The sequence below is a fragment of the Natrarchaeobius oligotrophus genome, from assembly GCF_003841465.1.
GTDB lineage: Archaea > Halobacteriota > Halobacteria > Halobacteriales > Natrialbaceae > Natrarchaeobius > Natrarchaeobius oligotrophus.
Genome location: NZ_REFZ01000011.1, coordinates 1 through 113,603 on the forward strand (window position 1 = coordinate 1; position 113,603 = coordinate 113,603).

Genomic DNA, 113,603 nt, shown 5'->3' on the forward strand with positions numbered 1-113,603 from the left:
ACGAAGTCGAGGATATCGATCTCCATTCCAAGCTCGATTTCCTCGGCTTCGTCCTTCTAACCCGTGATGTCGGATGATTAGATCGCTATTCAACAGAGCAGTCTATCCAAGGCTCATCTTGCAGGGTCGCTGAACTCATTCCACCTCAGCGTTCACCCTGCTCTTTGGTATGCTAACTGTTCTATGACACCCTCAGAGGTAAAGCGCGTACAGCGAGATAGCCGATATGGGTCACAACAAGCAGAAACGCTCTTGATGCGATGAAAGCCTGCTAAGGCCTCAGCGCATCAAGAGCGTATATCGTAGTGATTTGAAGAACGGGCTTGCAGAGCCCGACGTCCCGGACACAAATTGCATGTGAGTGTCGTTGCGAAACCTGCAAGAATTACTGCTGTGTATGATTCGGGATGGAAAATATTAAGCGTCGGTATAGCCTAGCTCGACGCACGATGACTGAGTACGTTTCGACCACCCCGGGGCTCTTTCCGCTCCCGGACTGGGCGAAAGACGACCTCTCGGACCTCAAAGGCCACCAGAAACACGACCTCATCAGCGGCGACGAGGACGAAGAGATCGCCGCCGTCTACGAGGACGCCCGCGAGGAAGTGATCGAACTCCAGCGGGAGGCCGGCCTCGAGCGCGTCGCCGAAGGACAGCTTCGCTGGGACGACATGCTCGCACACCCGCTGGCCGTCCACGACGCCGTCGAGACGCGCGGTATCGTTCGCTACTACGACAACAACAACTTCTACCGCGAGCCCGTCGTCCGCGACGCTCTCGCGTTCTCCGGTGACGTGGCCTCGGAACTCGAGTCCGCCGCCGAACTCGTCGACGACGGCGCGCTCCAGGCCGTCCTTCCCGGCCCGTACTCGCTCGCCGACCTCGCGACCGACGAACACTACGGCGACGACGCGGAGTTCCTCGCCGCCGTCGCCGAGTTCCTCGAGGGTGAACTCGAGGCGTTTCCGGAGATCGAAACGCTGTTTCTGCTCGAGCCGTCTCTCGTCGAGAACCCGCCGGGTGACGGCGAAGACGAGCGCGCGAGCCGCGCGATCGACCGCGTCGCGAGCGCGACCGACGCCGACGTCGTCGTCCAGCCTTACTGGGGCGCGCTTTCCGAGAAGGTCTATGCCCACCTGCTCGACGCCGACGTCGACGCGGTCGGCTTCGACTTCGTCGCGAACCAGGAGGACAACCTATACAACGTTCAGGAGTACGGCGCGACCGACGACGTCTCGCTCGGTCTCGCCGACGGACAGAGCACGCTCGTCGAGGACCCGGAAGCGATCCGCGACCGGGTCGACTGGGTGAGCGAACAGGTGCCGGTCTCGGAGTTCGAGACGGTTTACCTGACGACGAACACGGAGACGTTCTACCTGCCGTACGCGAAGTTCGAGGAGAAACTCGCCGTCATCGCGGAAGCCGCGGAACTCGCGGAGGTGAAAGCAGCATGACCACGAACGAGAACAAAGATCAGTTCCGACCGGACGATCACGAGAACGATCACTTCCTGCTGACGACCGTCGTCGGCAGCTACCCCAAGCCGAAGTGGCTTAACCGCGCGAAGGAACTCTACCAGGATCCCGACCACGAGTTCGACGAAGACGACTGGCAGGAAGCCAAAGACGACGCCTCCCGCCTGATCACGAACGAACACGAGCGCGCGGGACTGGACGTCGTCGTCGACGGCGAGATGCGCCGCAACGAGATGGTCGAGTTCTTCGCCCACCGCATCGAGGGCTACGAGTTCAACGGCCCTGTCAAGGTCTGGGGTCACAACTACTTCGATAAACCTTCGGTGGTCTCGGAGGTCGAGTACACCGCCTCCTGGCTCGTCGACGAGTACGAGTTCACCGCGAGCGCGACCGACCGGCCTGTCAAGGTTCCGATCACCGGCCCGTACACGCTTGCGAGCTGGTCGTTCAACGAGGCCTACGAGGACGACGAGCAACTCGCCTACGACCTCGCCGACCTCGTGAACGAAGAGATCGAAAAGCTCGTCGACGCCGGCGCGCGCTACATTCAGATCGACGAACCCGCGCTCGCGACGACGCCGGACGACCACGCCATCGTCGGGGAAGCCCTGGAACACATCGTCGCCGACATTCCCGAGGAGGTCCGCATCGGTCTCCACGTCTGTTACGGTGACTACTCGAGGATCTACCCCGAAATTCTCGAGTTCCCCGTCGACGAGTTCGACCTCGAACTCGCCAACGGCGACTACGATCAACTCGACGTCTTCAAAGACCCCGAGTTCACGAAAGACCTCGCGCTCGGCGTCACCGACGTCCACGTCGGCGAGGCCGAATCCGTCGAGCAGATCGAACGGAACATTCTGAAGGGACTCGAGGTCGTCCCGCCGGAGCAACTCGTGCTCTCGCCGGACTGCGGCGTGAAGTTGCTTCCCCGCGAAGTCGCCTACGGCAAGATGGCCAACATGGTCGAGGCCGCCCGCAACGTCGAGGCGAAACTCGACGCAGGCGAGATCGACGTCGACCGGGAGACGAGAGCGCCCGCCGACGACTAGACGCGCTCGTGACGCCACGTTTTTCAGTCGCCGACGACGGAGAGTCGTAAACGCGCTCGAGTCCGTCGTCGACGGCTGTTCGGCCTCGAGCGATTCTCGAGACGGCCTCCGCCGGGACCACAATGCATTATCGATTCGGAGGTGAACGGCCGGTATGGGGTTCGACGTCCTCGTGGCTGGCGAGACGCTGATCGACTTCATTCCACAGCGCCGCGGCCCGACGGCGACCGTCGACGGGTTCGAGCGACGTCCGGGCGGTGCGCCGGCTAACGTCGCCGTTGGGCTTTCCCGCCTCGAGCACGTCCCGCTGTTCTGGACCCGCGTCGGCGACGATCCGTTCGGGCGGTACCTCCGGGACACCCTTGAGGAGAACGACGTGTCCGACAAGTTCGTCGAGACCGATCCGAACGCGAAGACGTCGCTCGCGTTCGTCGAACACGACGAGCGAGGCGACCGAACGTTCACGTTCTACCGCGACGACACCGCGGACACTCGTCTCGAGCCTGGGCGGATCGACGACGCGACGCTCGCCGACCTCGAGTGGGTTCACGCCGGCGGCGTCACGCTCGCGAGCGGCCCCTCGCGCGAGGCGACGCTCGATCTGCTCGAGCGCGCGAGCGAGGCCGGCGCGACGACGTCGTTCGATCCGAACTTCAGACCCGAGCTGTGGCCCGACCGGGAGACGTTTCGATCCGTGACCCGCGAGGCGCTCGCGTTCGTCGACGTGCTGAAGACGACCGGCGAGGAGCTCGCGGCGCTCGGCTGTACGGAAGGCAGCCTCGAGTCGTCTGCACGCGCCGCCCTGCGGGCGGGGCCGGAGACCGCGTTCGTCACCCGCGGGGCCGAGGGCGCGCTGGCCGTGACGAGCCCCGACGGCCGGTGGTCGACGACGGAGGCGACCCACCCGGGCTACGAGGTCGACGTCGTCGACGCGACGGGCGCGGGCGACGGCTTCGTCGCCGGCGCGATCGCGGCCGCCCTCGACGGTCGGAGCCTTTCGGACAGCCTCGCGTTCGCGAACGCCGTCGGAGCCGCCGCCACGACCGAACCAGGTGCGATGACCGCACTCCCCGACAGCGGGGACGTCGAGTCGATGCTCGAGTGACTCCGGTCCGCGTTCACGCCCGCCTGACCGTCGGCCGAACCGACGGAAGGAACCCCTTAGTCGATGGCTCGTGTAACCCGGTCCATGGAGATCGGTGTCCACACGCCACCGCTTGCGGACGAATCGCTCGAAGGCGCGCTCGCGTACCTCTCGGAACTCGGCGTCGACGCGGTCGAACCGGGTGTCGGCGGCCATCCCGGCGACGACCACCTCGTCCGCCGGGAGTACCTGGACGACGAAGCGGCTCAGGCCGAACTCCGCGAGTTGCTCGAGACCTACGACGTTCGGGTCAGCGCGCTCGCGACCCACAACAACCCGCTTCACCCCGACGACGATCGGGCCGAGCGCGCGGATACCGAACTCCGCGAAGCGATCGAACTCGCCGCCCAGCTCGAGGTCGGAATCGTCACCTGCTTTTCGGGGCTTCCGGCCGGCGGCCCGAACGACGAGGTGCCCAACTGGATCACGGCACCCTGGCCGCCCGAACACGCCGAGGCGCTCGAGTACCAGTGGCAGATCGCCCTCGAGTACTGGAACGACCTCGCGGCGTTCGCCGCTGACCACGACGTCGACGTCGCGATCGAGATGCACCCCAACATGCTGGTCTACGAGCCGAGCGGAATGGCACGGCTGCGCGAGGAGACCAACGAGCGGGTCGGCGCGAACTTCGATCCGTCACACCTCTACTGGCAGGGTATCTCCGTCACTGACGCGATCCGGTTTCTCGGCGAACGAAACGCGATCCACCACGTTCACGCCAAGGACACCCGGATGTACGACGAACAGGCCCGGCTGAAGGGCGTCCTCGACACGACCGCCTACGACGACGAGCCGAACCGGTCGTGGCTGTTCCGATCGGTCGGCTACGGCCACGACGAGTCTCACTGGAAGGAGATCGTCTCGACGCTCCGGATGGTCGGCTACGACGACGTCCTGAGCATCGAACACGAGGACTCGCTGACGAGTTCGCGGGAGGGCCTCGAGAAGGCAATCGAACTGCTCGAGCGGGCGGTGTTCCGGACCGAACCGGGCGAGGCGTACTGGGCGGAGTGACCGCCGTCGGCGGTCGCGTTCGCGCCTGCTCCCCGTGGTACTATGTCGGTCGCTGTTGGGAGTGTCTACGTATGACGCTGTCAGTCGGCGTTCTCGGCTACCGGTTCATGGGAAAGGCGCATGCGAACGCGATGGCGCGGCTGCCGATGTTCTTTCCGGACGCGCCGGACGTAGAGCGGAGCGTGCTCGTCGGTCGCGACGAGGGCGCGCTGTCGGATGCGGCCGACCGCCTCGGGTTCGATTCGATCTCGACAGACTGGGAGGCGGTCGTCGACGACGTCGACGTCTTCTACAACCTCGGGCCGAACCACGTCCACGCCGAGCCGTCGATCGCCGCCCTCGAGGCGGGGACGCCGGTGTTCTGCGAGAAGCCGCTCGCGCCGACGCTCGAGGAGGCGGAACGGATGGTCGAGGCGTCTCGCGAGGCCGGCGACGACGTTCCCGCGGGCTGTGCGTTCAACTACCGTTTCGTCCCCGCGATCCGGTACGCGAAGGGACTGCTCGAGGCGGGCGAACTCGGCGAGGTTCACCACGTCCGCGGACGGTACCTGCAGGACTGGCTGGTCGATCCCGACGCGCCGTGGTCCTGGCGCAACGACGAGCAACTCGCCGGCTCCGGCGCGCTCGGCGACCTGGGTTCTCACACGGTGGATCTCGTCCGGTTTCTGGTCGGAAGCGACGATCTGGCCGGCGGGATCGACCGCGTCAGCGGCCAGCTCCGGACGTTCGTCGAGGAGCGGCCGGTGGAGGGGAGCGAGGGTTCAGCGGAGCCTCGAGAGGACGAAGACGACGGATCCGTCGAGCGCGACGAGAGGCGTCCCGTCACCGTCGACGACGCGTACTCCGCACAGATCGCGTTCGAGAGCGGCGCGATGGGGACGCTCGAGGCCTCCCGGTTCGCGGCGGGACACAAAAACGATCACGCGATCGAGATACACGGCTCCGAGGGGAGCCTGCGGTTCTCGCTCGAGCGGTTGAACGAACTCGAGGTGCTCCGGGGCGACGACCGGGGCTACGAGACGATCCTGGTCACCGACGAGGACGATCCTTACGTCGATCGCTGGTGGCCGCCCGGTCACGTGCTCGGCTGGGAGCACACGTTCGTCCACGAGAACTACGAGTTCCTGCGCGCCGTCGCCGGCGACCGCGAGGACGGCCGATTTCGGCCGAACTTCGAGGACGGACTCGCCGCCCAGCGCGTCCTCGCGGCGATCGAGGAGAGCGACGAACGTGGCGAGTGGGTCGAAACGGAGTGAGGCGGATCGCCGTCCCGACGTTCCGTGCACCCGTAGAGGAGTCCAGTTGCACGGATCCGGTTACACGGGCGATGACGGACGGGGGCCGTGTGAGCGACTCGCCGGTCAGGACGACTCGAGCCTGACGACGGTGTGAATCTCGTCGTAGCGAACGCTTCCCTCGGAGAGCGGCTGTCCGTCGAGTTCGAGGTACCCGGGCTCGATACCGGTGACTTCGCCGGTGATCTCCGGGTCGCCGCTGCCGGTGCGCTCGGCTTCGCGAATCTCGACTCTGTCACCGACGTCGACGTGCTCCTGGACGAGTTCCGCCGCGCGCGTGCCGTCGGCGTCCTGGGGGATCGTGAGTTCGGTCATGTCGGACGACACGGACGCGAACGGGGTAAGCGCCCTCGCGTCAGGTGACGGGCGCTTTTATACCGGTGTGGCGCGGAACTGGCGTTCTCGCCGGAACGAAACGACCGGCCGCACTTGCGAGGAAATTACATCTCGGTCGACGTGAATGTCGACGCATGACCTGCGACGCGAGGTACTGGGGAAAACCGAAGACCCTCACGAGACGCGGTTCGTTGTTGCACTACTGGGTGTGCGGCCCGAACGACGCCCCGCTGGTCGTACTGACCCACGGCGCGTCGATGGACCACCGGCTGTTCGACGCACAACTCGGTGCGCTGCTCGAAGCGGGGTACCGCGTGCTGGGCTGGGACGTTCGCGGTCACGGTTATTCGAAACCGATCGGATCGGCGTGTCGCGTCCCCGTCGTCGTCGAGGATCTGATCGCGATTCTCGACCGACTCGAAGCGTCCGAGGTCGTCGTCGTCGGCCAGTCGTTCGGCGGATACGTCTCCCAGGAGCTCCTGTTTCGGTATCCCGATCGGGTGACGGCCATCTGCGTGGTCGGCGCGACCGATCTCACCCAACTGCCCTCGAGACTCGAATACGTCGCGCTTCGGCTCTCCCCGTCTCTGTTTCGGATCTGGCCGGACCGACATCTTCGACGGCTCGTCGCCGACCGGACCGCCGAGACGGAGTCCGCAAAACGCTACGCCCACGCAGCGACCTGTCAGCTATCGAAACGCGAGTTCGTCGCGGTCTGGAAGGCGGTCGCGACCGCCCTTCACGCGGAGCCCGGATACGTCATCGATCGTCCGCTGTTGCTGGTACACGGCGAGCACGACGCGACCGGGACCATCGCGAGGGACGCCCCGTCGTGGGCCGACCGGGTGCCGAACTGTCGGTACGAGGTGATTCCGAACGCCGGGCACAACGCGAATCAGGACAATCCGGAGGCGTTCAACCGCGTTCTCCTCGAGTTCCTCGACCTGCACGCACCGACGCGGTAGCTCACGCTTCCCACTGCGTCGAGATGTACAGCAGCGCGATCAGACAGAGGACGACGATCACGAACAGTGCGATCGTCATGAGCCGTATCGGAACCATGCCGGACGTTCGAACGCGGTCAGGAAGTCGGTACCGGTTTTCGAGTGATCCGATGCGGCGTTTCGCCGCGTGAACGTCCACTACCGTTTTTGTACGAACCGGCCGAACCGTCGACGATGAAAGTCATCAAGGACAGCGTGCACGACCACATTCAGATCGACGGCGTCGCGCGCGACCTCCTCGATACGCCCGAACTCCAGCGCCTCCGGCGGATCAACCAGCTCGGCACCGTCTCGCTCGTGTATCCGTCGGCCAACCACACCCGCTTCGAGCACAGTCTCGGCGTCTATCACCTGGCCTGCGAGGCCCTCGAGGGGCTCGGTGTCGAGGGAAAACGCGCGGACCGCGTCGAAGCGGCCGCGTTGCTCCACGACGTCGGACACGGGCCGTTCAGTCACAACCTCGAGGCACTGACCCACCGCCGGACGGGACGGTATCACGACGACGTTCACGACCTCCTGGCGGACGGCGAGGTCGGAGCCGTGCTTCGCGATCACGACCTCGAGCCGGAGACGATCGCGGATCTCGTCGCCGGAGAGGGCCGGTTCGGCCAGATCGTCTCCGGGGAACTCGACGTCGACCGCATGGATTACCTCGTTCGGGACGCACACCACACCGGCGTGCCGTACGGAACGATCGATCACGGGCGTCTCGTCCGGGAGCTAACGTTCGTCGACGGGGAACTCGCCCTCGCGGAGGGGAACGTCCAGTCGGCCGAGAGTCTGCTCGTCGCGCGGGCGCTGATGAATCCGACGGTCTACAGCCACAGCGTCGCCCGCATCAGCAAAGCGATGCTCCGACGGGCGACAGAGCGGCTCCTCGAGTCGACCGACGTCGACGCACACACGCTCCAGCGCATGGACGATGCGGACCTGATCGCGCGACTGCGGTCGACCGAAGAGACGACCGAGTTTTCCCGCCGGCTCGATCACCGGGATCTGTTCAAGCGCGCCGTCTGGGCGGAAATCGACGACGTTCCGGGCGGAATCATCGAATCCGACCACGAGACGATCCGGGAGTTCGAACGCGAGATCGCGACGGACGCCGGCGTCGATCCGGAGTGCGTGATCCTCGACGTGCCGAGGCGACCGTCGATGACGGAGTCCACCTCCCGCGTCGTGGTCAACGGCGACGTGCGACGACTCGAACAGCAGTCGCCGCTCGTCGGGGCGCTTCGTGCGGCACAGTACTCGCAGTGGCGACTCGGCGTCTACTCACCGCCGGGGATGCTCGAGGCGGTCGGGCGGTCTGCGGTCTCGGTGCTCGGTCTGGACATCGACGGCGCGTTGGTCAGCGAGGTTCGCGACGGCCTCGATGCGACGCTCGATCAGTTTCTCGAGTAGCCTCCGTGGTTCAATCAGTGGATGCTGTCGAGAGAGTATCGATTCTTCACCTCCACACCTCTTGACACGGCCGGCCGCAGATGCGGACCGGAGGTGAGAGCGGGCGATCGGAAACTGACCGGCGCTCGCTTCGAGCAAATAACGCCACACTTTCGTCCGAAGGTTTTCGAGGTGATTAGCTGCGGAAACAACAATTAAGCGAAGTTTGATGCAATAGATGATGATCTGATTTCCGGATTACTTGCCACTAGTCAATCGAAACCGAATGAAAGTGACTATATAGCAATATTGAAATATATTCTGGAGTATGTACTCGTAACAATTGTATATTAGTAAATTTTCTCCTCTATACTCGCACCAGGGCAAATTTTTTCAATATTAGGTGGAATAGTTGCACTCGATACAAACATACATATGGAATGAGCACAGTTACACATAAGCATGGGTGCACGCAAATCCACTGATCGATCTGGACAGACGACCCCGAACGCCCACGGTAGCGGGAAGAATTCACGACGACGATTCCTCAAAGCAGCTGGCGGACTGGGTAGTGCTGCGGGTCTCTCCGCGCTAGCGGGCTGCATTGGTTCGCTCGGATCGGACGATGAGACGATCAGGATCGGCACGCTCTACGATAACAGTGGCGAACTGGGCTTTACCGGCGAAGGCAAAGACGCCGTGACCGAGATGTTTCTCGAGGAACAGGACTACGAACTGCTCGGTCGCGAAGTCGAACTGATCTCGTACGATCCTGCCGGTGACAACACCCAGTACCAAAATCTCACCCGGAGGATCATTCAGGAAGACGAGGTGGACATGCTCTTCGGAGCACTTCTCAGTTCGAATCGCGAGGCGATGCGTCCGATAGTAAACGAGAACAAACAGCTGTACAGTTACAACGACTGGTACGAGGGCGGCGTCTGCGATCAGTTTACGTTCATCAATACGACGCTTTCGTCTCAACAACGGCCGATGATCGAGTTCATGATCGATAATTTTGGGCCTGATTACTACGCGATCGTTGCCGATTACAACTACGGGACGATCAGCAACCAGTACGCACGGTTCTACGCGGAAGAGTACGGCGGTCAACCGGTCGGCGAAGAGTTCGTTCCATTGGGTGTCGACGAGTTCGGATCAACGATTAACGACATACAGCAGGCTGATCCGGACTGGATTCTGAGCCTGACGATCGGCGCACCGCAGGCCAGCTTCTTCGAGCAGGCCGAGGCTGCAGGGCTCGACGTTCCGTACGGTTCGATGTCCAACATCGCCGGGACGTACGAACACAAGACGTTCGAACCGCCCGTGATGACGGACACGTACTCCTGTTTCTCGTACTTCGAGGAGATACCCACGGAACGAAACCAGGAGTTCGTCGAGAAGTTCAAATCGGAGTATCCCGATTTCGACTACGTTTTCCTGTCGATCGTCGACGCCTACACGGCGTTGCAACTCTACTGGGAAGCCGTCGAACTCGCAGGAACGGTCGATCAGGAGGAAGTCGCGGCCGCCTACGAAAGTGGAGACATCTCCGTCGAAGCTCCGTCGGGGACGGTTGCTATGGACCCGGAAACCCACCACGCAACGCAGGACATGTGGCTCGCTCACGTCGACGAGAGTCACGAGGTGCAGTTCTTGGACGTGGACGGAAATCCGACCGACGAACCGATCTCGGAACAGGTCGGAACGAGCGACTGGTTCGCAAGCGAGTGTCAACTTGCCAGTGAAAGCACCTGGGACGATCCGATCACTGAGCAATACATTCCCGAGGAAGGGGACCTAACCGAGTGAGAAGCTAGCAATGTCCCTCATCGAGAGCCTATTCGGATTTCTGATATTAGCGCTGTCTCACTTCGGGAAACTGGCGCTGATAGCGCTGGGTCTGGCCGTGATATTCGGAATCATGGGTATTATCAACTTCGCCCACGGGGAGTTCATTCTCGTCGGGGCGTACACGACGGCTATGGGATATCACGCCGGGTTTCCATTGCTCCTTGCGATCTTCGTCGGCGGTCTTGCAGCTGGAATTTTCGGGCTCATCGTCGAGCGACTGATAATCCAGCACCTGTACGATCGGTTGATCGAGACGCTCGTCGCAACCTGGGGAGTGAGCCTGATCGTCATCCAACTGGTCCGAATCCAGTTTGGCGGAACGTTCGCCGGTATCCACACTCCGTTAGGGTCGATACAGTACGGTGCATTCAGCGCCTCGACGTACCGTATCGCGCTTGCCGGTGCAGCGATCGTCCTCTTTGCGAGCACGTACGCAATCTTCATGTACACGCGTTACGGCTTGCACTCGCGCGCCGCAATGCAAAACAAAGAGATGGCACAGTGTCTCGGTATCCCGACGAAACGGGTGTACATGAAGACGTTTTTCTTCGGATCCGTGTTGTCCGGAATCGCCGGAGGGCTCATCGCTCCAACGGTTTCGCTCACTCCCGATATGGGAACCAACGTACTCGTCGAAGCGTTCGTGACCGTAATCGTCGGAGGAGCAAACGTCATCGTCGGAACCTCCCTCGCCGCGCTATCGTTGGGAATAATCCAGGCACCCGCATCGATGCTGTTCGGCACGCTCGGCGGATATCTGGCGCTGCTGATAACGACGGTACTGCTCATCAGAGTGCTACCGGAAGGACTCACTGGCGTCGTAGAGTGAACACCACATGCTACATACGAACAATGGACGAATCTGAGCACGCTACTGAGGAATCGTCGAACCCACACCACTGGTTCAGTCACCTTCTGGACCGATTTGACGAGTTTCACGCTCGTTTTGAAGGGCCAAACACTATCGGAAACAATCGAACGTTCTGGGCGGTTTTCTGGGGTATTTTTGCGATATTGTTGGTGTATCCGATGATAGTTAATACGTTCGTATTGAAGACGAATACGAGCTTCTTCATCTGGGTTATTCTCGCACTGAGTCTCTCCATCGTCTGGGGGTATTCGGGTATCTTTAATTTCGGTCAGATGGCGACGTTCGGACTGGGTGGCTACGCCTACGGCGTCGTTGCGATTAACTTGACGGAGATGATCGGAGGCACCGTTCTCGCGCTTCTGATCGGTGTCGTACTCCCGGCAGTGGTGATGGCAGCACTCGGATACTTTATGTTCTACGGACAGGTCAGCGGGCTGTACGTCGCTATCATCACCCTCGTCGTCACGCTAATGTTCAATCTATTACTGACCAGAACGTCTGGAACGACGATCGGCGATGCCCAGCTTGGCGGACTCAACGGAATGTCGGGCATACCGACGCTCGAGCTGGACGTAGTCGCGTTCTCATTCGATCTCACACCCGTCTCCGAATACTATCTGGTACTGGCTCTGATGATCGCTGTATATCTTGGCTTGCGATACACGGTCAACTCGTACTACGGGTACGTGATGATCGCGATACGCGAGGACGAACGGCGAACTCAAATGTTCGGATACGATATCCGAAAGTTGAAAACTGCACTCTTCAGCGCCGGAGCGGCGTTAGGTGGCTTGGCCGGAGTCCTCTACGTCTCCTGGAGCGGGTTTATCGATCCGACGATGTTCGGCCTCGTTTCGGCATCCTTACCGATCATCTGGGTAACCGTCGGTGGCCGCGGCACGCTACTTGGCTCCGGTATCGCCGCCTACCTGCTCCAGTACACGTCGAACGAACTGGGTGCGATGGGGACCGGTTACTCATTTATCTTCCTCGGCATCCTGTTCATCCTCGTGATCCTCTTTTTCCCCAGTGGAATCGTTCCTGCGCTACGCGACCGGTGGGTCGCGTGGTCGACCACTCGAAAACAATCGGGTAGCGTCCAAGAGGGTAATTCATGAGATCAAAACAGGGTACGAACGACGGACCGAAGACGAACGAAGCACTTCTGAGCGCCAGTGGACTAACCAAACGATTCGGCGGACTGACCGCCGTCAACGACGTGGACTTTCGACTTCCAAAGGGACAGATACGCTGTCTCATCGGACCCAACGGTGCGGGAAAAAGCACGTTCCTGAAACTGCTTACAGGATTTCATACGCCTACCGACGGGACGATCTACTACAAAGGAGAGGATATAACCTCGTCTCACCCACACATACGCGCCAAAAGCGGGATAAGCTTTAAATTCCAAAAGTTAAGCACGTATCAAGACCTGACGGTCGAACAGAATCTCCGAATTCCGACCCAGCTCTACACCGACGGAGATCAGTTAGACGAGCACATCGACGAACTGCTCGAGTTAGTCGAGTTAACCGACAAGCGGTCGATGCCCGTGACGAATCTCTCTCACGGCGAACAACAGTGGCTCGAGATCGCGATGACGATGGGGGTCGAACCCGAGTTGTTACTGCTAGACGAGCCAACCGCCGGGATGACGATCGACGAAACGGAGAAAACCGCTGGGTTGGTCCGGGATCTCATCGACGAAGACGTGACGGTACTGATCGTCGAACACGACATCAACTTCGTCAGAGGAATCTCAGACATGGTCACTGTCATGCACAACGGACAAATTTTTGCAGAAGGAAGCGTCGAAGAGATCGTTACCCACGAGGGGGTCAAAAAAATATATCTCGGTAAAAGCGTGGAGGGAGACTAATGGTACTTTCGACGATGAATCTCGATTCTGGGTACGGACAGACGCCGGTATTACACGACGTATCGATCGAAATCGGGGATCAGGAGATCGTCTCGCTGATCGGACGCAACGGCGTCGGAAAATCGACGCTTATCAAAACACTTATCGGTCTCGTCGAACCGTCGAGCGGCGAGATCGAATTCGAGGGCGAATGTATCACGGAATTGCCGCCTGATCGGCGCGCGAAAGCCGGTATCGGGTACGTTCCACAGGGCAGGGAGATCTTTCCGCGCCTGACGGTCGAGGAAAACCTCCGTACCGGGACGATGATCAATGAAAATCACGCCGACCCCCTCTACGACGAAGTCTACGAGTACTTTCCCCGGTTGAAAGAGCGAACGACCCAGAAGGCCGGAACGATGAGCGGTGGCGAACAGCAGATGCTCGCGATTGGGCGTGCGCTCGTCGGTAATCCGAAACTCCTCCTCCTCGATGAGCTATCCGAGGGTGTCCAGCCGAACATCGTCGAGCAGATCGGTACCATTCTCAAGGAGATCAACGACGATCTCGGGATGACGATCTTTTTCACTGAACAAAATATCGACTTCACGATCAATACGACCGAGCGGTGTTACGTAATGGAAAAAGGGAGTATCGTCGACGAGTTGGGCCCCGATGAACTCGACGATTCGGACGTCATCCAGCAGCATCTGACCATTTAACTTTTGCAGGCTACGCCTTCGTCCTCGAGGAGCGAACCGCGTCAGCGGTGAGCGAGTAGGGTGGGTAGTTCACTCGTCGTATCCATCGACTTCTCAGAATCGAATCGCGGTGGACCAGTTCGGCAATGCGGACGTCCCTAATCGATGCTCACCCGAAAACCGCGATCATCAGTCGAGTATTTCTTCGACCATCTCCTCGGACATGTCTGCGAGAATGCTGTTTCCCGTTTTGATCTCTTTGATGACGAACCGCGACGACGTTTCGTTGACGCCATCGATCTCGACGATGTTGTCGATGAGCGACTGCATCTGATCGTGATTCTGAACGCGGGAAATGACGATGAAATCGACGTCTCCCATCATGTAGTACACTTCGTTGACGCCATCGATGGCCGATAACGTTTCACCGATGTCCTTTGCGTATCCACTCTCGTGTGAGACCGTAACGTCGGTGAACAGAAGCATGTTCAGATCGAGCACACGAGGATCGATATCCGCGGAAATTTTCGTGATTATCTCGCTCTCTTTTAACTTTTTCACCCGGTAGTGGATCGCCGATTTCGAAAGGTCGAGTTCTTTTGACAGATCCTCCAAGTTTTTCTCCGACGATTCCTCGAGCTGCCTGAGAATTTCGATATCCGTCTCGTCGAGATCTACATCCATATTGTTCTCTCTAGCTACTAAGAAGACAGTTAAGTATTTCTGCCTTTTCCCGACCGGGAAGACGCTCACGACGTGCTGTCAGTAGCGAGGTTTGCTTACTGGTCCATCGCTTCGTCCGAAACCTCGAGTGCGTCGTCGAGGACGGAGATTGCTTCGTCGATATCCGATTCGGTGATCGGAAGCGGCGGTGCGATGATCAGTGTGTTGATCATGCTCGCAACGTAGACGCCACCGTCGGCAGCTGCGGCCGTGACGTCGTCGACGATGGTATTCCCCCTGGAGATCTTGTCCAACCGGGATCCAAACGGAACCCGCTCGCCTTCGCGTTTCGTCAACTCGATTCCGCGGAAGAGACCGACGCCGCGAGTGTCGCCGACGCTCGGATGATCCGCGGCAAGCTCGTCGAGGCGATCTCCGAGATACGAACCGACCTCGCGTGCGTGTTCGATGAGGTTTTCCTCCTGATAGGTTTCGATCGCGGCGAGCCCTGCAGCGCACGAGACGGGATGACCCGCGTACGTGTGGCCGTGACAGAACATTTCGTCCTCGAAGTGATTTGCGATCTCGGGTGTGACGATCGTTGCACCCAACGGCGCGTACGCGCTCGAGAGGCCTTTCGCCATCGTCATGATGTCAGGCTTGACGTCGAAGACGTCACATCCGAACCACTCGCCCGCTCGGCCGAAGCCGGCCATCACCTCGTCGCAGATGAGCAACGCATCGTGGTCGTGAGCGATCTCTTTGAGTCGGGGAAGGTACTCTCTGGGCGGGACGAGGATGCCGTTGGAGCCGACGATCGGCTCGACGAGTACCGCCGCGACGGTATCCCCCTCGAGCATGAGCATCTCGTCGATGTACTCGAGGCTCTCCATCGGATCCAGCGTGGAACCGTACGCGTATGGATCGGGGGCTTTGATGGTCCCCGGGATGCCCGGTTCGGCTTTCAGCCGTCGCGGGTCTCCGGTTACGCTGATCGAACCGTAGGTCGCACCGTGATACGAGCGGTATCTGGAGACGATCTTTTGTTTTCCGGTGTACATTCGAGCGATTTTGATCGCGGCTTCGACGGCTTCGGTTCCGCTCGTCGAAAAGAACGTCCTCGAGAGGTCACCAGGCGTTACTTCGGCGAGTTTTTCCCCTAGCTTAGCGCGCGCCTCCGTTGCGTAGCCGGGGGCGAAGTACGCACCGTCCCGCGCTTGCTCGGCGATTGCGTCCGCGACGGCATCGGCAGAATGACCGAGGTTCGAACACATCAACTGTGCTGAAAAATCGATCCACTCGTTACCGCGTGCATCTCGAAAGCGGACGCCGCCGGCTCCCGTGACTTCGGTCGGCTCAACTTCGCTTTGATACGACCAGGTTCCGAATACGTACTCCTTGTCGAGCCGTTCGACGTCGGTTCGTCCGTCGCCAGTTTCCTCCTGTGACAGTTCGTCTGGCATCCTTCCCTGATCTTCGAATTCACCATTCATTAATCTTTCCCGAAATAGGTTTTTTCACGTTATAGATCCTGGATGGAACAGGCTTAATAGAATATTATTTGGCCTACTCGGTTAACTGTTGTAAAATATACTCTCAGTTCGAAGCCTTTATTTCCACCGTGGTAATACTCCTCGTATGGTCGAGCTAGCGTCACTTGGTCGAACAGGTACGGTTCGAAACTACGTCGGTGGAGAGTGGACCACCCCGGACGGCGGCGAAGAACTATCGACGATCAACCCCGCGACTGGTGAGGAGTTGGCGACGGTTCCGTTCAGTTCCGGCGAGGACGTCGACGACGCCGTTCGTACTGCGAACGAGGCGTTCCGTGAGTGGTCGGAGTTACCCGTCGAAGAACGAATCCAACCGCTGTTTCGACTGAAATCGTTGCTCGAGGAGCACCACGACGAACTCGCGGAGCTCCTCGTTCGGGATCACGGTAAAACGAAAGCCGAAGCGCTCGGTGAGCTCCGACGCGGAATCGAGAACGTCGAGGTCGCCTGTGGAATTCCGTCGATGATGCAAAGCGGGACGCTGTTGAACGCAGCCCCGGACATCGACGAGAGCGCCGTCCGAAAACCGTTGGGTGCGTTCGCGGCTATCACGCCGTTTAATTTCCCGGGCATGATTCCGCTGTGGTTTCTCCCGTACGCGGTTGCGACTGGCAACAGTTTCATCCTCAAACCGAGCGAGCAGGATCCACTGGTCCCACAGCGACTGTTCGAACTGATCGACGAAGCGGGCTTTCCCGACGGCGTCGTTCAGCTGGTCAACGGCGGAAAGGATACCGTCAACGCGCTGTTGGATCACGAGGGTGTCGAAGGAATCTCGTTCGTTGGTTCGACGCCGATCGCGAAGCTCGTGTACGAACGCGCCGCTGCAAATGGGAAACGCGTACAGGCTCAGGGCGGTGCGAAAAACCACATCATCGTGACCGAGACCGCCGACCTCGAGTTCGCCGCCGAACAGACTGTCTCCTCTGCGTGTGCTTGCGCCGGAGAGCGCTGTCTCGCGAACGACGTGGTCCTGATCGAAGAATCGGTGTACGACGAATTCAGCGAACTCGTCGTTGCGAAGGCCGACGAACAGATCGTCGGTTACGGGTTGGACGAGGAAACCGACATCGGCTCGCTCATCAGCGAAGATCACGAGGCCACGGTTCGAAACTACGTTCAAACCGGCGTCGAGGAAGGCGCGACGGTGCTTCGAGACGGTCGCGACGTGACCGTCGAGGGATACGAAGACGGTAACTTCCTCGGTCCGACCGTCTTCGGCGACGTCGCCGAGGACATGGTGATCTCACGGGAGGAGATCTTCGGGCCCGTGCTCGCGCTCGACTCGGTTCCCTCGCTCGAGGACGCGATCGAACGCATGAACGGGAGTCGCTTCGGCAACGCGGCCAGCCTCTTCACCGGACGGGGAGCCGACGCCCGGCGCTTTCGCCACGACGCCGAGATCGGAAACATCGGAGTCAACGTGGGGACGTCGGCACCGATGGCGTTTTTCCACTTCGGCGGCTGGAAGGATTCGTTCTTCGGCGACCTGCACGCCCAGGGCGAGGATATGATCCAGTTCTACACGGACAAAGCGATCTACATCGAACGCTGGCCTGACGCCTAGGCAGGACATCGACCGGCAGAACCGATCGTAGCCGATGAGTTGACCGGTCCTTCGACGCCGACGAACGGTTCCAGAACATCGCCACCACCACGGTTCCGATCGACGATTCTCGAAGACGACGCGTAAACGTGGTCGCGACGGAAAACGAGACGAACGTCGACGACCGTACCGTGAGAAGGGGCAGCGAGTGCTGTCGGCGATCACACTCGAAACGATTTACGGCGTGGAGATCCGCTCGATCGCGGATCCGATTCGGGCTGCGATCGGATCGTCGTTCCACCCGGCGACGACCTGCAAACCGATCGGACGTCCGCCCACCCGGCCGGCCGGAATCGAAATGGCGGGATGGCCGGTGAGATTGAACGGTCCGGTGTTTGCTTCCGTCTCGAGGAGGTCGTCGATGGTGTCGACATCGCCGAGTTCGGGTGCCGGCGTCGGCGTCGTCGGGGTGATCAACGCGTCGTAGGTTTCGAACAGCGATCGGATCGTTCGGACGAAATCGCGACGAGCGTTCTGTGCGGCGACGTACTGTTTTCCCTCGGTCGCGTTCAACAGCTGTGCGTTGATGACGAGACTCTTCGCGAGATGTTCGCCGTAATCACCGCTTGAAACGAACTCCGAGACGACTCGTCGCCACCCTTCGCTGTACCCCGTTCCGGCACCGTAGACGTGACCGTTGTTCAAAAGCAGCGTCGCGAACTCGCAGCTTTCGATGGTGGTCAGCGCGTAGATGATCTCCGAATAGCCCGGAACGGAGACGGAATCGACCGTGCATCCGTGTTCGCTCAGTTTCTCCGCTGCGTTGCGCACCGTTTCGGCGACGGGTGCCGTCGACAGATCGAACGCTTCCGCGACGAGACCGACGTTCAGTTCGGATACGGATTTTCCGACGCCGTCAGCGACGGACGGGCCCGACGACCGCGCGTACGTCGAGGGATCGTTGACGTCGACGCCGGTCATGCTGTCGACGACGCGAGCGGCCGTTTCGACGGAATCGGCGAGCGTTCCGATGTGATCGAACGACGGAGCGAGGTCGACGAATCCGAACCGGGACACCGAACGATACGTCGGCTTGAATCCGACGGTACCACAGAACGATGCGGGGATTCGAACGCTCCCGCCGGTGTCGGTTCCGAGCGCCGCGTCGACGAGTCCAGCCGCAACCGCAGCTCCACTGCCGGAAGAGGAACCGCCAGCGACGCACCCTTCGGCTTCGGGGTTGACTGCGGCTCCGAAATCGCACGTCTCCCCGGTCGTGAAATACGCCAATTTATCCATGTTGGTCGTGCCGACGATGGTCGCTCCGTCGTCGAGCAACTTCGCCGTCGCCGTCGCGTTGTACGGCGGAGTGAACTCGATCGATCGGGACCCACAGTGCATCGGCACGCCCGCGACGGCGATGTTGTCTTTCACGGCGACCTCGAGATCGTGGAGGGGGCCGTCTCCCGATTCGTACTCGAACTGATAGCGGAACGCGTCGTACTCGTCAGCTCCGGTGGTGATCCCTTTTGCCAACTCGTTATCCGGGTCCGCAGGCTCGAACACGTCGAGGGTCTCCCGAAACGCTTCGGCTTCTGCTTCCAGTTCGTTCGCCCGGTCGTCCGCCAGCTCGATTCCGAACTGAGTGGCTATTTCGTCTATGCTCATTTCGACGCACACTAGCAGAGTAACGGGTTTTGAATAGTATAATAGTGAGGTTTCCGCATTCGATCTCGTATTCCTCGAAAAAGACCCAAGTGACTAAATCAAATAATACTTTGGTAATAGACTAATTCCGAAACGTGATCGTCCCGACGAATGACGACGGCCGACTTTGTGTACCGCCGGCACTAACACTCACAACCGCCCTGCTCGAGGAGGTCCCGGATCGTGTACTGCTGTCTGCAGTCCTTGCACGTCACCGTGACGTTGACCAGAACGTCGAACTCGCCGACGTCCAGGACGTCGTTTCGGTCGAGCTGGGCGACCGTGTCCTCCGTAACGGCGGCGGTTCTGTTGCGCAGCGCGCCGAGTTTGTCCCTGCTGCGTTCGAGACGTTCCTCGTCGCTGGGGGAGTCGAGCGACGCCTCGAGGCAGTTCGTCAGGTGGTTGTAAACGGTCTGGTGGGAGACGAAATCACCCTCGATCTCGTCGACCGGCACCGAGTCGCGCTCGAGTTCCTTTCGCGTCTGAACGCGCGTCCCGCTGCTGACGTCCTCGCCGGTCAACAAGCGGTAGGTGTTTTCGATCTCGCCGTCTTTGTACTGCAAACCGGCGTCGTCGAGTGCAGCCTGGAGGACGCGCTGGTTGACGTGCTCCGCGAGGTCGCGCGTGCTGTATCGTTCGTCGGTTCTATCCGTCCAGTAACGGACGAGTTCGTCGTCGAGGCCGTCGAGGTCGTACCGACTGCCGATGCGTCCGACCTTGCATCCGCAGCTCACGCCGGCCTCTTCCGTACTAGATTCGCTCACTGGCTCAGCATAGCCGGTTCGGCGTAAAAAACGTTCCGGAGTGGCGAACCTTTACAAAAATACGCCCGTAATTATCCGTCGTCGGCCGATTCGAGAGGGTATCGCCGGAGCGATGCGTCGCGACGCTCGAATCGGCGGATCGCGTTCTCCGGAACTGACGTCCAGCGGCCGGGATCGCCAGCCAGTGAAGAATAGTCAAACATCATATGATTATGTGAACACAAAGGTACTGAACACATATATTAAAAACATCACTTTTGTCAATTCAACGGCGTTCGAGGCTGCCGGGAGATACCGTCGGCCTCCTCGTTTGCGGCGGTTTCAACCTCGTCGGACGTGTCGACCGCGACGCCGCCTCCGATCGTCCGTTTCGCCGGGGCGGTCACAGCCCCGTAGCGAAGCGAGTCGCGGAAAGAGGAGACGAGGTCGTCCCAGACGAACGCGCCTCCTGTGTCGATCGGACCGACCGTCTCGGTTTCGATCGCTGGCCGTTCGATCCGCTCTTCGTCGCGTGGGGCAATCGTGCCTCCGATTTCACGGCGGGCGGAAAGAGCGCCCGGTACGTCTCGCGGGTGATTTCCAGCGTCCGGCGCTTCGGTGGATCGTTGAGATCGAAGCCGGCCGTCGTTCCGGCGTCGACGAGTCGCTCGAGGACCGTTCCGCGTCGTCGCCGCCAGGGTCCCGAAGGGTGCGAGCGTAGTCCCGCTCGCGAAACACGCAGCGGCGTCGGACGGAGGGGCGGACTCGAGGAAGGAGAGTCCCCGGCGGTGTCCGTCGGCCCTGGCGGCGCGTTCGTCGTCCGATGAACCCGCACGTTTATCGTACGAAGACGAGATAATACGTGTAGAGAGAATCAGTGACTCGCGTCCGCGATCCACGAACCCCCGTCGTCGTGTTGCACGTCGACGACGACGAGAGCCTCGCTGAGCTAACCGCGACGTTTCTCGAGCGAGAAGCGGAGCGAATCGACGTTATCACGGCCACCAGCGCCGAGGAGGGCCTCGAGTTGCTCGGCGAGCGACCGATCGACTGCGTCGTCAGCGATTACGACATGCCCGAGACGAACGGCCTCGAGTTCCTCGAGGTCGTCCGGCGGGATCACGAGAGTCTCCCGTTCATCCTGTTTACGGGGAAAGGGAGCGAAGAGATCGCGTCGGAAGCGATCTCACACGGCGTCACCGACTACCTCCAGAAGGAAGGGGGGACCGAACAGTACACGATTCTGGCCAACCGCGTGCTGAACGCGGTCGAGACGACGACGGCGCAGCGCCAGCAGCGACGACAGCTCGACGCGATTCAGACGGCCAGGGAGGGGATCAGCATTCTCGACGAGGACGGACGGTTCGTCTTCGTCAACGATGCGTACGCGTCGATGTACGGCTACGAACCGGACGAGATGATCGGCCGCTCCTGGGAGATCACGTACCCCGAGGACGGAGTCGAGTTCGCGCGGGAGACGATCCTTCCCGAAGTGGGCGAAACCGGGTACTGGCACGGCGAAACACAGGGACTGCGCTCGGACGGAACGACGTTCGTCGAAGATCACGTCGTCTCCTCGGCGGAGGACGGCGAACTCGTCTGCACCGTCCGCGACGTTACCGACGAGAAAGAGCGGAAAGTCGAACTCAGGGAGCTCGATCAGTTTCGACAGGCCATCATCGAGAGTGCGAACGTGTGGATAAACGTTCTCGACGACTCGGGGAACGTCGTCGTCTGGAACGAAGCTGCCGCGGAGATCAGCGGCTATTCCGCCGAGGAGGTGGTCGGACACGACGAGATCTGGGAGCGGCTCTATCCCGACGAGGAGTACCGAAACGACATCCTCGAGCACGTCGGCAGTATCCTGCGCGACGAGAAGGCGGTCGAGGAGTTCGAAACCACGATCCGAACCAAAAGCGGCGAGAATCGACTCATCTCGTGGCACTCGCAGGCGTTAATGGACGAATCCGGTCGAGTGGAGGGATCGGTCGCGATCGGCCGGGATATCACGGATCAGTACAGGGCGAAACGACGCTACCGGACGCTCATCGAGAATCTTCCGGGAATCGTCTACCGCGCGGAGATCGATTCTTCCTGGCCCTTCGAGTTCGTCCACGGACAGGCGGAGTCGATAACCGGGTACACGACCGACGAACTGCGAGAAGGCGTCTCGTGGGGCGACGACGTCGTCCACCCCGACGATCGAGACCGGATCTACGAGGAGGTCCGATCGGCCGTCGAGCGGGAGCGTCCGTTCGAACTCACCTACCGAATCCGGACGAAAGACGGCGAACCGTGCTGGGTGTGGGAGCAGGGGCAACGGGTCGACGACGACCTCGTCGAGGGTCTCATCACGGACGTCACCGATCGGAAAGAGCGCGAACAGCAACTGAACGAACAGAACAGGCGACTCGAGGAGTTCGCGTCCGTCGTCTCACACGATCTCCGGAACCCGTTGAACGTGGCGACCGGGCGGCTGGAACTGGCACGAGAGCGCCACGAGAGCGAGCATCTCGATGCGATCGCCAGTTCGCTCTCGCGAATGGAACGCATCATCGACAGTATGCTCTGGTTGACCCGCGAGGAGCGGGAGATCGGCGCCCGATCGCGGGTCGTACTCGACGCGGTCGTCTCGCGGGCGTGGGATCACGTCGCGACCGGCGACGCGACGCTCGAAACGGAGATGACCGACGAATCGATCGTCGCCGACGAAACCCGCCTCCTGCAGCTGTTCGAGAACCTGTTTCGAAACGCCGTCGAACACGGCGGCGAGACCGTGACGGTTCGCGTCGGGACGCTGTCCGATCGCCCAGGGTTCTACGTCGAGGACGACGGACCGGGGATTCCGCCGGAGAGACGCGATCGCGTCTTCGAGGCGGGGTACTCGACAGCGCGACGGGGGACCGGGTTTGGACTGCGAATCGTCAAGGGGATCGTCGACGGTCACGGCTGGGAGATTTCCGTTACCGCCGGTATCGACGGCGGAACGCGCTTCGAGATCGTCGACGTTGAGGACACGTCCCACCAGTAGCTCGTTGCACTACTGGCGTTCGGTGAGCGCCGCGAACCCACGATCGTGACGGTCCAACACGTCACCTACGCGGCTACCAGTCTCGCGAATCGGTTTCGGACGACGTCCGACCACGTTCGCGACGATTGGCGAGTCCTCGACCCTATCTGAATCCGAATTCAGATCGACAACACTATATGAATTTGGCTTCAAGTGGGTGTCGATGGCAGAGACGCGAACCCGTCTTCGACGCTTACTGGCGGAGAAACTGGACGATTGTCGCGAATCGGACGTGGAACAGCGACTCGAGGAGTTGGCGTCGGTGACCGACGCGACGTTCGACGACGATCCAGTTCGCCCCGTCTTTGCCGCGCTCGGAAACCGGACCCGGTATCGGCTCGCACGAACGCTCGCCGTCACGGACGACGAACTCTGCGTCTGCGAACTCGAACCGGTCGTCGACGTAAGCGAAAGTGCGGTCAGTCACGCGCTGTCGGATCTCGTCGACGCGGGACTCGCGACCCGCCGAAAAGCGGGGAACTGGCGGTACTACGACGCGACCCCGCTCGCGAAGTCGCTGTTCGAAACGGCCGAGCGCGAGGTGAGCGAGCGTGAGTGACCTCGAGCACGAACACGGTCCCGACTGCGGGTGTCCCGACTGCGGTGATCCCCGCTCGATGGACTTCCTCGATAAGTACCTCACCGTCTGGATCTTCCTCGCGATGGGCGTCGGCGTCGGGCTCGGATACGTCTCGCCCGGTATCGTCGAGCCGATCCAGCGGTACTACCTCGTCGAGATCGGGCTGATCGCGATGATGTACCCCCCGCTGGCGAAGGTCAACTACGGACAGTTGCCACGGGTGTTCAGCGCGTGGCGCGTGCTCAGCCTGAGCCTGGTCCAGAACTGGGTGATCGGCCCCACGCTGATGTTCGCCCTCGCGGTGGTCTTTTTCAGCGGCCTCGTTTCACCGTTTCCCGCCCGACCGGAGTACTTCCTCGGGTTGATCTTCATCGGGATGGCTCGCTGTATCGCGATGGTGCTCGTCTGGAACGATCTCGCCGACGGCTCGAGCGAGTACGCCGCGGGACTGGTCGCGTTCAACAGCGTCTTCCAGATCGTCACCTACGGAGTGTACGTCTGGTTCTTCGCGCTGTTTCTGCCGCCGCTGCTCGGCATGGACGCCCTGGTCGCGGGCATCGGGGCGTTCGAGATCACCGTCGGGCAGGTGTTCTGGGCGATCGCCATCTTCCTCGGGATTCCGTTCGCCGGCGGGATTCTCACCCGCCTCGGTGGAGTGCATGCCAAGGGCGAAGAGTGGTACGAAGAGCGGTTCGTCCCGACGATCAGTCCCGTCACGCTGATCGCCCTCCTCTTTACGGTGATCGTGATGTTCGCAACGCAGGGTGAGAACATCCTCGCCCGGCCGACGGACGTCCTCTGGATCGCGGTGCCGCTTACGATCTACTTCGTCGTGATGTTCCTCGTGAGCTTCGCGATGGGGCGGGGGATCGGCGCTGACTACTCGACGACCACCGCGATCGGCTTTACCGCCGCCTCGAACAACTTCGAACTCGCGATCGCCGTCGCCGTCGCCGTCTTCGGCGTCGGCTCCGGCGTCGCCTTCGCCACCGTCGTCGGCCCGCTGATCGAGGTGCCAGTTCTGCTGGCGCTCGTCAACGTGGCCGTCTACTTCCAGCGGCGGTTCGACTGGGCCGGCTACGACACCGATCGACTCGAGTCGACGCCGCCGTCCGAGGAGCCGACCGCCTCCGAACCGAACGACGACTGACCACTCCCCAGACGATGACACTCGACACACTGTTGATTCCGACCGATGGAAGCGACCCGGCCGAAAACGCCGCACGACGCGGGTTCGACCTCGCCAGCTCGCTTGACGCGAACGTACACGTGCTCTCGGTAGCGGACAGTTCCGTCGCGACTGGCGCGGGCTATTCGGGCGATTCACCGTCGATTCGCAATCGACTCCGCGAACGGGCGGAGGTTCGAGCCGCGTCCCTCCGGGACGACGCTATCGAGCGCGGCCTCGACGCGACGGCCGCGGTCCGGGACGGAATCCCGGCCGACGAAATCGTCGACTACGCCGACGAACGCACGATCGACGCGATCGTCGTCGGAACGTCCGGACGTGGTGGCGTCGCACGCGCGATCGTCGGCAGCGTCGCCGACAAGGTCGTTCGAACCGCATCCGTCCCGGTCGTGACGATCACGTCGTCAGCGGCCGACAGGGCCGAACGCGCGACGGGAATCGATTCGATCCTCCTTCCAACCGACGGGAGCGAGGCGGCCACGGAAGCGCTCGAGCGAGGTCGCTCGCTCGCGGCGCAGCTCGAAGCCACCGTTCACCTCCTCTCGGTGGTCGACGACGACCTCGCAAACGCCCTCGGCGACGCCTCGGGAGACGACGTCGGTTCCGAAACCGACCGACGTGCGTCGGCGCAGTCGCACCTCGAGGGAATCGCGGCGGACGTCCGATCCCGCGGTCTCGAGGCCGTCACGGCGACGACGAAGGGACGCCCGTCCGAGGAGATCGTCGAGTACGCCGACGAGAACGGCGTCGACGTGATCGCGATGGGAACGCACGGGCGTGGCGGATTCGAACGACTGCTCGTCGGAAGCGTGACCGATCGAGTAATTCGTACGGCGTCCGTTCCCGTCTTCACAGTTCGACCGAACGCAGCGAACGCCGAGGATTCTGGGACGAGGGCCGAAACCGAACCGACGCAACTCGCGTTCGTCTGCGTCCAGAACGCGGGTCGGTCGCAGATGGCGTACGCCTTCGCTCGTCGGGAACTCGAGGCCCGGAATCTCGCGGACGACGTCGACCTCGTAACCGGCGGGACGGACCCTGCCGACCGGATCCATCCCGTCGTCGTCGAATCGATGCGAGCCGTCGGAATCGACGTTTCGGACCGGTCGCCCCGAGAGGTGACGGTCGACGAGAGACGGAGGAGCGACTACGTCGTCACGATGGGCTGTTCGGACGCGGACGCGTGTCCAGCCGGGTGGCCAGGAGAGAGCCGCGACTGGGAAATTGCCGATCCGGACGGCCGTTCACCAGAGGAGGTCGCCGAGATCCGCGACGAGATCGAACGACGAGTGAACGATCTGCTCGACGAACTGTCTCGCGACGCGTGAGCGAGCGGGCCGCTGATACGGCCTGTTGACGTCGGTACCGATGCAACCGCGACCGCTGGGTGGCGGCGGTAACCGATTACGGCAGCCGCCCGACGATTCGTCGGACAGACGAGCCGGCGGGTTGGGTACGGACGATCGACGAGCCGACGGGTTGTACGACCGACCATCTGCCAGGTACTGTACGGATCGCACGAATCGATCCGTGGCGGTTTCGTTCCCGAGCGTCCGTCGATTCGAACGACCGTCGTCGGGTTCCGTCGCTATCTTTACGGACTCGGTCGGTGTACCGACGCCATGGAACTCTCAGACGAACAAGAACTCGTTCGGGAGACGGTCCGGTCGTTCGTCGACGACGAGGTGAAACCGGTCGTCGACGAGGCGGACGCGAACCAGGAGTTTCCGGAGGACGTCTGGGACGGCCTGGCCGAACTCGGGTTGACCGGACTGACGGTCCCCGAGTCGTTCGGCGGCTTCGACGCCGACCGAGTGACCGAAAGTCTCGTCAACGAGGAACTCGCGTACGGTCACCTCTCCGTTGCGACGGCGCTTTCCGTTCACTGCCTCGCGACTGCTTGCATCCGCGAGTTCGGCTCGGACGAACACAGAGCGGAGTGGTTGCCGAAGATGGCCGAGGGTCGGCCGATCGGCGCGTTCGCGCTGTCGGAGGCCGACGCGGGATCGAACCCGGCCGAGATGAGCACGCGGGCGCGTCTCGAGGGAGACGAGTACGTGATCGACGGCCAGAAACAATGGATCACCAACGGCGAGCGCTGTGGCGTGGTCGTGCTGTTCGCCAAGACCGACCGCGACGACCGCGAGACGATCACGCAGTTTCTGGTTCCCAAAGGCGCCGACGGACTCGAGGTCGGCAAGAAAGAGGACAAACTGGGTCTGCGGGCGAGCGATACGACGACGCTGCGTTTCGAGGGGGTTCGAATTCCGGAGTCGAACCGATTGACACCGGTCGGTGAGGGGCTGAAGGCGGCGTTTTCGACGCTGACGGGCGGACGGATCGCGATCGCGAGCCAGGCGGTCGGACTCGCACGGGCTGCGCTCGACGACGCGATCGAGTACGCGAACGAGCGCGAGCAGTTCGGCCGCCCGATCGCCGACCACCAGGCGATCGGACACAAACTCGCGGACGCGGCGACGAACGTTCGGGCAGCGCGGCTGCTCACGCGCGACGCCGCCAGGAAAAACGACGACGGCGTCGATCCGGTGGCCGCGAGCATGGCGAAGTACTTCGCGAGCGAGACGGCCGTCGCGGTGGCCAACGAGGCGGTCCAGATCCACGGCGGCTACGGCTACACGACCGACTTCGACGTCGAACGCTACTACCGCGACGCGAAGATCACCACCATCTACGAGGGAACCTCCGAGATTCAGAAGAACATCATCGCCCGGGAACTGACGGAGTGACGGAGCCTTCGCTCGGAATCGCGTTCGTTTCCCGTGAACTGACAACAAGACTTTAGAGCGGTCGCGGCGATATTTGCGATATGTTCGACGAGGACGACCTCGAGGGGATTCGAGACGGTCGGCGGCGCTGGGAGACGGACACCCTCGAGCCGACGCTCGAACGCCACGGCGAGCGCAAAGACCGGTTCGCCACGGTGTCGAACCACGAGGTCGACCGACTCTACACGCCCGAGGACGTCGCGGACCTCCAGTACGAGGAAGATCTCGGCTTTCCCGGCGAGCCGCCGTACACCCGCGGGCCGTACCCGACGATGTACCGCGGTCGCCCCTGGACGATGCGCCAGTTCGCGGGGTTCGGAACCGCGGAGGAAACCAACGAACGGTTTCACTACCTCATCGAGGAGGGCCAGACCGGGCTATCGACCGCCTTCGACATGCCGTCGCTGATGGGGATCGACTCGGATCACCGGATGAGCGAAGGCGAGGTCGGAAAGGAGGGCGTCGCCGTCGACACGTTGCGGGACATGGAGATCCTGTTCGACGGCATCGACGTCGGGGAGGTGTCGACCTCGTTTACGATCAATCCGTCCGCGCCGGTCATCTACGCGATGTACGTCGCCCTGGCCGACCAGCAGGGCGTCCCTCGGGACGAGATCAGGGGCACCCTCCAGAACGACATGCTCAAGGAGTTCATCGCCCAGAAGGAGTGGGTGATTCCGCCCGAACCCTCGCTCAAGGTCGTCACGGACACCATCGAGTTCGCCGCCGACGAGACGCCGAAGTTCCACCCGGTCTCGATCTCCGGCTATCACATCCGGGAAGCCGGTTCGACGGCCGCTCAGGAGGCGGCGTTCACGCTCGCCGACGGCTTCGCCTACGTCGAGGACTGTCTCGACCGCGGGCTCGCGGTCGACAAGTTCGCTCCCTTGCTGTCGTTTTTCTTCAACTCGCACAACTCCATCTTCGAGGAGATCGCGAAGTTTCGAGCGGCGAGACGGGTGTACGCCCGGATCATGGAGGATCGCTACGACGCGTCGGCTCCGGAGTCGAAGCGGATGAAGTTCCACACCCAGACCGCCGGCCAGTCGCTGACCGCCCAGCAGCCGCTGAACAACGTCGTTCGGGTCACCATCCAGGCGCTAGCCGCGGTTCTGGGCGGAACCCAATCGTTACACACCAACAGCTTCGACGAGGCGCTCGCGCTCCCGACCGAGGAGGCGGTCCGAGTCGCACTGCGAACCCAGCAGATCATCGCGGAAGAGTCCGGCGCGGCGGATATCGTCGATCCGATGGGCGGGAGCTTCGCGATCGAGGCGCTGACGAACGAGATGGAAGCGCTGATCCTGGAGTACCTCGCGGAGATCGAAGAGATGGGCGACGGCTCGATTCGCGACGGCGTGCTCGAGGGAATCGACCGGGGCTACTTCCACCGCGAGATTCAGGACGCGAGCTACGAGTACCAGCGCCGGGTCGAACGCGGCGAGGAGGTCGTCGTCGGCGTCAACGAGTATACGATCGAGGAGGACACCGCACCGGAGACCCTCGAAATCGACGAGACGACCCGCGATCGACAGCTCGAGCGCCTCGAGACGGTCAAAGTCGACCGCGACGACGAGGCCGTCGACGCGACGCTTGCGGCGCTCTCGAGTGCCATCTCTTCCGGCGAGAACGTCATGCCGTACGTGATCGACGCCGTGAAAGCCTACGCGACGATGGGAGAGATCATGCAGGTGTTCGAGGACCACCACGGCGCGTATCAGGAAGAGCTCAGTCCAGTCTAGTACCGGCTTACACCTTCCGGGCAAGCCCCGAAGTACGACGGCGCCCAACGGGCCGGTAGTGACGGCCGTCGAATCGCCTCGGCGGTCGATCCGTCACCAGGTGTGTCCATGACTGACATCGGCTACCACGCGTCTCACGAGCAGTTCGCGCCGTCGGAACTCCTCGAGTACGTCGAACTCGCGGACGAGCGGGGGTTCGACGACGTCCTGGCGTCGGACCACTTCCACCCCTGGAGCGAGCGCCAGGGCGAGTCCGGGTTCGTCTGGTCCTGGCTCGGCTCGGCGCTGGAAGCGACGTCTTTGCGGTTCGGCACGGTCAACGCGCCGGGCTATCGGTACCATCCCGCGATCGTCGCGCAAGCTGCGGCGACGCTCCGGGAGACGTATCCGAAACGGTTCTGGCTCTCGATCGGAAGCGGTCAGCTACTCAACGAGGGGATCACGGGCACCGACTGGCCCGTCAAGGCGGAGCGAAACGCTCGCCTCGCGGAGTCAGCCGACGTGATCCGGCGTCTCTGGGACGGCGAGGACGTCACCCACCACGGACGGATCACCGTCGAGCGGGCGACGCTCTACACCCGCCCCGAGACGTCGCCGCCGTTGATCGGGGCGGCGCTCTCGGCCGAGACCGCGGACTGGCTCGGCCGCAGTGAGTGGGCCGACGGCATGATCACGATCGCGACGCCGGACCGCGAACGGCTCGCGAACCGCGTCCGGTCGTTCCGAGCGCACGCGCCCGACGCGCCGGTCTACCTCAAAGTGCAGCTCTCCTACGCCGACGACGAGGAGTCGGCGCTCGAGGGCGCGTACGACCAGTGGCGCACGAACTGCGTACCCGGCCCGGTCACCCAGGAACTTCGCACGGCCGAGCAGTACGACGAACTCGGCGAGGGGGTCGGCCGGGAGCAGGTCCGAGAGAACGTCCGCGTCTCGGCCGATCTCGACCGACACCTCGAGTGGCTTCGCGACGACCTCTCGCTCGACGTCGACAAACTCATCTTGCACAACGTCAACCGCGACCAGACGACGTTTCTCGAGGCGTTCGGCGAAACGGTGCTGCCGGCGCTCGAGTGAGCTGCGAGTGAAAGAACGCGGCGACCTCGAGCGAGACGCCGGCGGTGTGTGGGGAGCCGAACGGCCGCTCAGATCGACACTGATCCCGGCTCAGATCCGTCGAGGGGCGGTGCCGATCTCGAAGATTTCCTCGTGGAGGCTCTCCGCGAGGTGGTCCAGATCGTCCTCGGCTTCACCGGCGTCCATCGAGTCGCCGACGCCGTTCCACTCGACGGACAGCCGCGCGACCGGAATCAGCGCGACGCCGCCGACGGTGACGTCTTCCCCCTCGGTAGTGTGGATCGTCCACGCGGTTCGCATCCCGTCCGACGAGCGCGTCACGTCCTCGACGGCGACGCCGGCGTCGACCCACCGTTCGACGATGCCGTCGGTGATCCGTCGCAGCTTCCGTTCGCCGAGGACGTGAACGGCGACGCCGCCTGCGGCCAGGAGCACGAACGCGACGACGGCGAACGAAATCCCGCCGTACGGTACGTTCAGCGACGCCGCCAGCGCTGCCGTTACGCCGACGAGACCGAGAATTCTGAGATCGAACGCGCTCGGTACCGTCCCGTTCCACCGCGACTGCCGTGCCGCCCGCTCGAGTTGCATGTCTCGACACTGCAACGGCGGGCGGGTAGTCGTTGGCCTGTCCAGTTGTGGGCTTTATACGCGAGTGATCGACGTCACCGTCGAGCGATCCGAGAGAGCCGATCAGTCGTAATCGAGCAGCTCCTCGTCGCCGTGTGCGGATCGGAGTTCGGCCAGATACTCGCGCTGAGCCTCGAGCCGGGGGGTCGGCCGGTCGTACGTGTGCTCGAACATCTCCCGCGGCTCGGGGTCGACCGCCTCCGCTTGCTCGACCAGCGCCTCGAGGGTCGCTTCGATCTCCGATTCGATCGATTCGATGCGTTCGTCGTCGAGGATCCATCGCTCTCGGAGGTAGGCCTCGAAGCGCTCGATGGGGTCGCGCTCGCGCCACCGTTCGACCTCGTCGTCGTCCCGGTAGACGGTCGGATCGTCGGCCGTCGTGTGCGCGCCGTAGCGGTACTGGACTGCCTCGATCAGCGTCGGGCGCGAGCGAGCCGGACCGGGGTCGAGCGCTTTCGCTCGGGCGGCCTCCGTGACGACGTACGTCGCGAGCGGGTCCATGCCGTCGACTTGCACGCCGTCGAAGCCGTACGCCGCCGCCTTCTGGGCGTACGTCTCGCTTGCGGTCTGGCGATCCGACGGAACCGAGATCGCCCACTGGTTGTTGTTACAGAAAAACAGCGTCGGCGTATCGAAGACGCCGGCGAAGTTCATCGCCTCGTGAAAGTCTCCCTCGGAGGTCGAGCCGTCGCCGAAGTGGACGGTCGTCACCGATCGGTCTCCCTTCAGTTTGCTCGCCCACGACCAGCCGACGGCGTGGGGGATGTGTGCGCCGATCGAGATATTGAGCGGAAACACGTTCAGATCCGCGATGGCGGCGTTCCCGTCCTCGTGGCCCATCCAGTAGAGGAGGTACTCCCAGGGGAGGTCGCGGGCGACGACTGCACCGTGTTCGCGGTACTGATACGAGATCGTATCCCGATCGGCGAGCGCGTACGTCGAGCCGATCTGTGATCCCTCCTGGCCGGCGAGCGACGCGTACGTCCCCATACGTCCCTGGCGCTGGAGGCTGATCATCCGCTCGTCGAACCGCCGAGAAAACCGCATGTCCCGGTACATCGAGCGCAGCGTCTCCGGCTCGAGGTCTGGTTCGAGTTCCGGCGCGACGACGGTTCCGTCGGCGTCGAGTACCTGCACGCGATCGTCGGGCGCACGCTCGAGGAGGTCGCCCGCGAGCACGTCTCCTGTCATGGCTGGACCGTCGGGCCGACGGAACATAACAGTAGCTGTACCAGTGGCACCTAAAACGGGAATCGATGAAGCCGGGGACGTATGGCTCGAGCGGTCGCCGTTCGACACGGGATGGATCGAGCGTACGCCGGCGACGAACGGTGGGGGTGGTGCTGTCCGCGCTGTGACAGGGACGTGATCGTCAGCGACGATCCGGCGTCGGAGACCTTCCGGTGGGAGTGTCCGACGGAGGGCTGTCGAGCGGTCGGCTTCGGGTTTCGGTCCCGCCGACGGGCGAGGATCGCGCTACGGGAGTACCGCGAGCGATATCGGAACGTCTACCGTTGATGCGGGGCGTCTCCCGTCGTGTGGGTGGGGCGTCCGGGTCGGCGGCGTCAGCCGCTCGTCGGTCGGGCCCCGTCGTCCGGGACCGAACCGGATCCCTCGCCCCCTTCGATGACGTAGCGCTGGCCGAGCATCGGATCCAGCAGGTCGTCGACGCCCCCGCGGTCGTCTCGCAGAACCGGCGCGTCGTCCGCGTCCGGTTCCTGCATGTAGTTGTCGACGGCGTGCTCGAGGTCGACGTCGATCCGATCGGCATCGTTCCGGTGGGCGAGCTCGGCCGGACTGAAGTCGGTCTCTTCGTTCGTCGCGACGACCTGGACGTTCTGTACCGCACTGGAGTCGGAGGTACGGAAGCTGTAGACGTCGGGGAAGACGGCGTCCATCGTCTCGTACTGGGCGCGGTAGAACTCGGAGCCGGGTCCGCTCGGCGAGGAGATGACGTTCGCGTGGAGGACGCCGTCGTCGCTCAGCCGCTCGGAGACGAGTTCCATGAACTCGACGGTCGTCAGGTGAAACGGCACCTGGTCCCGTTTGTACGCGTCGAGGACGATCACGTCGTACGTCTCGTCAGTGTCGCGGAGAAACTGCCTCCCGTCGGTCGTGTGGACGGTCACCTCGTCCCGGTCGAGGTCGAAGTACTCCTCGGCGGCCGCGGTCACTTCGGGGTCGATCTCGACGACGTCGACGGTGGCGTCGTACCGCTGTGTGAAGTCCTGCGGACCGGTGTATCCGCCGCCGCCGACGAACAGCACCCGATCGACGTCGTCGACGTCGTCAGCCATCAACATCGGCAGGTGAAAGTACTCCGTGTAGGCGAAAACGTGTCTGTTCGGATCGTCCAGGTCGATCGCGCTGTGGCGTGCACCGTCCAGGTACATCGTCCGAACGTCGCCGTCGTCGACGATCTCGAGGTGCTGGTGAGGGGTTCCCGACTCGTAGACGACCTCGCCGCGGTAGTCGAGTACGGCTGGCCCGCCGCCGGCGGCGACGACGAGCACGACGGCGACGGCGACGCTCGCGACCGCGGAGCGACGCGGAACGCGGGGTGCCGTGAGACCGATTCCCGTAGCGACCAGCAGGAAGCCGAACAGGAGTCCGATCTCCTCGACCGTCAGCGCGGGGATGAGCACGAACGTCGTCGCCCCGGAGCCGACGATGCTGCCGATGGTTCCGAGCGCGTAGACGTGTCCGGACGCTTCGCCGGTTCCCTCCTTGGTCGAGAGCTCCGCCGCGTACGGGCTGATGAATCCGAGGAGGTACGTCGGCGGGCCGAACAGGACGACGACCGCGGGAACCGATGCGTACCGCGGGGGAATCGCGAGCGTCGACGTGTACGCGAGCAACAGGTCGCCGGCGTAGATCACGACTGCGACGTAGACGGCCGTCGCGAGCATGATCCAGCTCATCTGACGGCTGGTCGCCTCCGCGGCGCGCTTTCCTCCCTGCCAGTAACCCAGGCTCAAGGCGACGAGAAAGACAGTGAGAATGCTTCCGACCGTGTAGATGTGGCTCCCGAACTGGGGTGCGACGACCCTGACGGCCAGGATCTCGAGACCCATACTCGTTACGCCGGAGACGAACACGGCGAGTTCCGGTTTGGTGGGCCGATACGACGCGAACGACCACCCGTCCATACCCTGACCAGTCGATTCCGCGTTGAGTACTTGTCGTTCGAGTCGGGGGTGGACGACGAACTGCGCGACCTCGAAAATCACGAGCGCGACGGTGGCAACGTTTACCGGACGCAGTTTCCGACACCGACGAACGAACACGCCCACACGATCGGTCACCCAAACGGCGTCGAGAGGTTCACGTCGAACGCGAGTGCGACCAGCGGATCCCCCTCCGAGGACGCGAGTCCCTCCCGGAATCTCGTCGATCGGTCGTCGTCCGTTCGACACGTCGTCGTTTCCGTTTGTTGGGACGAGCAATAAGAATGATGGATAATCGAAAGGATAGAGAACACAACGGCATGATTATGTATTTGGAAGTCAGTACCTTTTGAAGAGACGGACTCCGTCTTCAGCTTCGATACAGTACCGGTGGCTATTCTGGCAAATACGATCAAATAACTGGAGATAAAGAAATTATTTGGCGAAAATATTCAACTCATCCACTTTAATTCGTCTTCCTCGGGCCAGGTGTTCGACACGATGTACGTCGTGTCGAACAGAAAAGAAAACCATCAAATAGATGATTTGACTTGTTATGATTGGAGTATTGTGCGATTTCGTATGATATGGGGCTAGTTTCGCGATTTCACCGAGCGTTCGGTCGACGACGGGTCGACCGAGCAGGGCCGAGCCATCCCTAACGACCGCGTTTGTTACCTGCAGCAATCACGTTACAAACGTACTGTTGTATAAATTGAATATCTATTTTGTGACTATACGAACGTCTAGCACGGCCACGTATCCCGATTCGGACGTATCGACGTACTAATTGACACCACTACACATTCCGAGACCGATGGCCGAGTGCAACCGTCGGCCAGACGGGTACTGTACGGATTTGTTAGAGGACATGTTCAGTTCCCGGTTCTGGGAAATTGATTGATTCTCGCGTTTATTGCCCGTCTGCTGTAAACGGGCGCATATCACCCGCCAACACCGTAAACGGATCGTGCAAGCCACATTGACGACGTCAGAAACAGACGGATAGGTTCGTGTCGTTGTCTTCACGGATACGTGAATCCGGTCGATCGTTCGAACTCGGACAGCTGGGTGCGATGCAGATCGCCGATCCCTCTGCAAGGGAAACGACCAAGACGCTATTGAATCGAAACTATGGATCCCCATTGTGGGAACTGAGAAATAGTTCGTTTCCCATTTCTCACTCGAACCAATTGAAGATCAGTACACTTTACCCCCACTGAGATTTCTATCTTTAATTATATTCCAGGAATATAATAACTCCAAAGAGAAATGTTACTCCGATTTTGGTCCGGTCGAAGCGCACTCGGATAGATTTTCCAGCCTGGGAAAGAACGTCGAAGACGACAGCGGCACTCGACACATCACGCGTAGTGCAGAATCACGGGTGAGAACGTCGGTACGGGCTGCGATTCGAAAAGCGTCGTGAAAACCGAGTTATTCGCGGATAGTCTGCATCTGCTCTTCGTCGTACAGAATGCACCGTGCTTGCTGGTCGTCTCCCGTCTCGTACATGGGCGGTTCCTCGACGGTACACTCGTCAGTCGCCTCCGGACACCGAGGTGCGAATCGACAGCCGGGAGGCAGGTTCACCGGATCGGGGATGTCGCCTTTCAACTCGACCGCCTCGCGTTCGTCGTCGGGATCGATCGTCGGCGTCGAGCCGACCAGCGCCTTCGTGTACGGATGTTGTGGGTCGTTGATGACCTGCGTCGCCGGCCCGACCTCGACGAGTTTCCCGAGATACATGATTCCGATGCGATCGCACATGTGTTTCAACAGCGAGAGGTCGTGGCTGATGTAGAGGATCGAAATGTTGAGTTCGTCTTGCAGCCGATCGAGCAGGTCGAGAATGCTGGCGCGAACGCTCACGTCAAGCATGCTCGCCGGTTCGTCCGCGAGGATGAACGACGGCTCGAGAATGATCGCACGCGCGATGCTCACGCGCTGGCGCTCCCCGCCGCTGAGTTCGGAGGGGTACTCGTGCATGTAGGCTTCCGCGGGATTCAGCCCGACGCTCTCGATGGTCTCGATGACCCTGGTCTCGCGTTCTTCCTCCGATCCGATGTCGTGAACGTCGAGCGGTTCTTTCACCCAGTCGAAGACGCGATAGCGCGGGTTGATCGATTCGTACGGATTTTGCTGGATGATCTGCGCCTCGGTACGAAAGTTCATCTCGTCGCGCACCGCCGGATCGGTGATCTCTCGTCCGTCGAACGAGACGGTACCAGACGTCGGCTCGTGGAGGTGGAGTAACGACTTCCCACAGGTCGTCTTTCCACACCCGCTCTCGCCGGCCAGACCGAACGATTCGCCCTCTTCGATCTCGAACGAAACGCCGTCGACGGCTTTCACGTACTCGATTTCACCCCACCCGAAGAGGCGGGTGAACATGTCCTCGTTCGACTTGAAGTGTTTCTTCAGATCGTCGACTTCGATTTTCGGACTAGTCATCGGCTTCCTCCGCCACCTGTTGGGGTTCGGTTTCGAGGTCCATCCAGGTTTCTTTGCGTTTGGCTTCCTCGGTCAGTAGTTCCTGTTCGTCCGCTCTGTGACACTCGACGACGTGTCCGTCGCCGTACTCCTCCGGTTCGGGCGTGACGTCCCAGCACTCGTCGGTGGCGAAGGGACATCGTGGCGCGAACCCACACCCTTCCGGCGGCTCGACGAGATCCGGCGGCGTTCCGGGAATCGAGATCAGGTCCTGATCGTCCTCTTCGATGTCGGGGAACGCGTTGCGGAGGCCGAGCGTGTACGGATGGCGCGGCTCTTTGATGATCGTCTCGACGTCGGCGTGTTCGACGACGCGACCCCCGTACATGACGGCGATCTCGTCGCAGATGTCGGAGACGACCGAAATATCGTGCGTGATGAGGATCACGCTACTTTCGATCTCTTGCTGGAGGTCTCGAAGCGTCTGTAAGATCCGGTCCTGGATCACGACGTCGAGCGCAGTCGTGGGCTCGTCGGCGATGATGAGCGACGGATCGAGCGCGAGCGCGAGCGCGATCATCGCCCGCTGGGCCATTCCGCCCGAGAACTGGTGGGGATAGTCGTCGATCCGGCCGGGATCGATACCGAGCTGTTCGAACAGCGCTCGAGCCCGCTCTCGAGCCTCGCCCTTCGAGACGTCCTCGTGCGTTCGGATCGCCTGAACGATCTGGTTCCCGACGGTGTAGACGGGATCGAACCCGTTCATCGCGTTCTGGGGAACCATCGAGATCTCGTCCCAGCGGATCTCCGTTCGGAACTCCCTGTCGCTCAGCTCCGTCAGGTCGGTTTCCTTGTACTCGATGGCACCCTCCGGAACGTGGCCGTTTTTCGCCAGCAGCCGGATGATCGCCTTCGCGAGCGTCGACTTTCCGGAGCCGCTTTCGCCGATGAGACCCAGTATCTTGTTCTCCTCGAGGGAGATACTGACGCCGTTGACGGCGTGGACGGACCCGTCGCCTTCCATCTCGTATTCTACGTGAACGTCGGTTAGCTCTAACATTGGTATCAGTGTCGAATTTCGGGGTTCGTTATCTCCTCGAGCGTTCGACCGATGAAGAACACCGACGAGACGAGCAGCATGATGCACACTCCTGCCGGCAGGACCCACCACCAGGCATCACGAATCGCGCCGTGCGTGTACGCCTGGTACATCATCCGACCCCAGGAGTAGACGTTGGGGTCGCCGAATCCGAGGAACGCGATGCTCGCCTCGTACATGATCGCGTACGCGACCGCAAACGCCATGTAGAGGACGGTCAGCGGGAGCACGTTCGGGAATACGTGCCGATAGAGGATTCGGAAGTCGCTCGCACCGATCGCCCTCGCGGACTCCACGTACGGTCGTTGTTTCTGTGATAGCACTTCGGAGCGAACGACACGCGCCGAGTCGCGCCACAGGATCGCGGCGATGACCAGCATGATGTTGACGATGTTCGCACCGAAGATGAACACGAGCACGATCACGAACGGGAGGAACGGAAGCCCGTACGCGATGTCGACGATGCGCATCAGGATGTCGTCCACCCAGCCGCCGTAGTAGGCGCTGATGAGGCCGACGTTCGTTCCGATGAAGACGGCGATGAACGCCGCGAGGAATCCGACGAACACGGAGACGCGAGCGCTCACGAGCAGTTGCGAGAGAACGTCCTGTCCGTGGTGTGTCGTCCCGAGGAGGTGATCCGTAGACGGCGCGTCCAGCCGGGCCAGCGAGCCGTCGTCTCGTCGGTGACGAGCCCCCGGACTGTACGGCGCGATGATCGGGGCGAAGATCGCGATGAAGACGAACGCCGCGAGCACGACGATGCCGAACTGTCCGAGCCGGTCCGACCGGTACAGTTCGTAGGCGGTCGAGACGCCGTCTTTGATCTGACTGAACACGCGACTCGAGGTCAGCTTCGATTCGACGTTGGCTGGAAGGTGTTTTTTCACACTCATATTAATCGTACCTCACTCGTGGATCGAGATAGACGTACGCGAGGTCCGCCACGAAGTTCATCCAGATCACGAGACTTCCCATGAGGAAGAAGATGGCCTGGGCGAGCGGATAGTCGTTGTAGGTGACCGATTCGACCATCTCCCGGCCCATTCCCGGCCAGCTGAAGACGGTTTCGATGACGAGCGATCCGCCGATCGACATGCCCACGACCAGCGCGACGACGGTCGTCATCGGGAGGATCGAGTTCCGGGCAGCGTGTTTGTAGAGGATGATGTACTCGGGAATGCCCTCCGCTTTCTTTATCTGGATGAAATCGGAGTTGAGCACGTTGATCATACTACTGCGCATGAGCAGCGTCGGCGTCGCCATGTAGTAGATGACGCCGGTCAACACCGGAAGCACGAGGTGGTAGGCGACGCCCCAGTTTAGATACCTGCCGAGGAACGTCTCGTACTCGGTTCCGGGCGGGCGTATTCCGCCGGACGGGAACCATCCCAGATAGAACGTAAACACCATGAGCAGGAGGATGCCGATCCAGAACTCAGGGGAGGACCGAGCGATCAGCGTCACGACGATACCGGTTTTCTCCTTGCGGGTGCCGCGCACCCAGCCGATGAAGGCCCCCACGGTCACGCCGATCAGGTACGCGATGGCGAACGCGAGTCCCATCAGGATGATCGTGTTGAAAAATCGAACGACGAGAACGTCCCAGACGGGCACGCCGTGGCGAAACGATTGGCCGAGGTCGCCGGTGAGGTACTGCGTCATGTACTCGACGTACTGGATGTGTAACGGTTGATCCAGACCGTGACGAGCAAGTATCGCTTCGCGTTCCTCCGCACTGAGTCCTTCCTGGAGGTACATCGACGTCGGATCGCCGGGCGCGAGCCGAAAGACGACGAACAGGAGAGTCAGAAACGCCCAGTAGGTGACGATCAGTTGGCCGATACGGCGGACGACGTATTTTTTGAGGCTCATTTTTGCGTGCTGGTCAGCTGTGCGGACGAATCGGGATGTTCGTATTCATCGTGTACCACTCCGACGTAACAGGGGTGTCAATAGACTGCATTCTATTCCCACACCATAGCGTTTTCTAAACCAAACCACTTATACTATGCGTCTCGAGGCGATTCTTCGGAACCGAACACGGCGCCAGCGGGGAGAAAGCGACGCGTCAGGGAGACGGTGTGAACGGCCGATCGGCCAGCACGTCGCCGCTCGAGTGATCGGGTCGACGTTACGCGATCTCCGCGACGGTTCGCTCGAGAGCGTCGTCCCACTCCGACGTGTTTCGCGGCTCGTAGTAGTCGAAGTCGACGTTCTCGTCGACGATCTCGCGTCCCTCCTCGTACGATTCGATCTCGCCGCTCGCGTTACACTGCGACAGCAGATTCCCGATCGCCGTCGCCTCGGTCGGGCCGGCTTTGACCTCGAGACCCGTCGCCGACGCGACCAGCTGACAGAACAGCTCGTTTTCCACGCCGCCACCGACGAGGTGGAGCCGATCCGTGTACGTCTCGGCGGCGGCCATCAGCCGCTCGAGGACGAGCGCGGTTCGGATCGCGAGGCTCTCGAGCAGACACCGGGTGATCTCGCCTTCGGTCTCCGGAACCGGCTGGTCCGTGTCGGCGCAGTAGGTTTCGATCGCTTCGACGACGCCGCCTTCGGCCTGTGCCTCGAAGAATAGACCGTCGAGCGGATCGACGATCGACCGGAACGGCTCTGCGTCGCGCGCCCCGGCGATCAACTCGTCGTACCCGTAGCGGCCACCGGTCTGGCACCAGGTGTCGCGGCAGTGCTCGAGGAGGCTGAACCCTGGCATGTTACGGATGTACCGGATCCGTCCACCGACGCTCAGTTCGTTCGACGAGGGTACGTCGAACGCGGCGTCGTCGATCACCGGCTCGGCCAGTTCGAGGCCGGGGATGAACCACGAGCCGGTACAGAGGAAGCCGGGACTTCCGGGTTCGAACGGGATCGCCGCCATCGCGGCCGACGTGTCGTGACTCGGTGCGAGATAAATGTCCGTTTCCCCGGAAAACGATTCGGACAGCGACGGATCCACCGATCCGATTTGGGTGCCGGCGTCTGCCAATTCGGGAAGGACGTCGGTCGGGAGGTCGAGTTCCGAAAGCAGGTCAGTCGCCCACTCTCCCGTCCGAATATCCATCGCCCGAAGCGTCACGCCGAAGCTCGTCTCGCCGACGGGCTCCGCTCCGAGCTTCCAGGAGAGCAACTGGGGAAGCATCACCAGCTCGTCCGCCCGTTCGAACGACTCCGGATCCTCGTGGAACTGGTAGTAGTACGAGTTCGGAACGCCGTGGTGGCCGGTTCTGCGAAAGATTTCCCGCCGCGGGACGCGCTCGAGCAGTTCGTCCTCTTTCGAGTACAGCGACTGATCCAGGTAACAGTACGGATCCGACTGTAATTCGCCGTCCTCGAGGAGGCCGAAGTCGCCGGCCGTCGTGTCGATCGCGATCGACGACACCGATCCAGCTTCCTCGATCACTGACTCGAGTCCGGCCACGATCTCTGCCGTGAGATACTCGACGTCCCAGATCAACCGTCCGTCGACCTCCGTCGGGCTCGTCTCGAACCGATAGGCCTCGGTCACGTCCAGTTCGCCGCCGAGGCGTCCGTGATAGATTTTTCCGGTACTCGATCCGATGTCGATCGCGACACGGCTGGACATGGCTCGAAGCAGGGAGGGAAGGTCTATAACTATTCCCATTACCGCCGAAACGAGGGCGAGCGAACGGTTACTCGAGGATCGTCACCCGGACCGTCCGCGTCGACGGGCCGTCGAGGTCGAAAAAGAGCACGTCCTCCCACCGTCCCAGCTGCATCGTTCCGTCCTCGAGCACCGCGAGAACCGGCGTGTGGACCATCGACGTGATGATGTGGGCGTGGGCGTTGGGTTGCGTTTCGGTCGCGACGTGGTGTCGGTCGTGGAGGTAGCCGTCTTCCGGCGGTACGTACGCCGCGAAGAAGTCGATGATGTCCTGGGTCAGACGCTTTTCGTACTCGTTCGTGAACAGCGCCACCGTGGTGTGGGGCGTCGAGACGAACACCAGCCCGTCGCTGGCGTCCGACTCGTCGATCACTCCTTCGACTCGATCCGTGATCCTGCGGAGTTCGGCCCTGTCGTCGGTCGATACCTCGAACGAGTAGGTGTCGAGTTCCATAGTGTGTGGATTTCCGACGAAACCTAATAAGTGACGATGGTGCTCGCGTTTCGAACCGCCGCGCTCGCGACGCCCTCGGGTGGTCGCCCGCGGTACTATTATGTACTAGGTTGCCTAACGTTCTCGAGTATGACCGAATCTGAGCCGTATCCACGAAGTCTCGGCCACATCGGAATCACCGTCGACGACATCGACGCCGGCGTCGAATGGTACGAGGACGTCCTCGGATTTACCCACGTGATGGGACCGGAGAAAGTGTACGCGAACGAGGGTCACTTCGGAAAGCTCGTCGCGGACGGAATGAGCGGCTTCGAGTGGATGAAGATCGCGCACATGGCCACCGGAAACCACGTCGGCGTCGAACTCTTCGAGTACGATACGACGGACGGGGAGTCCGATCCCGACGTGATGCAGCCCGGACTCAATCACATCTGCGTACAGGATCCGAACATCGAAGAACTCGCCACCAGAATCGACGAGACCGGCGGCAACCAAATAAAGGACATCTGGAAGGTCTATCCCGACGAGGAGTACGAGATGACCTACTGCGAGGATCCGTTCGGAAACTACATCGAGATCCACACGCACGGGTACGAGCACGGCCACGCGAACATGACGTACTGAACGGAGCTACCGCCCGCTACGATCGGACTGACCGCCGTTTTCTCGACGGCGGATTCCCGCCAGGCGACCCCGGACGGATCTCGGCGGGCCGATTTCCTCGTTTCGATACCCGAAGGGAGATTCCGGACCGCCGGTCGCGTGAAACCCGTCACCGATGGCACTCGCAAACAGTATATGAACCGAAGTAAGTAATGGAATTTTTACAATAGATTTAAATAATTGTGTGCTTTTGATCAGATAGACATGCGGAAGAGTAACAGCGATGGGAAGAGTGTTGTTGGTGCGAGTCGTCGATCGGTGCTCAAGGCTGCGGGTGCATCGGGCGTTGCAGTCAGTCTCGCCGGCTGTACCGGGTTTTTGGGGGGCGAAGACGGCGACGCTCCGGTCACGGAGTACGGCGTCGAACTGACCGACGATCCGGCCGGCGAGCCGTGGGAGGAAATCGACTACCTGACGACGCCGGAAGACGTCAGTCCGATCCGGTACACGTACGCGAACCTCCACGCGGAGTACCTCGAGGAACTCGGCTTCGACGTCTCCGTTCGCGCGCCGAGCATCCCCCAGTACGTCGACGACGGCTTCGTCCACCGCGACTTCGATATCTACGTCGTTCGACAGCTGGACGGCTGGGATCCCGACCGGTACCTCCACGACGCGTTCCACTCGTCCGCCCTCGCGGAGGGTGAGGTGAACATTTCGGGCTACGACAACCCCGAGTACGACGAGATGGTCGAACAACAGCGACGGGAAACCGACTTCGAGGCCCGCCGCGACCTCGTCTTCGAGATGCAAGAGCAGCTGATGGAAGAGCAGATCATCTCGCCGATCCTCGTCCAGAACCGCGTCATGGCGTACAACTCGGATCGGTACCAGAACGCCTACTCGGGTCCCGAGGAGGGTCTCGGACGGTTCTGGAACTTCCTCAACATCGAGCCGACCGACGAGGGCGACGAGACGCTCGTCTTCTCGCAGATCAGCGACGTGAACACGCTGAACCCGCTCAGCCCGGAGCGCGTTCGCGTCGAGCGCGGGATCATCAAGCTCATGTACGACCGGCTGATGCGGATCCCGGAGGACGAAGTCGTCCCGCAGCCGTGGATGGCCGAATCCGTCGACCAGGAGGACGAGACGACGGTCGTCGTCACGCTGCGAGACGATCTGCAGTGGCACGACGGAGAGGACGTCACGGCCGAGGACGTCCGGTTCACGTTCGAGTACGGTCAGGAGCACTCCTCGACGATCGAAAGCCAGCTCGAGCCGTTGGACAGCATCGACGTCGAAGACGACCTCACCGTCGTTTTCAACTTCGACGAGCCGATGGCGACGTTCGAGACGTTCCTCGCCGGACGAAACGGATCGATCCTGCCCGAGCACGTCTGGTCGGATTACCCCGACGCCCTCGACGTGGAGACGGTCGGCGAGTTCACGAACACGGACGATCCAGTCGGCAGCGGTCCGTTCCAGCTGACGAGCTTCGAGGGCGGCGAAGAGCTCTCGCTCGAGCGCTTCGACGGCTACTTCGAGCAGCCGAACGTCGACGAAGTGATCAGGATCGAGTCCGCCGACACCCGAGGCATGGTGAACGCCCTCGAGGACGGAACGTCCGACATGGTTCCCTGGGAGCTCGCGCCCGAGGACATCGAGCGCTTCGACGACGGCGACGAGTTCGAGACCGTCGACGCGTTCATGACCTCGATCCACTACGCGTGTTACAACATGCGCCGCCACCCCTACGACAGCACGGAGGTTCGGCGCGGACTGGCATACGCCATCCCCAAGCAGGAAGCCGTCGAAATCGCGACGGCCGGAACCGCGGAAGTGATCCAGGCGCCGATCTCCCCCGCGCTCGAGGAGTGGTACAACGACGACGTCGAACACTTCAACCTGGATCTGGAAGCCGCCGCCCAGGAACTCGAAGCCGCCGGCTGTGAGTGGGACCAGGACGGTCGCATCCACATGCCGCCGCAGTAAGTACCGCGCTGGCAGCTACCGCCCCCGTTTCTACCGCGTCCCGCTTCGAACGCGCCGTCTCGACCGTCGGACGCCGCGTTCGACTCTCTTCGCTCTCGAGCGGCCGCTTTCGCGAGGTCGTCGGCTCGCCGGCTCGGTGCTCGATCGCCGTCGAATCCGTGATCGGAGCAGGCGACGGTTTCGTTCGCCGATACACGCGGGAACTGAACGGATACGCTGACGTCGCTCGAGCGAGAGCTACCGATAGACGATGTCAGAACCCGCCGCATCGGAACTGATCGAGTTGCGTCGACGGCTCCACGCGTATCCGGAACCGTCGTGGTGTGAGTTCTACACGACGAGCAGGCTGGCGGATCGCGTCGAAGAGATCGGCGTCGACGAGGTGATCGTCGGCCGAGGGGCGATCGATCCGGACGAACGTCTGGGCGTTCCCGACGACTCGAAACTGGAGCGGTGGTACGACCGCGCCGTCGAGAACGGTGCACGTGCCGACCACCTCGAGTCGATGGACGGCGGAACGACCGGATTGGTCGCGATCCTCGACCGGGGTCCGGGCCCCGTCGTCGGCCTTCGCGTCGATATCGACGCCCTGCCGTTCGAGGAGTCGACCGAACCGGATCACGAGCCGGCGGCCGAGGGATTTCGATCGGAGAACCCGGGCGTGATGCACGCCTGCGGTCACGACGCGCACACGGCGATCGGAATCGGCGTCCTCGAATCGCTCGCCGACGCGGCGTTTTCGGGGACGCTCAAGGTCTTCTTCCAGCCCGCCGAGGAAGTTCTCGGCGGCGGACGCGCGATGGCCGCGACGGACCACGTCGACGACCTCGACGCGTTTTTCGCCGTCCACGTCGGGTTGGGCCATCCGACCGGAACGGTCGTCGCGGGAAGCACCAAACCGCTCGCACTCCGGCAGTCGCGGGCGACGTTCGCCGGCGAGTCCGCACACGCCGGTCTGGCTCCGAACGAGGGACGAAACGCGATGCAGGCGATGGCGACGGCGATCCAGAACGTCCACGCGATACCCCGGCACGCGGACGGACTGACGCGGGTGAACGTCGGCAGCGCGCGGGCGGGGACCGCCTCGAACGTCGTCGCCGACGAGGCGACGCTCGAACTCGAAGTCCGGGCCGGCACGAACGACGTTCTCGAGTACATGTCGACGCACGTCGACCGGATCCTCCGGGCGGCCGGGGAGATGCACGACTGCGAACTCGAGACCGAGGTGACCGGTCGGGCACCGCGCGTCGACAGCGACCCCGAACTCGCCGGTCTGGTCGAGACGGTCGCACAACGGACGCCGGGCGTGGACTCGATCGAATCGCACGCACCATTCGGCGCGAGCGAGGACGCGACGTACTTCATGCGACGTGTCTCCGATCGCGGTGGCCACGCGACCTACGTCGTCGTGGGGACCGACCATCCGAGCGGTCATCACACGCCGGGGTTCGACGTCGACGAACGGAGCATCGAAATCGCGACGACGCTGTTGAGTGACGCGATCGGGGACGTTCTCTCGGAGGTCGCGTATACCAGCCACTGAAAATCAATGCACATCAGATCGCAAGAAGGCTGTGCGATCAGTGTGTAAATCGTTTCAGTTGTCACTAAAGTACGGCCGCGCTTTCGACGAGATCCATCGTTCACAGCAATTGAGAAGAGTTGAATTCTATCTCGAATTTGAGTGAATCGGTCGATCGTCGTTCGGAGTCGATCGGAATCGTCGACAGAACTTTCAGCTGCTGAACGCTCCGAAACAGGGATACTTTCGGTCGATCAGTAGTTGGTGTTTCGGACGAGGACGAATCAGACTGGTGCTGGAGAGAGGGAGACGACGGTTCGAACGGAATGAGAACACGTCCTCAGCTCGTTTAGCGTCGCGGTTCGTCGAACGAACTCGACGTCTTGGAATCGAATACATACTAGCCGCCGGATAACACCGACCTTCACCTACCGAACGCCCGACAAATGTTTTTTAGGACAGGAACGCCTCGGTCGAGACGTGAATCACACGTATCCGTACTTCGGCGTCAACTTCAAGGTGTACCCAAAGACGATCGGAGAGCAGGGACTCGAGCTGGCGAAAACCGTCGAACGAGTGCAGGACGAAACCGGCGCGAACTTCGTGGTCACGCCGCAGATCCCCGACGTCAGGATGGTCGCGGCGGAAACCGACGTGACGGTTTCGTCGCCGCACGTCGACGCCGCCTCGCCCGGCCGCGGTATCGGGAAGGTCCTCCCGGAGACGCTCGCCGACGCCGGCGTCGCGGGAGCGACGATCAACCACGCCGAGAACCGGGACACGCTCACCGACATCGCGAAGAAGATCGACCGTTGCGCGGAGGCCGGCGTCGACAGCGCGATCTGCGTCGACAGCATCGAGATGGGACGTGCCGTCGCCACGCTCGACCCCGACGCGCTCATCTACGAGAAGCCGGAAGACATCTCGACGGATCGCGCGATCACCACGACCCACCCCGAACGCGTCGAGCGATTCGTCGAGATGGTCGACGAGACCAACCCGCGGACGAAGGTGCTCGTCGGCGGCGGGATCCGAACCGCCGAGCACGTTCGAGCGGCGTTCGAACTCGGCGCAGACGCGACCGGCGCTGCCTCCGCGATCTCGACGGCCGACGATCCGTACGAGCGGCTGACGGAGATCGCCGCGGCGATGCCCGAGTAACCGAGGTTTCACGATCTCGGCGCTCGCGTACAGAACGCTCGAGCGTCGGAGCGAACCGAGAACAACGGTGAGGACGGATTCGAGACGCCTAAGACGTCAGTCCGAATCGACCCGCTCGCCACCGCCGGAGTCGGCCCGTTCGACGCCGTCCGCTCGCAGATCCTCCCGCAATTTGCGCTGTCTTTCGATGACGTCCGAAACGTCCGCCTCCTTGTCCGCCATCACGCCCTCGTCGAACAGGAGACACGAGACGAGGTGTCCGTCGTCGAGCGCTTTCGACTCCGGCGGCGTTCGTTCGCACTCCGGCATCGCGTGAGGACACCGGCTGTGGAACCGGCAGCCGGACGGCGGGTCGGCGGGATCGGGAAAGTCACCCTCCGGTTCGATTCGCGTGCTCTCTTTTCCGGGGACCGGCCTCGGAATTGACGAGAGCAACACCTCCGTGTACGGGTGGTACGGCGGATTGAACAGTTGATCGACCGTTCCGATCTCGACGATCTCGCCGAGATACATCACGGCGATCCGATCCGAGATGTGCTGGACGACGTTCAGGTCGTGTGCGATAAACAGGTACGACAGGTCGTACTCCTCTTGAATGTCCATCAGGAGGTTGAGAATCTTCGCCTGGATGCTGACGTCGAGGGCGCTGACTGGTTCGTCCGCGATGATGAAATCGGGCTCGACGGCGAGGGCCCTCGCGATCCCGATGCGCTGTTTCTGGCCGCCGCTGAACTCGTGTGGGTACCGGTCGAGATGACTCTCGTTGAGTCCCACCTCGTCCAGGAGTTCCCGGACCCGGGCCTTCTTTTCGGCCTCGTCGTCGACGAGGCCGTGAATCTCGAGCGGGCGGCCGACGATCTGCTCGATCGTCTTCCGGGGGTTGAGACTCGAGAACGGATCCTGAAAGATCACCTGAATGTTCGAGCGCTCGGTTTTGAGCTGGCGCTTGTTCATCTCGGTCAGGTCGTTGCCGGCGTAGAGAATTCGTCCGTCGTCGGGTTCGTGGAGGTGCGCGAGCGTCTTTCCGAGCGTCGACTTTCCACACCCGCTCTCGCCGACGAGACCGAGCGTCTCCCCGCGTCCGATCGACAGGTCGACGTCGTCGACGGCGCGGATGTACTCGCCGCGTCCCAGCAACTCGTCGATCCAGCCCGAGGAGGTCGAAAAGTACTTTTTGACGCCCTCGGCCTCGAGCAGCGGATCGGCGGATTCGCCGGTCCGATCGACGGACGCCGACTCGCTTTCGGTCGTCTCCGAGAACTCCGGTCGCAACTCGAGTTCGTCGGCCCGGATACACGCCGTCGCGTGCTCCTCGCCGACGCCGCCGAGCGGCGGTTCCTCCGTTCGACACTGCGGTTCGTCGTAGGGACAGCGCGGGTGGAACGAACAGCCGGTCGGCGTCTCGATCAGGTCGGGCATCTGTCCCCGGATCGTCGGGAGCCGGTCGCGCGGATCGTCGATCTTGGGAATCGCCTCGAGCAGCCCCTTCGTGTAGGGGTGGTTCGTGTTCCGGAAGATGTCCTCGACCGGACCCGTTTCGACGAGTTTGCCGGCGTACATCACGCCGAGGCGATCGCACATCTGAGCGACGACTCCCATGTTGTGGGTGATGAGCTGAACGGCGATGTCGCGTTCGCGCTGGAGTTCGCGCAGCAAGCTCAGGATCTCCGCCTGAATGGTGACGTCGAGTGCGGTCGTGGGCTCGTCGGCGATGATCAGGTCCGGCTCACAGGAGATGGCCATGGCGATCATGACGCGCTGGCGCATCCCGCCGCTGAGCTGGTGGGGGAAGTGGTGGACGCGCTCTTCGGCGTTCGGAATCCCGACTCGATCCAGGAGATCGATCGTTCGCTCGAGCGCCTCCTCGTCGGTCGCGTCGGTGTGGTTCTGGATGACGTCGCCGATCTGCGTCCCGACGGTGAACGACGGGTTGAGCGCGCTGAGCGCGTCCTGGAAGATGACCGCGATGTCGTTTCCGCGAACCGACCGGAGCTCGTCGTCCGACAGCGAAAGCATGTCCCGGCCGTCGAAGTAAATTTCGCCGTCGGTGATCCGGCCGGGGGACTGGACGAGATCGAGGATCGACAGTCCGGTGACCGACTTCCCGGCACCGCTTTCACCGACCACGCCGAACACCTCTCCCGGGTAAACGTCGTAGCTGACGCCGTCGACCGCGTGAACGACGCCGTCCTCGGTCCGAAACTCGGTGTGTAGATCCCGGACGCGAAGCAATGGCTCCGAACTCATAGTCCACCCGTCGTGTCGGTATCCACGTCAGTCTTCGGATCGAGCGCGTCGCGCAGTCCGACGCCAAGGAACGTGAGACCGAGCACCGTGCTCATGATCGCCAGTCCCGGGAAGATGCTGATCCACGGCGCAGTCTGGAGGTTCCGTTGGCCTTCGCTGATCATCACGCCCCACGTCGGCGTCGGCGGCTGGGCACTCAATCCGAGGTACGACAGCCCCGCCTCCGCGAGGATGGAGAACGCGAAGATGATCGTGGCCTGGACCATGACCGCAGAGACCATGTTCGGCAGCATCTCCCGGAACATGATGTTGAACGAGTGTTCGCCGTAGGACTTCGCCGCGAGAACGTACTCCTCCTCTCTCACCGAAATCGCGCTCCCCCTCGTGATACGGGTCATGATGGGTGCGAACGCGATACCCAGCGCGAGAATGATCTGGTTCAGGCCGGGACCGAGGATCGCGACGACGATCAACCCGAGCAGGATGTTCGGAAACGCGAAAAAGACGTCTACGGTTCGGCTGATCGCTTCGTCGACCCACGACCGGTAATAGCCGGCGACCAGTCCGGTGACGACGCCAGTGACCGTCGCGATCGTCACGACCGCCGCGGCAACCTGGAGGCTGATTCGGGTTCCGTACAGCACGCGCGAGAAGACGTCGCGTCCGTACCGATCCGTCCCGAACGGATGTTCCAGGGTCGGCGCCATCAGGCGGCGCGCTCCGTCGGTCGAACCGGGGTCGTGTGGCATGAGTAACGGGGCGAGGATGGCGACGACGAGGTAGATGAGAGAGAAGTACAACCCGACCATGGCCAGCTTGTTCCGCTTGAATCGGGCGTAAATCCGACGATATCGGGCGTTTTTGTCCAGGTAGCCCTGTATGTACCCGCCGACGAACGGTATCATAGACGAAGTATGAAAATAGAGGGAGATATGTCTTTTGGAGGAGCCGACATCCCTAGACTTATCGTCTCCTGGTGTGATGCTACCACGTCAGATGAGTTGGACACAGTATGCGATAAAACGGACCCTCTCCAGCGTTTTCGTCCTGTTTGGGGCATCTGTCGTCATCTTCTCGATCGTGCGGTTGATCCCCGGCGATCCGGCGCAAGTGTTGCTCGGGGACACCGCTCGAGAGCAGCAACTCGAGGTCGTCCGTCGCGAACTCGGCCTTCACCGTCCCGTCTGGGAACAGTATTTCATCTGGCTATCGGACGTGCTGACGCTCGATCTGGGGCGGAGTTACATGAACAACCAGTTGATCACCGAGTTGCTCGCGATCCGGTACCCGCGCTCGCTGCAACTCGCGGTACTCACGATGATCCTCGCGACCGCGATCGGCGTTCCGCTGGCCATCTGGGGGGCGAGCAACCGCAACACGTCGAAGGACTACGTCGCGCTGTTTTTCTCCCAGTTCGGCGTCTCCATTCCGAGTTTCTTCCTCGGCGTCGTCCTCATCCTGCTGTTTGCGAATCTCATCCCCATCTTCCCGCCGTCGGGCTATCACTCCTTTTTCGATCATCCGCTGGCGAACTTCGTTCACCTCGTTCTTCCCGTCGTAACGCTCACCGTGATCAACGCGGCGATCATCACGCGCTACCTCCGCTCTGAGATGCTCGAGAATCTCAACTCCGAGTACGTCCAGACGGCGCGAGCGTACGGCCACTCCGAGCGGCGCATCGTGTTGAAGTACGTCGCGAAGAACGCGCTGATCCCGACGATCACGGTGATCGGCATCCAGTTCGGCGGCATCATCGGCGGCGTCGTCATCATCGAGGAGGTGTTCTCGTACCCCGGTATCGGGCTGTTGTTGCTCGATTCGATCCTGCGTCGGGACTACCCCGTGATTCAAATGTCGCTGCTCGCCATCGCCGCCACGTTCATCGTCGTCAACCTGATCGTCGACCTCGTGTACGGCTATCTCGATCCGCGGATCAGACACTGACCGGCGCTCGGTATCGGCCGGTTCGTTCGGACGATTTTTTCGACGGCTCCTTTCACGCAATCTCGATCGACGGGGAAGGCTAATTTTCGCCTCTCGAGGGGCGAATCGGACAGGTACACTTATTGTGAACGTCTCGCATTTTCACCTAATGGCGACTAACCGTCGTTCCGACCGCGAGGTCACAGAACTGAACAGGAGACAGGCACTCACACTGCTCGGTGGAGCGGGGAGTGCGGCGATGCTGGCAGGTTGTCAGGATATCGGCGACGACGACGGCGACGGATCGACGCTTCACGTGCAACTCGGCGGATCGCTCGACTCGCTCGATCCCCAGCTGGCAGGCCTGCGAAACACGCAGGTCGTCGTGAACAGGGTGGTCGAAAAGCTGTTCGAGCCCGACCTCGAGATGGAGATGCAGCCGGTACTCGCAGAAGAGTACGAGCTGACGGACGACGGCGGTTCCGTGATCATCCAGCTTCGCGAAGGCGTCCAGTTCCACCCGCCGTACGAGCGCGAGATGGTCGCCGAGGACGTGGTCTACAACTTCGATCGCGTGTCGGACCCGGATACGGGGTCGCCCCGCCAGGACAACTTCGACAACCTCGAGGACTGGTACGCGGAAGGCGACCACGAGCTTCGAATCGACTTCGAAGAGCCGGAACCCGCACTGGAAGCGACGCTCGCGAACACCGGCATGCACATCCTCTCGCCGGACGCCCTCGAGGAAGAAGGTGACGCCTCGAGCCATCCGGTCGGGACCGGCCCGTTCGCGTTCGAGGAGTGGGTCACCCGAGACTACATCCATCTCGTCGCACACGACGAATACTGGGTCGACGGCGTTCCCGGCGTCGAAGAAGTGTACTTCAGGCCGATCGAAGAGCCGGCGACGGCGATCACCGAGATTCAGGAGGGCGAAATCGAGATGCTCCACGACGTGCCGCTGGACAACGTCGGACAGCTCGAGGACGACGACGACGTCGAGGTACAGTTCGTCGAAGCGCCGGACCTGCGGTTCCGGATGATGGTCAACGCCTCCGACAACGAAATCGACGGCCGCGCACCCGGCGCACCTACCCAGAGCCAGAACATCCGTCAGGCGATCGCGGAGGCGATCGACCAGGAGGACTTCGTCGAGATCGCAGCGGGCGGCCACGCCGAGGTCGGTCAGACCGTCTATCCGGAGGACAACGTCTGGGGCGTCGACTACCAGCCGTTCAGCGTCAACGCCGACCCCGACCGCGCGCGGGAGCTGATCGAGGAATCCGAGTTCGACGAACCCGTCGAGCTCACCATGATCTCCGCGTCGGACGAAGACGACCTGCGAACGCTCGGTCAGCTGGCACAGGACCAGCTGAACGACGCCGGATTCGAGGTCGACCTCGAGGAGATGGAGATCGCCTCGTGGGTCGAGCGGTTGAACGCCTTCGAGTGGGACATCACGCCGAACCACGGCTCGCACAGCCCGGACCCCGCGCTCAAACGGTTCGAGCGGATGTTCTGGACCGACGAGGAGAACGTCCCGTACTACGACAGCCCCGACTCGAACGCAGATCGCGTCTTCGAGATCTTCGAGGAGGACAGCACCGACCTCTCACAGGAGGAACGCTACGAGCTGTACGCGGAGTTCCAGCGGCTCCTCTGTGACGACGCGGTGTACCTCATCTGCTGTCACCCGCAGAACGCTCACGCGCTTCGGACGTACGTCGAGGACTTCGAAATCCACCCGATGGACATGTACTTCCCCGTGCACAACGCTCGACTCGAACACTAACCGCCGTAAGTGACGGAGCGTCGATCGACGACGAACCGTCACGAAAGCTGACCGGCACCGAGCCGCGATCGAAAACTGCTCGGCACCGAGTCGCGATCGGTTCACCGACCTTCTACTCGTTCCAGGGTGCGAACTCGAAGTCGATGATCCGACGTTCCCGGTCGATGGCGTCGATCCGCTCGACGTCCTCGGGATCGAGTTCCAGGTTCGTCGCCTCGAAGTTCTCGCGAAGGTGCGCCTCGCTCGAGGCTTTCGGGACCGGCACGATCTTCTCGCGCTGGATCAGCCAGGCGAGGCTTACCTGCTCCGGAGTCGCGTCGTGTTTCTCCGCGACCGAACGAAGCTCCGGTACGTCGCCGGCCGACCCGCGGACGAGCGGCGAGTAGCCGACGAGATAGTGGTCGTGCTCGCGGGCGTACTCCTGGAGTTCGCGCTGCTGGAACAACGGGTGTAACTCGACCTGGTGGGCGAATATCGGCGGATCGAGCAACGCTCGCGCCTCGTCGAGCAGTTCCGGGGTGAAGTTGCTCACGCCGACGTTCGCGACGACGCCGTCCTCGTGCAGTTCGTTGAACGCCCGCAGCGTCTCCTCGGGGTCGTACGTGCCGGCCGGCCAGTGGACGTAGAGGAGGTCGAGTCGATCGACGCCGAGGTCGTCGAGGCTCGTCTCGACCGAGTCGAGGACCTCCTCGTACGACGCTCGCTGGTAGTGGACTTTCGTCGCGACGAACAGCTCCGATCGAGGGACGTCGGATCGCTCGATCGCCTCGCCGACGGCGGCCTCGGTGCCGTAGATCTGTGCCGTGTCGACGTGGCGATAGCCGATCTCGAGTGCGGTCATGGCGGTTTCGACGGCCGTGTCGTGGTCGACCTCGAAGTCCTCCTCGAGCGCGGTGTTCTGGTCCGTTCCGAGTCCGATCGGCGGAAGTGTGCTGGTCATTGTCGGATGCTCGAGTACGCAGAGAACGCCCCGATACCAGAAGATTGTGGTTTCTCGCGGTCGTCGCGATCGGGGTCCCGGTCGTCGTCGGAGGTTACCGGAGCCGTTCTTCGGCTTCTTCGACCGACGCGTCCTCGTGAACGATCGCGCCGATCGCGTCGATCATGCCGGCCGGGTCGTCGTGTTTCCAGATCGTTCGACCGAACATGACGCCGTTGACCCCGGCGTCCATCCCCCCTCGCACCATCTCGAGGACGGCCGCGTCGTCTCGAGCCGGACCGCCCGCGATGTACATCGGCAGCGGGGCGTTCTCCGCGATCGGCGCGAACGACTCGAGATCGCCCGTGTACGGACTCTTCAGGATGTCCGCTCCGACCTCGAAGCCGATCCGGTTTGCGTGTGCCAGGTACTCCGCGTCGAGTTCGTCCTCGGCGCGCTGGCCCCACAGCGTGGGCTCGACGACCGACGTGATCCCGTACTCGCGGGCCGTCTCCGAGACGCGGCTGACGAGTTTCAGGTTCTCCGCGAGGACGTCGGGGTCCTCCCGCCCGAACACGAGCGCGGTTTTGATCGCGTCGACGCCGACGCGAGCGGCCTCCTCGACGCTGAACGCCTGGTGGTGGATCTCGGCGTTCTCCCGTTCACCCGGCAACGTCGAGTCCATGGGCTGATCGACGGTGCCGATCGTAACGAGGTCGGATCGCGCAGAGAGCGTCGGCTCGAACCGCCGGAGGAACGGCACGCCCGCCAGAATGCCGTCCGGATTCCCCTCGAGAATCGTCTGCAGCGTCGCTTCCGGATCCTCGAACCCCTCGAGCCGGCCGTGGCTCAGTCCGTGGTCGATCGCGACGATAACGGCGTTTCCGGAGCTGGTTGGCAACATGGGTTTCGGTTCGTTCTGTTCGCCGTGACGACGAAAAAGGTTCCGGTGCGACTCCCGCGACCGATCTCAGACCGGCTCGTCGCCCACGTTGATCGTCTTCGTCTGCGTGTACGCCTGCAGCGTCTCGAGGGCCCGCTCGCGGCCGATTCCGGACTGCTTGTAGCCGCCGAAGGGCATCCCCTGCGGGAAGTCGTTGTACTGGTTGATCCAGACGGTTCCGGCCTGGAGGTCCTTCGCGGCCTTTTGTGCGTCGGTGACGTCCGACGCGATGACGCCGGCCGCGAGCCCGTGGTCGACGTCGTTGGCGAGTTCGATCATCTCGTCGTACTCCGACCAGGAGAACGCCCTGAGCACGGGGCCGAAGATCTCGTCCTGGACGGCCGGGTGGTCGTGATCGATCTCGTTGATGACCGTCGGCAAGACGAAGTGACCGTCGCCGAGCGCGTCGTCGTCGGGTTTCGTCCCGCCCGTGACGACGTTCGCGTCGTCGTCGGTCGCCTTCCCGATGTACTCGAGCGAGCGCTCACACTGGGCGGCGCTCACCTTCGGGCCGATGACCGTCGACTCCTTCAGCGGATCGCCGGGGGCGTACTCCTCGGCGACCTCGGAGAGCGCCTCGAGCACCTCGGATTCGATCTCCTCGTGGACGAACAGTCGGCTTCCGGCACAGCAGTTTTCGCCCGCGCTGGTAAAGATCGCTCCGGCGGTAATCTCCGCCGCGCGCTCCGGATCGGCGTCGGGGAAGACGATCACCGGACTGTTGCCGCCCAGCTCGAGCGAGATGTCGGTGACGTTCTCCGCGGCGCTTTTCATGACCGATTTGCCGACCTCGGTGGAGCCGGTGAACGCGACCTTGTCGACGCCGGGGTGGCCCGTGATCGCCGAGCCGGCCGGCTCGCCGAAGCCGGTGACGACGTTGACGACGCCGTCGGGGAGGAGGTCCTCGATCTCCTCCAGGAACGCGAGAATCGACAGCGGGGTCTGTTCGGCCGGCTTGATGACGACGGTGTTGCCGGCGGCGAGCGCGGGCGCGAGCTTCCAGGAGGCCTGGGCGATCGGGTAGTTCCAGGGGATGATCGCGCCGACGACGCCGTGTGGCTCGCGGACGGTCATGACGGTCTTGTCGCCCTCGCTCGGAATCGTCGTCCCGTGGTTGGCCTGGGCCACGCCGGCGAAGTACCGATACTGTTCGACGGTCCGGTCCATGTCCCAGTGGGCGTCGCCGATCGGCATACCGTTGTTGAGCGTCTCGATCGTCGCGAGCCGATCCGCGGCCGCCTCGATGCGGTCGGCGATCTCGTTGAGGATGTCGCGGCGCTCGATCGCGGTCGAGTCCGACCAGGTCTCCTCGTAGGCGCGCCGGACCGCCGCCACCGCCTCGTCGACGTCGGCCTCGCCGCCTTCGGGGACCGCCGCGATCGGCTCCCCCGTGGTCGGGTTGTGCGTTTCGAACTCCGCGCCCGACTCGGCCGTCACCCACTCGCCGTCGATGAACATCCGCGGCGTCCAGTCGAGATACTCGCTTTCCGCTTTCTCGTGGCGTGCGAGAACGTCGGCTTTCGTCTCGCCGGTTGTGTTGTCCGAAGACATAGGCCAGGATAGACAGCAAACTCACAAATAACTTGCCCCGGGCGGGCCGTCGATCCACGGTTCGCGGTGAAACCAGCCGCCGGTTCGGCGGGCACCCGCCGACGGGCGAGCGCTACTCGTAGATCGGGTTGTCCGCACAGAGCTCGTCGATCTCCGCCGAGACGGTCGACGCGAGTTCCTCGTCGTCCGGCCGGTCGAGTAGATCGACGATGCGGTCGGCGACGGTTTCGATCTCGTCCGGTCCGAAGCCGCGCGTCGTCGCCGCCGCCGTCCCGACGCGAATCCCGCTGGTGACGAACGGCGAACGCGTCTCGCCCGGCACGGTGTTTTTGTTGACGGTGATCCCCACCGACTCGAGGATCGATTCGGCGTCGTCGCCGGTCAGGTCGGGGTGGGAGTCGCGGAGATCGACGAGCACGAGGTGTTTGTCGGTCCCGCCGCTGACGACGCCGAGCCCGCGGTCGATGAACGTCTCGGCCATCAGCGTCGCGTTCTCGACGACCCGTTCGGCGTACGCCTCGAACTCGGGCTCGAGGGCCTCCCCGAAACCGACGGCTTTCCCCGCGACGTTGTGCATCAGCGGGCCGCCCTGTCCGCCGGGAAAGATCGCGCTGTCGACGTCGTCGGCGTGCTCCTCGTCGGTCATGATGATCCCGCCGCGGCCGGCGCGGATCGTCTTGTGGGTCGAGCCGGTGACGAAGTCGGCGCTACCGACGGGGTTCGCGTGGACCCCCGCCGCGATCAATCCCGTGACGTGGGCGACGTCGGCCAGGTGGAAGGCGTCGACGTCGGCGGCGATCTCGCCGATGCGGTCGTACTCGAACTCGCGGGGATACGCGGAGGCACCACTGACGATCATCGCGGGCTCGCACTCCGCGGCCAGCTCCGCCAGTTCGTCGTAGTCGACGTACCCCGTCTCGGGGTCGACGCCGTACTGCGTCACGTCGTACAGCTGCCCCGAGAAGTTGACGTGGTGGCCGTGGCTGAGGTGACCGCCGTGGGTGAGATCGAGCGAGAGGATGGTGTCGCCGGGCTCGAGCGTCGCGAAGTAGACGCCCATGTTCGCCTGCGTGCCGCTGTGGGGCTGGACGTTGACGTGATCGGCACCGAACAGCGCCTTCGCCCGCTCGATGGCGAGTTCCTCGACCCGGTCGACGTGCTCGCAGCCACCGTAGTACCGCGCGCCGGGGTATCCTTCCGCGTACTTGTTCGTGAGGACGCTCCCCTGTGCCTCGAGGACGGCCCGCGAGACGTGGTTTTCGGAGGCGATCAGGTCGAGATCGCTCTCCTGGCGGCGTCGCTCGGCCTCGATCGCTTCGTGTACGTCCGGGTCGACGGTCGCAAGCGCATCGCTATTCGGCATACTGCTATCCGATGTGGTGAGAGAACATATGCCTTGCGCCGATCCCCGAGACGCGAGATGCCATGTGGAGAGCGCAACCCGCGGGAACAGAACGCATATACGTCAGTCGATCGTACCGTTCCGGCGATGACGCGAATCATCTCCACGGACGAAGCGCCGGCGGCGGTCGGCGCGTACAGCCAGGGAACGACCGACGGCGACCTCGTGTTCACTGCGGGCCAGATTCCGGCGACGACGGACGGCGAGATCCTCGCCGACGCGCCGATCGGCGAGCAGACCGAACGGGCACTCGAGAACGTGACGGCGGTGCTCGAGTCGGAGGGGGTCGGACTCGGAGACGTGCTGAAAGTGACCGTCTTCCTCGACGACATCGACGACTTCGAGGCGATGAACGAGGTGTACGCCGACTACTTCGACGACGAGCCGCCGGCCAGGAGCGCCCTCGAGGTCGCGAACCTCCCCAAGGGCGTCGGGATCGAGATCGAAGCAATCGCCTCGACGCGGTAGCGTCGGCCCTGTTTTCCGTTCGGAGAGGCCGTCGTGAATCACGGGCCAGCGCACCCACATCCGAGTCGCGGTTGCGCCGGCATATCGGTACGACACGCCCCCTCTCAGTAGGTGTGGATCGCGTCCCCGGTCGCGTCCAGGGCGGCCTCTTCGACCGCCTCGGCGAGGGTCGGGTGCGCCTGGATCGTTCCGACGATGTCGTCGACGGTGAGGTCGTTTGCCACCGCCACACTGACCGTCGCGATCAGCTCCGAAGCCTCCCGGCCGACGACCTGTCCGCCGAGCACCCGTCCCGACGGCTCGTCCGCGACGAGCGAGACGAACCCCTCGCTCGCGTTCGCCGTCAGCGCGCGTCCGTTGGCTCGTAGCGGGAATCTTCCGACGACGGGGTCGTACCCCTCCGCTTCGGCCGCGTCGGCCGTGAGACCGACCGTCGCGATCTCCGGATCAGTGAAGACGACAGCGGGGACGCCAGCGCGACCGGTCGACGATTCCGCGGCGACCGACTCCGCGACGCGCTTTCCCTCCTCGCTCGCCGCGTGCGCGAGCAGCGGCTCGCCGGCCGCGTCGCCGACCGCGAAGATCCGCTCGTTGGACGTCTCGAGCCGATCGTTCGTCTCGACGAACCCGTTCGAATCGACGTCGACGCCGGCGTTCTCGAGTTCCAGCGAGTCGGTCACCGGCTCGCGACCGACCGCGACCAGCACCGCGTCCGCGGTGACCGACTCGAGTCGGTCGTCGCCCGCGTCCGGTCGGTCGCCCGTCGGCTCGAGTTCCACGGTCGCGACACCGTCGGCGGTTTCGGTCCAGTCGGCTGCGACGTGATCGAACGCGAAGTCGATGCCGAGGTCGGCGGCCGTTCGGTAAACGGGCTCGACGAGGTCGTCGTCGTAGCCCGGGAGGATGCCGTCTAACGCTTCGACGACCGTCACGCGGGCGCCGAGTTTGGCGAACGCGGTCGACAGCTCCATCCCGATGTAGCCCGCGCCGACGACGAGCAATCGCTCCGGCAGTTCCTCCAGCTCGAGCGCCCGCCGCGCATCGAGTATCGGACCGTCTCCGTACGCGAACCCGGGCAGCTCGATCGGCCGACTCCCGGTCGCGACGACCGCTCGTTCGAACCCGATCCGTCGCTCGTCGGAGCCGTCCCGGACGGCGACCGTCCCCTCGTCCTCGAACGTCGCCTCTCCTTCGACGAGCGCGACGCCGTTTCGTTCACACAGCAGTTCGATCCCCCTCGTGAGCCGGCGAACGACGCGGTCTTTCCACCGTCGTATCTCGCCGAACTCGACGCTGACGTCCGCGTGGACGCCGATCTCGTGGGCAGTTCGCGCCTCGTGGGCGACCTCGGCCGCGTGAATGAGCGCCTTCGACGGGATGCAGCCGTGGTTGAGGCACGTTCCGCCGAACCCGCTTCGTTCGACGAGCGTCACGTCGACGCCGAGCTGTGCCGCCCGGATCGCGGCGACGTAGCCGGCCGGCCCCGCGCCGACGACGAGCAGTTCCGTTTCGCCTGTCGTACTCGAGTGATCTTCGGTCATGAATCTGTAGTCTTCGTTCCGTCCTGTGTCCGTACTCGGCATTGGTCGTGAGGCGATACTGGTGCGGTCTCGCGAGCGCGACGGTGGGACGCTACCGCCTCACGACTCGTCCAGCTGCTGCCAGGAGAGTCGCGGATTTCGCGCCGCGCTCGTCTGATCGATTCGACTCGCCGAGGTCTCGCTCGGGGCCGCCTCGAGGTCGGACGCGGCGTCCGCCGTGACGGCGTTGAACGCCGCCGCGAGCTGATCGAGCGATGACTTGCTTTCGGCCTCCGTCGGTTCGGTCATGAGTGCCTCGGAGACGTTCTCGGGCCACTTCGTCGTCGGCGGGTGGACGCCGTAATCGAGCATCCGCTTTGCGAAGTCGGCGGCGTCTCGCTCGCCCGCGCTGGCGACGAACTCGTGGTGGAACGGTTCGAACGGAACCTCGAGGTCGATCTGTGAGGCGAGATAGTTCGCGTTGAGCACCGCTTTGGCGCTCGCGTCGCGAAGGCCGTCGCCGCCCAGACGTTCGATGTACGCGTAGGCTTTGAGCAAGACGAGCCAGTTGCCCATCGCGCCGTGGACCTTCCCGATCGAGCGCTCTGGTTCGAACAGTTCGAACTCGCCGTTGGTCTCCCGAACCTGTGGCGACGGGAGGAATTCGGCGAGCTCCTCGGTGACGCCGACGGGGCCGGCTCCGGGTCCGCCGCCGCCGTGGGGCGTCGCGAACGTCTTGTGGACGTTGTAGTGCATGATGTCGAAGCCCATGTCGCCGGGACGCGCCCGTCCGAGTAGCGCGTTCAGGTTCGCGCCGTCGTAGTAGAGCAGCCCGCCCGCGTCGTGGATGATCGTGGCGATCTCCTCGATGTTGCGCTCGAACAGCCCCAGCGTGTTGGGGTTGGTGAGCATCAGCGCGGCGGTCGTGTCGCCGACGGCGGCCTCGAGCCCCTCGACGTCGACACGGCCGTCGTCGGTCTCGGGCAGTTCGACGACGTCGTACCCCCCGAGCGCCGCGGTCGCGAAGTTGGTCCCGTGGGCGCTCGTCGGGACGATCACTTCGGTGCGCTGGTCGCCCTCGCCGTTGGCCTCGTGGTAGGCCTTCGCGATGAGAATTCCGGTAAACTCGCCGGCGGCACCCGCGGGCGGCTGGAGCGTGACGGCGTCCATTCCGCCGATCCGTCCGAGGTAGTCCTGAAGCCCGTGGTAGATTTCGAGCGTTCCCTGGACGCTCTCGGCGTCCCGGTCCGGGTGAACCGACGCCGACGGGAGCGCGGCGACGTCCTCGGTGAACTTCGGGTTGTACTTCATCGTACACGACCCGAGGGGATAGGGACCGCTGTCGATTCCGTAGTTCATCTGCGAGAGCCGGGTGTAGTGGCGGGCCAGTTCCGGCTCGGAGAGTTCCGGCAACTCGAGTTCGTCCCGCGTGAGGTCGTCCGGGAGCCCGGCGTCGGGAACCTCGACGGTTTCGAGGCTCCGTTCCGACAGCAGCGGTTCGTAGCCGTCCGATTCGCCGTCGTTCCAGACCGTCTGCGTGTATCGTTGCATCAGTTCATCACCCCCTCGACGGCGTCGACGAGATCGTCGATTCGGTGTTCGTTGACGTCGGTGACACAGAGTTGCACCGTCTCCTCGTCGACGGCGTGGATCGCGAAGCCGTCGTCGTTCAGCGCGGCGACGACCGCTTCGGCGTCGGCGTCGACGCGAGCCCGGAACTCCCTGAAGTGATACCGGTTACGAACCGGCGCGGAGACGCCGTCGATCTCGTCCAGACGCGCTGCCGTCCGCTCGGGCAGTTCGCGACACGTCGTGGCGAGCGAGACGAGTCCCGACGGACCGAGCGAGGCGGCGTGAATCGCCGTTCGCAACGCGACCCACGCCTGGTTCGTACAGATGTTGCTCGTCGCCCGCTCGCGGCGGATGTGTTGCTCGCGGGTCTGCAACGTCAGGGTGAACGCGCGGTTCCCGTCCGCGTCCTCGCTCGCACCGACCAGTCGTCCCGGTACCTGCCGGAGGTACTCCTCCCGGCACGCGAACAGTCCGAGCCCCATCCCGTAGCTCGCGGGGAGGCCGAGCACGCTCGCGTCGCCGATCACGACGTCGACGCCGACCGACGCCGGCGAGCGCAACAGCGACAGCGCGACCGGATCCGATCCGAGACAGAACATCGCGTCGTGATCGTCGACGAGCGCGCCGATCTCCTCGAGGTGTTCTTCGAGGAGTCCCTCGGTCGTCGGACTCTCGAGGTAGGCCATCACGACGTCGTCGTCGATCGCACGCTCGACGGCGTCGGGCGTCGTCACGCCGTCGTCCGCGGGAACCGTCTCGACGCTGAGGTCGGCTCCGTCGACGTAGTTCTCGAGGACGTCTCGACGCTCCGGCCGAAGGTACTCGGGCACCAGAACGCGGGATCCGCTGGTTCCCCGGACCCGCGCGGCGAGCGTCGCCGCCTCGCCGAGTGCAGTCGCCGCGTCGTACATCGAGCAGTTCGCGATCTCGAGACCGGTCAACTCGACGAGCATCGACTGGTACTCGAACAGCGCCTGCAGGAACCCCTGCGTGACCTCCGGCTGGTACTGCGTGTAGGACGTGATGAACTCGGATCGCAGCGAGATGTGATCGACGATCGACGGAACGTGGTGGGAGTAGTGACCGCGGCCGAGGAACTCGGTCGCGTCGTCGTTTCGCGCGAGGGTCTCGCGCAGCCGTCGCTCGACAACCTGTTCCGAGCCACCGTCGATGTCGAACGAGCCGTCGAACCGGATCGACTCGCCGATGTCGAACAGCTCGTCGACGTCGTCCGCGTCGATCGCCTCGAGCATCGTCTCGACCTCGTCGGCGGTGTGGGGCGCGTACGGCGTCCCCCGAGGGTCGGCGTTCTGTTCGTCGCGGTCGGTTATCGAGAGTTCGGGATTTCCGCTCATCGTCGGTTAGATTCGTTCGGCGTATTCGTCCGCGTCGAGCAGGTGGTCGGGCTCGTCGGACGACTCGAGTTCGATCAACCAGCCGTCGTCGAACGGGCTTTCGTTGACCAGCTCGGGCCGGTCGCGAAGCGCCTCGTTCACCTCGACGACGGTCCCCGAGATCGGGGCGTAAACGTCCGAGACGGCCTTGATGCTCTCGACGAGCCCGAACGCGTCGTCGCGCTCGAGCGTCTCTCCTTCCGCCGGGAGTTCGACGAAGACGATGTCGCCGAGTTCGTCCTGTGCGAAGTCCGTGATACCGACGCGGACGACGCCGTCTCGCCTGTCGATCCACTCGTGCGATTCCGCGTACGACAATCCGTCCGGGATAGCAAATTCCATAGTTACTCCGTCACCGTCTCTTGTTCGAGCGATTCGAGGAACCGCTGATTGATAACCGTTGCGTCCACGGTCCGGTTTCGGACCTCGACGTCGATCGTCGTTCCCTCCTCGGCGTACGCCGAGTCGACGTATCCGAGCGCGATCGCCACCCCGAACGTGGGGCTCATCGTGCCGCTCGTGACGTGACCGATCCGCTCGCCGTCCGCGAGGATCGGGTAACCGTGACGGGCGATGCCGCGGCCGTCGATCCGGATTCCGACCAGCTCCTCGTCGAATCCCTCGTCCTCGAGATCGCCGAGCGCCTCCTGGCCGACGAACGCCGGCTTCGAGAGGTCCACGACGAACCCGAGGCCGGCCTCGAACGGCGTCCGTGGCTCCTCGTCGGGATCGAAGTCCTGACCCGAAAGCAGCAAGCCGGCCTCGAGTCGGAGCGTGTCCCGCGCGCCGAGTCCGCAGGGCTGGACGCCGTCGAAGGCGGCCCAGACCGCGTCCGAATCTTCGGCGGGGAAGAAGATCTCGACGCCGTCTTCGCCGGTGTATCCGGTTCTGGCGACGAGGCAGTCGACGTCGGCGATCTCGGTTCGCGTGGACGAGAACCGGCCGAGATCGGCGATCGGCTCCGAGGCGACCGACTCGACCCGCTCGATCGCGTCGGGCCCTTGGACCGCGACCAGTCCGGTCTCGTCCGTCTCGTTCGTCACGGTCGCCGAGAGATCGTGATCGGCCGCGTACGTCGACCACCGGTCGGTCATCTCCTCGCCGTGGCCGGCGTTCGGGACGAACAGGTAGCCGTCCCGCTCCGGATACCGGTAGACGACCGTGTCGTCGAGGATGATCCCGTCGTCGTCGAGGATGCACGAGTACTGTGCGTCGCCGCGCTCGAGCGTTCCGACGTCGTTCGTCGTCAGACGGTTCATCAGCGCTGTCGCGTCCGGTCCGTCGACGGACACCTCGCTCATGTGGCTGACGTCGAAGATGCCGACCGAATCGCGGACCGCGGCGTGTTCGGTTCGGATGGAGTCGAACGTGACGGGCATCTCCCATCCACCGAAATCGGTGAAATCTGCGCCCGCCTCCCGGTGTTCCTCGAAGAGTGGCGGCTTTTGTAGTGACACGTCAGACTCATTCCGGTAGCCGACTAAATAGATTTCCCTGTGGACGGGGCGTGCGGAAAGCGGTCCGATCGGATATCCGCGCTCGGCTCGTCGCTCGAGGCCGGTCGCCGGTTCGTACGGATTGTCGTACCGAAGTATCGGCATAAGCGCGACCGTTCCGGTTGCACCGGTACCGACTGCTAACAGACCGTATCAGGGGACGTCACTCGAGGTGGGCGACCTCGTAGCCGGCGTCCCGGATCGACTCGACGATTCGGTCGGTCTGATCGGCGCCGCTCGTTTCGATCCGGAACTGCAGGTACGCGTGTCCGACGTCGAGATCCTTCGCGGAGCGCTCGTGGCTCACGTCCGAAATGTTCGCGCCGCAGTCGGCGATGAGCTCGGAGATGCGGTTCATCTCGCCCGGCTGGTCGACGATCCGAACCCGCAGCCGGACGAGCTGGTCACGGTGTGTGAGCCCGTGGGTGAGGACCGTCTGGAGGTCGGTCATGCTCAGGTTGCCGCCACAGAGCAGCGCCACGACGAGTTCGTCCTCCACGTCGACCTGCCCGCTTCGGAGCGCGGCGACCGAGATCGCGCCCGCGCCCTCGACCATCTGCTTGGTTCGCTCGAGCAAGAACAGGACGCTTTCCGCGATCGCCGTGTCGGAGACGGTGACGACCTCGTCGACGTACTCGTCGATCAGCGCGAACGTCCGCTCTGAGATGCCGCCGGTCGCGATCCCGTCCGCGATCGTCCGGACCGACTCGCGGGTGTGTGGTTCCCCTTTCCGCAGGCTCTGGGGAACCGTCGCCGCGCCGTCGGCCTGGACGCCCACGATCCGCGTCTCCGGAGACAGTTCCCCGATCGCCGTCGCGATGCCGCCGATGAGGCCCCCGCCCCCGATCGGGACGAGCACGGTGTCGACGTCGGGAACCTGCGAGAGGATCTCGAGTCCGAGCGTTCCCTGGCCGGCGATGATCTCCGGATCGTCGTACGCGTGGACGAACGCGCGATCGTCGTCCACGATCGACTTCGCGTGCGACATCGCCTCTCGGAACGTCTTGCCGTGGAGTTCGACCGCCGCGCCGTAGCCCCTCGTGGCGTCGATCTTCGCCTGGGGTGCGTTCTTCGGCATCACGATCGTCGACTCGAGTCCGGTCTTCGTCGCCGCGAGGGCGACCCCCTGTGCGTGGTTCCCGGCGCTTGCCGCGACGACGCCGGCGTACTCGTCGTCGGCGTCGGTCAGCGTCTTGAGCTTGTTGTATGCCCCCCGGGTCTTGAACGAGCCGGTTCGCTGTAAGTGTTCCATCTTGAGTCGAACCGTCGCGCCGACCTCGGTGTCTAGCGTCCGGCTCGTTTCGAGCGGCGTTTCTCGGACGACGTCCTCGTCGTCGAACCGATCGCGGGCGAGTCGAATGTCGGATAGCGTAACGTCCATAGCTGTCTCCGTGGGTGGCGAACGCCGGGCAGTCGCGTGATGCGTCCCGTCGTCGATTGACCGGCGCCCGTCTTATAGCTACGGGTCGCCACCCGCGGCGACCCCGACGAACGACTCCGATTCGTTCGCCGGGAGACCGAGCCGTACGCGCCGGTTCCCACGATGGGGAACGTTCCCGTTGGCAGGTCGCGAGATCGGCGAGAATCGTCGTTTTTTCTCGCCACATCCGACACGATACGAACGGTATCTTTTCAGATGACGGTAGATCCCGTTTTTATCGTGAGTCCGTCCACTCACGAAACGTGTTGTTAATAATTCACACGGCTTTGGTTCCCCACATGTGGGAACGGTCGGAATACCCGTTCTGGGTCCCAACGACTGGAACTGACCGATTCGAGTGGTCGACGACCGGTGGAGACGGCCGTAGGCGAACGGGATGGGAGGAAGAACGCGAGTTCCGTCAGGTAGTTTTATAGGTGTGATCGCTCTCAGTAGGGCCATGAGCGGAACCGACGGTGGGGACACGCGAAAGACGACCAAGACCTCGCTGGCCGTGGTCGAAGCCGTCAACGAACTGGACGGTGCGACCCTGTCGGAACTCGCCGAACACACCGGCCTCGCGACGAGCACCCTCCATACGCACCTGCGAACGCTCGAGGAAACCGAGTACGTGACCAGGATCGGACAGACGTACGAGCTGGGACTGAAGCTTTTCTACCTTGGGGAAAACGCCCGGCGACGCGACAGCAGGTACGCCCTGGCGAAAGAGCGCGCGTTCCGGCTGGCGAACCAGGTGAGCGAGGAGGTGAACTTCGCCGTCGAGGAGTACGGTCGATCGATCATCCTGTTCGACGAGACGCCCTCGCCCTCCGACAGAGGCTTTCAGGTCGGCCGGTACTTCCACATGCACAGCTCGGCGAGCGGGAAGGCGATGCTCGCCGAGTTCTCGCGCGAGCGGATCGACGAGATCATCGACAAGTGGGGGATGCCACGGTACACGGAGAACACGATCACCGACCTGGAGGAACTCCTCGCGGAACTCGAGACGATCAGAGAACAGGGGTACGCGGTGAACCGCCAGGAGGAACTCGAGGGGTTGCACTCGGTCGCGATGGTGATCAACGAGCCCGACGGCTCGGTCTTCGGCTCGCTTGACATCTCGGGACCGCCCTACCGCCTCCCCGAAAACAGCGAGATCGCGGCCCAGCTCCGACCGGTCGTGGAGAACCTCGAGGCCGAACTCGAGGCCTACTCGTAGATTACAACCATACATCTGTAATTCTCGAGCGTTTCGTCGATCGGATGAATCCGGGAACACGCCGTGCGATACGTATCACCACCGAAAATATATCAATATTGCACATATGATGTGGATCGGATTATTATTTCTGAGTTGTTTTCTGTCCAGATTCACAGTATCGATATATCTGCGCAAAGAGTGCTCATTTGATACCTTCTCCGGAATTTATCTTCCGAAATACACAATATATGGAATAGTTATCGATGCTTGTGATTATAGTTCGAACCTATCCACAACTCACGTAATCAGTGGCGTGTCGATCGAATCCGGAAACCGGATGGGCAATATCGGCGGCAATGCCGTCGAACGAGACGGTGGCGATGGAACACACCGGATCACGGGAACCGTTCGAATTCCATGTAGGAAAACGGCTAAGTATACAAGTTCAGATAAGATCCAGTTAGTATCTGATCCCAAACCTATTTCTCGGTCGATCACGTTTCGCTTTCGACCGCCGTGTCGAGCGCGACGGCTCGAGAGTCGACCGTCGTCGATCCGGCGGAACGCGTCGAGTATCGCGTTCGGGTCGAGTCGACAGCATCGTCGTGGGCTGCGACCGGTGCGGCCGCTGTTCGGGGTGGACCGACGCGGCCGCTGTCCGCGCTGAGGTCTTCGCGCGGCGACGCCCGTGCGGCGATCGGGATCGACCGCGGCGGTTCAGTTGGTCGTGATGACCTCGATCACGTCGCGGGGTTCGACCTCGTAGTCCTTGCCCAGCTGGCGGTTCGTCCGGCAGTCGATCGCGTGCAGGAACCCGTCGCCGATGTCGGAGTGGAGGCTGTAGGCGAACTCCTCGGCGGTCGCGTTCGGCGGGATCAGGTAACAGTCGGGCAACACCTCGCCGCGCTCGTTTCCGAGACCGTTCGCTCCGCCGGGAAAGACCGGCGTGACGCCGAGTACGTCGAACAGTGCGGTCTCGAGCGCCGCCTGGACGCCCGTTGCGCCGTACGCAGAGAGGAATTCCCGGATCTGCTCGAGCCCTTGTTTTTGCTCGTCGGAGACGTCCCCCGTCAGTTCGAAGTCGGCGTCGCCGGGTCGGTAGTCGAGTACGCCGGCCTTGTCGGCCGACTTGAGCGCCTTTTCGGCGTGGGCGCTGCAGGGGACGATCGTCAGGTGGTCGTAGTCGGGATCCGCCGCGATCTCCTCGTAGTTCGCCTGCGCTTCGGGCGTGTCCATCTTGTTGGCCGCGATCAGCATCGGCTTCGTCGCCATCCGGATCTCGCGGGCGAGCGCGAGTTTGTTCGTCTCGTCCCACTCGTCGGGGTCGAAGCCGACGTCGGTCCGTCGAATGAGGCGCTTGATCTCGTCTTCGTTCGTCTTGAACGCGCTCATCTGGGTCGCGAGTTCCTCCTCGATGGCGTCGTCCTCGGTGGTGTAGCCCGACTCGTAGCGTTCGATCCCCTTCTCCAGGACGCCGAGGTACCACTGGTCGAGTTCTTCCTCCAGGAACGCGATGTCTTCGCGTGGGTCGTGGTCTTCGGTCGGTTCGCCCTCGAGGTCGGTCGTTCCCGAGAAGTCGACGACGTGGACGAGCACGTCGGTTTCGTTGAGGTCGGTGAGAAACTGATTGCCCAGCCCCTTTCCCTCGTGTGCGCCGGGAATGAGTCCGGCGACGTCGACGAGTTTCGTCGGAACGAAGCGGGTGCCGTCGTCGCAGTAGCCGACGTTGGGAGTGCACTCCTCGTCGAACTCGGGAGCCGCGCAGTCGACCCGGACGTAGGCCTCGCCGACGCTCGGATCGATCGTCGTGAACGGGTAGGCCCCCTCGGGGACGTCGTTCATCGTCGCCGCGTTGAAAAAGGAGGACTTGCCGACGGAGGGTTTGCCGACCAGTCCGATTCGGTATTCCGTGCTCATTACCCGCTTCTGGCGGGGCCGGCCTAAACGGGTTACTGTCCGCGGGCGCATTGGTGTGCGTTCACCTGCCCCGGTCGCCGAACCGCCGCGATAGCCGGCGGACGACGAACCGGTCGACTACCGAGACGGTCATCAACTGCTGACAATCAGGATCGCTTATTTGTACGCTTCCGTGGAGGATGGCGGTATGAGCTCTGACACCGATCCAGCGCCGACCGCCGAACCGGTCCAGCGGCCCGACGAATCGGGTCGCGACGATCGGGTGGCGCTCGAGCACGACGCGACCGTCACCGAAGCCGGCGGATCGAATCGACGAGACGCCGGTCCATCGGCGCTCGAGCGCGACGCTCTCGGAGTCGATCGCTGTGCGACCTGCAAAACCGCGATCGGTCCTCGGGCGTACCGAATCAGCAGAGTCGTCAGAACCGGGACCGAGACGGCCGAAACCCACTACTGCAGCGAGCCCTGTCTCCCCGACGAGCCCGCACTGGAGCGAGAGCGGTCGTCCGACCGGCCGCGCGACTGGTCGTACTGTCGCTGACGGCGTCGGTCAGCTCGCGATCGCCTTCCAGCTCCAGCCGGCGATGGCGACGACGATCACCGCGAGGACGGCGAACGCGCCCCACTGCTGCGTTTCGGTCGTCGCGACCGGCGCGAAGACGTCGACGAGTCCCGTCGCCTGCATCATCGCGATCACGAGCAACAGCATCGCGAGTATCGAGACGACCGCGATTCCGACCCAGTTGCGAGCCATCCGCTGTCCCTCCTGTTCGGCCTCCTGCTTGTCGGTGGTGGGCGTCTCGGTCGGCTCCCGATCGGGTTCGGACATGGCAGGTCGTTGGGTCGGCGGGAGGGAAACCGTTCCACCTGCAGGCTCCGGGCCCCACCTGGAATCCGTCGATTTTTCGCGGTCAGAGCCGGCGACTCGGCTCGAGTCGGTGGAATTGCCGGAGACGTAGCCGTCGGTCGAACGGGCACCGGCGGACGAGTGCCGCTCACTCGAGGACGGCCGCGAGGGCGTCCATCGATCGGTCGACGCGCTCGAGACGCGCGTTGTGACCCATGTGGCCGATCCGAAGAACGTCGTCCTCGTGGTCGCCCAGCCCCGTCGCCAGCGCGACGTCGTGTTCGTCGAGGATCCTCCGCTGGAGGTCGCCCGCGCCGTCGACCGCGAGCGCGGTGACCGTCGGCGAGCAGTCGCCCTCGTCGGCCGGAAACGGCTCGAGGCCGATCTCCGCCGCCCGCTCACGACAGCGCCGGGCGGCCGCCTCGTGGCGCTCGAAGACCGAATCCATCCCCTCCTCGAGCAGCAGGCCCGCGGCCGCGTCGAGGGCGGCGAGATTGGCGGTGAGGTGGGTGTAGGGGAACCACTCGTCGTCGACGGCGGTTCGCCAGGGCTCGAGATCGGTGTAGAACGAGGTGTTCTCCACGGCTTCCATCCGGTCCCAGGCGCGGTCGCTGATCGAGCAGACGGTCAGTCCCGGCGGCGCGCTGAAGCACTTCTGACTGCCGCCGATGCAGACGTCGATGCGCTCGGTCGCCACGGGCGTCCCGCCCAGCGACGAGACCGCGTCGACGATCGAGACGACGCCGTGGTCGTCGAGGACCTCGAGAATTTCCTCGAGGTCGTTCAGCGTCCCCGTCGGCGTCTCGCAGTGGACCATCGTCGCGACGTCGTAGTCGGCGTCGGCGAGTTCGTCCGCGACGGCGTCGGCCGAGAGCGTTTCGTCGTCGGGGACGCGGTCGGTGACTGCCTCGCCACCGTTCGACTCGACGAAGTCCGCGAATCCGTCGCCGTACGTGCCGTTCGAGAGACACAGCACCCGATCTCCCTCCCCGACCAGCGAGGCGACGGCCGCCTCGAGTCCGAGGATTCCCTCGCCGCCGAGGACGACCAGGTCCATTCCCGCGTCGCCGACGTCGGCCGGTGCGCCGTCCGCGTCCGCCCGGAAGATCCGCTCGAGTTTCCCGAGCAGTTCCCCGTAGAACTCGAAGTAGTCGGATTCGACGTCCGGGTTGGGCATCGGCTCGGCCATCCGCTCGCGGATCGCCGTCGGTATCTCCGTCGGTCCCGGCGTCATCCGCAGTCTCTCGGCGTTCATGGCTACACCCCGGACCGCCGGGACGATAAATCCCATCCCGACGCCTCGTCCGATACGTGGTAACGTCGTACCGCCGCACGTGCAGGCCGGATCGCGGGTGTGGCGCTACTGCCGACGGCGATCCGTCTCAGGGGAACGAACGCGACCCGGATCTCCTCAGCGTCCCGCGGACGAACGGCGTCACGGGAAAGACACCGAAGCGGACGCGTTCGAGCTCGTCGACGGCGAGGGCGTCGTGGGAGACGAACCGGGGGACCGTCTCCCGGTTCAGGTGACAGCCTCCCGCAGCGCGGGTCCAGAGCGGATCCAAGAGGTCCTGGCCCCGCCCGCGCCAGCCGCCGGCCCGGACGTGCTCGAGAAACCGGAACTCGCCACCGGGCCGGAGGACCCGCGCGGCCTCCTCGAGCGCGGCGTCGGGATCCGCGATCGTACAGAACACGAGCGACGCGAGGACGACGTCGAAACTTTCGTCGGGGTACGGAAGCGACTCGGCGCGGGCGTCACGGAGGTCGACCGCGAGGTCGCCGTCCCGCGCGGCCTCGACTGCCCGCCGGCGCATGTGCGGGTCGGGTTCGATCGCGTGGTACTCGACGTCCTCGCCGGCGACGTACGGAAACATCGCGCCGTCGCCGGCCCCGATCTCGAGGACCCGACCCGAGAGGTCACGCGCGAGGTACTCCCGGTGCGATCGCAACAGAAGCGAGTTCGGCAGCAGGTCGTAAACCGCGGCGAACGCGGGGTGAGCGATCTCGCGGTCGGTCCGGCTCGAGGCTCGAGCGCTCCGGTCTGCCATACTCGTCTCGAGGGGATCCCGACCGGTAATCGTTTCCCCGCGAGTTTCGGCTTTCGCCGCCATCGAGGCCGTCAGTTCGCACCCGGATTCGATACTTCGGCATTCGAAGCGAATTACTTCGAATATCGAAGTAAAGTCGAGTACCGGATCGTGTCCGGAATCCGATCGATCACGTCGGTCGCGACGACCCCCGGCCCGTACTCGGCCGTCGCGAGCTCGCCCGTCTTTCCGAGGATCCACGCGCCGAGTTCGGCGGCCTCGCGTCGGTCCGTCCCCTGACCGAGCAGCGAGGCGACGATGCCGACGCGGCCGTTTTCCCGACCCGATTCTTCCGGGACGTTCGAGAGCGTTCGCTGGAGATTCGCTGGAGACGTGCCATGCGTGCGTTCGAGTCCGAAGCCGGGTAGGCGTTCACCGCGCGTTCGCCGGTCGATCCGCGTCCGGGCGTCGTCGTGGCGTCGTACGCGACCACAAACCCTAGTACGTGGCCGTCGTATCTCGGTCCATGTTCGAGGACAGAGCCGATGCGGGAGACCGACTCGCAGCCGAACTCGAGCGACGCGGCCTCGAGGCGGACGTTGTGCTCGGCATTCCCCGCGGGGCGTTGCCCGTCGCCAGACCCGTTGCCGACGCCCTCGACGCCGATCTCGACGTCGTCGTCGCGCGGAAGTTGGGCGCGCCGAACAATCCGGAACTCGCGATCGGTGCGGTCGCCAGCGACGGCGCAGTCTGGCGAAACGACGACCTCGTCGAGCGCCTCGACGTTTCGGAGTCGTACCTCGAGACGGTGCGCGCGGAGGAGGCGGAAAACGCCCGAAAGAAGGCGGATCGATACCGCGAGACGGCGGGGCTACCCGACCTGGCCGGAACGCGCGTGGTGGTCGTCGACGACGGCGTGGCCACCGGTGCGACCGCGACCGCATGTCTCAGGCAGGTCCGGGAGTCGGACGCCGCGGCCGTCGTGCTCGCGGTTCCCGTCGGCTCGCCGCGTTCGATCGAGGCTCTGCGCGAGGAAGCCGACGAGGTCGTCTCGCTGCGGACGCCGTCGGACTTTCGGGCCGTGGGACAGTACTACCGCGACTTCGGCCAGGTGAGCGATCAGGAGGCCATCGAGTACCTGGATCGAAGCCGGTGAGCGACCGGGACCCTCGCTACTCGATCGGAATGCGAGTCACCGACCGCGTCGGCGTCCGGATCGGAACCGGGTCGTCGAGGTCGACCCCGTTTCCGGCGTCCTCGAGGCGCGCGAGTTCGTCCCGGACGCCGTTGTGGTGGCCGGCACCGACGACCGCGACGACGTCGTAGCCGTCGCGACGCAGCGCGTGGAGGCGACGCGCCATCGCGCGGTCGCGTCGGTCGATCATCACCTCGGCGACCTCCGGGAACAGGTGCCGAAGCTGGTCGATCGCCGGCTGGACGTCGTCGCCGCGTTCGATCTCCTCGAACGGCTGCGCGAGGAGCTCGAGCTGTTCGGCCTGACGCGCCGGGTCCAGCCGCTGGGCACGCAGCAGCGTCCGGGGAACGGTCGCCGGACCGACGCGGGAGACCAGCGCCGAGATCGTCTCCGCGATCGGATCGTCGATCAGCGCGACGTCGATGCCCAGTTCGGAAGCGGTCTCGACGGCCGCCTCCATGTCCGTGGTCTCGGGATCGAAGCCGTACAGGCGGACGACCGTTCGCTGGATCGTCCGGAGGATGGCGTAGACGCACGCCGTCGCCGGCGGCAGCGACGCGAGGTCGTCGAACCCGAGCCGCGCGTTTCGCTCCATGCGCTCGTAGCGCCGCTCGTCGAGTTCGACCGCGACGAGATCGGGCTCGGCGTCGCGGATGGCCGTCCGGACGCGACGGCGGTGGACGGGCGAGAAGTGAACGCTCGGAACGAGGGTGACGGAGCCGGTGGCGGTCATCGTTCGTCCGTTCGATCGCGACGACCTTGAAACGAGTCCCCGTCAACACGCCGCACGAACGGTCGGACGGTTTCGCCCGTCAGGGCCACAGTCCGCGCGCGTCGTGGGCCGCCGCGATCCGCTCGAGCGCGACGACGTACGCGCCGTCGCGCCAGGTGACGTCGCGGGTTTCGACCGCGTCGCGGACGCCGTTCCAGGCCGCGAGCATCTCGGCTTCGAGTTCCTCGTTGACCCGTTCGAGCGTCCATTGGCGTCGGTTGATGTCCTGGAGCCACTCGAAGTAACTGACCGTGACGCCGCCGGCGTTGGCGAGGATGTCCGGAATCACCGCGACGCCGCGCTCTTCGAGGATCGCGTCGGCGGCGAACGTCGTGGGACCGTTCGCGCCCTCGACGACGAGATCGGCCCGAACGTCGTCGGCGTTGTCCTCCGTGAGGACGTTGCCGACGGCCGCCGGGATCAGGACGTCGACGTCGAGCGCGAGCAACTCGTCGTTCGACAGCCGCGTCACGTCGCCGGTCTCCTCGGCGTAGCGCGTGACCGCCTCCGGCTCCTCGTCGTGGGAGGGGATCGCGGCCACGTCGAGGCCGTCGGGATCGTAGATCGCGCCGTTGACGTCGCTGACTGCCACGACGGTCGCACCCCACTCCTCGAGCAGTCGGGCGGCGTTCGCACCGACGCTGCCGAAGCCCTGGATCGCGACGGTCGTCTCCGACAGCGGGTAGTCGTAGTAGTCACAACTCTCGCGCGTGACGATGGCGACGCTCCGACCCGGCGCTTGCTCGCGGCCGCGGGAGCCGCCGATGACCGGCGGTTTGCCGGTGACGACGCCCGGAATCGTCTCGCCCTCCTGCATGCTGTAAGCGTCCATCAGCCAGGCCATCACCTGGGGGTCCGTTCCCATATCGGGGGCGGGGATGTCGATCGTCGGGCCGATCACCTCCCTGATCTCCTGGGTGAACCGTCGGGTGAGGCGCTCCGTCTCGTCGTCGGTGAGCGACTTGGGATCGACCACGACGCCGCCTTTCGCGCCCCCGAACGGGAGGTCCATGACGGCGCACTTCCAGGTCATCCACATCGCCAGGCCGACGCACTCGTCGCGAGTCACGTCCGGATGGTAGCGAAGCCCGCCCTTGTACGGTCCGCGGACGCTATCGTGCTGGGCTCGATACCCCGTGAACACCTCGACGGAGCCGTCGTCGCGCTCGAGCGGGATCGTCACCTCGTGGACTTTCGCCGGGTGGCGAAGCCGTTCGACGACGTTGTCGTCGATCTCGAGCTGGGACGCGGCGCGGGCGAGCTGTCGACGAGCGGTCTCGAGACCGCTTTCGGGTTCCGCGTCCGACGGCGTCGACGGCGGGCGCTCGACGGACGGAGAAGAACGCTGGTTCGACGCCATCGCTACTCGATCGGCGTCCGTCGGTTTCGCATGTCGGCTCCGCAGTCGGGACACGTCCCCGGCGCCGACGCGCTCACGACGGTTCCACAACCGAAGCACTCGTAGGTCGATTCTTCCTCGGGATCGAGTCGAACGTCTTTCATGGGTACATACGACGAGCGATTCGGAACTGCGGCGTTCGTCGCATTTAATTGTATTAGGGATATTAAGATGAGGTTATTCGTCCGATAGCTAGCGTCGGAGAAATTACAGGGTTCACTATTCAACAGCTCGTGCAGTATTTGCCGGAACGCTCACCTCCTCGAAGAGGAGTTCGAACAGCTTTCGCTGCACCGTTCGGACGTGTCGGTAGAAGGCGGCCGAGGAGATGCCGAGCGTCTCCGCGACCTCCTCGCCCGAGCGCTCGCGCGGCGACTCGAAGTAGCCGCCGTAGTACGCCAGCTGGACGACCTCGAGCTGTCGATCGGTCACGCGCTCGATCAGCTGCGACTGCAGGTCCCGCGGCATCGATCGATCGACGGTCCGCTTCGAGAGAAGTTCGACGTCCGCGAAGCTACTCGCCACCACGTCGGCGCTCCCCCTGTCGTCGACCGCACTCGGTACGTCGACGGTGATGCGCGTGCGCTCTGGCGTCGCCTCGACGCCGCGCAACACGACGCCGTGATCCGCCAGGCGGAGGGCGAAAAACGGTCGCGAGAACTGGAAGCGAACCGTTCCGCCCGCGCCGTCCGTTCCGTCGCCGATCACCCGGGCGTCCTCGACGGCGACGAGTTCGACGGCCGCGTTCACGACAGCCGACGCCGGCGCTCCGTCGACGGTCGCGAACACCGTCGCGCCGCTTTCGTACTGACGGACCCCGCCGTCGAAGGCGATCCGGCAGCCGGCGCGTTTCGCCAGCCGGCTGAAGACGAAGCTCTCGTCGTCGACGTCGAACTCGAGACGGCTGCTCGAGTTCGAGAGGAGCGCGCTCTTTCGCTCGATCGCCGCGATCGCCGACGCGATCGTCTCGCCGAGTTCCTCGAAGACGGCTCTGGTGACGTCGTCGAACGCGGCCGGTCGGTCGGCGTAGACGGTCAACACGCCGTAGGTGAACTCGTCGTACGACAGCGGCACGCTGATGATCGACTGGTAGTCACAGGCCAGCGCCTCGCCGCGCCAGGGCTGCTCGCGAAGCCCCTCCGCGACGTTCGAGACGAGCGTCACCTCCCGCGACGACGCCGTCCTGACGGCGGGCTCGCCCGCCTCGGTCGCCTCCCGGCCGTCGAGCGACAGCGAGACGGCGTCGAGGTACTCGTTCCCTCGCTTCGTTCCGCCGTGGGCGCGCGACTCGAGGCGATCTTCTCCGGGTTCGCTCGAGCCGATCCAGGCGAACGAGAAGCGGTCCGCGGTCGTGAGACGATCGCAGACCGCCCGGTCGATCTCCTCGCGCGTCTCCGCCTGGACGAGCGCGCCGTCGATCTCGCGGATGAGCTCGTTGATCCGGTTGAGCCTGGTGAGCTGTCGATTTCGACGCTTGAGTTCGCGGTCGCGTTCGCGTAGCGTCCGATCACGCTCGACGCGGTCGAGGGCCGCCTCCGCGGTCGCGGCGAGCAGGTCGATCAGTTCCCGCGAGACGGCGTCGAACTCGTCTCTGGTTTCGGATCCCGTGAGGAAAACGCCGTGGTCGCCGAGCGGGACGACCGCCGCGCTCGAGACGTCCGACGTCGGGTTCGACCACACTGACGACGCGGAGACGTCCGGCAGAAACCGGCTCTCGCCGTCGACGAAGACCTCGCCCGGCGGACTTCCGTCTCCCGGCCGGTGGACCGACAGCGGCCCGTGGAGCTCCGCCATGCCCGACGAGTGCGCCGCCGGCCGCAGCTCGTTTTCGTCTGCGTCGAACAGGTAGACGGCGCTGGCCTCAAGGTCGAGAACGTCCGTCGCGTCACCGACGACCAGGTCGGCGATCTCTCGATCCGTCTCGGCGTACACCAGTTCGCGCGTCGTTCGATGAAGTGCGGTCAGCGCCTCCTCGCGTCGCTTGCGCGTCGTGACGTCGCGACAGCTGTACAGCGTCGTCCCCCCCTGGATCGACACTCGTCTAACGTTGACGAGCAGCACGTGCTCGCGTCCCGCCTTGTCAGTCGCGGTACACTCGACGTTGGTCAACACTCCCTCTGCGTCGAGTTCGTCCGGATCGAAAAGATCGCGTCCGAGGAGTTCGTCGATCGTCCCCATCTCGTGGATCTCCTCGTCGTCGTAGCCGAAGATGAAGTGGACGTTGGGACAGACGTACGTGAACTCGCCGTCGTCGTCGGTGATCAACACCGTGTCGGTCATGTGGTTGAGCGTTACCCGGTGGAGCTCCTCCGATTCGCGCAACTCCGCTTCGAGACGCACCCGTTCGGTGACGTCGACCGCACGCGCGAGCAACGAGGTGATCCCCCCGGACTCGTCTCGAACGGGACGGACGGTCACCTCGAGCGTTCGCTCGCCGTCGGTGGCGTTCCCGTCCCCGCCGCTTGCCCGCGTGAGTTCGCGGTGGGCCACGTCGCCGGCCGCCGCCGCGTCGATCGCGTCCCGTACCGTCCGTCGTCCGTCCCGGGCGTCCGCCCACCACGGAAGCGCCGCGAGCGGACGGCCCCGAACGTCAGCCCCAGCGGCGTCGACCGCCTCGAGCGCGGCGTCGTTCGTCCGGCGGACACACCCGTCGGGATCAAGCACCCACGAGTACGTCTCCGGGTCGTCGAACAGCGCCGCGAACCCGCGAGCGCGCTCGCGCTGCGTTCGGCGTTCCCGTCCGGTTTCGATCGCCCGCTCGAGCGCATCGAGGAGCTCGTCGGTCGGCCGGTCGCGCGGAACGTACTCGGTGACGTCGGCAGCGACCGCATCGGTCGCGAGTGCTTCGTCTCCCTCCTCCGGGACGAGCACGACCGGACGCGCCGAATCGCGCTCGCGCACCGCCTCGAGCACCTCGAGCCCGGTGCCGTCCGGCAGCGACTGTGCGGCCACGACGCAGTCGACCGTCCGCTCGTCGAGAACGCCGATTGCCGCCTCCACGGACGACACCGCCGTCACAGCAGCGCCGCGGTCGTCCGCGTACTCCTCGAGAACGCTCGAGATCGCGTTCCCGTCGGCCGCCTCGTCGGATTCGACGACGAGGAGTCGATCGTCGGCGTCGGTCTGTGCGAAACCCATTCGTGTCCCATACGAACCCGCCCCGATAGAAAGCATCGGTCCGAATCCGTTCGCGAAGGCGCATCGAGCGGGACCCGACGGTTCTCGAGCGGGTTCGATCGGTGGGCGGGCGCTACTCGTTCGCGTCGCGCGGCGTTTCGGGCCGACGGCTCGAGGGAGTAGCGCCGATTCTCGAGGTCGGCGTTCAACCGCGTGAAATCCCGGTAAAACGGTCGTCAGGCGTACTTCGACCAGACCTCTCGCATCGGCACCCACTCCTCGTCGGGGTCGACGCGATCGGCGAGCACGGCGTTCAGGACGGCACCCAGTAACAGACAGAGCGCGCCGAGATAGACCCACGTCAACACGAGCAACACGGCACCCGCGATTCCGAACAGCGCGACGCTCTCGGAGGTCGAGACGTAGATCCGGAATCCGACCGCGAGCGCGGTCCAGGCGAGCGCGGCGAAAATCGTCCCCGGCAGCACCTCCCGGATCGAGACGTCGGGCTGGGGAAACAGGTAATACATCGGCAAGAAGACGGCGGTCAGCAAGACCGCGAGGGCGGCGGTGGCGAGGACGACCGCCCAGACGCCGACTCCGGCGAGGTGGATCGAAATGCTGACGCCGACGGCGCCGACCAGCGCGACGCCGACGGCGACCGTCGTCGTCACGAGGACGACGTCGAGCGCCGTCACGACGGTCACGGCCGCAGCGACGTTCGCGTACGAGACGTCCCTTCGAGCGCCGTAGACGTCCGTGAACGCGCTGTTGACCGCCTGGAACAGCCGAGCGGCGCTCCACAACAGAACGACGAGCGCGAGCAACGCCGCCCGCGTCCGATCGACCGCGCCGCCGGCCACTTCGTCTACGCCGCCGTCCGTGACCGCCCCCTCGAGCCCCGTGGCCGACTCGACCGCCTCGAGCAGCGGCTCGAGCGAGTCGACGATGGTGACGCCGACGAGCAACAGGATGACCAGCGGCACGAGCGTGTTGAACGCGTGGTAGGCCACCCCGGCGGACTTGACGCTTATCTGGCGTTCGCGCGCGACGGCGGCGACGTCGCGAACGAACGCGACCGGACTCGAGTCGGCCACGTACTGGTCTCGACGGGGCGTCGGAAATCGCTTCGGCCGGCACTCGAGGCGAGCGACGCGAGGAGCCACCTGCGCTCGAGCGATCCGACGGTCGATTCCGGCGGACCCGGACCCGACACCGAAAGACCCTCGGGCGCTACTCGTCGTGGACGATCGACTGGACGTGTCCGACCACGCCCGTCTTCAGTTCGACCTCCGGCCCCATCGGATCGTCCTCGTAGATCGTCGCGACCTCCCCGACGATCGGCTCGCGGTCCGTCGACCGGACGTTCTGGTCTCCCTGAACGATCTCGACGGTGAGTCCCTGTCGAAGCTCCTCGGCTGTGGGTCGTTCCTCGGACATGGTTCGGGGTGGGCCCGTCGGCTCGAAAAGCGTCGTGCCTGCACGCGCGCCCTCGAGGTGGACGACGGTTGCGGTCGGACCGCATCCGCCCGTTTTCGCCCGTCCGACGGTCGGCCGATCCGTTTCCCCCCTTCCCCGCTCCCAACCACGTGCGTGCTGATACGCGCCGCGATTTCGATCGAAATATCCATACTTGTGGAATCGTGGATACCGGTATGAACCGAGCCGAGAAGGCCGCCCTCCAGTTGCGGGCCGTCGACGTGTTGCGAATGCTGAAAGAGACGCGTACCTACGACGAACTCGCCGCCACGACCGGGCTCCCCGCGGGTGATCTGAACCGGTACGTCAACGGCCACGTGCTGCCGGGGACCGACCGCGCCCGCGAGGTCGTCGACGATCTCGGTCGCGCCGCGCTGGCCGAGGAACTCGACGCGCGCATTCGGGTCGACGACGAGGGATACGTCGACAACACCGCGACCGTCTTCGACCAGCCGTTTCTCGACCTCGTCGCGCCGACCGTCGCGAACGGCTTCGACTTCGGACGACCGGACGTGATCCTGACGGCCGCCACCGACGGCATCACGCTCGCCGCCTCCCTCGCCAGCTACTACGGTACGAGATGCGCCTATGCGAAAAAACGCAAGGAGACCGCCGTCGAGGAGTTCATCGAAGCCCGCGAGCGACTCGAGTCGGGGATCCAGCTCACCTACTACCTTCCGGCGTCGGCCATCGATCCCGGCGAATCAGTACTCGTCGTCGACGACCTCATTCGCTCGGGCGAAACCCAGGAGCTGCTGTTGGACATCGTCGAAACCGCCGACGCGGAGGTCGCCGGCGTCTTCGCGCTCATCGCTGCCGGCGAAGACGGCATTCGTCGCGCGCGGAACCGAACCGACGCACCGGTCGGCTCGCTGACGACCGTCTGAGCCGGCCTCCCGCTGCGACGTCGCCGACGACCACTACGGGGCCCGTTCGTCCGTCGTCGGAAGTGTAAACGAGAACGTGGCCCCATCGCCAGGTGCGGATTCGACCCAGATGTCGCCGCCGTGGCGTTCGACGATCCGCTGACACAGCGCGAGCCCGATGCCCGTCCCGGGGTGATCCTCGCGGGTGTGCAAGCGGTTGAACACCTCGAAAATACGTTCGTGATCCGCCGGTTCGATGCCGATTCCCTCGTCGCGAACGGAGAGTATCCAGTTCGTCCCGTTCCGTTTCGCCGAGACGTGTATCACCGGCTCGTCGTCGCTGTACTCGATCGCGTTGCTCACCAGATTCTGCAACAACTGTTTCAACTGCGTCTCGTCGCCCGTCACTCGGGGTGCATTTTCGACGGTGATCTCCGCGTCGTTCTCGTCGATCGTTACCGCCAGATCCGCGATCACGTCGTCTAGTACCTCCTCCAGGTCGACCGTCGAGAGCGACGCTCCGTCGGTGTCGACTCGGGAGTAGACGAGGAGCGCGTCGACCATCTCGCGCATCCGGTCGGCACCGTCGACGGCGTACGCGAGGAACTCCCGGCCGTCCTCGTCGAATCTGTCGCCGTAGCGATGCTCGAGTAGCTGGAGATAGCTCGAGACCATCCGCAGAGGTTCCTGGAGGTCGTGGGAGGCGGCGTAGGCGAACTGCTCGAGGCGTTCGTTGGACTCGCGCAGCCGCTCGACCACTTCCTCGACTTCGCGTTCGCGGGTTCTCGTCCTCGCTTCGCGGACGCCCAGTCCGAGCCCGGCCAGCGAGCTAAAAGCGGACAAGATCAACACCGCCCGGACGGGGTTGGAGATGCCGCCCTCGACGACGACGTGGTAGATACCGAGGAAGGCGATCATCACGAAAAATCCGCCGACGCACCACTTCGCGACGATCGGATAGAACTCGGTGCGGACGTCGGTCTCCGGCAACCGGTAGCCGCCGTAGATCAACAGGACGCCGGGAACGGTGATAAACAGCGAGACGAACAGCGCACTCACCACGGGAGCGCCCGCGTCTACCTGACTGGCCCCCCGTATCACCGCGGACGCGATGAACAGCGTTCCCAGAACGATGATGATTCGTCCCGCTCCGAGCGCCGTCGTGAAGCGCTCCCACGTAGCCATTGCTCGTAGTACCGCCACTCCAGATTTGTAACTTTCTGTTAAAATACCGATGGCTTCCGTTCGTGACGGATCGGGTGAAAGTACCGGCCGCGACCACGAGTATCGGACGATCGTCGCGGGTCGAGACCGACACCGCGTCGCTCGAAGGGGTCGCTCGTCGACCGTGACGCGGGCGACCACCCGTCCCGCGGTCGAACGACGGCCTACCGAACGATCGTGACCGGAACCGGCGAGCGACGAGCGACGGTTTCCGCGACGCTGCCGAGCAGAATGCGACTCGCGCCAGTCCGGCCGTGACTACCGATCGCGACGTGGTCGACGTCGTGCTCTTCGACGTAGTCGACGATCGACCGCGAGACGCCGCCGATCAGCTGTTCCGTCTCGAGGTCACAGCCGTGTTCCGCCGCGAGTTCGCGGGCGTCTTCGAAAATCGCATCTGCCCGACTCTCGTGGTGTTTCTGGATCTCGTCGTAGTTCGCCATGGCACCGCCTTCGAGCCCGGTCGCGGCGTAAAAATCACCGGGATCGAGCACGTGTAACGCCGTGATCGTGGCGTCGGGATACTCCCGGCACGCGAACTCGAGGGCCTGAGTCGATCGGTCGGAGTCGTCGACGGGAACGAGAACGTGGTCCGTCATACCGGATAGTACAGTCGTCTCCGATTTAAATTTCCGCACGGCTCGGCCGGGGTGGGAACGTACGAAAGGAATATGCGCTCGGCCGCTCGAGCGTGCGTCCGATCGGTCGGGTTACTTCGCGCGGCCCTGACCGCCGGTGTTCGACGGTCGAACCTTCTCCGCGCCCTTGCCGCGGTTGTGGAGGCCGCGGTTGGATTTCCCGGCGTTGGTGAGTCCGCGGAAGGCACGGTTGGTGTGTGCGTCGTCGCAGATCCAGTTGAGCTCGTCGTCGTTTTCGATCGCGGGGTGGTTCGGATCGACGAGGATCACTTCGAACCACTTCTGGGAGCCGTCTTCGCCGACCCAGTAGCTGTTGAGTACCCGCAGGTTGGGGTACTTCCGGGAGACGCGCTCTTCACCGATGCGCTGGATGTTCTTGCGTCGGCCGATGCGGTTGACGCCCTGGCGCTTCGAGCGCCGGCCGGCTTTGTGTCGCTGCTTGCGGGCGGTCCCCTTTCGAACCGCGACGCGAGCCATCACGACGCCCTGTTTCGCCTTGTAGCCGAGTTCGCGCGCTTTGTCGAGTCGCGTCGGGCGGTCGATCCGTTCGATCGCGCCCTGCTTGCGCCACTCTTGCTTTCGTTGCCACTGCAGTTCCCCGAGTTTACCGTCGTCGGGGTTCTTCCACGCGTCCTTGATGTGGGAGTAGAAGCTTTTTGCCATCGTTGTCACCCGCGGGCGTTTCCTGGTTCAATCCGACTCGGGGACGTCCCCGCGGATCACATCCCGACCTGCGGCAGCTGCCGTGCAGGTGCCCGCTGATGCCCGCGAACCAGCGAGTCGTCCGAACGTATCCAGCGTTGGGGTATAAGGCCTTCGAACCGCTCGAGCTCGTCACTGTCCGTGACGAAAAAGAGCGACGAATCGTTCTGGAGGCCGTCGACTACTACGGTGAGGGGTGATATCGTTCGATACGTTCCACGCCGCGACTGCGGAAACGCGTGGTGTGGACGTGCTCTCATCGGAAAACGACTACGAAGTCATCGAGCTGTTCGACCTCGTTCAGGACGATAGCTTACGTTACAGATCCCTGTGTACCTTGCCGGTTTTTGGTCCGTTGTTCACCGTCCGGAACGAGCATGGTCTGGACGTCATGATTTTTAAGCGTACATGTAGTACTGTGTACTGCAATGGCGACAAAAACGATTTCACTCGACGAAGAAGCCTACGAGCGGCTGAAGGCTCGAAAGAAAGAGGGAGAAAGCTTCAGTGAAACCGTCAAGCGCCTCGCAGGAGAACGGTCGTGGAATGAAGTCGCAGGTATCCTCTCTGAGGGAGAGGCTAGGGACCTCGAAAGCGCTATCGAGGAGGGGCGGACTCGGTCCAAAGAACGGAGTAAACGCCTCACAGCGGAGCTAGACGAAGCTGTTGGTAACGAAAAGCCGGAATGATTCAGGATACATCATTTATCATCGACTTATTACGTGGAGACGAAAACGCAAAACGGCTTCTCGACATCGTTGAGAAGGAATCACGACCACAGAAAGTATCCTCCGTAACGGTACTCGAACTCTACGAGGGTGTCGCCCGTTCACAAGCGCCAGAGGCGAAACGAGAACGTATCCTTGACGTACTGGAAACGAAGCACGTGGTAAGTGCCGACCAGGCCGTAATGCGAAAAGCCGGGAAACTCTCCGGTGAACTACTCAACGAGGGTGAGCAGATTGAGCGGGAGGATTGTATTATCGCAGCAACTGCCCTCTTGAACGACGAGCCGATTATCACGGGAAATACTAAACATTTCAACCGTGTCGATGGACTCGAAGTACGGTCGTACTAGTAGAGATCATCCGGTAGAGTAGCTGCTACCGATTCTCTCGCTGCTCAACTTTGTTCAGATAGATAATATCCAATGTGCGAACAGATGAAACACTGATGACTGTACCATTGGTTCCCTGTTGGTGGTAAGATTCTTCGTCTATGGCATCATAGTCACATCTATGTCAGCAGAAACGGACGGGCAGGGGAGGCTGTACATCCCCAAAGACGTACGAGAAAAATACGGCGAGAAGTACCACATCGTCACGTACGATGACAGAATCGAACTCGTTCCGGTTGCGGACGACCCGCTCGCTGCAGTCCGCGAAGCGGCAGGCGAGTTACGTGATGCGTCTATCGACGATATTCGCGCGGACATCGAAGCAGAAGCGAAAGCTGAGGCCCGTGAGAAAGGGGACGATAGATGACGGTCTACGTCGAAACCGACTTTCTACTCGCGCTCGCCAAAGACTCGGACTGGTTGCAGCAATCAGCAGAAGACGCACTCGACGAGTACGACGTAGAAACGTCGGCCTTCTCCTATCTCGAACTCCTCCTCGCCCGAGAACGGTACGAGTTCGATTACGTCCCACTCGTGGCCAATCTGCTCGAACTCGTTCCTGTCCGAAACGAGGAAGAGCGACAAATCGTTCTGAAGGCCGTCAACTACTACGACGAGGGAATGACCGCGTTCGATGCGTTCCACGCCGCAACTGCAGAGACGCGGACGCAGAACGTGCTCTTCTCGGAACAGGACTACGAGGACATCGAGGTGGAACGAGTCCCGCTAGAACCGGCTGATGAGTGACGTAGTAATATCTCTGTCGTGCGCTACCGATTCTCGCGCTGCTCAACCTTGTTCAGGTAGATAAAATCCATGGTACGAGTCACAGAAAATATCTTCCGTGGGTAATAGTGGGCAACACTTATTCAGCAGTAGGTCCAAGTCGGTAACATGACGAAAGTAGATGCTCGGGACCTACGAACTAACGAGACCGATGACCGAGGTCGAATCTATCTCGGAACGGAGTACGCGAACAAGCGTGTGACCGTCGCCGTCGTTGAGGTAGAATCCGACCATCCCGACGAAGATGAACTGGCTGCTGCGTATCGCGAGGCATCTGAGAGTGCGGAAAAGCTTGCAGAAGAGTGGGACGAAGCATCGGACGAGGCGTGGGACGGGCTGGATAAATGAGCGAGGACTCTGAAATTCGTCGCGGTGACGTCGTTATCGTTCGACTCGATCCTGCGGAAGGGCACGAGATGAAGAAAACTCGCCCTGCGGTAGTCGTCCAGAACGATGTTGGGAATAAAAATGCTAGTACGACTATCGTTGCACCTGCGACGGGAACGCACAGGGGCTACCCGTTCGAGGTTCTCGTCGAAGCAGCGGAGTCGCCGTTCGAGAACGATTCCTCGGTCCGCCTCGACCAGATTCGTGTCGTCTCCATCGAAAAACGGATTCACTCGGTGCTTGGAAGTCTCGACAGAGAGTCGATGGAGGCAGTGGACGAAGCGTTGAAACTGAGCCTCGGACTGGACTGACGTATCTGTTGCGATCAGTATAGGGGATTCACTTATCGGAGCAGGCAGCGTATCGTTCATTATGCCTGAAGAAGTTCTGTTCAAATCAGAGAGTGATCAGACCCGGGAAGACATCGCCTCGTATCTGCGCAGTGTCGCTGATAAGCTCGAACAAGGGGATGCAGTCACACTCAAATCCGGTTCCGAGTCCGTGACAATGGAACCGCCAGCGCGCCCGACATTTGAGGTCAAAGCCGAACGCGAGGGGCCAACGGACGGCCCCGGTGAATTGAGTATCGAGTTCGAGCTTGAATGGGACGAAAACGGCAATGAGGGGGACGGCGGGAGCGGTCAGTTAGAAATCGAGTGACCAGTTCGCACGTGTAGTTGCCGTTCAGTACAGCAACCTCTTTTACCGGGGGCATCGGCTGGCGTCTGCGCCGCCAGCCTCAACCCCCGGCAAAACCCGTTGATGCCAAAAGGCCGCCGTCGCGGGGTTTCACCCCGCTCCGGCGGTGAATCGCTCACTCTGTTCGCGAATGCGAGAGCGAGTTTGCCCGTTCCATTCGCACGTGTAGTGTCCGCTGACTCTGATAATCTACCTACTGCTCAAACTATTCGATACGAACCAACTGAATAGCAACCGGAAGATTTCTAAACGCAAACCTAAAGATAACCACACTTAGAAACCCGTTTAGTGCTTATCTATTGCTTCTTTGCTCGACCTTGTTCAACTCGATCAGCAGCCGGAAGATGGCTTTCACCAGGTTCGCGTCGACGTCGAACTGCTTCGCGTTCCGGCCGGCGCGGTCCATCACCTGCTGTTCCTGTTTTTCGTCGGTCGTCGGCAGGTCGTGCTCCGCTTTGACCTGGGCGATCGTATCCGCGACGTACGTCCGCTGGGCGATCAGTTCGACGATCTCCCGGTCGATCGTCTCGATCTCCTCGCGGAGTTCGTCCAGCGACATCTCCTCCGGCGTTCGATTCTCCGTGCCGTCCTCGGTGGTATCGGGGTCTCGAGTCATGTCGTTCGTGTTCCGTCCGTCCGCGTCCGCAACAGCCGCGTCGTTCCGTCGCGCTCGCGCCACCGACGCTCGACGTCCTCGAGCGTCGTCCGATCCCCGACGGCGACGTAACTCGGTCCGGTTCCGGACAGCGACACGCCGGCGACGTCGGGGAGCGCGTCGATCATGGGGCCGGTCGAAAAGCCGAGCGCGCCACAGAAGGCGAAGCCGTTGACGGTCATCGCCTCGCCGTAGCGCCCCTCGAGCGCGAGTTCCTCGACGAGATCGGCCACCGGTGCGATCCGCTGGCAGGCGGAAACGTCTGCGTCGGCGCTGAAGGACTGCTCCGGCGGCGTGTAGACGAGCGCGTGGCAGTCGAGTACGTCGCGCGCGAGCAGTTCGTCGGCCGCGTTGTCCGTGACGGTGACGCCGCCGAGCATGCTCGCGCTCGCGTCGTCGAACGCGCCGGTGACCGTCACGCCCGCGTCCCGTGCGGCGCGAACGCCGATCCGGCAGGCGTCGATTCGATCGACGGCGTCGGACACCGCGAGGGCGTCGAGCGTCGCGAGCACCGTCGCGTTGGCGGCGGCGCTCGAGCTCTTCAACCCCGACGCCATCGGAACTTCACTTTCGGTTTGTACCCTGGCGCCGACGTCGGATTCGTCGAGTCCCGCGGGGTCGGCGTACTCGGCGAGCGTTCGTTCGACGCAGCGTTCGACGAGCGCCGTGTCGGCGTCGGGCTGGTCGACGACCTCGGCGTCGATCTCGCCGTCGTCGGTGAGATCGACGGTGGCTGTCGTCTCGAGGTCGATCGCGAACGCGGAGCCGACGCCGGTGGCGAGGGCGTTGAGCACCGTTCCGGCTGCCGGAGCGACGGCGCGGCCGTCCATACGAACACACTCTCAGAGGGTGTATTTACGGCTGACGGTATCGACGGCGTGCGAATTCCGCGAGGACGGCGCGAATCGGCCACAGTCGCCGGACGCGGACGAAAACACGCACCGTTTTTCCCCGACCAGTGCGAACGATCCGTCATGAGCGCGAGAAGCAACGTCGCACCCAGCACGATCGGGGTCGACTTCGTCGACGGGGGCGTCGTCGTCCGGTACCTCGACGGCCGCGAGGTGTTCTATCACGGACCGCCGAAACCCGTCGAGGGACCGATCACGACGCCGCCGGGAAAGGACGTCCACGTCCTCGTCACCGATCCGGACGGCGTCGAGGGCGTCATGACGTACGTCAACGACCGCGACACCCACGACGGCATCCTCGAGACGACGGGCGTCGGCCGGCTGATGCTCGAGGGAACCGACGAGGAGGTGCTGTTTCCGGGCGTCACCGTCTCGACCGAGGCGTATTCGATCCGCGTTGAGGCGGACCTCTCGCTCGTCGACGGACGGGTGTTCGTCTTCGCGGAGGACGAGATGAGCGAGCACGCCTACGAGCTGGTGGCGAACGAAGCCGACGCGGACGCGCTCGACGAGGGGGCGAACGACGAAACCGACGCCTCGGGCCGTGACTCGAAGAACGCTGGTGGGACGTCGACGACGGACGACGGCCGACCGGAGGAGTGACGATGCCGTTGCAAAAACCCTGGCGAGAGCTGGATCGGGACGCCGTCGCGAGCGCACCCGATCGACCCGGCGTCTACGAACTCGGCGACGCGTCGGGGACGGTTTGCTCCGTCGATTGCGGCGTCCTTCGCGACGATCTGAAGACGGCGCTGGCCTACGGGGACGCAGACCGCGTCCGCTGGACGGAGACGCACACCAGAGAGCGCGCCCGGGAACTCGCGGCCGAACACCGCGAGCGCCTCGAGTGAGACGGATCGCTGTCACTGCGGTGGGCGGGCAAACCGTTCGCGGTCGCACCGACGGTGACTGACGCAGTCCGTCCGAGTCCCTGCGATCACTGGATGTACGACGGATCGGTGTCGTCGCACCGCTTTTCGTGCTCGGTTGCGTCCGACTTCTCGTCGAAGAGCAACCCGCAGGTTTCACACTCGTACCAGGTGGCGTCGTCCCGTTCGGTCTGGACCACCATGGCGTCGAATCCGCCGCGAAGCCTCAAAGGCGTTTCTCCGGAACGGTTTGGACGGCTGGCGTCGGGGACGGACCGGAGGACAATTCTCAAGGCGACGCGGCGAAAAGAATCGGTATGAGCGGGTCGGACACGGACGGCGTTTCGTTGTCGGTACGGGCCGCGGAGAAACGGGACGCCGGACGCGGCGTCGCGCGCATTCCGGAGATGGCGCGACGGCAACTGGGCGTTCTGAGCGGCGACACCGTCGTCATCGAGGGCGAGTCGACGACGGTCGCGAAGATGTGGCCGGCCGATCCGGCGGTCCCCGAGAACGTGATACAGATCGACGGCGACACGCGGGCGAACGCGGGCGTCCACGTCGGCGATACGGTCGTGGTCAGGACCAAGGATACGTCGACGATCCGCGAGGCCGAGCGAGTTACGTTGACGCCACCGGCGGGGCTCTCGAGTCGTCAGCAAGGGGTCGCGTCCCGGGAAGTGGCGAGGAAGCTGCGAAATCGGCCGGTACGGGCCGGCGAGCAGATTCGAATCGAGGGCGTCGGCCAGGAGCCGTTCCGGGTCGTCGACACCGACCCCGCCGGCGACGTGCGAATCACGAGCGCAACCACGGTGCGGATCGTCGATCCCGACGGAGCGCCGGGCGACGACGTCGATTCCTCGACCAGCGACGACCGGACCGGCGACGAATCGGCGGATGCGAGCGGATCGACGCCGCTCGAGGAGACCGCCGACGCGGAGCAATCCCCCAGTTCGGGCGTGACCTACGAGGACATCGGCGGCCTGGACGAGGAGCTCGAACTCGTCCGCGAGATGATCGAGCTACCGCTTTCCGAGCCCGAACTCTTCCAGCGCCTCGGCGTCGAGCCGCCGTCCGGCGTGTTGCTGTACGGGCCGCCGGGAACCGGAAAGACGCTGATCGCGCGAGCGGTCGCGAACGAGGTCGACGCCCGCTTCGAGACGATCTCCGGCCCGGAGATCATGTCGAAGTACAAGGGCGAATCCGAAGAGCAGCTCCGACGGACGTTCGAGACGGCCCGCGAGAAGGCACCCACGATCGTCTTCTTCGACGAGATCGACTCGATCGCCGGCACGCGCGACGACGAGGGAGACGCCGAAAACCGGATCGTCGGTCAGTTGCTGACGTTGATGGACGGGCTGGACGGACGCGGCGAGGTGATCGTTATCGGCGCGACCAACCGGGTCGACACGATCGATCCCGCGTTGCGACGCGGCGGTCGGTTCGACCGCGAGATCCAGATCGGCGTCCCCGACGCGCAAGGCAGAAGGGAAATTCTCGAGGTCCACACCCGCGGCATGCCGATGGCGGACGACGTCAGCGTCGAGGCGGTCGCTCGTCGGACGCACGGCTTCGTCGGCGCGGACCTGGACGCCGTCGCGAGCGAGGCGGCGATGGCGGCGATCCGGGACCGGCCGACCGACGCCGACGAACGGCGTGCCTGGAACCGAAATCCGACGGTGCACAAGCGCCACTTCGACGAGGCGCTCGCGTCGGTCGAACCCTCCGCGATGCGGGAGTACGTCGCCGAATCGCCCAACACGGACTTTTCCGACGTCGGCGGACTCGAGGACGCAAAGCAGGTTCTCCGGGAGTCCGTCGAGTGGCCGCTGACGTACGATCGACTGTTCGAGCGGACCAACACCGATCCGCCGTCGGGCGTCTTGTTATACGGACCGCCGGGAACCGGCAAAACGCTGCTCGCACGGGCGCTGGCCGGCGAAACGGACGTCAACTTCGTCCGCGTCGACGGGCCGGAGATCGTCGACCGCTACGTCGGCGAGAGCGAGAAGGCGATCCGCGAAGTGTTCGAACGCGCCCGCCAGGCCGCCCCGTCGATCGTCTTCTTCGACGAGATCGACGCCATCACCGCGGCGAGAGGCGATAGTCACGAGGTCACCGAACGCGTCGTCTCGCAGCTGCTGACGGAACTCGACGGCATGCGCGAGAACCCGAATCTCGTCGTCCTCGCCGCGACCAACCGCAAGGACCACATCGATCCCGCCCTGCTCCGGCCGGGCAGACTGGACACGCACGTCCTCGTTCCCGAACCCGACCACGACGCGCGCGAGAAGATACTCGAGGTCCACACCCGCGGAAAGCCGATCGCCGACGACGTGGATCTGCCGGCGCTCGCGGCGGAACTCGAGGGGTACACGGGAGCCGACATCGAAGCGCTGGTCAGAAACGCGTCGATGAAGGCGATCCGGGAGGTCGCCGCCGAGTACGGACCGGACGAAGCGAACGCCCGGGCCGACGACGTCACCGTCGAGCGCCGCCACCTGGAGGCGGCCCGCGAGGACGTCGACGCGCCCTGAGCGCGGTTTACTCGGCTGCGGAGCCGTCGGTCTCGAGCACGACCGTCTCGCCGGCCGTCATCGAGTCGCCGACCGAGACGGACAGCTCCTCGCGGTCGATTCCGGGCGGAAAGAGCAGGTCGACCCGACTGCCGAAGGCGATGTGACCGATCCGGTCACCGCGATCGAGTTCGTCGCCGGGTTCGGCGTAGGGGTGGATCCGGCGCGCGAACGCGCCGGCGACGAGGGTGACCTCGGCGTCGACGGTTGCCCGCTCCCCGTTCGGCCGCTCGCTCGAGCCCGCGACGTCGGTCGGCTTCTCGAGGCCCAGCGTCGACCCGTCGGCCTCGAGACGGAGGTGAACGCGCTCGTTTCGGTCGGAGTCCTTCGAGAAGGCCGGGCGGTTCGCGCCGTCGACGTGTTCGACGTCGACGACGGTCGCGTCCAGCGGTGTGCGGACGACGTGGACGTGCCAGACGTTCATGAACACGCCCAGTCTGATCCGGTCGCCCTCCTCGCGGAGCACGGAGACCGTTCCGTCGGCCGGCGAGACGACGCCCGTCGTCGGTGGCGTTCGCTCCGGATCGCGAAAGAACGCGAGCGTTCCAGCGCCAGCCGCGAGGGCGACGGCAAACGCCGCGACGCTGTGTAACAGCGCGAACGGTGCGACGAGGGCGGGAACGACGGCGTACTTCCAGGCGCCCGGAGCGAACTTCATGGATCGTCAGAGTCGCGCGAGTCGTATGGCCGTTACGAAAGTCGGTTTCGACAGTCGCGCGAGGGTCGTCGATTCGTCGCGCCGATCGATCGTTCGACGTCGGAGGCCGCGGCTGAAATCGCGCTCACTCGTGCGCCTGGATCGTCAGACGGATCCTGTTCGCGAAGACGTTCATGTCACCCGTCGCGTGGCTGCTCTTGCTGACGAACGCCGAAACGCCCGACTTGAGCGCCTCTTCGGCCAGCGACTCGAGGGGATTTCCGGTAAAGAGGATAAAGGGGACTTCCGGCGAGCCGGCCCGGCCGTTGATCGACGATGCGAGATCGATCCCGGTCTCGTCGGGGAGTTCGTAGCTCGAGATGACGCAGTCGTACGAGGTCTCCTCGATCGCGGTACGGGTATCGGCGGCGGTCGGGACTGTTTCGATCTCGAAGCCGTGTTTCGACCGAAGCGTCTCGCTGACGTGGCGGGTGATGAACTCGCTGTCCTCGACGAGAAGAAGGTTGTAGGGTGCCATAGATACCGAAAACAGACACAGGTGCGGTTCTTAACTCTTGTTGCAGATACTGTCCGTTTCGTCGACCCGTTCGACGGTCAACGACGCTCTTCGACTCGATGTTGGGCCGTGAAACGGCGTTCGAAAAGGAGGGGGGCTGACCTCCGCTCGAGACGGCGGCTCGTCGTCGTTTCGACCGGAGGAGCGAAAAGAACTGTGTCGGACGGCTTCGGATCGGTCGGTATCGGGCGACGCGGCCGTTTCCGATCGGTCGAACGGTACAAAAACGCGATCGTCGATCCGTTCTCGGTAGCAGATCCAACCGTCCGTCGATATCAATCCCAGAACGACTGGGTGCGCGCGTACTCGCGTTCTTTCGAGAGGATATCCCGGTAGAACTCGTCTTCGTCCTCTCGGAGTTTGTTGATGATCCGAGCGGCGTTGTGCGGGCCGACGCCTCGAGCCGCCATCGCGATCACGGCCTGCTTGCCGTGGCTCTGGACGAGGCTCGCGCTCCGGAACGCGCGTTCGGTCATCCGCTCCTGGTCGTCGTCTTTCTCCGCCGCGCGAACCGCCTGGACGACCTCGTCGGCCCACGGATTCAGCGCCGCGATCCGCGTCGATCCACACTCCGGACATTCGGGCCGTTCCCGGACTCGTTTGACTTTCGTCTTCACCTTCCACTCCGTACAGTGCGTACAGAGCAGGATCACCCGATCGTTTCGAATGCGCTCTCGAACCGTCTTGATGACGCTCGCGTCCGCGTTCTCTGGGGCGAGTAGTTCCGTCCCCGACGACCGGCCGTCCCGTCCGATCGGCGTTCGGCCGCGGTGGGTGACCATCTCGAGATCGCCCGACTGGATCCGCTCGAGAACCGCGCTCGCCCGCTCAACGGCCAGATCCTCGTGGAACACCTCGCGGATCGCCTCCTCGTACATCGGCGTTCCCTCGAGGGCGGCAAGCAGCCGTTCGTTCGACAGTCGACCGGAACCCTGCCAGCGCTTGAGCGCGCCGAACGAGGCCGACACCTGCGAGAGCCGAAAGGCCAGCGCGTCCGACCGCTTCAGACCGAGTTCGACGATCGTCTCGACGTGATCGGGATCGGTCTCCCGGAGGACGCCAACCACGTCCGACGTCCCGATCGAGTTCGGAACCTCGAGTTCGATCCGATAGGGATCGGTCTCGAGACCGACCGACGATCCGGCCCGCTGTCCCAGCAGCGCCGAGAGAACGCGTCCCAGCGTCTCGTTGGTCGCGTGGCCGAAACAGGCGTTCAGCACGACGCTTTTCCCCTGGCGCTCGAGAACGAGCCTGTTCGCCGTCGGCATCGGCGCGCCGGCGTCGATCTGGCGCTCGAGTTGCTCGCAGGCACCGGTGAGCGTCTGCTCGTCGGCGGGATAGCGGTTCGCGAGCTCGCGGCCGACGGCGCGAGCGCCCGCTCCCGTCTCGAGCTGTGGCTGGGCGACGGCGCGGATCTCGCCCACTTCGCCCGCCACCTCGTACGGGACCGGGATCTCCTGGCCGATCCAGGACGGCACCTCGCCGGCCGGATCCTCGATCGGGCTGACCTTGACGACGGCCTCGTCGTCGTCGATCTCCGCGATGCGCCACATCTCGCCGCGCTGGACGAACACCTCGCCGGGGCGGGCGAAATTGACGACGAACCGCTCGTCGAGCGTGCCGATCCGCGTGCTCGAGGCGATGTCGTGGACCTCGTAGGTCTCCTCGTCGGGGATCATCGAGAGGTTCGCGTAGACGTACTGCCAGGTGCCGCCCGAGGTCTCGATGCGATCTTCGTTCTCGTCGAACCAGACGATCCGGTTGCGGTGGAGCTCCGAGAGCACTTCCCTGAACGTCTCCTCCGCCAGATCGCGAAACGGATACGCGCCGGTCACGGCCTCGTAGGCCTCGTTGACGCGCGTCGAGCCGCGGCTGTGGACGATGCCCGGAATCTGGTTGGCCACCACGTCGAGGCTACCCTCGTGGATCGCCGCCGGCTCTACCTCGCCGGCACGGGCCCGGCGTGCGATCGCGAGCGCCTCGAACGTGTCGTCGGGTCGCGTCGTGACGATGGTCCCGCTCGAGACCTCGTCGCGGCGATGGCCCGCCCGGCCGATCCGCTGGAGGAGCCGGGTGACCTGGCGGGGACTCTTGTACTGGATCACGTGGTCGACTCGACCGACGTCGATCCCGAGTTCCATCGAGGACGTACAGAGCAGTCCGTCCAGCTCTCCAGATTTGAACCGGTTCTCGACGTCGATCCGGGCCTCCTTCGAGAGCGAGCCGTGGTGGACGCCGATCGGCAACTCGAGTTCGGTAAAGCGCGATCCCAGCGCCTCGGCGGTCTGGCGGGTGTTGACGAAGATCAGCGTCGACTCGTGGGCGTCGACGAGGTCGCGGATCAGTCGGACGTGACTCGCCGTCTCGGGCTCGGTCAGCAGCCGACCCGCGAGCGTCTCGTCCTCGTCGGTCACCTCGGGTTCGCGAACGGCGACGTCGACGTTGCTGCCGACGTCGATCTGTCGGATCTCGCAGGGACGCCCGCCGGTCAGAAACCGTCCGACCTCCGCCGGCTCGCCGACGGTCGCCGAGAGGCCGATCCGCTGGAAACCGCCGGACAGCTCCCGCAGTCGCTCGAGACCGACGGAAAGCTGTGCGCCGCGCTTCGAAGCCGCGAGTTCGTGAACCTCGTCGATCACGACGTGCGAGACGTCCGCCAGCGCCTCCCGCAGGCGCTCGCCCGTGAGCATCGCCTGCAGCGTCTCCGGCGTCGTGATCAGCACGTCGGGCGGATCCTCGGCCTGTTTACTTCGCTGGTACCGGGTCGTATCGCCGTGGCGAACGGCGACTTCGAGGTCGAGGTGGTTTCCCCACCACTCGAGGCGCTCTCGCATGTCGCGGTTGAGCGCCCGAAGCGGCGTGACGTAGAGCGCGCCGAACCCCTCCGGCGGCCCGTCGGAGACGAGGTGGTCGAAGACGGGCAACATCGCGGTCTCGGTCTTGCCGCTCCCGGTCGGCGCGATCACGAGGGTGTTCTCCCCGGCCGAAAGCGGCGGGATCGCCAATCGTTGCGGCCCCGTCGGGGTCGAGAATCCTCGTTCCGAGAGCGCGTCGCGCACCGTCGGTCCGAGGTGCGTGAACGCGGCGACGTCCCCCTCTGTCATCGCCGGCGTTAGGGGCGAACGGCGGATAAGCGACACGCTCTCGGTCGAGACCGGTTCGTCGTCCGGAGAGGGGAACGCGTCCTCTCGAGCCTCGAACAGAGGGATCGTCTCCGGGAACGATCGTCGTCAGTCCTCGTCTTCGTCGTCCGATTCGTCCGACGCCTCGTCGAGCAGATCCTCGACGTCCTCGTCGACGGTCAGTTCGCCCGGCTCGGCCGGTTCCTCCTGGATATCGTCCGTCGTTCGTTCGCCGATCTCCGCGGCCGACCGGTCGTTCGCGAGGTCGACGTTCGTCTCCTCGTCGCGCGTTCGCGTCCCGTCGGTTCCCACGCCGTCGCCCCCGTCCTGGGCTCCCACCGACAGGCCGTCGTCGTCCGATTCGTCGCCACCGATCGGGATCGTCTCCGGTTCGGTCGGAGCGGCAGTCGAAACGTGCTCTTCGACCGCCGAGGGAAGGATGCTCGTCGTTCGATCGCGGATCGCCTCGAGCGGTTCGTCGACGTCCAGACCGCGCGCGTACCGAGAGAGCGCGTACGCGACGGCGCTCGCGAGTGCGACGACGAGGAGGGCTCGAACGAGCCAACTTCTCGCGGACGTCTCCGGTGCGTCGGGTGGCGGATCGCGCGTCGGTGTGGAACCGGAACCGCCGGAAGATCGAAGGCGCATCGTGGAACGTTCCCCGTCGGTTCTGAAACCGGTTCGGGGTGCCCATGCAAGCGCTTCGAGTCCCGTTCGAGGCGGTCGAATTCACTCGCACGTCGCGGCGCGCTCGAATGACGTCGGCCGGCCCCCTCGAAACTCCGCGTTACCGACCGGTAAGAAATCGTTACTGTCAGGTACGACGTTCATATAAAGAAGGGAGAACGTTGCTCCTCGAGTCGATGAGAGACACGAGAGTGACGGTGAGGCGAGTAGCCGTCGTCGAACGCCGATTCGGGACGAATGCCCGATCGAACGCGAATCCGAGGAGGGCCGGCTGACATGGTCCGGCTACGCGACGCTGTCGCGGCGGGAGCGTTCGCCCTGTGTCTGCTCGGACTGCTCGTCGCTGCGGGAATCGGCGGCGTGAGTGCCGACGGCGCGTCGGACGCGCCAGCCGCCCACGTCGCTCCGTCCGACGGAGACGTCTCGGAGGAAGCGTACGTCGAGGCGGTTCCCGAGGAAGGTGACGCGTACTTCGAGGCGGAGGCGGACGACGGAAGCTGGATCAGCTACATCAATCCGAGAGACGAGTACCGGATGCCGTACCACGGCGACGGCTCCGGGAAGATCTGTGTGACGCTACTCAACGAGGCCGGCGAGCCGATCGTCGGCGAGTCCGTTCCGGAGACGACGGTGACGGTTCCGACCGGCGAGGAACTCGAGTGGCACTCCCACGCCGACCCGATGACGGTCGAGTATCCGCTGACGGACAACTACAACCGCCCGCTCGACGCGGACCAGTTCGGCACGAATCCGGACCTTCCCCAGGGCGACGGCTACCTCGACTCCCACTGCATCGAGATGCACGGCATCGACGAGAACGCCACCGTCGAGTACGGCGAAGCCCGGATCGACGGCGAGCACGCCGACCGGATCGAACTCGTCGGCTACGTCCAACAGGCTCACGACGCCTGGGACACCGACGTCGACCCCATCGAGGACGCCGAACCCTACGAGGAAGCCGGCGGCTGGACGTACCACCCCGACGGCTCCCACGGACAGGCCGTCGTCGTCCTCCAGCTCGAGGGCGAGGTCGAACCCGACGACTCGACCGACGACGGCGAACGGGACGCGCATTCCGACGAGATCGACTCCGACGACTCGACCGCCGTCGAGGGCAGCGAAACCGGGACGAACGAGTCCGGCGGCGACTCGGCCGATCGAACGGTCGGATTCGGCGCGCTCGTCGCCGCGCTCGCGCTTGCGGCCGTTGCACTTTCGCGAGCCGCGTTCGGCCGAACGCGATGAGGCCCGCTCGAGCCGTCTCGTCGTCGACCGCCCGCGCCCGTTCGAGCGATCGAATCCCGACGGAACGCCGGCGCGGGTCGAGCGCGAACCGCGGACGTTTTGAACGTCCGCGGTGGACGTTGCGGGGATGACGAACGCCTATTCGGACGACGGAGATCCGCTCGTTCCGATCGTCTGCGCCGAGTGCGGGACCCGCTCGCGCGTCGCGCTCTCGGAGCTGGCCGACTCGGTCGCCCGCCACAACGATCAGTTACACGACGGCGAGGAGGTCGCGCGGGTCGATCCGGACGTCGCGGACCGCATCGCCGACCTGATCGCCGAGGAGCTCGGGCTGCTCGAGGGTTCCTGATCGATCGACGTCAGTCGGCTCCGGACCGTCCGAGCGCTCCGTTCGCCCGCTCGAGCCACGACTCGAGGACTGCGCGCACTCCCTGCCGATCCCGACCGTCGGAGTCTCGATCGGTCACGAGCCCGTCCTGGTCGCTCGTCTCGTCCATCCTGACGTCGGGGCGTTTCGAGTCCATCGTCGCCACTTCTCGCGTCGGATCCCACACTGTTGGCCTTGCACGCGCGTGGTCGTCGAAAGAAGGCGGGGCGACGACCACCGGGTGAGGTTCGACGACGAGTCCCGCGGCCGGCGGGTGATTTATCGAAGTCGGGACGGTACACCTCACCGATGGCTCGCACGACTCACACCTGTACCTGCGGTGCGGTGTTGCGGTTCAGACAGGATCTTCGGAAAGAGGACGGAACCGCCGCACCCACGTGGAAGTGCACGGATTGCGGGACGCCCGTTCCGGGGATCGTCGCCGAGAAGATCACGCACCAGCATCCGTCCTGAGCGGTCGGAACCGGACCGTTCGGGGTAACGCCGCGGACCAGGAACGCATTTTACTTGACCGATCGGCGCGTACGCGACGGTATGTCCGTCGACACCCCGGAGTGGATGGAACCCGTCGACGTGGAGATTCTCGAGTTGATGCGGACCGAGGACGTGTTCGCGCCGAACCACGTCGAGGAGGCGGATATCTGTCGCGGTCCGCACGCGGCCTACCGCTGTCGCGAGCTAACCAAACGGGACCTCCTGAAGAAGTACGCGCCCGGGATGTACGACATCACCGACCGCGGCGAGCGGTTTCTCGACGGCGACCTCGAGGCGAGCGACCCCGAGTCGTCCGACGAGTGATCGCTGTCCGTTCCGTGCGAGCGAGCCCGGCCGCCGGTTTCGATCGAGTCAGGAGACGGACGCCGGCGGCCGCCGGTCGTCCCGTCCCCGATCCGTCCGGTCAGCGACGTCTTCTCCGCCGTCACCGTCTTCCTCGGACGTCGAGTCCGCGTCGCCGCGGGAGTCGGTGATCGCAGCGTCCGCGGGTCCCGACCCGTCGTCCAGGAGCGCGTCGATCACGTCCGTCGCCGCGGGCGCGTACAGCGGCCTGTTGTCGTTTCCACAGCGAGCGTCCATGAGGCAGGCCGGACAGCCCTCGTCGCGTCCGCACTCGCAGTCGACCATCAACTCTCGGGCGCGTCGGGCGACAGACTCGTACTCCTCGTAGATCCGCCGGGAGAACCCGAGCCCACCCTCGACGCCGTCGTAGACGAACCAGCCGCTCGCGTCGGAGCCGTCGGGGAGACGGTTCGTCGCCAGCCCGCCGAGGTCGTTCGAGTCGACCGTCAACTCGAGCGGCGAGACGGCGATCATCGCGTGCTCGATGGCGTGAATTCCGCCCAGGTAGCCGTGAAGTCGCGGCGGGAGATCCGCGCACTCGTCGTTGCGGTAGCCGCTGTGGCGACGCTCGACGGCGCGTTCGACGCCCGGCGGCACCCGGACCCAGCACGTCTGCGTTCGCATCTCGAGCGGCGGAACGCTGGTGTCGAGGCCGGCCTCGATCGTTTCTCCCGAGGCCACGTCGCGTTTCGCGTACGTCTCGTAGCGGACGGTGACGGTGGCGTACCCCCAGTTGAGTTCGAATCCGCCGACGGTCCGCGACTCCCGCACCTCGGGATCGTAGATCGACACCCGCCGCTGGGACTGCGTGTAGTAGTCGACGTCGACGGCTTCGAGTTCGACGTACGGCTGCGGTCCGTCCTCGCGAAACTCCCGAACCTGGTACTGCTCGCCGCGGTGGAGCACCGTCGCGCCCTCGTGATAGTCTCGATAGGCACGGGCGCGTCCGATCGATTCGTGATCGATCGACTCGTCGCCGACGGCGCGGACGTCGAACGAATCGCCGCCCGACGCGTAGAGGTTCACCCGGTTCTGCGGCCGATCGCGGTAGGCGTAGGTCACGCCGCCCGCGAGCGATCCCTCGAGGTCGCCCGTCCGGCGACCGTACTCGACGGCCCGCTCGAGCCGTTCGGGACCGCCGAGCAGATCCGCGTCGTCGCGAGTGATCGGAAGCTCCCGGGCGGCGCACTCGACGTGTTTCAGGTACACCGGGTTGTTCTCGAGGTCGACGACCGCGTCCTCGTGGGAGCCCCCGAGGACGTACTCGGGGTGACGGAGCACGTACCGGTCGAGCGTCGCGTGACGCGGGACGAACGCCGAGAGCGCGTCGCGCCGACCGCGGCCGGATCGACCGAGTCGCTGCCAGAACGCGTGGCGCGAGCCGGGGTAACCGAGCAGGACGGTGCCGTCAATCCCGCCGACGTCGATGCCGACCTCGAGCGCGCTCGTCGTCGCGACGCCGTCGAGCGAGCCGGCAGCGAGCCCCCGTTCGGTCTCCCGGCGGGCGCGCTTGCCGTGTCCCGCGTTGTAGGACTCGAGACGGGTCGATTTGCGGTACGGAAGCGATGGATTCTCCAGGAACTCCGTCGCCCGTTCGATCGCCAGTTCGGTCTGCTTTCTCGAGTCGCAAAACAGCAGCGAGGGAACGTCGTGGTAACAGAGGTGCGCCCAGAGTTCGGGCGCTTCGACCGTCGCCGGTCGGCCCGGTGACCAGTCGTCGGCCGATCCCCGCGTTCCGCCCGCACGCTCGGCGACGTCACCGTCGCCGCCGTCCGACGGCGGCTCCCAGAAGACGAGGTGGCGTCGACCCCGCGGGGAGCCGTCGTCGTCGATCACCGTCGCCGGCTGGCCGGTCAGCGCGCGAGCGTGTTCGCCGGGGTTGCCGATCGTCGCGCTCGTCAGGACGAACCGGGGGTCGCCGCCGTACCAGTCGATCACCCGACGGGCGCGCCTGACGATCCACGCGGCGTGCATGCCGCTGATCCCCGTCCAGGCGTGTGCCTCGTCGATGACGAACAGCGAGCAGTTCGCGTGAAACGTCGTCCAGCGGTGGTGACCGTCGAGGTACTGGTTCAGCCCGGCGACGTTCGTCACGACGACGTTCGCGTTCTCGCGGATGCGCGTCTTCTCGTCGGGACCGGTGTCGCCGTCGTAGACGCCGACGGAAACGTCGAGTCCGAGTTCGTCGAACAGCGCCTCGAGTTCGCGTTCCTGGTCGCGGCTGAGCGCCTTGGTCGGGTAGACGATCAGCGCGCGAACGTCGGGGTTCTCGCGGTACCGACGTGCGATCTCGAGGCCGTAGACGTACGTCTTTCCCGACGCCGTCGAGGTGGCGACGCAGACGTTCTCGCCATCCTCGAGCGCGAACAGCGCTTCGGCCTGGTGGCTCCAGAGATCGACGTCGAGATTCGCCGCGAGGTCGGCCGGCAGCGCGTCGTCCGCGGGGACCGTTCGAGCCGATCTGGCCGGCAGCGCGAACCGATCGCTGAGCTGGCCGCGATACCGGCCAGCGGGGTACGTCTCGACGAGATCGTCTGCGTCGAGCGCGAGCGGGTCCGCGGATCGATCTCCGCCGTCGCGCTCGGTCCGTTCGTCGGCGTCGTTCGCGGTCGCTCGAGCGTCCCTCGTCGTCCGATCGTCGGCGTCGTTCGATGTCATGGTGGATCGTCGGTCGGCGTCTCGATCAGCCGTCGTCCGCTCTCGCGGTCGATCGTCTTCCCGTTCGGTAGTCGGTCAGAACTCCGCGAGTCCGCTCTGTCTCGTCGATTCGTCGTCGGGTTCCGCGCTTCGGTCCGGCTGCGTCGGCTCCACCGGCTCAGCGTCGACGATCGCCTCGTAGATGGCGGCCAGTTCGCGTACGTCGGCCTCGCAGTATCGACGTGCCCGGTTCCAGTCGATCTCGGGTACCGGCTCGGATTTGCGGGCCGACGCCGCGGTCGCCGACGCGTTCGTCCCCTCCCTGCCGGACGAGTGCTCGAGAAAGCGGCGGAGTCGCGACGCGAGCGCCTTCCCGTCGATAGCCGCGATGTCCCCGCCGCGGTCGCACCCCAGCGCGGCGGCGACGTCCTCGAGGCGGTTCGTCCGGCCCGGCAGAACGGCGTTGTTCCGCCGGACCGCCCAGTCGTAGGGGTCGACTTTCGAGACGTCGTCGGTCCAGAACTCGCGGTACTCGGGCGCGTACCGGGCGACGAATCGTCCGAGGTGCTCGAAGTCGAACGCGTGGCCGTTCCAGGCGACAAGCGACGGCTCGTCGTACTCGGCGGCGAGCCAAGAGACGAACGCGCGCGTCGCCGATCCGGGATCGTCCCGCGCGGGCATCTCGTCGAGGAAGTCGACGTACGTCTCCCGGTCTGGATCGTAGGTCCCGATCAACCAGATGACCGTCGGCTGCAGGCCGTCGGTCTCGACGTCGACGAACAGCGGCGACCGGCCGGCGGGCGGAACGGGTTCGTCCGTCCGACGCACGACGCGCGATCCGGCGAGCGCGCGGGCGCTGGCCCGAATCGTTCGCGCGGTGGACGCGCCGACGCCCCGAACCGAGCGCAGCTCCGCGAGCGACGCCGCCGCGAGATCGGTCCGCGATTCGTAGCCGCTCGCCCGGAGATGATCCGCCGTCTTCGGTCCGACTCCGGTCACCGCGGCGAGTCCGAATCGATCGGCCGGGACGGACGAGGTCGCGACCGACCCGTTTTGGCCGAGCGTCGAGGTCGCGAGTTCGACCGCGCCCGAGCGAGGGATCGGCCCGATCCCCCGGACCCGCAGCCGAACCCGTCGCCCGTCGATGCGGGCGGTCCAGACGTGATCGTAGTTCGCCGGAAGCGATCCGCTGCAGAACGTCGTCTCGGCATCGGCGCTCGATCGGTCCTGGTACCGTGCGATCTCCTCGAGGCCGTCGAGCGTCGCATCCAGCGAGACGCGGTTGCGACCGATCTGGAGCGCGTCGCAGACGACGTAGTCGGCGTCCTCGGGAACGTCGTCCTCGAGCAACGAGAGCGAATCCGCGAACGCGACCGTCACCCCGTCGATCGTCTCCGCGCGCGCAGTCGCGGGTCCGGCGGCAGAGACGACCGGCCCGTCGAACGCCCGGCGGAGCCGGCTGACGATCCTCGCGTCCGTCCCCTCGCGAATCGCGTAGACGAGATCCGGCGCGAAGTGCCCGAGCACGTCGCGGACGACGGAGTCGCTCCCGTCGGGGAGCGCGTCACACCGGAGCGCGAGCAGTGACGGACCGCCGCCGGTTGCCATACCGGCCCGGTGACGGCGGCCGACTATAAGGCTTCGTGGTCCTCGAGGAAGGAGACGAGTTCGTCCCCGCCGACGAATCCGTCGGTCAGGCTGGCGATCGGCTCGCCGTCCTCGAACAGCACGAGCGTCGGAACCGACGAGACGTCGAAGCGCTCGACCAGCGGGAGGTCGTCGCCGGGGTTGACCATTCCGACCGGAACGCCCGTCTCGCGGGCGACGTTGCCGAGCACCGGCTCCATCGCCTGGCACTTCGAACAGCCGCTCGTGTAGAACTCGACGAGCGCGACGTCTCGGCCGACGACGAATTCGTCGAGATCGTCGCCGTCCGCGAGCCAAGCGGGTTTGGCGGCGTCTTCCATACTCGCGATAGCGTTCGCAGGGGGAAAGACGCCACGGTGGATCGCGTTCGATCCACGGAGTGGCACGTTCGATGTGGTGAGGGTCGCATTCGGTTCTCGTCCAGCGGTGGTGACGACGGCTGAGCCTCGCGTCGGTCCGACGCGAACGACCGCGTGCGCCGACGGCCGCGTCCCGTTACGCTTTACCCGCACGGGCCCGAATCGAGGCTCAATGACTGCCCAGACCGTCCAGCAGGGCGACCTCGTGACCGTCATCGGACTCGAGGTCCACGTCCAGCTGGAGACCGACACGAAGATCTTCTGTGGCTGTTCGACCGAACAGACCGACGAGCCGAACGAGAACGTCTGTCCGGTCTGTCTCGGCTTGCCGGGCTCGCTGCCCGTGCTCAACGAGGCGGCCGTCGAAGCCGCCGTCAAGATCGGCAAAGCGATCGACGCCGACATTCCCGAGGAGACGCGCTTTCACCGCAAGAACTACTACTACCCCGACCTGCCCAAGAACTTCCAGATCACCCAGTACGACGAGCCGATCTGTGCAGACGGCGAACTCGAAGTCGCCGTCGAGGGCACCCGGCGCACGATCACGATCGAGCGGGCCCACCTCGAGGAGGATCCGGGGAGTCTCCAGCACGTCGGCGGCGGCATCGACACCGCCGACTACACGCTCGTGAACTACAACCGCGCCGGCACGCCGCTGATGGAGATCGTCACGGCCCCGGACTTTCGCAGTCCGGACGAGGTGCGGGCGTTCCTCGCGGAGCTGGAGGAGGTCCTCGAGTACCTGGGCGTCTTCGACGCCGAGCGCGACGGCAGCCTCCGAATCGATGCCAACCTCTCGATCATCCCCGACGAGGAGATCGACGGCGACGGAGACGAGATCGGCGAAGAGGCGCTCGCGGCCGCAAACCGGACCGAGGTCAAGAACATCTCGAGTCACAAGGGCGCCCAGAAGGCGCTTGCCTACGAGGAGACGCGCCAGAAGAACGCCATCCAGCGCGGCCGCGCGGTCGAACAGGAGACGCGCCACTGGGACGAAGCGCGCGGCATCACGGTCTCGATGCGCTCGAAAGAGGAGGAAAAGGATTACCGCTACTTCGAGGAGGCCGACCTCCCGCCGCTTCGAGTCTCGGGCTGGAAGGACGAGATCGCCATTCCGGAGCTGCCGTCGGCCCGTCGCGAGCGGTTCCGCGCGGAGTACGACCTGGACGAGGAGGCCGCTTCGAAGCTGACGTCGACGAAGCAGGTGGCGGACTTCTACGAGACCGTCGCGAGCGAGTTCGATCCCGACCTCGCCGCGACGTGGGTCGCGGACAACCTGCTCGGCGAACTCAACTACCGCGACATGGAGATCGTCGGGATCGAGGGTCGACTCGAGGAGGTCACCCGGCTGGTCGAACTCGTCGCGACAGACGAGATCACGGCGAAAAACGCCCGCGAGACGGTTCTCCGGTCGATGCTCGACGACGGCCGAACCCCCGACGAGGTCGTCGCCGAGGAGGGGCTCGGAAAGACCGACGAGGACGACGTCCAGGAGGCGGTCGTCGAGGCGATCGACGAAAACCCCGACGCGGTCGCCGACTACGAAGCGGGCGAGGACGGTGCGATCAACTTCCTCGTCGGCCAGGTCATGCAAAAGACCGGCGGCAGCGCCGACCCCGGCGACGTCAACCAGCTGCTGCGGGCCGAACTCGAGGGCTAACATGGACCGCATCGTGCTTGGCAACGAGGAGTTCGAGGGGCGCAACAACGCGTACGTCCTCGTCGACGAGGGGACCGACGACCTCGCGCTCGTCGACACCGGCGTCTCGACCCCCGAAATTCGCTCGGACCTCGAGAAGGGCCTCGCGGCGCGCGGCTACGAGTTCGCGGACGTCGACGACGTCGTCCTCACGCACTTTCACGTCGATCACGCCGGGCTGGCCGGCGAGATTCAGGCCGAAAGCGACGCGACGGTCTACGTCCACGAGGCCGACGCACCGCTGATCGAGGCGGAGCCCGACGCCGTCGCTGCACTCGACGAGCGCCGGCGCGACCTCCTCGAGGCGTGGGGTGTTCCCGACGGGCCGAAAGACGAACTGCTGGCGCTGCTCGAGGGTGCGCGGGCGATCGAAGGCGAGCCGGCGGACGCGACGCCGATCGAGGACGGAACCGTCCTCGAAGTCGGCGGCACGACGCTCGAGACGGTCCACGCGCCGGGACACGCCGCCGGCCTCTGCTGTTTCGAGATCGTAGACGGGAGCAACGGTCGCGCGGCCGACGGCGGGAGCGAGCCGGGTTCGGAGGCGTTCGTTGGTGACGCGATCCTCCCCGTCTACACGCCGAACGTGGGCGGGGCGGACGTCCGGGTCGACCGCCCGCTCGAGAAGTACCTCGCGACGCTCCGGCGGATCGCCGGGCAAGAGTACGACCGCGTCTGGCCGGGCCACCGCGATCCGATCGACGATCCCGCCGGTCGGGCGATGACGATCCTCGAACACCACCGCGAGCGGACCGGCAACGTCCTCGACGTCCTCCGCGAACACGGCCCCGCCGACGCCTGGACGGTCAGCGCTCACCTCTTCGGCGATCTCGAGGGGATCCACATCGTCCACGGACCCGGCGAAGCGTACGCCCACCTCGACCACCTGCGTCACGAGGAGATCGTCGAGATCGAAGACGAGGAGTACCGTCTGGTCGCGGACGACGTCGATCTCGAGGAACTCGTGTCCGAGACGGGCTGAACTTCGGGTAGCCGATTCGATGCCGACTCGGACGCGTTCTCTCGAGCGGCCCGCCGTCCTCGCTGATACTGCCGGCCACAACGATACGTGTGAGTCCGTCGACGAATGGGTATGGTCAGAGCCTCGACGGTCGTGATCCTCGCGGGGATCGCGTTGCTGTTCGTTCCGATTCCGCCGGTCGCGACGATCCTCGGCGTCCTTACGATCGTCGTGGGCGTCGGTCTCAGACTCCTTACCGATCTGTGAGAGCAGCGCCAGCCGCGAAAGGCGGTTTCGGCGTTCGCCGGGTCAGCGGCCGTATCTCGCGTCACGGCCCGCTCGAGCGGAGAGCGACAGGGCCGTGGAGACACCGGCGGACTCGCGCTTTCGAACGTCGTGTGCGGCGTGGTCCGACAGCGCAGAATTCGCCACAGACAGCGTGGAATTCGATACCGACTTTCGCGGTGGAAGCCGTCGAGCACGCTGTCGTACGATACTGTCCGTTAGTACCGGCACACCCGCGACCCGGGCGGCGGGTGTGCCGGTACATCGGTACAGCAATCCGTATCAGTGAGTTCGTGGTGAGAGTCACCGGAGCTGTCAACCGTGTGAACGCTTTATCGGGTTCGCAGGTGTGGAGAGAACGGACCATGAAGGCATTCGTCATGGAAGAGATCGGCGAGACGGGGATCACGGAGAAAGCGCGTCCCGAACCGGGACCGACGGACGCGATCTTGAAACCGACGAAGGGGTTGATCTGCACGTCGGATTGTCACACCGTCCACGGTGCGGTCGGCGAGCGCGAAGACCTCACGCTCGGCCACGAGGTAGTCGGCGTCGTGGACGAGGTGGGCGACTCCGTCACTGACTTCGACGCCGGCGACCGGGTCGCGGTCGGCGCGATCACTCCCGACTGGCACTCGAAAGCCGCACAGGACGGCCACCCGTCCCAGTCCAATCAGGCGCTGGGCGGGTGGAAGTTCGCGAACGTGAAAGACGGGACGTTCGCGGAATACGCCCACGTAAACGACGCGGACGGGAACCTCGCACACATCCCCGACGACGTCAGCGACCACGAAGCGGTGTACACCGCGGACATGATGTCGACCGGATTCGCCGCCGCGGAGAACGCGGACGTTCCGGTCGGCGGTCGAGTTGTCGTCTTCGCACAGGGTCCGGTCGGGTTGATGGCCACCAAAGGTGCGGCGTTACAGGGTGCCGGAGAGATAATCGCCGTCGAAACCGTCGACGCGCGACAGGAACTCGCCGTGGAGTACGGCGCGGATCACGTGGTCGATTTCCAGGAAGGAGATCCGGTCGAGCAGATCATGGAACTGACCGACGGAGAGGGCGTCGACGCGGCCATCGAGGCGCTGGGCACGGACCGGACGTTACAGGACTGTATCAAGGTCGTGAAACCGGGAGGGACCGTCTCGAACGTCGGCTACCACGGCGACGGCGAGTTTCGTCGCATTCCCCGCGAGGAGTGGGGCGTCGGAATGGCCGAAATCGACATCGTGACCGACCTGTGTCCGGGTGGACGCCTGCGCATCGAACGGCTGTTGCGATTGCTCCAGACCGACCGTGTCGATCCGACCCACATGACGACACACGAGTTCGACTTCGCGGCGATCGAGGACGCGTTCGAGATGATGGACGAGAAAGCAAACGGCATCATCAAACCGCTCATCCACTTCGACTGATCGCCACGCGCTCGAGACGGGTTCGGACGTCGAACTCGTCGTTCGAGCTGCCGTTAGGCCCTCGATTTTAGCCGCACCGGTCCGAAGGACCGGTATGACGAACGTTCCGCGAGCCGTCGTCGTCGGCGGTGGACTGGCCGGACTCGTCGCCGCGCGTCACCTCGCCGCCGGTGGTCTCGAGGTAACGCTTCTCGAGCGCCGCGATGCGGTCGGCGGACGAGTTCGAACGCGCGAGCGCGACGGATATCGCTTCGACCGCGGATTCCAGGTTCTGTTCACCGCCTACCCCGCGGTCCGCCGGGAACTCGACCTCGAGTCGCTGGCGCTGTGCCGGTACGATCCGGGGGCGACGATCGCCCGGCCGGGACGGCGCTCGACGCTCGTCGATCCGCTCCGTCGACCGCGCGCGACAGCGAAGACGCTGGCCGCGCGGGACGTCTCGACGACGGACAAGGTCCGGGTCGCGGCGCTTCGGTGGCGACTCGGACGAGCCGATCCCGAGACGCTCTTCACCGGCGAGGACGAGTCGATCGAACGGTACCTGCGCGAACGGGGATTTTCCGAACGGTTCCTCGAGAACTTCGCCCGCCCGTTCTACGGCGGGATCACCCTCGATCGGTCGCTGTCGACCTCGAGTCGAGTGTTCGAGTACACGTTCCGTGCGCTCGCGACGGGCGACGTCGCGGTTCCGGCGGCCGGGATGGGCGCGGTTGCGGAACAACTGGCCGAGCGGGTCGAAGATGCGGGCGCAACGATCGAAACCGGCGTACCGGTCGAGTCGGTTGCGAGCGACGGGGTCGGTACGGACGGAGCGGCGAACGCGACCGTCGTCGCCGACGGTCGGACGATCGACGCGGATGCGGTCGTCGTTGCGACTGATCCGCCGACGGCTCGATCGCTGACCGGAGTGACCGACGTTCCGACCGACGCGCGGTCCTGTCTCACCCAGTACTACGGGGTACCGGAAGAATCGGCGCTGGGCGGGGAAAAGCGGCTCCTGTTGAATCCGACGGACGACGGCCCGAACCACGTCGTTCCCCACAGCGCCGTCGCGCCGTCGCACGCGCCGGAAGGACGGACGCTGTTCAGCGCGACGTACCTGGGAACGCGCGAGGAGACCGACGAGGAACTGACCGAGACGACGCGTCGCACGCTCGAGTCGTGGTTTCCAGGCCGACCGTTCGACGACCTCGAGCGACTCCACACGGACCGCATCGAGTTCGCACAGTTCGCACAGCCACCGGGAATCCACGAGCGACTCCCCGGCGTGCGGGATCCGGACGGATCGATCTATCTGGCCGGCGAGTACACCCGCTGGTCGTCGATTCAGGGAGCGATGGAAAGCGGCCGGGACGCAGCGCGGGCGGTCGCGAGAGATCTGTCCGCGTGACTTCCGTCACAGCAGCTCCCGGCACTTTCCCAGCGGCGGAAACCACAGCGCTTCGGCGGTCGCGTCGTCCCACACCACGGGGTGAACGGCGTCGGCGTCGGCGACCAGCGGCGACTGGAAGTCCCTGGTTCGCATCCCGTTGATCGTCGCCCCGGCGGCGGCGCGCGTAAACGCCGGCAGCATCAGAACCGACGCGCCGTCGTAGACTTCCGGCCCGTAGAGAAAACACGGACGCTTTCGCCCCTCGACCGACAGCGCGGGGTGGTCGTGGCCGACGACGTACCGACTCGCGTCGGCGTCCGGTCGCTCGTGGCCGTGACAGACCACGGTCTCGCCGTCCGCGAGTCTGTACTCGTCGGTCGTCGGTCCGTCGAAGACGTCCTCGAGCATCGCGTCGTGGTTGCCCGGCGTGACGACCAGCGACGCGCCGGCGTCGTCGACGGCCGCCTCGAGCGCGGTCAGGTCGCGGTCGACGCCGTGGGGAACGTATCCGAACGAGTGCAACAGGTCGCCGGCGACGACGACCGTCGCGGGTGCGGTTCGCTCAAGGATCGACGTCAGCCGCTCGCGGAGTTCGGCACCGTCTCCGATCGGTGCGTCGACGCTCGAGGCGGCGGCGCGGCCCAGGTGGAGATCCGCGACGACGAGGGCGTCCGCTTCGGGGAGGGAAACGGCGCGATCGACGAACGCGATCTGCGGATCGGGCGCGGCGGTCATTGGTCTCGTTTCGAGCCGCCGTCGGCGCGAACCTCCTCGGTCCCGAGCGCCTCGAAGAGGTCGTACTCGTTACCCGTCAGGACGAACAGCACCTCCTCGAGGGGCTCGAGGACCTCGGGGACGATTTTGACCACGAGGTAGGTGATGGCGACGAGGGCGATCACCGAGAGGAACTGGGAGATGTAGTTGTGCGCGACGAGAAAGGAGACGCGGTCGGGCTGTGCGCCCATGTACGTGGTCATGAACGAGACCAGCCACTCCTGTTGGAACCAGCCGTAGGGGGAGGCCAGACTGATGAAGACGTTGCGACCCAGGTTGAGCAGCCAGATGATGCCGACTGCGAGACCGATGCCCGCGAGCTTTCGGCGTAGCGGGGCCTTGACGGCCGCGATCAGTCCGCCGAAGATCGCCATGCTCCCGATTCCGGTACAGGCGAGCACGATGTAGGTGGTTCGGCCGGTGACCGTCTCGTCGGGATCGAAGTCGAACCTGCTCTGGTAGCCGTTTGCCCCCTCGTTGATGCCGGGACTGTACCCGAGCAGTTCCATCCCGACGTGCGTCTGGGCGGCGGTCGTCTCGATCAGCCACTGACGAACGAACGGAATCGTCTCGGCCGGGAGGTAGATCAACCCCATGATCGCGACGGCCTTCGAAAGCAGGATGAGCGACTCGCGCCCCCCGTAAAGGAGGTAGCCGGTGTAGACACAAAGCGGCAGGGCGGCGAGCGCGAGGACCGTCTGTAACGGGCTCTGAGCGTCGTAGTAGTAGTACGGCACCATCGTCAGCCAGAAGACGCCGAAGAGGAGCCAGGCCGCAGCCGCGAGGTGTCGAGCCGGATCCGTCGCGCCCCGCCAGTGGAGTACGACCGCCGCGAAAAAAGCCGCGATCGCGATCCACGCGAGGGCGTCGGTAAACTGCGATCCGAGAATCGCCGGGGCGACGACCGACGTCGACAGCGGCTCGAGGCCCGTCGAGCTCGCTCCCGCCACGGCTGGTGTAGACGGCATTCAGGCGAACCGACGGACTCTCGTGGTATCAACTTGACGCCTCGTCTCGATTCGCTCGAGGACGGGATAGCAATCCTTACGCCTATCGGTCGACTTACGCCCTCCGTGGACAGAATCCTTCTCAGCACCGTCGCTTACCGTTCGCCCGAGGAGGTCTTTCCGTACGTGCGGTCGTTCACCGACTACCCGCGGTACACGGAGCACCTCGAGGACGTTCGCGTCCGCGGCGACGGCGGCGTCGGATCGATCTACGATTTGCACCTCGCGTGGTGGAAGCTCAGCTACACCGCAAACTCGAAGGTGACCGACGTTTCACCTCCGGAGTCCCTCGAGTGGCGACTCGTCAACGACGTCGACGCCCGCGGCGAGTGGCGCGTCGAGTCCGAACCGGAGGCGGCGCCGGCGGATCATGAGACCGCGAGTCGGATCTACTTCGACGCCGTCTACGATCCGTACTCGGCCGACAGGAGCGCGATCTCGTTGCCGCGGTTCGTCTCGCTCGACTGGGTCGTCGACCGAGTTCGTCCGCGGCTGCTGTCCGAAGCCGAGACCGTCGTCGAACGGCTCGTCGCGGACATCGAAGGCGATCGGCGACCGGTCGAGCTGACGATCCACGAGATGCCCTGATGCGATCCGGTGTATCGATTCAGCGGCGCACCGGAGTCGATCCCTCGGGACGAGCGGAACAATTCGTGGCGTTACTCCAGTGACCTTCGGAAACTGAGGGCGGTCGGTGACCACACAGCGCACACACAGCGGACTTCCCGTGTTGCACCCGCACAACTGATTTATCCGACAGTGTCGAATATGCAAAGAGGGATGAACCAACCAAACTGGCTCTCTGAGTCCGCGTATCCGTTCGACTCGCAGTACTTCGAGTCGGATGACGGGCGCATGCATTACGTGGATCGGGGAGCCGGCCATCCGATCCTTCTGGTTCACGGGACACCAACGTGGTCGTTTCTCTACCGGAACCTTATCACCACGCTTTCACGGGACTATCGGGTGATCGCCGCGGATCATCTCGGGTTCGGACTCTCCGAGAAACCTGACGGTGCAGGGTATCGCCCGCAGGACCACGCCGATAGGCTCAGTAGTTTTATCGAGTATCTGGGACTGGGGCAGTTCACGCTCGTCGTCCACGACTTTGGCGGACCGATCGGACTGTCCTATGCGATCGACCACCCGGAACAGGTGTCCCGTCTCGTTCTATTCAACACGTGGTTATGGTCGCTCACGGACGATACGACGATTAGAGCCGCAGATCTACTGCTGGGCGGATTACTCGGCCGACTCTTTTACTGCAGATACAACGGTTCTCCGCGTATACTGCTGAAATACATGTGGGGAGACGAATCACCCCTCACCGACGAGATACACGCTCAGTATACGAGCCCGTTCTCGTCCGCCGGCGACAGGATCGCGCTATTGGTGCTCGCGCGCGAATTGATCGGTTCCTCAGACTGGTATGAGTCGTTGTGGCACCAACGCGCACAGATAACACACAAACCGACCCTCGTCGCCTGGGGACTTCGAGACCCGTCCTTCGACGAGACGTATCTTGACCGGTGGGAATCGGAGCTTTCCAACGCAACCGTCCATCGACTTCCTGATACCGGTCATTTCGTTCCCGACGAAGCCGCAGATCACGTTATTCCGCTTCTGATGGAGTTCGTGACGGAGTCATAACCCTACCGTGGCGACTACATCCGCTGGATGTTACACGCCGCTTGTGACACTTGGGGTATCGGTCGAGCGGGGCGTACAAGAGACGGAGCGAAAATCGGTCACCGACGGGTCTGGAGGGGGGCAGACGCGCGGTGGATGGTGTACCGGTTACACACTGGCCGGGTTGTGTGCCGGTTACACACTGGCCGGGTTCGACGACTCTCCGGGTTACCACGAATACTGCTTTATGCTCCCATAAGTCCAATTATAATTCGTGATGAGTTCACAAGTTACGCCTTCCGCGAAGTACGACGTTACGATCGGTAAGCTCGGTGCGCGACTGAACACCTCCCGGACGGAGAACGAGGCGAACGTCGCCATCGTCGAACACACGCTCCCGCCGCACACGTTGGCAGCACCGCTTCACCGCCACAGCCGTGAGGACGAGATCTCCTACGTGCTGGACGGCGAGATGACCGTACTGGCCGACGATGAACTGACGACCGTCCCAGCCCACGAATCGGTCGTGAAAGGCCGGGAGGTCTGGCATACGTTCTGGAACGCGGGCGACGAACCGCTTCGCTTTCTCGAGATCATCGCACCGGGCGAGTTCTCGGAGTTCTTCGAGGAGATCTCACGTCTCTATCCTCTCGATCCCGCGGACGAGGAAGCACTCGCCCGCTTCGCGGAAATCTGCGAGCGGTATGACTTCGAGGCAGACCTTGAAAGCGTTCCCAAGCTCTGCCAGGAACACGACCTCCACGTGTAGGGGCCAAGACCGAGCAACTTCCACGGTTTCCGTATTCTATTCGCACTCGATGTCTTTTTCCACCGCTTTGTGCAGTATTGTGACGATGATCCGTACGCGTCGTCCACGACTCGAGCGACGTCGTGAACGCTGTGGCCCGACCTGCCGAGTCCGGTTCGCTTATGTCTCGGCGCTGCCGAGATTCTCGCATGAG

General features: G+C 64.1%; 108 protein-coding genes and 1 pseudogene (1 of these 109 running past the window's edge). 56 read left to right on the top strand and 53 right to left on the bottom strand.

Annotation, left to right across the window (positions count from 1 at the left end):
* Positions 1–449 precede the first annotated feature (449 nt).
* From EA472_RS15030 to EA472_RS15050, 5 genes are all read left to right on the top strand, one after another.
* On the top strand, positions 450–1,454 hold the full coding sequence (locus EA472_RS15030; RefSeq protein WP_124192336.1) for a 5-methyltetrahydropteroyltriglutamate--homocysteine methyltransferase: 1,005 nt from the start codon (positions 450–452) through the stop codon (positions 1,452–1,454).
* Entirely contained in the window at positions 1,451–2,527 is a 1,077-nt protein-coding gene (locus EA472_RS15035) for a methionine synthase (protein WP_124192337.1), read from the top strand. Before EA472_RS15030 ends, EA472_RS15035 begins: the two co-directional genes overlap by 4 nt.
* A gap of 154 nt (positions 2,528–2,681) precedes the next feature.
* A complete protein-coding gene (locus tag EA472_RS15040; RefSeq protein ID WP_124192338.1) occupies positions 2,682–3,632 on the top strand; it encodes a carbohydrate kinase family protein in 951 nt (316 codons plus the stop codon).
* Between the two features lie 84 nt (positions 3,633–3,716).
* On the top strand, positions 3,717–4,685 hold the full coding sequence (locus EA472_RS15045) for a sugar phosphate isomerase/epimerase family protein (protein ID WP_124192339.1): 969 nt from the start codon (positions 3,717–3,719) through the stop codon (positions 4,683–4,685).
* Between the two features lie 71 nt (positions 4,686–4,756).
* Positions 4,757–5,941 (top strand): Gfo/Idh/MocA family protein, encoded by a 1,185-nt coding sequence (locus tag EA472_RS15050; RefSeq protein WP_124192340.1) that lies wholly within the window; start codon positions 4,757–4,759, stop codon positions 5,939–5,941.
* A gap of 105 nt (positions 5,942–6,046) precedes the next feature.
* On the opposite strand, the gene EA472_RS15055 is transcribed toward EA472_RS15050, so the two are convergent.
* The gene (locus EA472_RS15055) at positions 6,047–6,295 is read right to left on the bottom strand and encodes a hypothetical protein (RefSeq protein WP_124192341.1); all 249 of its coding nucleotides are present in this window, start codon (positions 6,293–6,295) and stop codon (positions 6,047–6,049) included.
* A 155-nt stretch (positions 6,296–6,450) separates the two neighbouring features.
* Between EA472_RS15055 and EA472_RS15060 the strand changes: the two genes are divergently transcribed.
* The 7 genes from EA472_RS15060 (at position 6,451) to EA472_RS15090 (ending at position 14,008) form a co-directional block, all read left to right on the top strand.
* Positions 6,451–7,281: an alpha/beta fold hydrolase gene (locus EA472_RS15060; protein ID WP_124192342.1), complete on the top strand. Its 831-nt coding sequence runs from the start codon at positions 6,451–6,453 to the stop codon at positions 7,279–7,281.
* A 213-nt stretch (positions 7,282–7,494) separates the two neighbouring features.
* Positions 7,495–8,721, top strand: a complete 1,227-nt coding sequence (locus tag EA472_RS15065) for an HD domain-containing protein (RefSeq protein ID WP_124192343.1) — start codon at positions 7,495–7,497, stop codon at positions 8,719–8,721.
* A 441-nt stretch (positions 8,722–9,162) separates the two neighbouring features.
* Positions 9,163–10,515, top strand: a complete 1,353-nt coding sequence (locus tag EA472_RS15070; RefSeq protein ID WP_124192344.1) for an ABC transporter substrate-binding protein — start codon at positions 9,163–9,165, stop codon at positions 10,513–10,515.
* A 10-nt stretch (positions 10,516–10,525) separates the two neighbouring features.
* A complete protein-coding gene (locus EA472_RS15075; protein ID WP_124192345.1) occupies positions 10,526–11,386 on the top strand; it encodes an ABC transporter permease subunit in 861 nt (286 codons plus the stop codon).
* 23 nt (positions 11,387–11,409) lie between these two features.
* On the top strand, positions 11,410–12,546 hold the full coding sequence (locus EA472_RS15080) for an ABC transporter permease subunit (protein ID WP_124192346.1): 1,137 nt from the start codon (positions 11,410–11,412) through the stop codon (positions 12,544–12,546).
* Positions 12,543–13,307 (top strand): ABC transporter ATP-binding protein, encoded by a 765-nt coding sequence (locus EA472_RS15085; RefSeq protein WP_124192347.1) that lies wholly within the window; start codon positions 12,543–12,545, stop codon positions 13,305–13,307. Before EA472_RS15080 ends, EA472_RS15085 begins: the two co-directional genes overlap by 4 nt.
* Positions 13,307–14,008, top strand: a complete 702-nt coding sequence (locus EA472_RS15090) for an ABC transporter ATP-binding protein (protein WP_124192348.1) — start codon at positions 13,307–13,309, stop codon at positions 14,006–14,008. Before EA472_RS15085 ends, EA472_RS15090 begins: the two co-directional genes overlap by 1 nt.
* A gap of 168 nt (positions 14,009–14,176) precedes the next feature.
* Here EA472_RS15090 and EA472_RS15095 read toward each other — a convergent pair whose 3' ends face one another.
* Positions 14,177–14,671: an Lrp/AsnC family transcriptional regulator gene (locus EA472_RS15095; protein ID WP_124192459.1), complete on the bottom strand. Its 495-nt coding sequence runs from the start codon at positions 14,669–14,671 to the stop codon at positions 14,177–14,179.
* 95 nt (positions 14,672–14,766) lie between these two features.
* Positions 14,767–16,113 (bottom strand): aminotransferase family protein, encoded by a 1,347-nt coding sequence (locus EA472_RS15100; protein ID WP_124192349.1) that lies wholly within the window; start codon positions 16,111–16,113, stop codon positions 14,767–14,769.
* Positions 16,114–16,288: 175 nt separating this feature from the next.
* Between EA472_RS15100 and EA472_RS15105 the strand changes: the two genes are divergently transcribed.
* The gene (locus EA472_RS15105) at positions 16,289–17,770 is read left to right on the top strand and encodes a CoA-acylating methylmalonate-semialdehyde dehydrogenase (protein ID WP_124192350.1); all 1,482 of its coding nucleotides are present in this window, start codon (positions 16,289–16,291) and stop codon (positions 17,768–17,770) included.
* Between the two features lie 216 nt (positions 17,771–17,986).
* Here EA472_RS15105 and EA472_RS15110 read toward each other — a convergent pair whose 3' ends face one another.
* Together EA472_RS15110 and rdfA are read right to left on the bottom strand one after the other, a co-directional pair.
* Positions 17,987–19,417 carry an amidase gene (locus tag EA472_RS15110; protein ID WP_124192351.1) on the bottom strand — a complete coding sequence of 477 codons (1,431 nt, stop codon included), beginning with the start codon at positions 19,415–19,417 and terminating at the stop codon, positions 17,987–17,989.
* 182 nt (positions 19,418–19,599) lie between these two features.
* Entirely contained in the window at positions 19,600–20,220 is a 621-nt protein-coding gene (rdfA, locus tag EA472_RS15115; protein ID WP_124192352.1) for a rod-determining factor RdfA, read from the bottom strand.
* Between the two features lie 856 nt (positions 20,221–21,076).
* On the opposite strand from rdfA, the gene EA472_RS15120 reads away from it, so the two are divergent.
* The 7 genes from EA472_RS15120 (at position 21,077) to EA472_RS15150 (ending at position 30,640) form a co-directional block, all read left to right on the top strand.
* Entirely contained in the window at positions 21,077–23,230 is a 2,154-nt protein-coding gene (locus EA472_RS15120; protein WP_124192353.1) for a PAS domain S-box protein, read from the top strand.
* Between the two features lie 202 nt (positions 23,231–23,432).
* Complete coding sequence (locus EA472_RS15125) at positions 23,433–23,828, top strand: ArsR/SmtB family transcription factor (RefSeq protein WP_124192354.1); 396 nt, start codon at positions 23,433–23,435, stop codon at positions 23,826–23,828.
* Positions 23,821–24,999 carry an ACR3 family arsenite efflux transporter gene (arsB, locus tag EA472_RS15130; protein ID WP_124192355.1) on the top strand — a complete coding sequence of 393 codons (1,179 nt, stop codon included), beginning with the start codon at positions 23,821–23,823 and terminating at the stop codon, positions 24,997–24,999. Before EA472_RS15125 ends, arsB begins: the two co-directional genes overlap by 8 nt.
* 14 nt (positions 25,000–25,013) lie before the next feature.
* Positions 25,014–26,366 (top strand): universal stress protein, encoded by a 1,353-nt coding sequence (locus EA472_RS15135; RefSeq protein WP_243637863.1) that lies wholly within the window; start codon positions 25,014–25,016, stop codon positions 26,364–26,366.
* A gap of 294 nt (positions 26,367–26,660) precedes the next feature.
* Positions 26,661–27,785: an acyl-CoA dehydrogenase family protein gene (locus EA472_RS15140; RefSeq protein ID WP_124192356.1), complete on the top strand. Its 1,125-nt coding sequence runs from the start codon at positions 26,661–26,663 to the stop codon at positions 27,783–27,785.
* An 80-nt stretch (positions 27,786–27,865) separates the two neighbouring features.
* Complete coding sequence (locus EA472_RS15145) at positions 27,866–29,566, top strand: acyl-CoA mutase large subunit family protein (protein ID WP_124192357.1); 1,701 nt, start codon at positions 27,866–27,868, stop codon at positions 29,564–29,566.
* A gap of 108 nt (positions 29,567–29,674) precedes the next feature.
* Positions 29,675–30,640: a TIGR03885 family FMN-dependent LLM class oxidoreductase gene (locus EA472_RS15150; RefSeq protein WP_124192358.1), complete on the top strand. Its 966-nt coding sequence runs from the start codon at positions 29,675–29,677 to the stop codon at positions 30,638–30,640.
* Positions 30,641–30,730: 90 nt separating this feature from the next.
* Here the strand turns inward: EA472_RS15150 and EA472_RS15155 are convergent, their stop codons facing one another.
* Positions 30,731–31,231: a hypothetical protein gene (locus EA472_RS15155; protein ID WP_124192359.1), complete on the bottom strand. Its 501-nt coding sequence runs from the start codon at positions 31,229–31,231 to the stop codon at positions 30,731–30,733.
* A 102-nt stretch (positions 31,232–31,333) separates the two neighbouring features.
* Positions 31,334–32,461, bottom strand: coding sequence for a pyruvate dehydrogenase (acetyl-transferring) E1 component subunit alpha (gene pdhA / locus EA472_RS15160; protein WP_124192360.1), 1,128 nt, complete (start codon positions 32,459–32,461; stop codon positions 31,334–31,336).
* An 81-nt stretch (positions 32,462–32,542) separates the two neighbouring features.
* Here pdhA and EA472_RS15165 point away from each other — a divergent pair, with 81 nt between their 5' ends.
* Entirely contained in the window at positions 32,543–32,788 is a 246-nt protein-coding gene (locus EA472_RS15165; RefSeq protein WP_394341349.1) for a hypothetical protein, read from the top strand.
* A gap of 47 nt (positions 32,789–32,835) precedes the next feature.
* Here the strand turns inward: EA472_RS15165 and EA472_RS15170 are convergent, their stop codons facing one another.
* The 7 genes from EA472_RS15170 to EA472_RS15200 form a co-directional block, all read right to left on the bottom strand.
* Complete coding sequence (locus EA472_RS15170; RefSeq protein ID WP_124192361.1) at positions 32,836–34,419, bottom strand: spermidine synthase; 1,584 nt, start codon at positions 34,417–34,419, stop codon at positions 32,836–32,838.
* Between the two features lie 1,455 nt (positions 34,420–35,874).
* A complete protein-coding gene (locus EA472_RS15175) occupies positions 35,875–36,891 on the bottom strand; it encodes an ABC transporter ATP-binding protein (protein ID WP_243637864.1) in 1,017 nt (338 codons plus the stop codon).
* Positions 36,884–37,936 carry an ABC transporter ATP-binding protein gene (locus EA472_RS15180; protein WP_394341350.1) on the bottom strand — a complete coding sequence of 351 codons (1,053 nt, stop codon included), beginning with the start codon at positions 37,934–37,936 and terminating at the stop codon, positions 36,884–36,886. Before EA472_RS15180 ends, EA472_RS15175 begins: the two co-directional genes overlap by 8 nt.
* On the bottom strand, positions 37,936–38,865 hold the full coding sequence (locus EA472_RS15185) for an ABC transporter permease (protein ID WP_124192363.1): 930 nt from the start codon (positions 38,863–38,865) through the stop codon (positions 37,936–37,938). The genes EA472_RS15180 and EA472_RS15185 overlap by 1 nt, the downstream gene beginning before the upstream one ends.
* Before the next feature lies 1 nt (position 38,866).
* Positions 38,867–39,844: an ABC transporter permease gene (locus EA472_RS15190; protein WP_124192364.1), complete on the bottom strand. Its 978-nt coding sequence runs from the start codon at positions 39,842–39,844 to the stop codon at positions 38,867–38,869.
* Positions 39,845–40,103: 259 nt separating this feature from the next.
* Positions 40,104–41,558 (bottom strand): rhamnulokinase, encoded by a 1,455-nt coding sequence (locus EA472_RS15195; protein ID WP_165874911.1) that lies wholly within the window; start codon positions 41,556–41,558, stop codon positions 40,104–40,106.
* 67 nt (positions 41,559–41,625) lie between these two features.
* Positions 41,626–42,051 (bottom strand): secondary thiamine-phosphate synthase enzyme YjbQ, encoded by a 426-nt coding sequence (locus EA472_RS15200; protein ID WP_124192366.1) that lies wholly within the window; start codon positions 42,049–42,051, stop codon positions 41,626–41,628.
* Positions 42,052–42,180: 129 nt separating this feature from the next.
* On the opposite strand from EA472_RS15200, the gene EA472_RS15205 reads away from it, so the two are divergent.
* From EA472_RS15205 to EA472_RS15225, 4 genes are all read left to right on the top strand, one after another.
* The gene (locus tag EA472_RS15205; RefSeq protein WP_124192367.1) at positions 42,181–42,675 is read left to right on the top strand and encodes a VOC family protein; all 495 of its coding nucleotides are present in this window, start codon (positions 42,181–42,183) and stop codon (positions 42,673–42,675) included.
* A 297-nt stretch (positions 42,676–42,972) separates the two neighbouring features.
* On the top strand, positions 42,973–44,646 hold the full coding sequence (locus EA472_RS15210) for an ABC transporter substrate-binding protein (protein WP_165874912.1): 1,674 nt from the start codon (positions 42,973–42,975) through the stop codon (positions 44,644–44,646).
* 250 nt (positions 44,647–44,896) lie between these two features.
* On the top strand, positions 44,897–46,189 hold the full coding sequence (locus EA472_RS15215) for an amidohydrolase (RefSeq protein ID WP_124192369.1): 1,293 nt from the start codon (positions 44,897–44,899) through the stop codon (positions 46,187–46,189).
* Between the two features lie 459 nt (positions 46,190–46,648).
* Complete coding sequence (locus EA472_RS15225; RefSeq protein WP_124192371.1) at positions 46,649–47,329, top strand: triose-phosphate isomerase; 681 nt, start codon at positions 46,649–46,651, stop codon at positions 47,327–47,329.
* A gap of 96 nt (positions 47,330–47,425) precedes the next feature.
* Here EA472_RS15225 and EA472_RS15230 read toward each other — a convergent pair whose 3' ends face one another.
* On the bottom strand, positions 47,426–49,576 hold the full coding sequence (locus EA472_RS15230) for an ABC transporter ATP-binding protein (RefSeq protein ID WP_124192372.1): 2,151 nt from the start codon (positions 49,574–49,576) through the stop codon (positions 47,426–47,428).
* Positions 49,573–50,481: an ABC transporter permease gene (locus EA472_RS15235; RefSeq protein WP_124192373.1), complete on the bottom strand. Its 909-nt coding sequence runs from the start codon at positions 50,479–50,481 to the stop codon at positions 49,573–49,575. The genes EA472_RS15230 and EA472_RS15235 overlap by 4 nt, the downstream gene beginning before the upstream one ends.
* A 91-nt stretch (positions 50,482–50,572) precedes the next feature.
* On the opposite strand from EA472_RS15235, the gene EA472_RS15240 reads away from it, so the two are divergent.
* A complete protein-coding gene (locus EA472_RS15240) occupies positions 50,573–51,520 on the top strand; it encodes an ABC transporter permease (RefSeq protein WP_165874913.1) in 948 nt (315 codons plus the stop codon).
* Between the two features lie 148 nt (positions 51,521–51,668).
* Positions 51,669–53,291 carry an ABC transporter substrate-binding protein gene (locus EA472_RS15245; protein WP_124192375.1) on the top strand — a complete coding sequence of 541 codons (1,623 nt, stop codon included), beginning with the start codon at positions 51,669–51,671 and terminating at the stop codon, positions 53,289–53,291.
* A gap of 112 nt (positions 53,292–53,403) precedes the next feature.
* On the opposite strand, the gene EA472_RS15250 is transcribed toward EA472_RS15245, so the two are convergent.
* The 4 genes from EA472_RS15250 to glyA form a co-directional block, all read right to left on the bottom strand.
* Positions 53,404–54,231 carry an aldo/keto reductase gene (locus tag EA472_RS15250; RefSeq protein ID WP_124192376.1) on the bottom strand — a complete coding sequence of 276 codons (828 nt, stop codon included), beginning with the start codon at positions 54,229–54,231 and terminating at the stop codon, positions 53,404–53,406.
* A gap of 94 nt (positions 54,232–54,325) precedes the next feature.
* The gene (locus EA472_RS15255) at positions 54,326–55,114 is read right to left on the bottom strand and encodes a class I fructose-bisphosphate aldolase (protein ID WP_124192377.1); all 789 of its coding nucleotides are present in this window, start codon (positions 55,112–55,114) and stop codon (positions 54,326–54,328) included.
* Positions 55,115–55,180: 66 nt separating this feature from the next.
* A complete protein-coding gene (locus EA472_RS15260; protein WP_124192378.1) occupies positions 55,181–56,704 on the bottom strand; it encodes an aldehyde dehydrogenase family protein in 1,524 nt (507 codons plus the stop codon).
* 112 nt (positions 56,705–56,816) lie between these two features.
* Entirely contained in the window at positions 56,817–58,067 is a 1,251-nt protein-coding gene (glyA, locus tag EA472_RS15265; RefSeq protein WP_124192379.1) for a serine hydroxymethyltransferase, read from the bottom strand.
* A gap of 126 nt (positions 58,068–58,193) precedes the next feature.
* Here glyA and EA472_RS15270 point away from each other — a divergent pair, with 126 nt between their 5' ends.
* Complete coding sequence (locus EA472_RS15270) at positions 58,194–58,574, top strand: Rid family detoxifying hydrolase (protein ID WP_124192380.1); 381 nt, start codon at positions 58,194–58,196, stop codon at positions 58,572–58,574.
* A gap of 104 nt (positions 58,575–58,678) precedes the next feature.
* Here EA472_RS15270 and lpdA read toward each other — a convergent pair whose 3' ends face one another.
* The 6 genes from lpdA to ilvA form a co-directional block, all read right to left on the bottom strand.
* Positions 58,679–60,115 carry a dihydrolipoyl dehydrogenase gene (lpdA, locus tag EA472_RS15275; protein ID WP_124192381.1) on the bottom strand — a complete coding sequence of 479 codons (1,437 nt, stop codon included), beginning with the start codon at positions 60,113–60,115 and terminating at the stop codon, positions 58,679–58,681.
* A gap of 99 nt (positions 60,116–60,214) precedes the next feature.
* Positions 60,215–61,645, bottom strand: a complete 1,431-nt coding sequence (gene gcvPB, locus EA472_RS15280) for an aminomethyl-transferring glycine dehydrogenase subunit GcvPB (RefSeq protein ID WP_124192382.1) — start codon at positions 61,643–61,645, stop codon at positions 60,215–60,217.
* Positions 61,645–63,021, bottom strand: coding sequence for an aminomethyl-transferring glycine dehydrogenase subunit GcvPA (gcvPA, locus tag EA472_RS15285; protein WP_124192383.1), 1,377 nt, complete (start codon positions 63,019–63,021; stop codon positions 61,645–61,647). Before gcvPA ends, gcvPB begins: the two co-directional genes overlap by 1 nt.
* A 6-nt stretch (positions 63,022–63,027) precedes the next feature.
* A complete protein-coding gene (gene gcvH / locus EA472_RS15290; protein WP_124192384.1) occupies positions 63,028–63,402 on the bottom strand; it encodes a glycine cleavage system protein GcvH in 375 nt (124 codons plus the stop codon).
* Between the two features lie 2 nt (positions 63,403–63,404).
* Positions 63,405–64,517 (bottom strand): glycine cleavage system aminomethyltransferase GcvT, encoded by a 1,113-nt coding sequence (gene gcvT, locus EA472_RS15295; protein WP_124192385.1) that lies wholly within the window; start codon positions 64,515–64,517, stop codon positions 63,405–63,407.
* 202 nt (positions 64,518–64,719) lie between these two features.
* Positions 64,720–65,937, bottom strand: coding sequence for a threonine ammonia-lyase (gene ilvA, locus EA472_RS15300; protein ID WP_124192386.1), 1,218 nt, complete (start codon positions 65,935–65,937; stop codon positions 64,720–64,722).
* Positions 65,938–66,436: 499 nt separating this feature from the next.
* On the opposite strand from ilvA, the gene EA472_RS15305 reads away from it, so the two are divergent.
* Positions 66,437–67,195 (top strand): IclR family transcriptional regulator, encoded by a 759-nt coding sequence (locus tag EA472_RS15305; RefSeq protein ID WP_124192387.1) that lies wholly within the window; start codon positions 66,437–66,439, stop codon positions 67,193–67,195.
* A 699-nt stretch (positions 67,196–67,894) separates the two neighbouring features.
* On the opposite strand, the gene EA472_RS15310 is transcribed toward EA472_RS15305, so the two are convergent.
* On the bottom strand, positions 67,895–69,094 hold the full coding sequence (locus tag EA472_RS15310; RefSeq protein ID WP_124192388.1) for a redox-regulated ATPase YchF: 1,200 nt from the start codon (positions 69,092–69,094) through the stop codon (positions 67,895–67,897).
* Positions 69,095–69,281: 187 nt separating this feature from the next.
* On the opposite strand from EA472_RS15310, the gene EA472_RS15315 reads away from it, so the two are divergent.
* Positions 69,282–69,635, top strand: a complete 354-nt coding sequence (locus tag EA472_RS15315) for a hypothetical protein (protein WP_124192389.1) — start codon at positions 69,282–69,284, stop codon at positions 69,633–69,635.
* Positions 69,636–69,644: 9 nt separating this feature from the next.
* Here EA472_RS15315 and EA472_RS15320 read toward each other — a convergent pair whose 3' ends face one another.
* From EA472_RS15320 to EA472_RS23045, 4 genes and pseudogenes are all read right to left on the bottom strand, one after another.
* On the bottom strand, positions 69,645–69,923 hold the full coding sequence (locus EA472_RS15320) for a hypothetical protein (RefSeq protein WP_124192390.1): 279 nt from the start codon (positions 69,921–69,923) through the stop codon (positions 69,645–69,647).
* Between the two features lie 166 nt (positions 69,924–70,089).
* Entirely contained in the window at positions 70,090–71,196 is a 1,107-nt protein-coding gene (locus EA472_RS15325; protein WP_124192391.1) for a pyridoxal-phosphate-dependent aminotransferase family protein, read from the bottom strand.
* 127 nt (positions 71,197–71,323) lie between these two features.
* Entirely contained in the window at positions 71,324–71,989 is a 666-nt protein-coding gene (locus EA472_RS15330; RefSeq protein ID WP_124192392.1) for a class I SAM-dependent methyltransferase, read from the bottom strand.
* A gap of 113 nt (positions 71,990–72,102) precedes the next feature.
* A pseudogene (locus tag EA472_RS23045) lies at positions 72,103–72,291 on the bottom strand (hypothetical protein); the annotation flags it as partial.
* Between the two features lie 203 nt (positions 72,292–72,494).
* Between EA472_RS23045 and EA472_RS15340 the strand changes: the two are divergent.
* Complete coding sequence (locus EA472_RS15340) at positions 72,495–73,124, top strand: phosphoribosyltransferase (RefSeq protein WP_124192393.1); 630 nt, start codon at positions 72,495–72,497, stop codon at positions 73,122–73,124.
* A 16-nt stretch (positions 73,125–73,140) separates the two neighbouring features.
* Here EA472_RS15340 and EA472_RS15345 read toward each other — a convergent pair whose 3' ends face one another.
* The 6 genes from EA472_RS15345 to EA472_RS15370 all read right to left on the bottom strand — a co-directional run bounded on the left by EA472_RS15345 (position 73,141) and on the right by EA472_RS15370 (position 79,891).
* Positions 73,141–73,896: a TraB domain-containing protein gene (locus EA472_RS15345; protein WP_124192394.1), complete on the bottom strand. Its 756-nt coding sequence runs from the start codon at positions 73,894–73,896 to the stop codon at positions 73,141–73,143.
* Positions 73,897–73,975: 79 nt separating this feature from the next.
* The gene (gene gdhB, locus EA472_RS15350; RefSeq protein WP_124192395.1) at positions 73,976–75,295 is read right to left on the bottom strand and encodes a glutamate dehydrogenase GdhB; all 1,320 of its coding nucleotides are present in this window, start codon (positions 75,293–75,295) and stop codon (positions 73,976–73,978) included.
* A gap of 2 nt (positions 75,296–75,297) precedes the next feature.
* On the bottom strand, positions 75,298–75,438 hold the full coding sequence (locus tag EA472_RS15355; RefSeq protein WP_124192396.1) for a rubrerythrin-like domain-containing protein: 141 nt from the start codon (positions 75,436–75,438) through the stop codon (positions 75,298–75,300).
* A gap of 115 nt (positions 75,439–75,553) precedes the next feature.
* Positions 75,554–78,472, bottom strand: a complete 2,919-nt coding sequence (locus tag EA472_RS15360) for a bacterio-opsin activator domain-containing protein (RefSeq protein ID WP_124192397.1) — start codon at positions 78,470–78,472, stop codon at positions 75,554–75,556.
* 215 nt (positions 78,473–78,687) lie between these two features.
* Complete coding sequence (locus EA472_RS15365; RefSeq protein WP_124192398.1) at positions 78,688–79,548, bottom strand: YhjD/YihY/BrkB family envelope integrity protein; 861 nt, start codon at positions 79,546–79,548, stop codon at positions 78,688–78,690.
* Between the two features lie 136 nt (positions 79,549–79,684).
* Positions 79,685–79,891 carry a DUF2196 domain-containing protein gene (locus EA472_RS15370; RefSeq protein WP_124192399.1) on the bottom strand — a complete coding sequence of 69 codons (207 nt, stop codon included), beginning with the start codon at positions 79,889–79,891 and terminating at the stop codon, positions 79,685–79,687.
* Positions 79,892–80,106: 215 nt separating this feature from the next.
* Between EA472_RS15370 and EA472_RS15375 the strand changes: the two genes are divergently transcribed.
* The gene (locus EA472_RS15375) at positions 80,107–80,817 is read left to right on the top strand and encodes a phosphoribosyltransferase family protein (protein WP_124192400.1); all 711 of its coding nucleotides are present in this window, start codon (positions 80,107–80,109) and stop codon (positions 80,815–80,817) included.
* Between the two features lie 33 nt (positions 80,818–80,850).
* Here EA472_RS15375 and EA472_RS15380 read toward each other — a convergent pair whose 3' ends face one another.
* The 3 genes from EA472_RS15380 to EA472_RS15390 form a co-directional block, all read right to left on the bottom strand.
* Complete coding sequence (locus EA472_RS15380; RefSeq protein WP_124192401.1) at positions 80,851–81,981, bottom strand: ATP-binding protein; 1,131 nt, start codon at positions 81,979–81,981, stop codon at positions 80,851–80,853.
* Between the two features lie 203 nt (positions 81,982–82,184).
* Positions 82,185–82,619 carry a universal stress protein gene (locus EA472_RS15385; protein ID WP_124192402.1) on the bottom strand — a complete coding sequence of 145 codons (435 nt, stop codon included), beginning with the start codon at positions 82,617–82,619 and terminating at the stop codon, positions 82,185–82,187.
* A gap of 111 nt (positions 82,620–82,730) precedes the next feature.
* Positions 82,731–83,321, bottom strand: a complete 591-nt coding sequence (locus tag EA472_RS15390; RefSeq protein WP_124192403.1) for a 50S ribosomal protein L15e — start codon at positions 83,319–83,321, stop codon at positions 82,731–82,733.
* A 98-nt stretch (positions 83,322–83,419) separates the two neighbouring features.
* Between EA472_RS15390 and EA472_RS23050 the strand changes: the two genes are divergently transcribed.
* The 8 genes from EA472_RS23050 (at position 83,420) to EA472_RS15430 (ending at position 86,310) form a co-directional block, all read left to right on the top strand.
* On the top strand, positions 83,420–83,560 hold the full coding sequence (locus EA472_RS23050; RefSeq protein ID WP_243637865.1) for a hypothetical protein: 141 nt from the start codon (positions 83,420–83,422) through the stop codon (positions 83,558–83,560).
* A 228-nt stretch (positions 83,561–83,788) separates the two neighbouring features.
* Positions 83,789–84,049 carry an antitoxin VapB family protein gene (locus EA472_RS15400; RefSeq protein ID WP_124192404.1) on the top strand — a complete coding sequence of 87 codons (261 nt, stop codon included), beginning with the start codon at positions 83,789–83,791 and terminating at the stop codon, positions 84,047–84,049.
* Positions 84,046–84,438 (top strand): type II toxin-antitoxin system VapC family toxin, encoded by a 393-nt coding sequence (locus EA472_RS15405; protein ID WP_124192405.1) that lies wholly within the window; start codon positions 84,046–84,048, stop codon positions 84,436–84,438. Before EA472_RS15400 ends, EA472_RS15405 begins: the two co-directional genes overlap by 4 nt.
* A 160-nt stretch (positions 84,439–84,598) precedes the next feature.
* Positions 84,599–84,844, top strand: a complete 246-nt coding sequence (locus EA472_RS15410) for an AbrB/MazE/SpoVT family DNA-binding domain-containing protein (protein WP_124192406.1) — start codon at positions 84,599–84,601, stop codon at positions 84,842–84,844.
* Positions 84,841–85,224 carry a PIN domain-containing protein gene (locus tag EA472_RS15415; protein WP_124192407.1) on the top strand — a complete coding sequence of 128 codons (384 nt, stop codon included), beginning with the start codon at positions 84,841–84,843 and terminating at the stop codon, positions 85,222–85,224. The genes EA472_RS15410 and EA472_RS15415 overlap by 4 nt, the downstream gene beginning before the upstream one ends.
* A 147-nt stretch (positions 85,225–85,371) precedes the next feature.
* Positions 85,372–85,611 carry a hypothetical protein gene (locus EA472_RS15420; RefSeq protein ID WP_124192408.1) on the top strand — a complete coding sequence of 80 codons (240 nt, stop codon included), beginning with the start codon at positions 85,372–85,374 and terminating at the stop codon, positions 85,609–85,611.
* Positions 85,608–85,961, top strand: a complete 354-nt coding sequence (locus tag EA472_RS15425) for a type II toxin-antitoxin system PemK/MazF family toxin (RefSeq protein WP_124192409.1) — start codon at positions 85,608–85,610, stop codon at positions 85,959–85,961. Before EA472_RS15420 ends, EA472_RS15425 begins: the two co-directional genes overlap by 4 nt.
* Before the next feature lie 61 nt (positions 85,962–86,022).
* Positions 86,023–86,310: an amphi-Trp domain-containing protein gene (locus EA472_RS15430; RefSeq protein ID WP_124192410.1), complete on the top strand. Its 288-nt coding sequence runs from the start codon at positions 86,023–86,025 to the stop codon at positions 86,308–86,310.
* Positions 86,311–86,641: 331 nt separating this feature from the next.
* On the opposite strand, the gene EA472_RS15435 is transcribed toward EA472_RS15430, so the two are convergent.
* Both EA472_RS15435 and EA472_RS15440 read right to left on the bottom strand, forming a co-directional pair.
* The gene (locus EA472_RS15435; RefSeq protein ID WP_124192411.1) at positions 86,642–86,965 is read right to left on the bottom strand and encodes a chorismate mutase; all 324 of its coding nucleotides are present in this window, start codon (positions 86,963–86,965) and stop codon (positions 86,642–86,644) included.
* Positions 86,962–87,834, bottom strand: coding sequence for a shikimate kinase (locus tag EA472_RS15440; protein ID WP_124192412.1), 873 nt, complete (start codon positions 87,832–87,834; stop codon positions 86,962–86,964). The genes EA472_RS15435 and EA472_RS15440 overlap by 4 nt, the downstream gene beginning before the upstream one ends.
* A 144-nt stretch (positions 87,835–87,978) precedes the next feature.
* Between EA472_RS15440 and EA472_RS15445 the strand changes: the two genes are divergently transcribed.
* Positions 87,979–88,518 carry a DUF5796 family protein gene (locus EA472_RS15445; protein ID WP_124192413.1) on the top strand — a complete coding sequence of 180 codons (540 nt, stop codon included), beginning with the start codon at positions 87,979–87,981 and terminating at the stop codon, positions 88,516–88,518.
* Positions 88,519–88,520: 2 nt separating this feature from the next.
* Positions 88,521–88,766: a DUF7508 domain-containing protein gene (locus tag EA472_RS15450; protein ID WP_124192414.1), complete on the top strand. Its 246-nt coding sequence runs from the start codon at positions 88,521–88,523 to the stop codon at positions 88,764–88,766.
* A gap of 86 nt (positions 88,767–88,852) precedes the next feature.
* On the opposite strand, the gene EA472_RS23245 is transcribed toward EA472_RS15450, so the two are convergent.
* Positions 88,853–88,987 (bottom strand): DUF7128 family protein, encoded by a 135-nt coding sequence (locus tag EA472_RS23245; RefSeq protein ID WP_279387180.1) that lies wholly within the window; start codon positions 88,985–88,987, stop codon positions 88,853–88,855.
* A gap of 114 nt (positions 88,988–89,101) precedes the next feature.
* On the opposite strand from EA472_RS23245, the gene EA472_RS15455 reads away from it, so the two are divergent.
* Complete coding sequence (locus EA472_RS15455) at positions 89,102–91,321, top strand: AAA family ATPase (RefSeq protein WP_124192415.1); 2,220 nt, start codon at positions 89,102–89,104, stop codon at positions 91,319–91,321.
* Positions 91,322–91,328: 7 nt separating this feature from the next.
* Here EA472_RS15455 and EA472_RS15460 read toward each other — a convergent pair whose 3' ends face one another.
* The 4 genes from EA472_RS15460 to EA472_RS15475 form a co-directional block, all read right to left on the bottom strand.
* Positions 91,329–92,018 (bottom strand): protein sorting system archaetidylserine decarboxylase, encoded by a 690-nt coding sequence (locus EA472_RS15460; RefSeq protein WP_124192416.1) that lies wholly within the window; start codon positions 92,016–92,018, stop codon positions 91,329–91,331.
* Between the two features lie 124 nt (positions 92,019–92,142).
* On the bottom strand, positions 92,143–92,535 hold the full coding sequence (locus tag EA472_RS15465) for a response regulator (protein WP_124192417.1): 393 nt from the start codon (positions 92,533–92,535) through the stop codon (positions 92,143–92,145).
* A gap of 314 nt (positions 92,536–92,849) precedes the next feature.
* Positions 92,850–95,678: a DEAD/DEAH box helicase gene (locus EA472_RS15470; protein WP_124192418.1), complete on the bottom strand. Its 2,829-nt coding sequence runs from the start codon at positions 95,676–95,678 to the stop codon at positions 92,850–92,852.
* Positions 95,679–95,804: 126 nt separating this feature from the next.
* Positions 95,805–96,344 carry a hypothetical protein gene (locus EA472_RS15475; protein ID WP_124192419.1) on the bottom strand — a complete coding sequence of 180 codons (540 nt, stop codon included), beginning with the start codon at positions 96,342–96,344 and terminating at the stop codon, positions 95,805–95,807.
* 315 nt (positions 96,345–96,659) lie between these two features.
* Here EA472_RS15475 and EA472_RS15480 point away from each other — a divergent pair, with 315 nt between their 5' ends.
* Complete coding sequence (locus EA472_RS15480) at positions 96,660–97,628, top strand: PGF-CTERM sorting domain-containing protein (RefSeq protein WP_124192420.1); 969 nt, start codon at positions 96,660–96,662, stop codon at positions 97,626–97,628.
* 127 nt (positions 97,629–97,755) lie between these two features.
* The gene (locus EA472_RS15485) at positions 97,756–97,977 is read left to right on the top strand and encodes a hypothetical protein (protein WP_124192421.1); all 222 of its coding nucleotides are present in this window, start codon (positions 97,756–97,758) and stop codon (positions 97,975–97,977) included.
* A gap of 10 nt (positions 97,978–97,987) precedes the next feature.
* Here the strand turns inward: EA472_RS15485 and EA472_RS22555 are convergent, their stop codons facing one another.
* On the bottom strand, positions 97,988–98,152 hold the full coding sequence (locus EA472_RS22555) for a hypothetical protein (protein WP_165874914.1): 165 nt from the start codon (positions 98,150–98,152) through the stop codon (positions 97,988–97,990).
* A 152-nt stretch (positions 98,153–98,304) separates the two neighbouring features.
* Here EA472_RS22555 and EA472_RS22560 point away from each other — a divergent pair, with 152 nt between their 5' ends.
* Positions 98,305–98,469 carry a hypothetical protein gene (locus EA472_RS22560; protein ID WP_165874915.1) on the top strand — a complete coding sequence of 55 codons (165 nt, stop codon included), beginning with the start codon at positions 98,305–98,307 and terminating at the stop codon, positions 98,467–98,469.
* Positions 98,470–98,550: 81 nt separating this feature from the next.
* Positions 98,551–98,814 (top strand): hypothetical protein, encoded by a 264-nt coding sequence (locus tag EA472_RS15490; RefSeq protein WP_124192422.1) that lies wholly within the window; start codon positions 98,551–98,553, stop codon positions 98,812–98,814.
* A gap of 48 nt (positions 98,815–98,862) precedes the next feature.
* Here the strand turns inward: EA472_RS15490 and EA472_RS15495 are convergent, their stop codons facing one another.
* From EA472_RS15495 to EA472_RS15505, 3 genes are all read right to left on the bottom strand, one after another.
* Positions 98,863–101,511, bottom strand: coding sequence for a DEAD/DEAH box helicase (locus EA472_RS15495; RefSeq protein WP_124192423.1), 2,649 nt, complete (start codon positions 101,509–101,511; stop codon positions 98,863–98,865).
* A 75-nt stretch (positions 101,512–101,586) separates the two neighbouring features.
* Positions 101,587–103,098 (bottom strand): ribonuclease H-like domain-containing protein, encoded by a 1,512-nt coding sequence (locus EA472_RS15500; protein ID WP_124192424.1) that lies wholly within the window; start codon positions 103,096–103,098, stop codon positions 101,587–101,589.
* A 23-nt stretch (positions 103,099–103,121) separates the two neighbouring features.
* Positions 103,122–103,457 carry a thioredoxin family protein gene (locus tag EA472_RS15505; protein WP_124192425.1) on the bottom strand — a complete coding sequence of 112 codons (336 nt, stop codon included), beginning with the start codon at positions 103,455–103,457 and terminating at the stop codon, positions 103,122–103,124.
* Positions 103,458–103,668: 211 nt separating this feature from the next.
* On the opposite strand from EA472_RS15505, the gene gatB reads away from it, so the two are divergent.
* The 5 genes from gatB to EA472_RS15530 all read left to right on the top strand — a co-directional run bounded on the left by gatB (position 103,669) and on the right by EA472_RS15530 (position 109,249).
* The gene (gene gatB / locus EA472_RS15510) at positions 103,669–105,156 is read left to right on the top strand and encodes an Asp-tRNA(Asn)/Glu-tRNA(Gln) amidotransferase subunit GatB (RefSeq protein WP_124192426.1); all 1,488 of its coding nucleotides are present in this window, start codon (positions 103,669–103,671) and stop codon (positions 105,154–105,156) included.
* A 1-nt stretch (position 105,157) separates the two neighbouring features.
* The gene (locus EA472_RS15515) at positions 105,158–106,177 is read left to right on the top strand and encodes an MBL fold metallo-hydrolase (RefSeq protein WP_124192427.1); all 1,020 of its coding nucleotides are present in this window, start codon (positions 105,158–105,160) and stop codon (positions 106,175–106,177) included.
* Positions 106,178–106,288: 111 nt separating this feature from the next.
* Positions 106,289–106,423 carry a transporter gene (locus tag EA472_RS15520; RefSeq protein WP_124192428.1) on the top strand — a complete coding sequence of 45 codons (135 nt, stop codon included), beginning with the start codon at positions 106,289–106,291 and terminating at the stop codon, positions 106,421–106,423.
* Between the two features lie 383 nt (positions 106,424–106,806).
* Positions 106,807–107,859: a zinc-binding dehydrogenase gene (locus EA472_RS15525; RefSeq protein ID WP_124192429.1), complete on the top strand. Its 1,053-nt coding sequence runs from the start codon at positions 106,807–106,809 to the stop codon at positions 107,857–107,859.
* Positions 107,860–107,953: 94 nt separating this feature from the next.
* Positions 107,954–109,249 (top strand): NAD(P)/FAD-dependent oxidoreductase, encoded by a 1,296-nt coding sequence (locus tag EA472_RS15530; RefSeq protein ID WP_124192430.1) that lies wholly within the window; start codon positions 107,954–107,956, stop codon positions 109,247–109,249.
* A gap of 6 nt (positions 109,250–109,255) precedes the next feature.
* On the opposite strand, the gene EA472_RS15535 is transcribed toward EA472_RS15530, so the two are convergent.
* On the bottom strand, positions 109,256–109,966 hold the full coding sequence (locus EA472_RS15535; RefSeq protein WP_124192431.1) for a metallophosphoesterase: 711 nt from the start codon (positions 109,964–109,966) through the stop codon (positions 109,256–109,258).
* Positions 109,963–110,973 (bottom strand): archaeosortase A, encoded by a 1,011-nt coding sequence (artA, locus tag EA472_RS15540; RefSeq protein ID WP_124192432.1) that lies wholly within the window; start codon positions 110,971–110,973, stop codon positions 109,963–109,965. The genes EA472_RS15535 and artA overlap by 4 nt, the downstream gene beginning before the upstream one ends.
* A gap of 105 nt (positions 110,974–111,078) precedes the next feature.
* On the opposite strand from artA, the gene EA472_RS15545 reads away from it, so the two are divergent.
* The 4 genes from EA472_RS15545 to ahbB all read left to right on the top strand — a co-directional run.
* The gene (locus tag EA472_RS15545; RefSeq protein WP_124192433.1) at positions 111,079–111,600 is read left to right on the top strand and encodes an SRPBCC family protein; all 522 of its coding nucleotides are present in this window, start codon (positions 111,079–111,081) and stop codon (positions 111,598–111,600) included.
* A 192-nt stretch (positions 111,601–111,792) separates the two neighbouring features.
* Complete coding sequence (locus EA472_RS15550; protein ID WP_165874916.1) at positions 111,793–112,662, top strand: alpha/beta fold hydrolase; 870 nt, start codon at positions 111,793–111,795, stop codon at positions 112,660–112,662.
* A gap of 256 nt (positions 112,663–112,918) precedes the next feature.
* Positions 112,919–113,410, top strand: a complete 492-nt coding sequence (locus EA472_RS15555; RefSeq protein WP_124192435.1) for a cupin domain-containing protein — start codon at positions 112,919–112,921, stop codon at positions 113,408–113,410.
* A gap of 188 nt (positions 113,411–113,598) precedes the next feature.
* Positions 113,599–113,603, top strand: partial view of a siroheme decarboxylase subunit beta gene (ahbB, locus tag EA472_RS15560; RefSeq protein WP_124192436.1) — the beginning only. It continues 1,075 nt past the right edge of the window; the window shows 5 of its 1,080 coding nt (coding positions 1–5); it begins with the start codon at positions 113,599–113,601; its stop codon lies beyond the right edge, outside the window.

What these genes read in the sequence shown, in the direction of transcription:
- EA472_RS15030 (WP_124192336.1), top strand. Translation starts at nt 450, where the DNA reads ATGACTGAGTACGTTTCGACCACCCCGGGGCTCTTTCCGCTCCCGGAC.
- EA472_RS15035 (WP_124192337.1), top strand. Translation starts at nt 1,451, where the DNA reads ATGACCACGAACGAGAACAAAGATCAGTTCCGACCGGACGATCACGAG.
- EA472_RS15040 (WP_124192338.1), top strand. Translation starts at nt 2,682, where the DNA reads ATGGGGTTCGACGTCCTCGTGGCTGGCGAGACGCTGATCGACTTCATT.
- EA472_RS15045 (WP_124192339.1), top strand. Translation starts at nt 3,717, where the DNA reads ATGGAGATCGGTGTCCACACGCCACCGCTTGCGGACGAATCGCTCGAA.
- EA472_RS15050 (WP_124192340.1), top strand. Translation starts at nt 4,757, where the DNA reads ATGACGCTGTCAGTCGGCGTTCTCGGCTACCGGTTCATGGGAAAGGCG.
- EA472_RS15055 (WP_124192341.1), bottom strand. Translation starts at nt 6,295, where the DNA reads ATGACCGAACTCACGATCCCCCAGGACGCCGACGGCACGCGCGCGGCG.
- EA472_RS15060 (WP_124192342.1), top strand. Translation starts at nt 6,451, where the DNA reads ATGACCTGCGACGCGAGGTACTGGGGAAAACCGAAGACCCTCACGAGA.
- EA472_RS15065 (WP_124192343.1), top strand. Translation starts at nt 7,495, where the DNA reads ATGAAAGTCATCAAGGACAGCGTGCACGACCACATTCAGATCGACGGC.
- EA472_RS15070 (WP_124192344.1), top strand. Translation starts at nt 9,163, where the DNA reads ATGGGTGCACGCAAATCCACTGATCGATCTGGACAGACGACCCCGAAC.
- EA472_RS15075 (WP_124192345.1), top strand. Translation starts at nt 10,526, where the DNA reads ATGTCCCTCATCGAGAGCCTATTCGGATTTCTGATATTAGCGCTGTCT.
- EA472_RS15080 (WP_124192346.1), top strand. Translation starts at nt 11,410, where the DNA reads ATGGACGAATCTGAGCACGCTACTGAGGAATCGTCGAACCCACACCAC.
- EA472_RS15085 (WP_124192347.1), top strand. Translation starts at nt 12,543, where the DNA reads ATGAGATCAAAACAGGGTACGAACGACGGACCGAAGACGAACGAAGCA.
- EA472_RS15090 (WP_124192348.1), top strand. Translation starts at nt 13,307, where the DNA reads ATGGTACTTTCGACGATGAATCTCGATTCTGGGTACGGACAGACGCCG.
- EA472_RS15095 (WP_124192459.1), bottom strand. Translation starts at nt 14,671, where the DNA reads ATGGATGTAGATCTCGACGAGACGGATATCGAAATTCTCAGGCAGCTC.
- EA472_RS15100 (WP_124192349.1), bottom strand. Translation starts at nt 16,113, where the DNA reads ATGCCAGACGAACTGTCACAGGAGGAAACTGGCGACGGACGAACCGAC.
- EA472_RS15105 (WP_124192350.1), top strand. Translation starts at nt 16,289, where the DNA reads ATGGTCGAGCTAGCGTCACTTGGTCGAACAGGTACGGTTCGAAACTAC.
- EA472_RS15110 (WP_124192351.1), bottom strand. Translation starts at nt 19,417, where the DNA reads ATGAGCATAGACGAAATAGCCACTCAGTTCGGAATCGAGCTGGCGGAC.
- EA472_RS15125 (WP_124192354.1), top strand. Translation starts at nt 23,433, where the DNA reads ATGGCAGAGACGCGAACCCGTCTTCGACGCTTACTGGCGGAGAAACTG.
- EA472_RS15135 (WP_243637863.1), top strand. Translation starts at nt 25,014, where the DNA reads ATGACACTCGACACACTGTTGATTCCGACCGATGGAAGCGACCCGGCC.
- EA472_RS15140 (WP_124192356.1), top strand. Translation starts at nt 26,661, where the DNA reads ATGGAACTCTCAGACGAACAAGAACTCGTTCGGGAGACGGTCCGGTCG.
- EA472_RS15145 (WP_124192357.1), top strand. Translation starts at nt 27,866, where the DNA reads ATGTTCGACGAGGACGACCTCGAGGGGATTCGAGACGGTCGGCGGCGC.
- EA472_RS15150 (WP_124192358.1), top strand. Translation starts at nt 29,675, where the DNA reads ATGACTGACATCGGCTACCACGCGTCTCACGAGCAGTTCGCGCCGTCG.
- EA472_RS15155 (WP_124192359.1), bottom strand. Translation starts at nt 31,231, where the DNA reads ATGCAACTCGAGCGGGCGGCACGGCAGTCGCGGTGGAACGGGACGGTA.
- pdhA (WP_124192360.1), bottom strand. Translation starts at nt 32,461, where the DNA reads ATGACAGGAGACGTGCTCGCGGGCGACCTCCTCGAGCGTGCGCCCGAC.
- EA472_RS15165 (WP_394341349.1), top strand. Translation starts at nt 32,543, where the DNA reads ATGGCTCGAGCGGTCGCCGTTCGACACGGGATGGATCGAGCGTACGCC.
- EA472_RS15170 (WP_124192361.1), bottom strand. Translation starts at nt 34,419, where the DNA reads ATGGACGGGTGGTCGTTCGCGTCGTATCGGCCCACCAAACCGGAACTC.
- EA472_RS15175 (WP_243637864.1), bottom strand. Translation starts at nt 36,891, where the DNA reads ATGACTAGTCCGAAAATCGAAGTCGACGATCTGAAGAAACACTTCAAG.
- EA472_RS15185 (WP_124192363.1), bottom strand. Translation starts at nt 38,865, where the DNA reads ATGAGTGTGAAAAAACACCTTCCAGCCAACGTCGAATCGAAGCTGACC.
- EA472_RS15190 (WP_124192364.1), bottom strand. Translation starts at nt 39,844, where the DNA reads ATGAGCCTCAAAAAATACGTCGTCCGCCGTATCGGCCAACTGATCGTC.
- EA472_RS15195 (WP_165874911.1), bottom strand. Translation starts at nt 41,558, where the DNA reads ATGTCCAGCCGTGTCGCGATCGACATCGGATCGAGTACCGGAAAAATC.
- EA472_RS15200 (WP_124192366.1), bottom strand. Translation starts at nt 42,051, where the DNA reads ATGGAACTCGACACCTACTCGTTCGAGGTATCGACCGACGACAGGGCC.
- EA472_RS15205 (WP_124192367.1), top strand. Translation starts at nt 42,181, where the DNA reads ATGACCGAATCTGAGCCGTATCCACGAAGTCTCGGCCACATCGGAATC.
- EA472_RS15215 (WP_124192369.1), top strand. Translation starts at nt 44,897, where the DNA reads ATGTCAGAACCCGCCGCATCGGAACTGATCGAGTTGCGTCGACGGCTC.
- EA472_RS15230 (WP_124192372.1), bottom strand. Translation starts at nt 49,576, where the DNA reads ATGAGTTCGGAGCCATTGCTTCGCGTCCGGGATCTACACACCGAGTTT.
- EA472_RS15235 (WP_124192373.1), bottom strand. Translation starts at nt 50,481, where the DNA reads ATGATACCGTTCGTCGGCGGGTACATACAGGGCTACCTGGACAAAAAC.
- EA472_RS15240 (WP_165874913.1), top strand. Translation starts at nt 50,573, where the DNA reads ATGAGTTGGACACAGTATGCGATAAAACGGACCCTCTCCAGCGTTTTC.
- EA472_RS15245 (WP_124192375.1), top strand. Translation starts at nt 51,669, where the DNA reads ATGGCGACTAACCGTCGTTCCGACCGCGAGGTCACAGAACTGAACAGG.
- EA472_RS15250 (WP_124192376.1), bottom strand. Translation starts at nt 54,231, where the DNA reads ATGACCAGCACACTTCCGCCGATCGGACTCGGAACGGACCAGAACACC.
- EA472_RS15255 (WP_124192377.1), bottom strand. Translation starts at nt 55,114, where the DNA reads ATGTTGCCAACCAGCTCCGGAAACGCCGTTATCGTCGCGATCGACCAC.
- EA472_RS15260 (WP_124192378.1), bottom strand. Translation starts at nt 56,704, where the DNA reads ATGTCTTCGGACAACACAACCGGCGAGACGAAAGCCGACGTTCTCGCA.
- glyA (WP_124192379.1), bottom strand. Translation starts at nt 58,067, where the DNA reads ATGCCGAATAGCGATGCGCTTGCGACCGTCGACCCGGACGTACACGAA.
- EA472_RS15270 (WP_124192380.1), top strand. Translation starts at nt 58,194, where the DNA reads ATGACGCGAATCATCTCCACGGACGAAGCGCCGGCGGCGGTCGGCGCG.
- lpdA (WP_124192381.1), bottom strand. Translation starts at nt 60,115, where the DNA reads ATGACCGAAGATCACTCGAGTACGACAGGCGAAACGGAACTGCTCGTC.
- gcvPB (WP_124192382.1), bottom strand. Translation starts at nt 61,645, where the DNA reads ATGCAACGATACACGCAGACGGTCTGGAACGACGGCGAATCGGACGGC.
- gcvPA (WP_124192383.1), bottom strand. Translation starts at nt 63,021, where the DNA reads ATGAGCGGAAATCCCGAACTCTCGATAACCGACCGCGACGAACAGAAC.
- gcvH (WP_124192384.1), bottom strand. Translation starts at nt 63,402, where the DNA reads ATGGAATTTGCTATCCCGGACGGATTGTCGTACGCGGAATCGCACGAG.
- ilvA (WP_124192386.1), bottom strand. Translation starts at nt 65,937, where the DNA reads ATGGACGTTACGCTATCCGACATTCGACTCGCCCGCGATCGGTTCGAC.
- EA472_RS15305 (WP_124192387.1), top strand. Translation starts at nt 66,437, where the DNA reads ATGAGCGGAACCGACGGTGGGGACACGCGAAAGACGACCAAGACCTCG.
- EA472_RS15310 (WP_124192388.1), bottom strand. Translation starts at nt 69,094, where the DNA reads ATGAGCACGGAATACCGAATCGGACTGGTCGGCAAACCCTCCGTCGGC.
- EA472_RS15315 (WP_124192389.1), top strand. Translation starts at nt 69,282, where the DNA reads ATGAGCTCTGACACCGATCCAGCGCCGACCGCCGAACCGGTCCAGCGG.
- EA472_RS15320 (WP_124192390.1), bottom strand. Translation starts at nt 69,923, where the DNA reads ATGTCCGAACCCGATCGGGAGCCGACCGAGACGCCCACCACCGACAAG.
- EA472_RS15325 (WP_124192391.1), bottom strand. Translation starts at nt 71,196, where the DNA reads ATGAACGCCGAGAGACTGCGGATGACGCCGGGACCGACGGAGATACCG.
- EA472_RS15330 (WP_124192392.1), bottom strand. Translation starts at nt 71,989, where the DNA reads ATGGCAGACCGGAGCGCTCGAGCCTCGAGCCGGACCGACCGCGAGATC.
- EA472_RS15340 (WP_124192393.1), top strand. Translation starts at nt 72,495, where the DNA reads ATGTTCGAGGACAGAGCCGATGCGGGAGACCGACTCGCAGCCGAACTC.
- EA472_RS15345 (WP_124192394.1), bottom strand. Translation starts at nt 73,896, where the DNA reads ATGACCGCCACCGGCTCCGTCACCCTCGTTCCGAGCGTTCACTTCTCG.
- gdhB (WP_124192395.1), bottom strand. Translation starts at nt 75,295, where the DNA reads ATGGCGTCGAACCAGCGTTCTTCTCCGTCCGTCGAGCGCCCGCCGTCG.
- EA472_RS15355 (WP_124192396.1), bottom strand. Translation starts at nt 75,438, where the DNA reads ATGAAAGACGTTCGACTCGATCCCGAGGAAGAATCGACCTACGAGTGC.
- EA472_RS15360 (WP_124192397.1), bottom strand. Translation starts at nt 78,472, where the DNA reads ATGGGTTTCGCACAGACCGACGCCGACGATCGACTCCTCGTCGTCGAA.
- EA472_RS15370 (WP_124192399.1), bottom strand. Translation starts at nt 79,891, where the DNA reads ATGTCCGAGGAACGACCCACAGCCGAGGAGCTTCGACAGGGACTCACC.
- EA472_RS15375 (WP_124192400.1), top strand. Translation starts at nt 80,107, where the DNA reads ATGAACCGAGCCGAGAAGGCCGCCCTCCAGTTGCGGGCCGTCGACGTG.
- EA472_RS15380 (WP_124192401.1), bottom strand. Translation starts at nt 81,981, where the DNA reads ATGGCTACGTGGGAGCGCTTCACGACGGCGCTCGGAGCGGGACGAATC.
- EA472_RS15385 (WP_124192402.1), bottom strand. Translation starts at nt 82,619, where the DNA reads ATGACGGACCACGTTCTCGTTCCCGTCGACGACTCCGACCGATCGACT.
- EA472_RS15390 (WP_124192403.1), bottom strand. Translation starts at nt 83,321, where the DNA reads ATGGCAAAAAGCTTCTACTCCCACATCAAGGACGCGTGGAAGAACCCC.
- EA472_RS23050 (WP_243637865.1), top strand. Translation starts at nt 83,420, where the DNA reads ATGCCCGCGAACCAGCGAGTCGTCCGAACGTATCCAGCGTTGGGGTAT.
- EA472_RS15400 (WP_124192404.1), top strand. Translation starts at nt 83,789, where the DNA reads ATGGCGACAAAAACGATTTCACTCGACGAAGAAGCCTACGAGCGGCTG.
- EA472_RS15405 (WP_124192405.1), top strand. Translation starts at nt 84,046, where the DNA reads ATGATTCAGGATACATCATTTATCATCGACTTATTACGTGGAGACGAA.
- EA472_RS15410 (WP_124192406.1), top strand. Translation starts at nt 84,599, where the DNA reads ATGTCAGCAGAAACGGACGGGCAGGGGAGGCTGTACATCCCCAAAGAC.
- EA472_RS15415 (WP_124192407.1), top strand. Translation starts at nt 84,841, where the DNA reads ATGACGGTCTACGTCGAAACCGACTTTCTACTCGCGCTCGCCAAAGAC.
- EA472_RS15420 (WP_124192408.1), top strand. Translation starts at nt 85,372, where the DNA reads ATGACGAAAGTAGATGCTCGGGACCTACGAACTAACGAGACCGATGAC.
- EA472_RS15425 (WP_124192409.1), top strand. Translation starts at nt 85,608, where the DNA reads ATGAGCGAGGACTCTGAAATTCGTCGCGGTGACGTCGTTATCGTTCGA.
- EA472_RS15430 (WP_124192410.1), top strand. Translation starts at nt 86,023, where the DNA reads ATGCCTGAAGAAGTTCTGTTCAAATCAGAGAGTGATCAGACCCGGGAA.
- EA472_RS15435 (WP_124192411.1), bottom strand. Translation starts at nt 86,965, where the DNA reads ATGACTCGAGACCCCGATACCACCGAGGACGGCACGGAGAATCGAACG.
- EA472_RS15440 (WP_124192412.1), bottom strand. Translation starts at nt 87,834, where the DNA reads ATGGACGGCCGCGCCGTCGCTCCGGCAGCCGGAACGGTGCTCAACGCC.
- EA472_RS15445 (WP_124192413.1), top strand. Translation starts at nt 87,979, where the DNA reads ATGAGCGCGAGAAGCAACGTCGCACCCAGCACGATCGGGGTCGACTTC.
- EA472_RS15450 (WP_124192414.1), top strand. Translation starts at nt 88,521, where the DNA reads ATGCCGTTGCAAAAACCCTGGCGAGAGCTGGATCGGGACGCCGTCGCG.
- EA472_RS23245 (WP_279387180.1), bottom strand. Translation starts at nt 88,987, where the DNA reads ATGGTGGTCCAGACCGAACGGGACGACGCCACCTGGTACGAGTGTGAA.
- EA472_RS15455 (WP_124192415.1), top strand. Translation starts at nt 89,102, where the DNA reads ATGAGCGGGTCGGACACGGACGGCGTTTCGTTGTCGGTACGGGCCGCG.
- EA472_RS15460 (WP_124192416.1), bottom strand. Translation starts at nt 92,018, where the DNA reads ATGAAGTTCGCTCCGGGCGCCTGGAAGTACGCCGTCGTTCCCGCCCTC.
- EA472_RS15465 (WP_124192417.1), bottom strand. Translation starts at nt 92,535, where the DNA reads ATGGCACCCTACAACCTTCTTCTCGTCGAGGACAGCGAGTTCATCACC.
- EA472_RS15470 (WP_124192418.1), bottom strand. Translation starts at nt 95,678, where the DNA reads ATGACAGAGGGGGACGTCGCCGCGTTCACGCACCTCGGACCGACGGTG.
- EA472_RS15475 (WP_124192419.1), bottom strand. Translation starts at nt 96,344, where the DNA reads ATGCGCCTTCGATCTTCCGGCGGTTCCGGTTCCACACCGACGCGCGAT.
- EA472_RS15480 (WP_124192420.1), top strand. Translation starts at nt 96,660, where the DNA reads ATGGTCCGGCTACGCGACGCTGTCGCGGCGGGAGCGTTCGCCCTGTGT.
- EA472_RS15485 (WP_124192421.1), top strand. Translation starts at nt 97,756, where the DNA reads ATGACGAACGCCTATTCGGACGACGGAGATCCGCTCGTTCCGATCGTC.
- EA472_RS22555 (WP_165874914.1), bottom strand. Translation starts at nt 98,152, where the DNA reads ATGGACTCGAAACGCCCCGACGTCAGGATGGACGAGACGAGCGACCAG.
- EA472_RS22560 (WP_165874915.1), top strand. Translation starts at nt 98,305, where the DNA reads ATGGCTCGCACGACTCACACCTGTACCTGCGGTGCGGTGTTGCGGTTC.
- EA472_RS15490 (WP_124192422.1), top strand. Translation starts at nt 98,551, where the DNA reads ATGTCCGTCGACACCCCGGAGTGGATGGAACCCGTCGACGTGGAGATT.
- EA472_RS15495 (WP_124192423.1), bottom strand. Translation starts at nt 101,511, where the DNA reads ATGACATCGAACGACGCCGACGATCGGACGACGAGGGACGCTCGAGCG.
- EA472_RS15500 (WP_124192424.1), bottom strand. Translation starts at nt 103,098, where the DNA reads ATGGCAACCGGCGGCGGTCCGTCACTGCTCGCGCTCCGGTGTGACGCG.
- EA472_RS15505 (WP_124192425.1), bottom strand. Translation starts at nt 103,457, where the DNA reads ATGGAAGACGCCGCCAAACCCGCTTGGCTCGCGGACGGCGACGATCTC.
- gatB (WP_124192426.1), top strand. Translation starts at nt 103,669, where the DNA reads ATGACTGCCCAGACCGTCCAGCAGGGCGACCTCGTGACCGTCATCGGA.
- EA472_RS15515 (WP_124192427.1), top strand. Translation starts at nt 105,158, where the DNA reads ATGGACCGCATCGTGCTTGGCAACGAGGAGTTCGAGGGGCGCAACAAC.
- EA472_RS15520 (WP_124192428.1), top strand. Translation starts at nt 106,289, where the DNA reads ATGGTCAGAGCCTCGACGGTCGTGATCCTCGCGGGGATCGCGTTGCTG.
- EA472_RS15525 (WP_124192429.1), top strand. Translation starts at nt 106,807, where the DNA reads ATGAAGGCATTCGTCATGGAAGAGATCGGCGAGACGGGGATCACGGAG.
- EA472_RS15530 (WP_124192430.1), top strand. Translation starts at nt 107,954, where the DNA reads ATGACGAACGTTCCGCGAGCCGTCGTCGTCGGCGGTGGACTGGCCGGA.
- EA472_RS15535 (WP_124192431.1), bottom strand. Translation starts at nt 109,966, where the DNA reads ATGACCGCCGCGCCCGATCCGCAGATCGCGTTCGTCGATCGCGCCGTT.
- artA (WP_124192432.1), bottom strand. Translation starts at nt 110,973, where the DNA reads ATGCCGTCTACACCAGCCGTGGCGGGAGCGAGCTCGACGGGCCTCGAG.
- EA472_RS15550 (WP_165874916.1), top strand. Translation starts at nt 111,793, where the DNA reads ATGAACCAACCAAACTGGCTCTCTGAGTCCGCGTATCCGTTCGACTCG.
- EA472_RS15555 (WP_124192435.1), top strand. Translation starts at nt 112,919, where the DNA reads ATGAGTTCACAAGTTACGCCTTCCGCGAAGTACGACGTTACGATCGGT.